The 115,343-nt window shown below is 39.6% G+C and carries 92 protein-coding genes and 1 pseudogene (1 of these 93 running past the window's edge); 59 read left to right on the top strand and 34 right to left on the bottom strand.

What is annotated here, in order from left to right; all coding sequences use genetic code 11:
- Positions 1 to 617: the 3' end of a sensor domain-containing diguanylate cyclase gene (locus tag HII17_RS00465; protein WP_169073369.1), read on the top strand. It extends 700 nt beyond the left edge of the window; the window shows 617 of its 1,317 coding nt (coding positions 701-1,317); its start codon lies beyond the left edge, outside the window; it ends in the stop codon at positions 615 to 617.
- A gap of 152 nt (positions 618 to 769) precedes the next feature.
- A complete protein-coding gene (gene yghU, locus HII17_RS00460) occupies positions 770 to 1,654 on the top strand; it encodes a glutathione-dependent disulfide-bond oxidoreductase (RefSeq protein ID WP_169073368.1) in 885 nt (294 codons plus the stop codon).
- 43 nt (positions 1,655 to 1,697) lie between these two features.
- Here the strand turns inward: yghU and HII17_RS00455 are convergent, their stop codons facing one another.
- A complete protein-coding gene (locus tag HII17_RS00455; protein ID WP_169073367.1) occupies positions 1,698 to 2,711 on the bottom strand; it encodes a DUF4382 domain-containing protein in 1,014 nt (337 codons plus the stop codon).
- A gap of 288 nt (positions 2,712 to 2,999) precedes the next feature.
- Here HII17_RS00455 and HII17_RS00450 point away from each other — a divergent pair, with 288 nt between their 5' ends.
- The 3 genes from HII17_RS00450 to HII17_RS00440 all read left to right on the top strand — a co-directional run bounded on the left by HII17_RS00450 (position 3,000) and on the right by HII17_RS00440 (position 9,238).
- Positions 3,000 to 4,865 carry a tetratricopeptide repeat-containing diguanylate cyclase gene (locus tag HII17_RS00450; protein WP_169073366.1) on the top strand — a complete coding sequence of 622 codons (1,866 nt, stop codon included), beginning with the start codon at positions 3,000 to 3,002 and terminating at the stop codon, positions 4,863 to 4,865.
- Positions 4,866 to 5,013: 148 nt separating this feature from the next.
- On the top strand, positions 5,014 to 7,245 hold the full coding sequence (locus HII17_RS00445) for a carbohydrate binding family 9 domain-containing protein (protein WP_169074111.1): 2,232 nt from the start codon (positions 5,014 to 5,016) through the stop codon (positions 7,243 to 7,245).
- 115 nt (positions 7,246 to 7,360) lie between these two features.
- Entirely contained in the window at positions 7,361 to 9,238 is a 1,878-nt protein-coding gene (locus tag HII17_RS00440) for a TonB-dependent receptor plug domain-containing protein (protein ID WP_169073365.1), read from the top strand.
- Between the two features lie 132 nt (positions 9,239 to 9,370).
- Here HII17_RS00440 and HII17_RS00435 read toward each other — a convergent pair whose 3' ends face one another.
- A complete protein-coding gene (locus tag HII17_RS00435) occupies positions 9,371 to 11,413 on the bottom strand; it encodes a glycoside hydrolase family 97 protein (RefSeq protein ID WP_211185201.1) in 2,043 nt (680 codons plus the stop codon).
- 176 nt (positions 11,414 to 11,589) lie between these two features.
- Between HII17_RS00435 and HII17_RS00430 the strand changes: the two genes are divergently transcribed.
- On the top strand, positions 11,590 to 13,437 hold the full coding sequence (locus HII17_RS00430; protein ID WP_169073363.1) for a GGDEF domain-containing protein: 1,848 nt from the start codon (positions 11,590 to 11,592) through the stop codon (positions 13,435 to 13,437).
- Positions 13,438 to 13,594: 157 nt separating this feature from the next.
- Positions 13,595 to 14,218 (top strand): thiol:disulfide interchange protein DsbA/DsbL, encoded by a 624-nt coding sequence (locus HII17_RS00425; RefSeq protein ID WP_169073362.1) that lies wholly within the window; start codon positions 13,595 to 13,597, stop codon positions 14,216 to 14,218.
- 88 nt (positions 14,219 to 14,306) lie between these two features.
- Here the strand turns inward: HII17_RS00425 and HII17_RS00420 are convergent, their stop codons facing one another.
- Together HII17_RS00420 and pulA are read right to left on the bottom strand one after the other, a co-directional pair.
- Entirely contained in the window at positions 14,307 to 16,181 is a 1,875-nt protein-coding gene (locus tag HII17_RS00420) for a glycoside hydrolase family 13 protein (protein WP_169073361.1), read from the bottom strand.
- Between the two features lie 11 nt (positions 16,182 to 16,192).
- On the bottom strand, positions 16,193 to 18,973 hold the full coding sequence (gene pulA / locus HII17_RS00415; RefSeq protein WP_169073360.1) for a pullulanase-type alpha-1,6-glucosidase: 2,781 nt from the start codon (positions 18,971 to 18,973) through the stop codon (positions 16,193 to 16,195).
- 199 nt (positions 18,974 to 19,172) lie between these two features.
- Here pulA and HII17_RS00410 point away from each other — a divergent pair, with 199 nt between their 5' ends.
- The 3 genes from HII17_RS00410 to HII17_RS00400 all read left to right on the top strand — a co-directional run bounded on the left by HII17_RS00410 (position 19,173) and on the right by HII17_RS00400 (position 26,539).
- Positions 19,173 to 21,629 carry a TIM-barrel domain-containing protein gene (locus HII17_RS00410; RefSeq protein ID WP_169073359.1) on the top strand — a complete coding sequence of 819 codons (2,457 nt, stop codon included), beginning with the start codon at positions 19,173 to 19,175 and terminating at the stop codon, positions 21,627 to 21,629.
- A 526-nt stretch (positions 21,630 to 22,155) separates the two neighbouring features.
- Complete coding sequence (locus HII17_RS00405) at positions 22,156 to 24,963, top strand: TonB-dependent receptor (protein ID WP_169073358.1); 2,808 nt, start codon at positions 22,156 to 22,158, stop codon at positions 24,961 to 24,963.
- Between the two features lie 88 nt (positions 24,964 to 25,051).
- A complete protein-coding gene (locus HII17_RS00400) occupies positions 25,052 to 26,539 on the top strand; it encodes a tryptophan halogenase family protein (RefSeq protein WP_169073357.1) in 1,488 nt (495 codons plus the stop codon).
- Between the two features lie 9 nt (positions 26,540 to 26,548).
- On the opposite strand, the gene HII17_RS00395 is transcribed toward HII17_RS00400, so the two are convergent.
- Positions 26,549 to 27,619, bottom strand: a complete 1,071-nt coding sequence (locus HII17_RS00395) for a GGDEF domain-containing protein (protein WP_169073356.1) — start codon at positions 27,617 to 27,619, stop codon at positions 26,549 to 26,551.
- Positions 27,620 to 27,883: 264 nt separating this feature from the next.
- On the opposite strand from HII17_RS00395, the gene HII17_RS00390 reads away from it, so the two are divergent.
- The 3 genes from HII17_RS00390 to HII17_RS00380 all read left to right on the top strand — a co-directional run bounded on the left by HII17_RS00390 (position 27,884) and on the right by HII17_RS00380 (position 30,454).
- Positions 27,884 to 29,254, top strand: a complete 1,371-nt coding sequence (locus HII17_RS00390; RefSeq protein ID WP_235938601.1) for an MFS transporter — start codon at positions 27,884 to 27,886, stop codon at positions 29,252 to 29,254.
- Positions 29,255 to 29,331: 77 nt separating this feature from the next.
- Positions 29,332 to 29,718, top strand: coding sequence for a hypothetical protein (locus HII17_RS00385; RefSeq protein ID WP_169073354.1), 387 nt, complete (start codon positions 29,332 to 29,334; stop codon positions 29,716 to 29,718).
- A gap of 217 nt (positions 29,719 to 29,935) precedes the next feature.
- Positions 29,936 to 30,454 (top strand): outer membrane protein, encoded by a 519-nt coding sequence (locus HII17_RS00380; RefSeq protein ID WP_169073353.1) that lies wholly within the window; start codon positions 29,936 to 29,938, stop codon positions 30,452 to 30,454.
- 74 nt (positions 30,455 to 30,528) lie between these two features.
- On the opposite strand, the gene HII17_RS00375 is transcribed toward HII17_RS00380, so the two are convergent.
- The 5 genes from HII17_RS00375 to HII17_RS00355 form a co-directional block, all read right to left on the bottom strand.
- Positions 30,529 to 32,367 (bottom strand): alpha-amylase family glycosyl hydrolase, encoded by a 1,839-nt coding sequence (locus HII17_RS00375; protein WP_169073352.1) that lies wholly within the window; start codon positions 32,365 to 32,367, stop codon positions 30,529 to 30,531.
- A gap of 71 nt (positions 32,368 to 32,438) precedes the next feature.
- On the bottom strand, positions 32,439 to 34,610 hold the full coding sequence (gene malQ / locus HII17_RS00370) for a 4-alpha-glucanotransferase (RefSeq protein WP_169073351.1): 2,172 nt from the start codon (positions 34,608 to 34,610) through the stop codon (positions 32,439 to 32,441).
- Entirely contained in the window at positions 34,610 to 36,745 is a 2,136-nt protein-coding gene (gene glgX, locus HII17_RS00365; RefSeq protein WP_169073350.1) for a glycogen debranching protein GlgX, read from the bottom strand. The genes malQ and glgX overlap by 1 nt, the downstream gene beginning before the upstream one ends.
- Positions 36,746 to 36,758: 13 nt before the next feature.
- The gene (gene glgB, locus HII17_RS00360; protein ID WP_169073349.1) at positions 36,759 to 38,957 is read right to left on the bottom strand and encodes a 1,4-alpha-glucan branching protein GlgB; all 2,199 of its coding nucleotides are present in this window, start codon (positions 38,955 to 38,957) and stop codon (positions 36,759 to 36,761) included.
- A gap of 60 nt (positions 38,958 to 39,017) precedes the next feature.
- The gene (locus HII17_RS00355; RefSeq protein ID WP_169073348.1) at positions 39,018 to 41,468 is read right to left on the bottom strand and encodes a glycogen/starch/alpha-glucan phosphorylase; all 2,451 of its coding nucleotides are present in this window, start codon (positions 41,466 to 41,468) and stop codon (positions 39,018 to 39,020) included.
- Between the two features lie 320 nt (positions 41,469 to 41,788).
- On the opposite strand from HII17_RS00355, the gene HII17_RS00350 reads away from it, so the two are divergent.
- Entirely contained in the window at positions 41,789 to 43,432 is a 1,644-nt protein-coding gene (locus HII17_RS00350) for an alpha-glucosidase family protein (protein WP_169073347.1), read from the top strand.
- On the opposite strand, the gene HII17_RS00345 is transcribed toward HII17_RS00350, so the two are convergent.
- Entirely contained in the window at positions 43,429 to 43,767 is a 339-nt protein-coding gene (locus HII17_RS00345) for a DUF3718 domain-containing protein (RefSeq protein ID WP_169073346.1), read from the bottom strand. The genes HII17_RS00350 and HII17_RS00345 overlap by 4 nt on opposite strands.
- A gap of 657 nt (positions 43,768 to 44,424) precedes the next feature.
- Here HII17_RS00345 and HII17_RS00340 point away from each other — a divergent pair.
- The gene (locus HII17_RS00340; protein WP_169073345.1) at positions 44,425 to 46,983 is read left to right on the top strand and encodes a TonB-dependent receptor plug domain-containing protein; all 2,559 of its coding nucleotides are present in this window, start codon (positions 44,425 to 44,427) and stop codon (positions 46,981 to 46,983) included.
- Positions 46,984 to 47,067: 84 nt separating this feature from the next.
- Here the strand turns inward: HII17_RS00340 and HII17_RS00335 are convergent, their stop codons facing one another.
- The 4 genes from HII17_RS00335 to fldB all read right to left on the bottom strand — a co-directional run bounded on the left by HII17_RS00335 (position 47,068) and on the right by fldB (position 50,734).
- Positions 47,068 to 47,463, bottom strand: a complete 396-nt coding sequence (locus HII17_RS00335) for a thioredoxin domain-containing protein (RefSeq protein WP_169073344.1) — start codon at positions 47,461 to 47,463, stop codon at positions 47,068 to 47,070.
- A gap of 71 nt (positions 47,464 to 47,534) precedes the next feature.
- Positions 47,535 to 48,767 (bottom strand): multifunctional CCA addition/repair protein, encoded by a 1,233-nt coding sequence (locus tag HII17_RS00330; protein WP_169074110.1) that lies wholly within the window; start codon positions 48,765 to 48,767, stop codon positions 47,535 to 47,537.
- 115 nt (positions 48,768 to 48,882) lie between these two features.
- Positions 48,883 to 50,133, bottom strand: a complete 1,251-nt coding sequence (gene srmB, locus HII17_RS00325; RefSeq protein ID WP_169073343.1) for an ATP-dependent RNA helicase SrmB — start codon at positions 50,131 to 50,133, stop codon at positions 48,883 to 48,885.
- A gap of 79 nt (positions 50,134 to 50,212) precedes the next feature.
- Entirely contained in the window at positions 50,213 to 50,734 is a 522-nt protein-coding gene (fldB, locus tag HII17_RS00320; RefSeq protein ID WP_169074109.1) for a flavodoxin FldB, read from the bottom strand.
- A 184-nt stretch (positions 50,735 to 50,918) separates the two neighbouring features.
- On the opposite strand from fldB, the gene HII17_RS00315 reads away from it, so the two are divergent.
- The 4 genes from HII17_RS00315 to lysS all read left to right on the top strand — a co-directional run bounded on the left by HII17_RS00315 (position 50,919) and on the right by lysS (position 56,321).
- Complete coding sequence (locus tag HII17_RS00315) at positions 50,919 to 51,698, top strand: thioredoxin fold domain-containing protein (RefSeq protein WP_169073342.1); 780 nt, start codon at positions 50,919 to 50,921, stop codon at positions 51,696 to 51,698.
- 69 nt (positions 51,699 to 51,767) lie between these two features.
- Positions 51,768 to 53,501 (top strand): single-stranded-DNA-specific exonuclease RecJ, encoded by a 1,734-nt coding sequence (gene recJ, locus HII17_RS00310; RefSeq protein ID WP_169073341.1) that lies wholly within the window; start codon positions 51,768 to 51,770, stop codon positions 53,499 to 53,501.
- 92 nt (positions 53,502 to 53,593) lie between these two features.
- Positions 53,594 to 54,692 (top strand): peptide chain release factor 2 gene (gene prfB, locus HII17_RS00305; protein ID WP_169073340.1). Its coding sequence is split into 2 segments (ribosomal slippage): positions 53,594 to 53,668 and positions 53,670 to 54,692, totalling 1,098 coding nucleotides; the frame shifts between segments, so codons are not numbered across the junction.
- A 69-nt stretch (positions 54,693 to 54,761) separates the two neighbouring features.
- Positions 54,762 to 56,321 (top strand): lysine--tRNA ligase, encoded by a 1,560-nt coding sequence (lysS, locus tag HII17_RS00300; protein WP_169073339.1) that lies wholly within the window; start codon positions 54,762 to 54,764, stop codon positions 56,319 to 56,321.
- Between the two features lie 78 nt (positions 56,322 to 56,399).
- Here lysS and HII17_RS00295 read toward each other — a convergent pair whose 3' ends face one another.
- The gene (locus HII17_RS00295) at positions 56,400 to 57,653 is read right to left on the bottom strand and encodes a DUF3667 domain-containing protein (protein ID WP_169073338.1); all 1,254 of its coding nucleotides are present in this window, start codon (positions 57,651 to 57,653) and stop codon (positions 56,400 to 56,402) included.
- A gap of 177 nt (positions 57,654 to 57,830) precedes the next feature.
- Here HII17_RS00295 and HII17_RS00290 point away from each other — a divergent pair, with 177 nt between their 5' ends.
- The 5 genes from HII17_RS00290 (at position 57,831) to HII17_RS00270 (ending at position 60,261) form a co-directional block, all read left to right on the top strand.
- On the top strand, positions 57,831 to 58,376 hold the full coding sequence (locus HII17_RS00290; protein WP_169073337.1) for a YkvA family protein: 546 nt from the start codon (positions 57,831 to 57,833) through the stop codon (positions 58,374 to 58,376).
- Between the two features lie 216 nt (positions 58,377 to 58,592).
- Entirely contained in the window at positions 58,593 to 59,177 is a 585-nt protein-coding gene (locus tag HII17_RS00285; RefSeq protein WP_169073336.1) for an RNA polymerase sigma factor, read from the top strand.
- On the top strand, positions 59,164 to 59,574 hold the full coding sequence (locus HII17_RS00280; protein WP_169073335.1) for a DUF3619 family protein: 411 nt from the start codon (positions 59,164 to 59,166) through the stop codon (positions 59,572 to 59,574). Before HII17_RS00285 ends, HII17_RS00280 begins: the two co-directional genes overlap by 14 nt.
- 1 nt (position 59,575) lies before the next feature.
- On the top strand, positions 59,576 to 59,815 hold the full coding sequence (locus HII17_RS00275) for a hypothetical protein (RefSeq protein ID WP_169073334.1): 240 nt from the start codon (positions 59,576 to 59,578) through the stop codon (positions 59,813 to 59,815).
- Positions 59,812 to 60,261: a DUF3106 domain-containing protein gene (locus HII17_RS00270; protein ID WP_169073333.1), complete on the top strand. Its 450-nt coding sequence runs from the start codon at positions 59,812 to 59,814 to the stop codon at positions 60,259 to 60,261. The genes HII17_RS00275 and HII17_RS00270 overlap by 4 nt, the downstream gene beginning before the upstream one ends.
- Before the next feature lie 103 nt (positions 60,262 to 60,364).
- On the opposite strand, the gene HII17_RS00265 is transcribed toward HII17_RS00270, so the two are convergent.
- The 3 genes from HII17_RS00265 to HII17_RS00255 all read right to left on the bottom strand — a co-directional run bounded on the left by HII17_RS00265 (position 60,365) and on the right by HII17_RS00255 (position 65,100).
- The gene (locus HII17_RS00265; protein WP_169073332.1) at positions 60,365 to 63,145 is read right to left on the bottom strand and encodes an ATP-binding protein; all 2,781 of its coding nucleotides are present in this window, start codon (positions 63,143 to 63,145) and stop codon (positions 60,365 to 60,367) included.
- Positions 63,146 to 63,373: 228 nt separating this feature from the next.
- Positions 63,374 to 64,303: a hypothetical protein gene (locus HII17_RS00260; RefSeq protein ID WP_169073331.1), complete on the bottom strand. Its 930-nt coding sequence runs from the start codon at positions 64,301 to 64,303 to the stop codon at positions 63,374 to 63,376.
- Positions 64,304 to 64,503: 200 nt separating this feature from the next.
- Positions 64,504 to 65,100 carry an EF-hand domain-containing protein gene (locus HII17_RS00255; RefSeq protein WP_169073330.1) on the bottom strand — a complete coding sequence of 199 codons (597 nt, stop codon included), beginning with the start codon at positions 65,098 to 65,100 and terminating at the stop codon, positions 64,504 to 64,506.
- 288 nt (positions 65,101 to 65,388) lie between these two features.
- On the opposite strand from HII17_RS00255, the gene HII17_RS00250 reads away from it, so the two are divergent.
- Entirely contained in the window at positions 65,389 to 65,670 is a 282-nt protein-coding gene (locus tag HII17_RS00250) for a hypothetical protein (RefSeq protein ID WP_169073329.1), read from the top strand.
- A 41-nt stretch (positions 65,671 to 65,711) separates the two neighbouring features.
- Here the strand turns inward: HII17_RS00250 and HII17_RS00245 are convergent, their stop codons facing one another.
- Both HII17_RS00245 and ygfZ read right to left on the bottom strand, forming a co-directional pair.
- Positions 65,712 to 66,200, bottom strand: coding sequence for an FKBP-type peptidyl-prolyl cis-trans isomerase (locus HII17_RS00245; protein WP_169073328.1), 489 nt, complete (start codon positions 66,198 to 66,200; stop codon positions 65,712 to 65,714).
- 15 nt (positions 66,201 to 66,215) lie between these two features.
- Positions 66,216 to 67,178, bottom strand: a complete 963-nt coding sequence (gene ygfZ / locus HII17_RS00240) for a tRNA-modifying protein YgfZ (protein ID WP_169073327.1) — start codon at positions 67,176 to 67,178, stop codon at positions 66,216 to 66,218.
- Positions 67,179 to 67,306: 128 nt separating this feature from the next.
- On the opposite strand from ygfZ, the gene HII17_RS00235 reads away from it, so the two are divergent.
- Positions 67,307 to 67,558, top strand: a complete 252-nt coding sequence (locus tag HII17_RS00235) for an FAD assembly factor SdhE (protein WP_169073326.1) — start codon at positions 67,307 to 67,309, stop codon at positions 67,556 to 67,558.
- A 395-nt stretch (positions 67,559 to 67,953) separates the two neighbouring features.
- On the opposite strand, the gene nadB is transcribed toward HII17_RS00235, so the two are convergent.
- Complete coding sequence (gene nadB / locus HII17_RS00230; protein ID WP_169073325.1) at positions 67,954 to 69,549, bottom strand: L-aspartate oxidase; 1,596 nt, start codon at positions 69,547 to 69,549, stop codon at positions 67,954 to 67,956.
- A 261-nt stretch (positions 69,550 to 69,810) separates the two neighbouring features.
- Here nadB and rpoE point away from each other — a divergent pair, with 261 nt between their 5' ends.
- From rpoE to HII17_RS00170, 12 genes are all read left to right on the top strand, one after another.
- Positions 69,811 to 70,389 (top strand): RNA polymerase sigma factor RpoE, encoded by a 579-nt coding sequence (rpoE, locus tag HII17_RS00225; protein WP_169073324.1) that lies wholly within the window; start codon positions 69,811 to 69,813, stop codon positions 70,387 to 70,389.
- Positions 70,390 to 70,438: 49 nt separating this feature from the next.
- Positions 70,439 to 71,047 carry a sigma-E factor negative regulatory protein gene (locus HII17_RS00220; protein ID WP_169073323.1) on the top strand — a complete coding sequence of 203 codons (609 nt, stop codon included), beginning with the start codon at positions 70,439 to 70,441 and terminating at the stop codon, positions 71,045 to 71,047.
- A complete protein-coding gene (locus HII17_RS00215; RefSeq protein ID WP_169073322.1) occupies positions 71,044 to 72,003 on the top strand; it encodes a MucB/RseB C-terminal domain-containing protein in 960 nt (319 codons plus the stop codon). The genes HII17_RS00220 and HII17_RS00215 overlap by 4 nt, the downstream gene beginning before the upstream one ends.
- Positions 72,003 to 72,470 carry a SoxR reducing system RseC family protein gene (locus tag HII17_RS00210; protein ID WP_169073321.1) on the top strand — a complete coding sequence of 156 codons (468 nt, stop codon included), beginning with the start codon at positions 72,003 to 72,005 and terminating at the stop codon, positions 72,468 to 72,470. Before HII17_RS00215 ends, HII17_RS00210 begins: the two co-directional genes overlap by 1 nt.
- Before the next feature lie 472 nt (positions 72,471 to 72,942).
- Positions 72,943 to 74,733 (top strand): translation elongation factor 4, encoded by a 1,791-nt coding sequence (lepA, locus tag HII17_RS00205; RefSeq protein WP_169073320.1) that lies wholly within the window; start codon positions 72,943 to 72,945, stop codon positions 74,731 to 74,733.
- A 7-nt stretch (positions 74,734 to 74,740) separates the two neighbouring features.
- Positions 74,741 to 75,673 (top strand): signal peptidase I, encoded by a 933-nt coding sequence (gene lepB, locus HII17_RS00200; RefSeq protein WP_169073319.1) that lies wholly within the window; start codon positions 74,741 to 74,743, stop codon positions 75,671 to 75,673.
- Positions 75,673 to 76,368, top strand: coding sequence for a ribonuclease III (gene rnc, locus HII17_RS00195; protein ID WP_328824432.1), 696 nt, complete (start codon positions 75,673 to 75,675; stop codon positions 76,366 to 76,368). Before lepB ends, rnc begins: the two co-directional genes overlap by 1 nt.
- Complete coding sequence (gene era / locus HII17_RS00190; RefSeq protein ID WP_169073318.1) at positions 76,355 to 77,266, top strand: GTPase Era; 912 nt, start codon at positions 76,355 to 76,357, stop codon at positions 77,264 to 77,266. The genes rnc and era overlap by 14 nt, the downstream gene beginning before the upstream one ends.
- Before the next feature lie 5 nt (positions 77,267 to 77,271).
- Complete coding sequence (gene recO / locus HII17_RS00185) at positions 77,272 to 77,961, top strand: DNA repair protein RecO (RefSeq protein WP_169073317.1); 690 nt, start codon at positions 77,272 to 77,274, stop codon at positions 77,959 to 77,961.
- Positions 77,961 to 78,692 (top strand): pyridoxine 5'-phosphate synthase, encoded by a 732-nt coding sequence (gene pdxJ, locus HII17_RS00180; RefSeq protein WP_169074107.1) that lies wholly within the window; start codon positions 77,961 to 77,963, stop codon positions 78,690 to 78,692. Before recO ends, pdxJ begins: the two co-directional genes overlap by 1 nt.
- Positions 78,692 to 79,072: a holo-ACP synthase gene (gene acpS, locus HII17_RS00175; protein ID WP_169073316.1), complete on the top strand. Its 381-nt coding sequence runs from the start codon at positions 78,692 to 78,694 to the stop codon at positions 79,070 to 79,072. Before pdxJ ends, acpS begins: the two co-directional genes overlap by 1 nt.
- Positions 79,073 to 79,143: 71 nt before the next feature.
- Entirely contained in the window at positions 79,144 to 79,389 is a 246-nt protein-coding gene (locus tag HII17_RS00170) for a hypothetical protein (protein WP_169073315.1), read from the top strand.
- 30 nt (positions 79,390 to 79,419) lie between these two features.
- Here HII17_RS00170 and barA read toward each other — a convergent pair whose 3' ends face one another.
- Positions 79,420 to 82,218 carry a two-component sensor histidine kinase BarA gene (barA, locus tag HII17_RS00165; protein WP_169073314.1) on the bottom strand — a complete coding sequence of 933 codons (2,799 nt, stop codon included), beginning with the start codon at positions 82,216 to 82,218 and terminating at the stop codon, positions 79,420 to 79,422.
- Between the two features lie 102 nt (positions 82,219 to 82,320).
- Here barA and rlmD point away from each other — a divergent pair, with 102 nt between their 5' ends.
- From rlmD to HII17_RS00145, 4 genes are read left to right on the top strand one after another with little or no spacing between them, the layout of a single operon-like run.
- Positions 82,321 to 83,649 carry a 23S rRNA (uracil(1939)-C(5))-methyltransferase RlmD gene (rlmD, locus tag HII17_RS00160; protein ID WP_169073313.1) on the top strand — a complete coding sequence of 443 codons (1,329 nt, stop codon included), beginning with the start codon at positions 82,321 to 82,323 and terminating at the stop codon, positions 83,647 to 83,649.
- Positions 83,650 to 83,689: 40 nt separating this feature from the next.
- Positions 83,690 to 85,888: a GTP diphosphokinase gene (gene relA / locus HII17_RS00155; RefSeq protein WP_169073312.1), complete on the top strand. Its 2,199-nt coding sequence runs from the start codon at positions 83,690 to 83,692 to the stop codon at positions 85,886 to 85,888.
- An 8-nt stretch (positions 85,889 to 85,896) separates the two neighbouring features.
- Complete coding sequence (mazG, locus tag HII17_RS00150) at positions 85,897 to 86,706, top strand: nucleoside triphosphate pyrophosphohydrolase (protein ID WP_169073311.1); 810 nt, start codon at positions 85,897 to 85,899, stop codon at positions 86,704 to 86,706.
- A 10-nt stretch (positions 86,707 to 86,716) separates the two neighbouring features.
- Complete coding sequence (locus HII17_RS00145; protein ID WP_169073310.1) at positions 86,717 to 87,085, top strand: YbaN family protein; 369 nt, start codon at positions 86,717 to 86,719, stop codon at positions 87,083 to 87,085.
- Between the two features lie 52 nt (positions 87,086 to 87,137).
- On the opposite strand, the gene HII17_RS00140 is transcribed toward HII17_RS00145, so the two are convergent.
- Together HII17_RS00140 and HII17_RS00135 are read right to left on the bottom strand one after the other, a co-directional pair.
- Positions 87,138 to 88,739, bottom strand: coding sequence for a GGDEF domain-containing protein (locus HII17_RS00140; protein ID WP_169073309.1), 1,602 nt, complete (start codon positions 88,737 to 88,739; stop codon positions 87,138 to 87,140).
- Positions 88,740 to 88,853: 114 nt separating this feature from the next.
- Complete coding sequence (locus HII17_RS00135; protein WP_169073308.1) at positions 88,854 to 89,438, bottom strand: DUF4202 domain-containing protein; 585 nt, start codon at positions 89,436 to 89,438, stop codon at positions 88,854 to 88,856.
- A 199-nt stretch (positions 89,439 to 89,637) separates the two neighbouring features.
- On the opposite strand from HII17_RS00135, the gene HII17_RS00130 reads away from it, so the two are divergent.
- Together HII17_RS00130 and eno are read left to right on the top strand one after the other, a co-directional pair.
- A complete protein-coding gene (locus tag HII17_RS00130) occupies positions 89,638 to 91,272 on the top strand; it encodes a CTP synthase (protein ID WP_169073307.1) in 1,635 nt (544 codons plus the stop codon).
- Positions 91,273 to 91,422: 150 nt separating this feature from the next.
- Positions 91,423 to 92,721: a phosphopyruvate hydratase gene (gene eno, locus HII17_RS00125; protein WP_169073306.1), complete on the top strand. Its 1,299-nt coding sequence runs from the start codon at positions 91,423 to 91,425 to the stop codon at positions 92,719 to 92,721.
- A gap of 89 nt (positions 92,722 to 92,810) precedes the next feature.
- On the opposite strand, the gene HII17_RS00120 is transcribed toward eno, so the two are convergent.
- The 3 genes from HII17_RS00120 to HII17_RS00110 are packed head-to-tail and all read right to left on the bottom strand — an operon-like array spanning position 92,811 to position 94,277.
- The gene (locus tag HII17_RS00120; protein WP_169073305.1) at positions 92,811 to 93,020 is read right to left on the bottom strand and encodes a hypothetical protein; all 210 of its coding nucleotides are present in this window, start codon (positions 93,018 to 93,020) and stop codon (positions 92,811 to 92,813) included.
- A gap of 8 nt (positions 93,021 to 93,028) precedes the next feature.
- Positions 93,029 to 93,889 (bottom strand): hypothetical protein, encoded by an 861-nt coding sequence (locus tag HII17_RS00115; protein WP_169073304.1) that lies wholly within the window; start codon positions 93,887 to 93,889, stop codon positions 93,029 to 93,031.
- Positions 93,890 to 93,899: 10 nt separating this feature from the next.
- Entirely contained in the window at positions 93,900 to 94,277 is a 378-nt protein-coding gene (locus HII17_RS00110; RefSeq protein WP_169073302.1) for a GntR family transcriptional regulator, read from the bottom strand.
- Positions 94,278 to 95,032: 755 nt separating this feature from the next.
- On the opposite strand from HII17_RS00110, the pseudogene HII17_RS18985 reads away from it, so the two are divergent.
- Positions 95,033 to 95,623: pseudogene (locus HII17_RS18985) on the top strand (alpha/beta hydrolase); the annotation flags it as partial.
- Positions 95,624 to 96,548: 925 nt separating this feature from the next.
- Complete coding sequence (locus HII17_RS00100; RefSeq protein WP_169073300.1) at positions 96,549 to 97,700, top strand: AraC family transcriptional regulator; 1,152 nt, start codon at positions 96,549 to 96,551, stop codon at positions 97,698 to 97,700.
- A 110-nt stretch (positions 97,701 to 97,810) separates the two neighbouring features.
- Here HII17_RS00100 and HII17_RS00095 read toward each other — a convergent pair whose 3' ends face one another.
- Positions 97,811 to 98,512 carry a DUF642 domain-containing protein gene (locus HII17_RS00095; protein WP_169074106.1) on the bottom strand — a complete coding sequence of 234 codons (702 nt, stop codon included), beginning with the start codon at positions 98,510 to 98,512 and terminating at the stop codon, positions 97,811 to 97,813.
- Positions 98,513 to 98,724: 212 nt separating this feature from the next.
- Here HII17_RS00095 and HII17_RS00090 point away from each other — a divergent pair, with 212 nt between their 5' ends.
- The 11 genes from HII17_RS00090 (at position 98,725) to rpoS (ending at position 106,562) form a co-directional block, all read left to right on the top strand.
- Positions 98,725 to 99,258 (top strand): putative periplasmic lipoprotein, encoded by a 534-nt coding sequence (locus HII17_RS00090; RefSeq protein ID WP_169073298.1) that lies wholly within the window; start codon positions 98,725 to 98,727, stop codon positions 99,256 to 99,258.
- A gap of 146 nt (positions 99,259 to 99,404) precedes the next feature.
- Positions 99,405 to 100,025 (top strand): hypothetical protein, encoded by a 621-nt coding sequence (locus HII17_RS00085; RefSeq protein ID WP_169073297.1) that lies wholly within the window; start codon positions 99,405 to 99,407, stop codon positions 100,023 to 100,025.
- A 100-nt stretch (positions 100,026 to 100,125) separates the two neighbouring features.
- Positions 100,126 to 100,422, top strand: coding sequence for a cell division protein FtsB (ftsB, locus tag HII17_RS00080; protein WP_169073295.1), 297 nt, complete (start codon positions 100,126 to 100,128; stop codon positions 100,420 to 100,422).
- Positions 100,423 to 100,437: 15 nt separating this feature from the next.
- On the top strand, positions 100,438 to 101,139 hold the full coding sequence (gene ispD / locus HII17_RS00075; protein ID WP_169073293.1) for a 2-C-methyl-D-erythritol 4-phosphate cytidylyltransferase: 702 nt from the start codon (positions 100,438 to 100,440) through the stop codon (positions 101,137 to 101,139).
- Positions 101,136 to 101,609: a 2-C-methyl-D-erythritol 2,4-cyclodiphosphate synthase gene (gene ispF, locus HII17_RS00070; RefSeq protein ID WP_169073292.1), complete on the top strand. Its 474-nt coding sequence runs from the start codon at positions 101,136 to 101,138 to the stop codon at positions 101,607 to 101,609. The genes ispD and ispF overlap by 4 nt, the downstream gene beginning before the upstream one ends.
- Positions 101,610 to 101,611: 2 nt before the next feature.
- Positions 101,612 to 102,694, top strand: a complete 1,083-nt coding sequence (gene truD / locus HII17_RS19275; RefSeq protein WP_169073290.1) for a tRNA pseudouridine(13) synthase TruD — start codon at positions 101,612 to 101,614, stop codon at positions 102,692 to 102,694.
- A complete protein-coding gene (surE, locus tag HII17_RS00060; RefSeq protein WP_169073289.1) occupies positions 102,694 to 103,446 on the top strand; it encodes a 5'/3'-nucleotidase SurE in 753 nt (250 codons plus the stop codon). Before truD ends, surE begins: the two co-directional genes overlap by 1 nt.
- On the top strand, positions 103,443 to 104,105 hold the full coding sequence (locus HII17_RS00055; protein WP_169073288.1) for a protein-L-isoaspartate(D-aspartate) O-methyltransferase: 663 nt from the start codon (positions 103,443 to 103,445) through the stop codon (positions 104,103 to 104,105). The genes surE and HII17_RS00055 overlap by 4 nt, the downstream gene beginning before the upstream one ends.
- Positions 104,102 to 104,683, top strand: coding sequence for a YqaA family protein (locus tag HII17_RS00050; protein ID WP_169073287.1), 582 nt, complete (start codon positions 104,102 to 104,104; stop codon positions 104,681 to 104,683). Before HII17_RS00055 ends, HII17_RS00050 begins: the two co-directional genes overlap by 4 nt.
- A 46-nt stretch (positions 104,684 to 104,729) precedes the next feature.
- The gene (locus tag HII17_RS00045) at positions 104,730 to 105,563 is read left to right on the top strand and encodes a peptidoglycan DD-metalloendopeptidase family protein (RefSeq protein WP_169073286.1); all 834 of its coding nucleotides are present in this window, start codon (positions 104,730 to 104,732) and stop codon (positions 105,561 to 105,563) included.
- Between the two features lie 84 nt (positions 105,564 to 105,647).
- Positions 105,648 to 106,562 carry an RNA polymerase sigma factor RpoS gene (gene rpoS, locus HII17_RS00040; protein ID WP_169073285.1) on the top strand — a complete coding sequence of 305 codons (915 nt, stop codon included), beginning with the start codon at positions 105,648 to 105,650 and terminating at the stop codon, positions 106,560 to 106,562.
- A gap of 67 nt (positions 106,563 to 106,629) precedes the next feature.
- Here the strand turns inward: rpoS and HII17_RS00035 are convergent, their stop codons facing one another.
- Positions 106,630 to 107,265, bottom strand: a complete 636-nt coding sequence (locus tag HII17_RS00035) for a cytochrome b/b6 domain-containing protein (RefSeq protein WP_169073284.1) — start codon at positions 107,263 to 107,265, stop codon at positions 106,630 to 106,632.
- A gap of 14 nt (positions 107,266 to 107,279) precedes the next feature.
- Positions 107,280 to 107,711 carry a cytochrome b562 gene (locus tag HII17_RS00030; protein ID WP_169073283.1) on the bottom strand — a complete coding sequence of 144 codons (432 nt, stop codon included), beginning with the start codon at positions 107,709 to 107,711 and terminating at the stop codon, positions 107,280 to 107,282.
- Between the two features lie 416 nt (positions 107,712 to 108,127).
- Here HII17_RS00030 and HII17_RS00025 point away from each other — a divergent pair, with 416 nt between their 5' ends.
- Both HII17_RS00025 and HII17_RS00020 read left to right on the top strand, forming a co-directional pair.
- A complete protein-coding gene (locus HII17_RS00025; protein WP_169073282.1) occupies positions 108,128 to 110,863 on the top strand; it encodes a hypothetical protein in 2,736 nt (911 codons plus the stop codon).
- 228 nt (positions 110,864 to 111,091) lie between these two features.
- Positions 111,092 to 113,749 carry a TonB-dependent receptor domain-containing protein gene (locus HII17_RS00020; protein WP_169073281.1) on the top strand — a complete coding sequence of 886 codons (2,658 nt, stop codon included), beginning with the start codon at positions 111,092 to 111,094 and terminating at the stop codon, positions 113,747 to 113,749.
- Between the two features lie 222 nt (positions 113,750 to 113,971).
- On the opposite strand, the gene HII17_RS00015 is transcribed toward HII17_RS00020, so the two are convergent.
- From HII17_RS00015 to HII17_RS00005, 3 genes are all read right to left on the bottom strand, one after another.
- Positions 113,972 to 114,190 carry a DUF7661 family protein gene (locus HII17_RS00015; protein WP_169073280.1) on the bottom strand — a complete coding sequence of 73 codons (219 nt, stop codon included), beginning with the start codon at positions 114,188 to 114,190 and terminating at the stop codon, positions 113,972 to 113,974.
- Positions 114,191 to 114,250: 60 nt separating this feature from the next.
- The gene (locus HII17_RS00010) at positions 114,251 to 114,544 is read right to left on the bottom strand and encodes a hypothetical protein (RefSeq protein ID WP_169073279.1); all 294 of its coding nucleotides are present in this window, start codon (positions 114,542 to 114,544) and stop codon (positions 114,251 to 114,253) included.
- 115 nt (positions 114,545 to 114,659) lie between these two features.
- Complete coding sequence (locus tag HII17_RS00005; RefSeq protein WP_169073278.1) at positions 114,660 to 115,178, bottom strand: GrpB family protein; 519 nt, start codon at positions 115,176 to 115,178, stop codon at positions 114,660 to 114,662.
- Positions 115,179 to 115,343: the final 165 nt, after the last annotated feature.

The following is a 115,343-nucleotide window of genomic DNA, read 5'->3' as shown; positions in this document are numbered from 1 at the left end:
AAATCCCTCTGTTTGACGAAAATGGAGAAATGACCAGCTATATCGGGTTCTCGACTGATGTAACTGAGCTTTCAGAATTAAAGTTAGAATTAGAAAAGCAAGTTCAAGAAGAGATTGCTAATCGGCTTCAGCAAGAAGAGCGTGCAGTAACAGATCACTTAACAGGGCTCTATAATCGCTTTAAATTATCAGAAGAAATTAATGTAGAGTTAAGACGTACTAATCGTTATCACAAAGAGTTTTGCGTGATTATTCTCGATGCTGACAACTTCAAAGAAGTGAACGACCAGTTGGGACATAATGCTGGTGATAAGGTATTAAAGCAAATAGCCGACGTTATTCTAAAGAGTATTAGGAAAACGGATATCGCAGCACGTTGGGGTGGAGAAGAGTTTCTAATACTTTGCCCTGAAACGGATCTTGAAGGCGGGGTTAAACTTGCTAATAAAATACAATCTGAAATAGCGGCAACAACCTTTCCGACTAACCGTATCCAAACAGTAAGCGCTGGCGTCTCACAGTATCAAGTTAATGACAATGTTTTCGATATTGTCGAACGTGCAGACAAAGCGTTATATAAAGCGAAAAACGCTGGTCGAAATCAGGTGTGTTATTAATCTCGGCCTTGCCACCTGTCCTATAAACATCCTTTTTAAATTCAGAACAATCATCTTTCGACTATTTTATTGCGAAGTAGCGAAAGTTTTTTAGTGATATTAAGTTCTTAATTCGAGTATGGTAAATACATAGCAAATAAAAGGAAAAATACATGTCAGCATCAAAATATGAACCGCCCAAAGTGTGGACTTGGGATAGTGAAAGCGGCGGGAAGTTTGCCAATATAAATCGCCCAATCTCAGGGGCAACTCATGATAAAGAACTGCCTGTTGGTAAGCACACACTTCAACTTTATTCGTTAGCGACTCCTAACGGCGTGAAGGTTACTATAATGCTTGAAGAGTTATTGGCGGCTGGTTTTACTGGTGCTGAATATGATGCTTTTATTGTTGATATTATGGCGGGCGATCAGTTTAGTTCCGGCTTTGTTTCGGTAAACCCTAACTCTAAAATTCCTGCGCTTTTTGATAGGAGTGAAGGAGACGGAACACCGCTGTTTGAATCTGGCGCAATATTAATTTATTTAGCTGAAAAATTTGGAGCATTTTTACCAACAGAAACGGGCCTACGTGCACAGTGTCTTTCATGGGTAATGTGGCAAATGGGCAGTGCACCATATTTAGGTGGCGGCTTTGGGCACTTTTATGCTTATGCGCCGGAGAAATTTGAATATCCGATTAATCGATTTGCCATGGAAATTAAGCGCCAACTAGACTTACTGGATAAGCACTTAGCAAGCAATGAATATATGTGTGGTGATCAATATACTATCGCTGATATGGCAATATGGCCTTGGTACGGGGTGTTAGTTCAAGGTAAATTATATGATGCAGCTGAATTTTTAGATGTGGCATCTTATAAGAATCTTGTCCGCTGGGCTGAACAAGTGGGTAATAGACCTGCAGTAGAAAGAGGGCGTATGGTGAATCGAGCATGGGGCGATCCTGCTGAACAGTTAAGAGAGCGCCATGATGCCAGTGATTTTGAGCACCGAACGTGGGACAAAATCGGTGATGACACAGACGACAAGTTATAATGTTATGCACTGTTTGTCTTGATGAGCCAAACAGTGCATTTTTTTATAAGATAGGGAAGTCGTGAATAGTTGTTTCAGTACTGGTTATTGATATCTCACTTATCTGTCCTGAAGGGTTGGGAATCATTATTTCATCATAGTCTTCTGGATCATCCCCTTCTTCACCTGTATTACAAGCGTAAGCGACCGTATAGTTACCGGTTGGAATAAAGCCAATTTCATAGCGATAGCTATTGGTGTCATTATCAAAAGCAGGTGCAACGGCATCAAAAGGTACAATCGCATTTTCAGGAGCGTCATTTTCTTCATTGTCAAAGCTATCTACTAATAAATTTTCTGAAAGCGAATGACCTTCATACAAGTAGACTATGTGACTGTCATTAAGACAATTTAAATCTTGATTAATGACATCTATATCTACCGTTCCACTTAAAACTCCAGTGTTACTCGTTTCTACTATTCTCACACCACTTGGCTTTAAATTATATTCATCGGGCCCTGGTTTGTATGTCATTGACTTACGTAAACTAAATTCAACTGTAAATGCTTGGTTTTCTTCACCTTCAGAAAATGTCACACCGCCAAGTTTTAGATTATCACTGGGCACTTTAATTGATTTGTTTTCTCCACCAATTTCAGTAACGTAGGATAACTCCAAATCTTCGTCTAACACTTCTATAATGGTCTGTTCATATGTGCCAGGGGGAATTTCTTTACCTTCTAAAATAGTGAACTGGTCATTACCTTGATATTGCAGTAGATCAATAGTAACGGTATCGGCGTCAATAATTCCTTCTGCTTCGTTATTAAACGTTTCAAAGACAACATCATCCGTATCTTCACGTTTAAAGGTGACACTTTCGATGGTAATGACAACCGCTTCTGCATCATCGACTGGAGCATCTGAGATGTTGAGATTAAAACTGGTGTTTTGAGGGGGAGGAGGCTCAATTACTACATCGTCGTTATTACTATTATTATTACTACTTCCGCCACCGCATGAAATAAGAAAAAGAGTGCTTAGCGGAATTGCCAAGTACTTAAGTGTTGTATTCATATTACTGCTCCATTTTGAATAACGTTGACACCATGTAATTGTAGAATATAAGGCTTAAATAACCACCGAATTAGTCGTTTAAACGATGTAAAGGTTTTAAGTTGCTTATAAATAAGGAAACGAAGTTAATAAACTCTCTCATTGGGCACTTCCATAACATTACAATTAAACACTTGAAACAATTATTGAACGAGTAGACGAAAAATTATTCAAAAGTTCAACATCATAAAGTTGTCATATGCTAAAATAATTTAAAGTAACGTGTTGATAGCAAGGAAGTATTGAGTCGTGTGGTGTAGAGTAGTTTTTAGCTTATTCTTATTTGCTCAAGTATTTAGTATACAAGCTAATAGTTTCACCGTTGAGCACTTCAAATCTATTGCCAATGATATTAATCGTAATCCTTATCCTGTATATCTACAACTATTAGAAATTGAAAAAAATAAAGATCAGTTAGAAGATGAAGCTTATTTGTGGCTGCTATATAGAAAGGCCCAAGCAGAAACCCTCCTTTATTTTCACGATAAATTTTCTGAAACGGTTACCTATGCTCAGTCGAGATTAACGCCTGATTCGCCGCCAGAAGTTGTTGCTGCTTTTAACTCATTTGCTGGTTTAGTGGCAGAAAGAAACGGCAAATATGAAGAAGCTGCAGCATATTTTCGTAAAGCAATGGCGTTAGCCGAACGTAATAGTTTAAATTACGTTTATACCCAAGCCAAACATTACTTAGCCTACACCTTAAGCTTAACTGAGTTATATGAAACTTCACTTGCAGATTTGCAAGAAGCGTATGTTGAAGCCTTTGCCTTAGATGATCATTTTTTAATTGCAGTGATTAACGAAACCTATGGCGCTGTCTATGGCTATATGAATGAATATGAAAAGTCTATTGAGCATTACAACCGAGCGTTAGATACCTATGAACGTTTAGGATACAAGCCTTATGTTGTTGAAGCCATTTATGGTTTGGCTTCTACTTACCGATATATGAAAAAATATGATCTAGCGATTGATAAATTTTCTCTATACATGGATAGAATTGAATATACGCCCAATAAAGAAATCAGCTATTTTGGTGCGTACGGCTTAGGTATGACCTATGCTGAAAAAGGTGACTGTGTACACGCACTTGAAGTAATCGATAAGGCATTAAACCTGAAAGGACAAGTTGACTATGATGCTGAACTTTATAAAAAGCGTGCCCAATGCTACATCACTTTGGGGCAGCTTGATGATGCTAAACAAAGTATTGAAATGGCTGAAAGTATTTTTGCCAAATTACCTGAACTTACCGATACTAAATGGGCGTTAGAAACTAAGAAGCTAAGAGGGCAGTTAGCATTTGCTCAAGGTGATTTTGAAAACGGGTATGTGTTTTTACAAGACTACTATCAGCGATATACGCAATTTCTTATCAAGAATTCTTCCACACAATTAATACGTGTTCGGGCTGCGATGGAATTGGAGCGTCAGAATATCGAAGTGTCGCTATTGCAACAACGCAATAAGGTTCAACAATTACAAATTGCCGAACAGGAAAGCGAAAACCGCCAACAAATATATTTTATTGTTGTAGCGGTTATCGTGCTAATACTTATTTTGGCAATTGTTATTAACCAGTACAGAAACAATAAAAAGATCTTTGCTTTATCTATCACAGATCCATTATCTGGCAGCTATAACCGACGCTATATTTTTGATTGCTTAGATCGCTTAGTCGTTAATAGTCAAAACAAGCAATCAGAGTTAGCCATTTTGTTGTTTGATATTGATGACTTTAAACAGGTTAATGATCAATACGGCCATCCGTTTGGCGATGAAGTGATTTTCAGAGTAGCTCAGCTAACTCAAGAAACCTTGAGAGTAGGTGATATAGTGGGTCGTATTGGTGGTGAAGAGTTTCTTTGCATTTTACCAAGAACTGACGTCAAACAAGCGGCAACAATTGCCGAACGATTAAAAGAGAATATTGAACAAGCACTGTTTACTACAGAAAGTCGAGATACAGTAAAGATAACCGTTAGCGTTGGTATTAGTGCGCTTGATGAATCACGCCAAGATCGCGCAACATTATATGTACAATCAGATAAAGCGCTTTATAAAGCTAAACATCAAGGTAAGAATCAGGTGGTAACATATAGCGATGTTTAGCCTTTTATCGGCCTAATATTATAGGCATTACACACCTTGTTACATTTGCTCATAAACCATTAAACACTTAGTAGCGACTTAAGTCTTACACTAAGAAGAAATGGAATCTATGACGAATGGAATTCGTTATAACTATAAAAATAAAATTATGACACTCAAATCTATACTGATTACTGCTGTATTTTTTAGTACGGCTGTTTTTGCTGCCGAACAAAAAAATCAATTTCAATTACCACATATTGACGTACCGATAAAAGCTGATGGAGCAATGGATGAGTCCGTTTGGTCCGAGGCTTTGATGATGGAATTAAAATATGAAAATCGACCAGGTGAAGGCCTACCAGCTCCGGTAAAAACAGAGATGTATTTGTACGAAAACGGTCAGGCGTTACATGTGGCGTTCAAGGCTTTTGATCCTAATCCAGAAAACATTCGTGCCTCGCTTAGAGACAGAGATGCATTATGGCGAGATGATAACATTGGCATAATTATCGACACCTTTAATGATGAACGCAGTGGCTATGAGTTTTTTGTTAACCCGTTAGGCGCCCAAGCTGATATGCGGATGGACGATAGTAATGGCTGGGATGAAGACGATTCATGGGATGCTATTTGGGAGAGTGGCGGACAAATTACTGATTTTGGCTATGTTGTCGAAATGGTTATTCCATTTAGCGCCTTAAGGTTTCCTGAACACGATGGTCCAGTAATATGGAACATTGCTGGTTGGCGTAATTATCCTAGAGATGTCCGCCATCAAATGGCGACTTATAAAAACGACCGTAATTTAAAATGCAGTCTTTGCCAATTTGATCAAATCATTGGTTTTGAAACTGTAAAGCCGAGTAATAACTTCCAGCTTACGCCCACATTAACCATGTCACGTTTTGATGATAAACCTGAAGTTCCAGGTGATTGGGATGAAGGCGATATAGAAGTTGAGCCGGGCTTAGATATTCGTTGGGGTATTACGCAGGATATTGTGTTAAATGCCACATTAAATCCAGATTTCTCTCAGGTTGAAGCTGATGCAAGTCAGTTAGATGTTAACAATACGTTTTCACTTTTTTATCCTGAGAAACGACCGTTTTTCTTAGATGGCGCTTCGTATTTTGATACCACGGGTTTTAATTTTGTTCATACGCGAAATATTGCTGAGCCAGATGTCGGGTTAAAGCTTACCGGTAAAAATAATGGACACAGTTACGGCGTGCTAGTAGCAAACGACAACAATACAAACTTTTTAATTCCAGGTGCTCAAGGTTCTGATATTGCTGAGCTTGAGCGTGAATCCGAACTAGCTATTGCTCGCTATAAGATGGATGTTGGTGAACGCAATAGTGTTGGCGTGTTAGTGACGCATCGAACGGCCACCAATTATCACAATACTTTGGCGTCTATTGATAGCAATTTGTGGTTAACTGATGCTGATAGCGTACGTGTAAATTTTGCGTTTGCTGATTCAAAAAATCCAGAGTTTGTGCAAGAAGACTTTGAAGTTGATGATAATCAGCAAGATCACGCGGTAAGTTTACGATATGACCACAATACACGTGATTATAACTTAAGGGCTTCTTATCGAAATGTCGGTGAAGACTTCCGCTCCGACTTGGGGTTTACATCTAAAGTAGATTACGAGCAAGCGGTCGTTGGTGGGCGTTACACTTGGTATGGTGAAAATGACGACTGGCTAAATCGTTGGGGAGTATTTGGCGATTGGGATAAAACTTATGACCAATCAGGTAAATTACTTGAGGAAGAATATGAGATTCACGGAAATTTACAAGGGAAAATGCAATTCTTCAGTAATTTTGGTGTGGTGACTCGCGAGCGTTTTTACGACGAACAGTACTTTGATGAAACACAATTTATGATGTTCGCAGAATTTACGCCTATTGCTGGCTTAGACATCATGAACTTTTTCCGTATTGGCGACCAAATTGATTTTGCCAACACCCAATTAGGTGATGTGTTAGTTCTAGAACCGCGCATTAGGTGGGATGCCAATCAACATATTAAACTTGATGTGTCTTACAATTTTATGGAGCTTGATGTTGACCAAGGTCGTCTGTTTACTGCCAACCAAGTCGATTTTCGTCTTAACTATCAGTTTAATATGCGTAGTTTGCTTAAACTCGTAATTCAATACACCGATATCGATCGAAACGCAGATTTATATCAATATGATGATATCGAAGATCGACCTGAAAGCACTGAACGCTACTTTTCTACCCAGTTAATTTATTCGTACAAAATTAATCCGCAAACGCTATTTTTTATCGGCTATTCCGATGGTGGATTTCAGGATGATAACTTAGATAGTCTAGAGCGTGATCAGCGCAGTATCTTTACGAAGTTTAGCTATGCGTGGCAGTTATAATTTTTAACTTAGCTCATTATACCCGTCATTCATCGGCTCGCCCCTAGGCGAGCCGATTTATTTTAAGTAGAATGCCGCATCATCTCCTCTTAATAAAACCTTCGTTTATTTACTTATGACCTCGAAAATTACAGCGTTAGTGGCTTGGTTAATTTGCTTACCGTTGCTTGCTAACGAGCAATTTGAAGTAATTGAGGTTCGCGCTAAGTCAAATCAATTATTAAGCAATAAGCTGTTAGTTAATAATATTGATAGTGAAGATATTGCCAATGCTACAACGATTAAGCCGACCATGGCTGATTATATGGCTCAACATCCTAGTATTAGCTTAGTAGGGCAAGGTGGTTTATTACAAAGCTATAGTATTAGAGGGTTTAGTCGGGCACGTATTCGCACGGAAGTAGAAGGTGTCCCTATTATTACAGATCGTCGAGCAGGAAATTCCGCGTCGTTTATTAATCCATTTTTTATCGATCGAGTTGACATACAAACAGGCCCAGCTTCGACTTTATATGGCTCTGAAGCAATGGGAGGCGTTATTAATTTAGTTGCAAGTGACTTTGATAATAAGCAGATAACTTATAGCCTTCAAACGAATGATCAAAGACAGAATATTGCCGGACTTTATGGCAACGAGTACTGGCAATATGGATTAGCGTATCAAAAAGCAAATAATGCGGAGTCTTCAAATGGAAAAACGTTAAACACAGCGTTTGAACAAATTTCAGGGTTATTTAAATATCGACAACAGTATCAAAGCTACTTGGTTGAGAGTAGCTGGTTGCCAACGTTAGGGAACAATATTGGCAAAAGTTCATCGCTATACCCAGATGAACAAGTTGTTAACTACCCAGAAGATAACCATAGTCTTTTTCAGCTATCTGTGACGCATCAGCAAGATTGGTTTTTAAAACTGTACCATCACTATCAAAATTGGGATACAGACACGTTACGAATTAAAAGTGGCAGAAATTTAACTGCTTATCAAGGACATACTTTGGGGGGCTTAGTTTTGTGGAAGTTTCCGCTGATTACAGAAGACAGTCGTATTGGACTTGATTGGACGTCGCGCCGTGGCGTTAGCATAAGTGAGGAAGAGCAAGCATTTAATGGCTCCATTAATTATGCAACACAGCTAGTTGATGGTCAGCAGGATAACCTTGCGTTATATAGCGACTGGTATTGGCAAATAAAATCACTACAGTTAAGTGCAGGCGTGCGCTATGACTATATTCATCAAACAGAGTTTATTAATAACCAGTCAAAAATAGATAATAACGTTAGCGCTAACTTTTCCATTGCTATGCCGATAGATAGCCACTCTTTGCAACTTGAGTTTGCTTCGGGGTTTCGTTTTCCAACATTGTCAGAGCTATTTTTTTCAGGGGAGACTCCCAGAGGCACTACCATTGGCAATGTTGACTTGTTACCTGAACGTAGTTTAGGGGCGCAATTGTCAGGGCGATTGAGTTTGTCATCAAATTTATCAGCTTCTTTTGCAACCTATTATTACCAACTTGATGATTATATTGAGCGCTATCACATTGCAGATAATGTGAGAAGCTATAGAAACTTAGCGCAAGCAGACTTATATGGCGCTGAATTGGAAGTGAATTGGCAAGTTAATGATAGTTTGCAGTTAGACTTTTCAGCGCAACGCCAGTTTGGTGAAAATAATGACGATGAAAACTTATCTGATATTATGCCAGCAAAAGTTAGTTGGTCGACTCATTGGTATTGGCAAGATCACACTTTAGAAAATGACTTCATTTGGGCCCTTAATCAAGAGCATATTGGAACAGGTGAAGTAAAACGCGATAGCTATTTTCTTTGGAACTTTAGTTTTTCGAGCAAGCTTTCTCCAGAAATCTCGTTGGCAGTCTACGGTGAAAATTTAACAGATGAAATTGCGTACGCTACAGCTGATGAAGATGCACCTCAAATCATAGGAAGGACCATTGGAATGAAGTTTGTTTGGCAGCCTAGTGATTGATAGATGGATACTTTTCTAACGCCGTTAATTTTATGTTTCTTGGCAGGAAACCTTTAGCCTTTTGCTCAATGTTGTTTTTAAGGTATTGACGAATAGCATATTTTAACTACGCTATTCGTCAAAATTACCGTTTTAGTCTAGTGCTTTGAAGCGAATAGCTGTACCGCCACTGGTCGCTAATTTAAGTGTTAGTTTGTCTTTAGATGTTACTTGTTTATTCTCGATAGCAATGTCATATGGATTGTTCTTCCATTCAGCATTATCACCATCACGATAAATTTGTGCTTGGTAAGTTTTTCCCTTAGCCAGAAACCCTAGATTTACCTCAACTTCTCGAGCATTTTCGTCTGTTAACGCACCTAAATACCAATCTTGGCCGTCTCTTTCTTGACGAGCAAAGACTACATAGTCACCAATTTCACCGGCAAGCGCGATACTGTCTTGCCAGTCAGTTGGCACGTCACGGATAAACTGGAATGCTGGCATATTCGCTTCGTAGTTGCGTGGTAAATCGGCTGCCATTTGAATAGGGCTATATAACACTACATATAACGCTAGTTGTTTAGCCAAAGTAGTTTGTGGACGGTTACTTTTATCGCCAAGTCCATTAAAGCTCATATCAAAGATGCCTGGTGTAAAGTCCATCGGACCACCTAATAAACGAGTATAAGGTAATATAGCGGTATGCTCTGGAGGGTTTGGTGGTGTGCCCCAGGCATTGAATTCCTGACCTCGAGCACCTTCTCTTGCTATCCAGTTAGGGTAGGTACGACGCAACCCTGTTGCCTTAACTGGCTCATGGGTGTTAATGCTAATTTTACGTTTAGCTGCTTCAGTAATTGAATGTAAGTACTCATTAACCATAAATTGACCATCATGCCACTCATAGCGAGTTATACCTTGGTCATCGATACGTTTGATGTCACTGCCATCGGCTACATAACCCGTTTTAATTTGAGCGACGCCGTGTTTAGCATATAAGTCATATGCATCTTGCATTTGGTTTCTATAGTTGGTCACACTACCTGAAGTTTCATGATGGCCGACAAGGCGAACACCTTTTTGTAAACCATATTCAGACACTTTTGCTAAATCAAAATCATCGTAACTTTTGGTAAAGCTAAATACGTCGCCGTTGTGGAACCAGCTGCCATCCCAACCGATATTCCAACCTTCAACTAATACACCACTAAACCCATACTTGGCGGCAAAATCCATGTAACGCATAGTTTCTTTTGTAGTTGCGCCATGCTTTTCGCCACTGCCCCAAGTATTTTCATTAATATGCATGCCCCACCAAATACCGACGTATTTACCCGGTTCAACCCATGAGACGTCGCCTAATTTGTTGGGTTCATTGAGGTTTAATATGAGATCAGAATTTAATAATCCAATTGCGTCTTTACTAACTTGAACGGTGCGCCAAGGTGTTTTGAAATTGGCAGATGTTTTAACTTTTATGCCGTCAGACCAAGGCGTTAAGTCGGCTTCCAATTCTCCAAAGCGCCCTTGATTTAAGGTCATGGAAGCATAATTTACAAGCGCTGCTTCATGAATACTGACATGAATTCCTTCTGAATTCTTAAAAGTAAAAGGAGTATGCACACGGTCTATTGAGTTAAATGAACTCGTGTTGTAAACATATTCATAGCGATTCCAGCCTCGAGCAGGTATCCACCATGCGGTTGCGCCATCAGCCTTAGCGATATTAAATTGCGTGTCTTCACTGGTGATTTCTATTTTATCACTTAAGCCTTTTTGTTTAGCTACTTCATAACGAAAGCCCAAACCATCATTGAATAAACGAAACCTTACTTGGTATTTGCTAGCTTTCTTTCTATTCGAACTAAACGTAACTAATAGTTCATTGTGATTGTCGATTACATTTTTTCGTTCACCCCAAGGCTGCTGCCATGTAGATTTTTGACTGTTTTTTTTGTGGCTCGCTATTTTGAAGCTTTCGTCAAACGCAGGGGCAGATTTAAATGACAAACCTAATGAAGATTGTTCAATAACAGAGTTGCCGTTATAGCTAAGTTGATAAGTTACTTTGTCTTTATCCGCGACGGTTAGTTTAAGGTGACCATCAGGTGAAGTTATTGATAAATTTTGTGCTGACAGGTTAGCAGCGACAAAAATGCCTAATATAAGCATTATATATTGTTTTTTTCTCATGATAGATATCTGTTGTATTTATTGTTTCTGATAGCTTACAACTTAACCGTCTTTAGGAAGTGAACTTGCATACGTATTCATATTTTGGCAAGAAACAGATTAAATGAATTGGTGGCTAGGGAATATGAAATTTGACGTTATAATTAAATGTATCCTTTACTTTTTTTGATCATCATATGCTTAAAGTATTCTTACTGGTGTTGGTTATTGGTATGCCTTTTGGCGCTTTTGCTACGCAAGAGTTTGATAGAATGAATGAGAAAGCTAGTGTTATTGAGGATGCAAATGAACTGCGTATTTTTTTACTTTCACATCAAAAAGTAAGTGCTGAATTTTCTTTGCTCGAACAAGTCAAATATTGGCATATGCTGGGCATGGCGCAAGATAAGAGTAATGAAATAGATAATGCTTACCAGTCGTTCACTAATGCAATTCGTATATTTGAAGAAAACCAGTTGCCGCTGACTACTGATTTACCACTCGCTTATATTGAGCGATCTTATATGCAATACCTTAAAACATATCAGGCAAAAGATTATTGTGGTGATAGGAAGCAAGCGCTAGAACTTATTCGTGCTTTGCCTGAAGAAAAAAGTTTAACCGTTAAGTTTTTGGTGCAAAACGCCTTTTGTTTTGCCGATAAGCCAGAACAACTCCAACAAGGAATTGCATTGCTGGATGAGGCAATAGCGACTGCCAAACAAAATAACCTTGAAAACAACTTGTATAGCATGATTTATAACGCGTTGGGCCATCTTTACAACAAAAATCAGCTTTATGATAAAGCTTACGAATACTTAACTAAGGCATACGATTATTGGAAGCTCGATAACGATTATGCAGATATGTTTAATATGCAACATACCTTAGTGAGCATATCGATTCAGCGTTTAGATATGAAGGCCGCTCAAGGGCATGTAAATCAGTTATTTATGCTTGCTGAAAACCATTCTGAATTCCCTGATTTTTATTTTTTCTCATTTTTCAACAAAGGTTTATTGGACCTTGCGAAAGAAGAGTATTTGAAGGCGTACGAGTCATTCGGGGAAGCGTTATCAAGGAAGGCACAGACCAATGAAAAGTATTTTGTCAAAATTAGCTATGAAAAACAGAGTGAAGCAGCATATGTCTTAGGACGGTTTGATGATGTAAAACGAATTTTGGCCAACTACGAAAATGAGTTTCCTAACGCAAAACCCTTATTAACTGTGACCTCAGCAATTAAAGAGTATCTAGCTGGAAACATTGAAAAGGCCGCCAATATATTTTACCTAGAGGCAAGAAATGAGTCGATTAAACGTCGCCAGTTTATTCAACAGTCCAGTGAAGCTGCTACCTTCATTAATAGCCAAAACTTGTTGACGCTAGATAATAAAGTGCTGCAACAAACGTTGGAAATTAATAGCTTAATGCTTTCCGAGCAACAAAATAAAAATAGCATTGTTTACTTGTCATTGAGCTTGGTACTGGCCGTACTTTTAGGTGCCATTTTGTTTATTCATCATTTGGTTAAAACGCGAAGAGCATTCAAGTATAGCGCTCAAACTGACTACCTAACCGGCATTGCCAATAGACGACACTGTTTTGAGCAAGGAGAGGTTCTCCTTAATCAACACCTTAATCTTGGCTATGAATTGTCGCTGATGGTGTTCGATATTGACCACTTTAAGAAAGTTAATGACACATTAGGACATGATGTCGGTGATAACGCGCTAAAAATGGTGGTCGAAAAAGTAAAAACGACACTAAGAAAGCAGGATGTTTTTGGTCGTATTGGTGGAGAGGAGTTTTTAGTTATATTGCCTGAAATTGATATCGGTAAGGCGTTAGAGGTAGCTGAGCGGTTAAACAAAGAAGTTGCGACACTAAGCATTTCTAAGGGCAATATTACTATGCCGCTCTCAGTAAGTATTGGTGTTGCGAAATGTACTGATTCAGAGTCACTTGATACAGCAATAGCACGTGCAGACAAGGCGTTATATCAGGCTAAATCGATGGGGAGGAATAGAGTTGTTAAAGGGTAATCGAACAATAATTTTGTTAACAGGTTAACCTGTCATTTACCTAAGTGTTGAAAAAATACACAGTTTTTTATTGATCTATTGCAAATATCACTTATCATTAGAATGATGGCTCTAAAAAAGCCGATTCCCCGTAGTTTGAGGATAAAAGGATTTAAACATGCCGTTTAAGCTGTTTTCATTTATTTTCGTAGTTTTTTTTCTAAGTTTTCCATTGTTTGCTGAAGAGTTTATTGAAGGCAGGCATTATCGTGTGCTCGATACACCAAAAGCTAAGCAAAAAGAAATTAGAGAGTATTTTTCATTTCACTGTGCTCCATGTTATAGCCAGCAAAGCTTTATGAAAGAACTAGAGCGTGGCATGCCGCGCCGTGCAAAATTTGTAAAGAACCATGTTGATGGTGTTGAAGGACAAGATCCTGCCGCAGAAAAGCTTTTGACTAAGGCAGTAATTACAGCTGAAAAAATGCGTATGAAAGACAAAGTGGTTAAAGCACTTTTTGAACGCATTCAAAAGCAAAAGCAAAGCTTTGATACGGTAGAAGACATTCGTGCATTGTTTATTTCACTCGGTGGTAGTGAGTTTATGTTTGATAGCACATTTAATAGTTTCAGTATGGACATGATGTTAGAAGAAACATTAAAAAATACTGAACTTGTAAGAGCCGCCGGTGAAAAAAGTGTTCCTACTTTAATCATTAATGGCAAATACAAACCATTAACCGGGCGAATTACCAGCATGGCGCAATACAAAGATTTAATATATTACTTATTAAGAAAATAACGTAATGAGCTAAGCCAATAGGCTTGCATGACGAAATATAGAAAGGCCAGCTTGATAGCTGGCCTTTTTGTATCAACAAGATTGCCTCTTAGTGCACTTGATAGATAGTCGCTGTTTTAGCAGGCATTATCATGGTTTGCTCAATAGTGATAGGTCTGTTGTTAAGAACAGGATTAAGCGACTTAGCCTTCCCTAACATTTGACTGAAACGTGACATATCGATTTCTGTCGCCTCAGTATTTTTATTAATAACTACCATATATTTGCTGTACTCGTCATACCTAAAATAAACGTATACACCATTTTCTGGCGCATAATGCATTAGTTTTCCTTGATGAATCGTTGGGGTGTTTTTGCGCCAGTTAAGTAATTTTTTCATAAACTGTTGTGCTGACTTTTGTCGGTTGGTTAAGCCTTTGCCAGTGAAGCCATTTATGCTGTCTGTTGGCCAACCTCCTGGAAAGTCGGTGCGAATTACTCCATGATCGTCAGTGCCAGGGTTACTCATTAATATCTCTGTTCCGTAGAATATTTGCGGTATGCCGCGAGTGGTCATCATAAAGGTCATGGCAATTTTAAAAAGTTCATAATCTTCATCTAACTGAGTAAAAATACGACTCATGTCATGGTTATCAGGAAATATGACTAAGTTATCTGGGGCAGGATATAAGAAGTCATTTGCTAATACTCGATACAATTCATTTAATCCGGTATTCCAATTCTCTTTATTCTTAAGCGATTTCACTAAACCATCTTGGATTGGAAAGTCCATAACACTTGGCAAGTATGATTGATAACCGTCAGGTGTTTGTTTACCTTTTTGCCAATATGAAACTATCGCAGGGTTTGTCGTCCATTCTTCGCCAACAATATTAATGTTTGGATACTCTTGAGTAACACGCTTAGTCCATTCACTTAAAAACGCTTTATCTGGATATGAATATGTATCTACTCGAATGCCTGATAAATTGGCAAATTCAATCCACCATAAGGTGTTTTGAATTAAGTATTTTGCCATGAAAGGGTTTTTCTGGTTGAGATCTGGCATTGTCGGCACGAACCAGCCATCTGAAAAAGTTTGTGCATCAATGTCTGCAGCATAAGGGTCGTGCAGTGCTTCACGCTTATGGTTTGTGCCTAAATAGGCCTTTCCTTGATTGTTGTACCAATCCGCCATCGGTAAGTCGTTATGCCACCAATGACCTGAGCCGCCATGGTTGAGCACGATATCAATGATTAACCCTATGCCGCGCTTCTGCGCTTCATCTGAGAGCTTTTTATAAAGTGCATTGTCACCATAGCGCGCGTCAACATTATAAAAGTCGGTTGCAGAATAACCGTGGTAGGAATAATTGGGCTGATTATTTTCAATAACCGGGTTAAGCCATAGCTGGGTGTACCCCATATCTTCTATATAAGCTAAGCGGTCAATGATACCCTGAATATCTCCACCATGTCGGCCTCCAGGATGTTGCCTGTCTAAACCTTCTGTTAGGCTAGGTACTTTGTCATTGCTTTTATCACCATTAGCAAAACGATCAGGTGTGATGAGGTAAATAACATCTTTACTGCTGTAGCTTACATCCGCAGCATGATTTTTGTTTTTTGCTTTTAATTGATATTGGTAATTAGTAGCAATTTTATCTCCTTCCAAGAACTCGATATTAATGGTGTGAGGAGAGGTGCCTTCGCGGACAATAATATCTAAAAATAAATAGTTGGGGTTATCAACTTTATTTACTTTTTTTAAGATGATTTGGTCGCTATTTATTCGTGGTGATAGCTCACTAATGTTTTCACCGTGAACAAGTAGTTGCAGCTCTTTTTGCTGCATATCAACCCACCAAAAAGCAGGTTCTAAATGTTCAATTTCATACTTTTTTGCTGATGTCGTACAACTTAAGCTTAGGCAAATAGCCGACAATAAATAGGTAGTTTTGCTGATTATTGATTTTGGATTCATGACTACTCCCCTTATGTGCGTTCTTTAATAAATACAGCAGTAGTAAATGCTGGAATGCTAAATTGACCAGCATTGTTAGTGCTGAGTTTAGTTTGCGTATCAATGCCGTTTGCCTGCACAGGATGAAGGGTAAAGCGCGCTGCATTTTTTACGGAAAATGTTTGCTTGTTCGGCGAGCTATTAAAGAACACTAATACTTCACTAAACTTTTTGTCTAATTGGCGTTCAGTTTGGTTGTCTTTAATATGCATGGCGATTAGACCTTGCTGTTGATTACTGCCGGTGTTTAAAAACTTAATCCGCTTAGTAATTTGCTCTGCGCTAGTCATTTTGAATAGTGGCGAAGTGCTGCGAATAGCCAAAAATTCATTGAATATACGTGAAGCAAATTGAATATCTTCACTCGATGGAATGTCTCGGCCCTTATTTTGCTCTATTAGGTAAGAAATTAGTGGCCAGTTTGCATGATCTTTTTCTGCTGGTGGTAAACCAACATGGTAATAGTTTTGTTGTTTGTTGAAATCGACGCGATTAAACCAGTCGCTATAATCGTAGCTGTCTCTTAAATAAGATTTTGAACGTAATAGCTCTGAACCCATGTGTATAAATGGTATCCCTTGAGCGAGTATTGCGTAAGATAGACTTTGATTGTGTAGCCTAACGCGTTGTTCTGTCGTGAGCTCAATGGCATTTCGATATTGGTTATTATCCCAGAGTGATTGATTATCGTGCTTTGAAACGTAATTGATGGTGTCAGCTGGATCGAGTGCATAGCCAGTCGGTTGACTGCCATAAGGGACGTCTTTACCGGTAACCTGATTATCTAATCGATCGGTTATAGGGAAATTTGCGAGGTTGCCTATTAGACCAATACGTAACTGATCCATCAATAATAAATAGTCAGGTGCATTAGCAGTGTTACCTTTATTTAATTCATTAGGTGCCGTTGCTAACCCATTACCAATACCTTGATTGCGGCGAATATCATCACCTTGCACACTGATACCAGGGCCACGTACAGCGTCGCGAAGTCGGTCTGTAAAAGTGCCTATTTCGGTGCCGCCTAACTCTAATTGACTTGCTTGTACAAATTGGCGGTTGTTAGCTACTTCGCCGAAATTCCATCCTTCACCATAAAAATAAGTGTCAGGATCAAACGCTCTAACTGCTTCTCTGGCCCTTAACATTGCATCTTTAGGCTGGTGACCCATTAAATCGAAACGGAAACCGTCAATTTTATAATCACGGGCCCAAACAACCAATGAATCAATCATGAGTTTTTCCATCATGACACGCTCTGTCGCGGTATTATCACAACAGGTAGATTGTTCAATCAAGCCGCTTATCGGGTGTAAGCGTTGATAATAGTTTGGCACTATTTTATCCAGAACAGCTGTTGGCTCTAGGCGTGCTTGATGGGTATGGTTATAGACTACGTCCATAATGACGCGAAACCCTAAATTGTGAAGGTGTTGTACCATCTCTCTAAACTCGACAATACGAGCACTACCATCAGGGTTAACGGCGTAGCTGCCTTCTGGCACAGTATAATGAAAAGGATCGTAGCCCCAATTGTATTTGTCTACTGTTTTTAGCTCAGTCACTAATGCTTGTGCGTCGTCAGTTTTAGGATCAAAACTCTCAAGTACTTGGGCCAACGACATAGTGCCATCAAGTTCTTTAATACAGATGCTGATACTTGGCTGGCTCTGGCAGATATCGGTCAACGTTGAGTTTAAGTCAAACGCTTTATCTATCTCCTCATTGACTGTGCCGATATCGAACGCTGGTAATAAATGAATATGATTTAACCCGGCACTTTTTAGCGTTTGCAAGTGCTGCATTCCCGATGAATTTGTTTCAGTAAAGGCTTTGAACTTACCTCTATGCGCTTCATTACTTAGCTGCTGATCTGTCGCACTAAAGTCACGCACGTGAACTTCATATAAAATCGCATCTTCTGGAGCTGATAATTCAGGCAATGCTTGTTCACTCCAACCTTGTGGTTGGGTACTTGCATCATCCAAACTGATTATTTGTGAGTGCTTACTATTGGTTGAAAGACTTAAAGAGTATGGATCAGTTGTTGTGATTGTTTCTACTTGTAGAGTTGCAGGGTGGAATACATCAATTTGATATTGATAAAATTTTCCTACGGTAGCTTTAGGTAAATCAAGATGCCAAACACCTGAATTTGTATCTTCAGTCATAGCCAACGTTTTATCCAACGATTTGTCTTGGTTAAATAGTTTTACACTGACATTGTTGGCAGTTGGTGCCCAAAGTTTAATTGAAATCTGGTTCTTACCTACCGTCGCGCCAAAGTCTGCAATTTCATTGGCATCATTTTCGTTACTTGTATAAAGGTCATCAATAACTTCGCCAATTTGAACACGAGATACAGAAACTTGCTCTGCATTTGTATTGCTATCATAAATAAACAGTGGTTGTTTAAGCCATTGCTTAATCATGTCTAATGACGCAGTAACCTCAAATGCCTTAAACTCAGCTAAATGTGGATGCTTGTCTTTTATCCATTGTGGCATTGCTTTAGGCACTAATTTGATATTTTGTTGGCCTTTACCCGTTATTGTCGCCAGAGCATATTTGCCGTTAACGTCTGAATTTGCTAAAAGCATGGTTTGGGCGTCTATCCAGTGTGCACCGTAATCTGAACTTTGTTGATCGATGTTAATTGGAGCAATAGTTGAAAATGTCGAGTTATTGTCGGCGCTAGGTTGGCAGGCAGAGGCCAATAATGCCAGTGGCAATATAAGGTGTCGTTTATTCATAGTTGGTTCCGGCGTGAATACCTGATGTCACATTTTATTTTTTTAGACTGGTTGATAACTGTAAAAAGGTCTAGGGTCTAATCATAGTAGTTGCATACGTATTCACCTATAACCTTGTGTAACAGAATCGTTTTGTGGTCGCCAAATAGCGACTTAGTCCATAGAATGATTGGCTCTATTTACTATTTAAGGTGTATTTATGTGGTTTAGTGCTAACAAGGCTTTAGCATCAATTATCGGTTTACTCTTGTTTGTTGCATTCAATGCAGTCGCTGGTTATCAAAGTCATCAACTACACCAAGGCAAGTTAATCGTAAAAGGCACGGATTTATCGGGCGCGCTTCAAGTTATAGAGCTTCAACCTTATAACCAAACCTCTATTGCTACCACATATCGAAGTAAGCACCATTATCAGCTACCTTCTTATGCCATTGCTTCGGACGCCAGAGCACAAGGTGGCAAAGTATATGAAACGCCTGAGATGCTTGTTTTGGATGCTGGAGAGTTGATCGCGAAAATAGATAAAGTGTCGTTGGCTATTCAATTTTACCGCGGCTCAGATTTACTATTAACTCAACATAAATTTATTGATTTAGCTAATAAGCTGCAGTTCGATTTTTCAATCGATGATGAAGAAAAACTGCTTGGCGGTGGTCAACGTGTTCTCGGCATGGATAGGCGTGGCCACAAGTTACCTCTTTATAATAAAGCGCATTACGGATACACAACCGAGTCGAGACAAATGTATTACGGCCTGCCGGCAATCATGTCTTCTAAGAAATATACCTTAATTTTTGATAATTCAGCGTCAGGTCAAATGGACTTAGATAGCGAGAATATCAATAAACTGTCATTTGAAGCAGTTTCAGGGCGAGCAAGTTATATTGTGACTGTCGGCAGCAGCTATCCAAATTTGATAAACAACTATGTCAATCTAACTGGTAAACAACCAATGCCTCCACGCTGGGCGCTCGGTAATTTTGCATCGCGATTTGGCTACCACAGCCAACAGGAAGTGATGGAGACAGTCGCTAAGTTTGAACAAGACGATATACCACTTGATGCCATAGTGCTTGACTTATATTGGTTTGGTAAAGATGTAAAAGGTCATATGGGCAACTTAGATTGGGATAAAGAAGCTTTCCCAAACCCTGAACAGATGACTGCTAAGCTAGCAAGCAAAGGGGTTAATACCGTTGTTATAACCGAGCCTTTTATTTTAACAACATCGAACAAGTGGCAGTCAGCAGTCGATGGTGATGCATTAGCGTTAAATGCAGAAAATGAACCTTATCGATTTGATTTTTATTTTGGTAACACAGGGTTAGTCGATGTATTTAATGAGCAAGGGAATAACTGGTTTGGAGAGGCCTATCATCAATTAGCATCTCAAGGAGTTACTGGCTGGTGGGGTGACTTAGGTGAACCGGAAGTGCAACCCGATGATATCTTGCATACTTTACCAAATGGTAAGCGAGTAAGGGGTGATGCTATCCATAATGTTTATGGGCATAAGTGGGCTGAAATGGTTTATCAACAAAGCCAAAAGTTCTCTCCTAATCAACGCCCAATGATTATGATGCGCTCAGGATTTGTCGGCAGCCAACGTTTTGGCATGATCCCATGGACAGGTGACGTTAGTCGCTCGTGGGGCGGTTTAAAACCACAAGTTGAACTTAGCTTGCAAATGGGGCTGTTAGGTTTGGCTTATACTCACTCTGATCTAGGTGGGTTTGCCGGTGGCGAGACATTTGACGCAGAAATGTATACGCGTTGGTTACAATACGGGGCATTTCAACCGGTATATCGTCCGCATGCTCAAGAAGCTATTGCACCTGAGCCTGTTTTTCATGACGAAGCAACAAAGGCCATCGTTCGAAAATTTATCAAGCTAAGATATAAATTATTGCCATATAACTACACATTGGCTTATGAAAATTCAGTAACAGGTATGCCATTGATGCGTCCCTTGATGTTTGAAGATGAAACTAATCACGCTCTCATTGACGAAAAGCATAGCTTCTTATGGGGAGATGCCTTTTTAGTGACGCCGGTACTCGCGCCAGAAGCTCAGTCTGTGTCGGTCAATGTACCTAAGGGGTTATGGTTTGATTATTGGACGGATCAGCTGATAACTGGCGGTCAGCATATCGATTATGCGGTGAATAAAGAAATAATCCCTGTACTTGTGCGAGCCGGTAGCTTTATTCCTATGGCCGCGGAACAGGCAAACACTAAGCAATATAATGGTGAAGAGTTAACTTTGGATTATTATCACCACGAAAGTATCGTTCATGGTGAAGGTAAGCTTTATGAAGACGACGGTATAAGTCTTAATAGTATAAAAGAGCAGGCGTTTGATTTACTTAAGTTCAACGCTGTTTATCAGCAGAATCAATTAACGATTTCATTTCATTCAGAAGGAAATGGATATCGTCGTTCAGTTGCCAACCGAGAGATGACCCTAAACATTAGGGGCTGGAAGCAAACACCTAAAATAGTCTCGGGTGACCAACGTGATATTCCCATATTACATAATGAAAGGGCTTTTTCTCTAGCTTCTGAGGGAGCACTTTGGTTAAAAGGGCAAAATATATTGACCATCAAGTTTTCGTTAGCCAATAACACGCAACAGCTCATTATCGAAAAACATTAGTACTCACTGTCTTCACCGTTAATAAAAAGCTTAGCTACTCACAAATGGGTACTAAGCTTTTTAATTTTCCTATCTTATTAAAATGACCTGAGTTTTAGGGGCACTGTTGCATACGTATTCAAACTTGCCAATTTCCCCACTTTGTTTTAACCAAGCATAGCTAAATATAGTGCATAAATAGTGATGACAGCTTCAAAATATAACGAGTTTATTTTCAGTTAAACCTTATGTAATTAAGGGTTTTGGACTATATCTAGTACAAGGGCAGACAGAAAAACAGCAATAAATTATTCGGCCTGTGGCTAGGATTTTATTTTCGATGATTAATATTGGTCCCGATTTACACACACCAGTGCATAAACATGAATACGTATGCAATATATGTTTTTAAAAAATTGACCAACTTATATTAGGTTATCCATCATATTTGGTGGACCTATAAAATATTGAAATACAAAAGTCATCATGTCAGCTGGATGCTGAGAAAAAATTAAAACAACAGGGATGGAACGGGGGAGAAACCTACATGTTAAAATTTAAGCCAAGCAAAGTTACACTTGCCATGCTTTCTACCGGCCTTTTGGCTGTTAGTGCACCTATGTATGCTCAGGCGGCGGAAGAAGCTCAAGCAGCACAAGGTGAAGATGAAGTAGAAGTTATTGAAGTACGAGGCTTTCGCCGCAGTGTTGTAGAGTCTATTAACACTAAACGTTATTCATCAGAAGTTGTTGAGTCAATTTCAGCAGAAGATATTGGTAAATTACCAGACTCTTCAATTGCTGAGTCGATTGCTCGCCTTCCGGGTTTAACAGCACAACGTCTTGACGGTCGTGCAAGTCGCGTAAGTATTCGTGGTTTCGGCGAAAATGAAAGTGGTACTACTTTCAATGGTCGCGAACAAGTTTCTATCAGTGATAACCGTGGTGTAGAGTTCGATCTTTACCCATCGGAAATCATGAGTGGTGTTACAGTATATAAAACGCCAAGTGCGAGTTTGGAAGCTGAAGGCATCGCAGGTGTAATTGACATGCAAACGATTAACCCGCTAGGTCAAAGTGAGCGCGTTATTCAGTTCAATGGTCAATATGAACAAACAAGTTTTGACAAATTAAACCCAGATGGTGACGACGACGGTTTCCGTGGTACGTTTTCATATATTGATAAGTTCAACGATGACACATTAGGTGTTGCATTTGCTTATTCAACAATGAGTTCTCCAAACCAAGAAAAACGTTGGAACTCTTGGGGCTTCCCTACATTTACCTATCCTGATGGTTCAGAAGGTTCAATTTTAGGTGGTGCTAAGCCATTCGTTCGTTCTTCTACGTTAGAACGTGACTCTGCAATGTTGGTAATCGAAGCTGCGCCAACTGAAAACCTTAAAATGATGTTTGATGCACTATACGTAGATTTCAAAGATGAAAAAATCTTACGTGGTATCGAAATTCCATTTGCATGGGGTCAAGGTAGTATTTCTCCTGAATCTGCAACGATTGATGCGGAAACTGGTTTTGTTACCGGTGCCACAACACAAGGTCAGCGTGTTGTAGTACGTAATGACTACGAAGAGCGTGAAGCTGAATTAACTTCTTTAGGTTTCAACCTAGAGTATGACATTGCTGAGACATGGGCGTTAGAATTTGATGCAAGTTACTCAGAAGTTACACGTGATATCTGGTCACTAGAAAGTTACTCAGGTACTGGTCGTGGTAATGACCGTGGTGTAGCAGACGATTTAAGCTATGTATTTGATGGCGGTAATACAGGTGCGACTTTTGGTCATAACCTTGATTACTCAGACTACGATTTAATTCAAATCGGTGGTCCATTATCTTGGGGTTGGAGTTCAGCACTAAATGAAAAGTACGGTGTTGTAGGTACTGAGTATGAAAACCAATTGCAAGATGGTTTCATCAATGCTCCTTCTATTGATGACGAGCTAATGACATTGAAATTAGCAGCAACTAAGGAGTTAGATAACGATTATTTAAGTGAAGTAACATTTGGTGTTTCTTACCGTGAACGTGAGAAAACTAAAGACTCTGAAGGTTACTTTATGACAGTGTCTAGCTTCAACTATCCAAATAACCCTGGCATGTTATCAGTGCCAGAAGAGTACCGTTTAGGTACGGCTGACTTAGGCTTTATCGGCATGGGCGACATGATTGCTTATGACTCTAATGCTATGGTGAGAGATGGTTACTTCGATTTGTTAGCAGAAAGCTTAACTAACACAAGCCATTCAACTAAGTCTTGGAAAGTAAAAGAAGAAGTGACTTCTGCATTCGTTCAAGCAAATATCGATACAGAAGTTGCTGGTCTACCATTAACAGGTAATGTAGGTGTGCGTTATGTACAAACTGACCAGTCGTCTGTAGGTAATGCGTTTAATACAGTCGATGGTGTGGTTGTAACTAACCCGCGTAGTGATAGTCATGATTATTCACATGTGTTACCTAGCTTAAACCTTTCATTGAAATTGGATGATGACCAAACAGTTCGTTTTGGTGTTGCTAAAACACTTTCTCGCGCTCGTTTAGACGAAATGAATGCGTCAGTAAGTGCTACTTATAACCAACAACCTGACAGCAACGGTAATTACTGGTCTGTTAGCGGTGGTAACGTAGAACTTGAGCCTAAAGAAGCGTTAGGTATCGATTTAACCTACGAAAACTACTTCAGTGCTGAAGGTTACTTCTCTGTAGCTTTATTCCATAAAGAATTAGATGAGTGGATTTTCGACGGTAACTACGAAGTTGATATGAGTGGTGTTGCAGACCCTGCAACAGGCATTGTTCCTCCTAACTCTACAGGTACTGGTTCTGGTAAAATTAATGGTGGTGACGGTAGCTTATCTGGTTACGAGCTTTCTTTAACATTACCTTTTAACGTGTTCACAGATGCGCTTGATGGTGTTGGTTTAATTGCTAGCCACACGGGTGTTGAATCAGATCTAGAAGATCCAAACGGTAATGAATATGAATTACCTGGTCTATCTGAAAGTATCACTAGCTTTACGCTTTACTATGAGAAAAATGGTTTCCAAGCGCGTGCTAGCATGCGTAAGCGTGACGACTTTAAAGGTGATGTGTACGGTTTAGGTTTCGACACGGTACAAGTTGATATCCTAGGCGAAACAATTTGGGACGCTCAAATTGGTTACGACTTCGGTGAAGGCGGCTTCAAGAGCTTAGAAGGTTTATCAATCTTCTTACAAGCACAAAACTTGAACGACGAACCGTTCACTTCATTGTCAGGTGATAACTCACTTCAAGTACGTGATTACCAAGATTACGGTAGCACCTACTTATTAGGTTTCAGCTACAAGCTGTAATCTATAATCCCTGATGGAAAAGCCCTTGCATACGCATTAAAGTGTATATGCAGGGGCTTTTTTATAGTTGTTTAAAAGGTAATAAGCAGTGACTGATAAAATAGAAAATGTAGTAATTGTTGGTGGTGGTACTGGTGGCTGGATCACAGCAGCACTCATGGCTAAGGTATTAGGAAAGGTCGTTAATATCACGCTAGTCGAATCTGACGACATAGGTATTATTGGTGTCGGAGAAGCGACGATTCCTCCGATTATTCCTTTTAACAATGCATTAGGTATAGATGAAAAAGATTTCTTAAAGGCGACAAAAGGGACCTTTAAGTTAGGGATTGAATTTGTAAACTGGAAGAGCAAAGGTGACAGTTATATGCACGCCTTTGGCAGCATAGGAAAGAATTTCCCATTCAGTGACTTTTACCATTTTTGGGTAAAGGCTCAACAGCAAGGTGACACCTCAGAATTTGGTGATTTTTCATTGAACTATCAAGCGGCTAAAAAGAATAAGTTTGCCAAGCTGCGAAATATTGAAGGTACTAATTTGCCTGGTATTGAATATGCCTATCATTTTGATGCAGGGCTATACGCCAAATTCCTACGAGAACACTGTGAAAAGCAAGGTGTTAACCGCATAGAAGGTATCATTAACAAAGTAAATGTGAATGACGACAATGGCTACGTATCAAGCATTCAACTGGAAAATGGTACGCTAATAGAGGGGGACTTATTTGTTGATTGTACGGGTCTTAAGGCACTACTAATTGAACAAACTTTAAGTACTGGTTATGACGACTGGTCACATTGGCTGCCCTGTAATAAAGCGGTAGCAGTACCTTGTGAATCAACAGATGAAATTGCGCCTTATACGCGTTCAACTGCTCATGATGCAGGGTGGCAGTGGCGAATCCCTCTCCAGCATCGCATTGGCAATGGTTTGGTTTACTCAAGTAAGTACATGACTGATGAGCAGGCAACCGAGTTATTAATGTCAAACCTAGATGGTAAATCGTTAGGTGAGCCACGTGTCATTCCATTTAAGACGGGTCGTAGACGTAAGCAATGGAATAAGAACGTGGTGGCAATTGGCTTGTCGAGTGGTTTTTTTGAGCCATTAGAGTCGACCAATATTCATTTGATTCAAACAGCCGCTACGCGCTTAGTTAAATTTTTCCCTCATAATGGAATTAAAGATGAAGAAGTTGATGAGTTTAATCGTCAGTCGTTAATAGAGTCTGAGCGTATGCGAGATTTTATTATTCTTCATTACAAGCAAAATATGCGTGACGACACACCGTTTTGGCGGGAATGCCAACGCATGGATGTTCCTGAAAGTTTAGCTAAAAAAATGAAGCTGTTTGAAGAAACTGGCCGAGTGTTTCGTGAGCAAGACGAGTTGTTTACGGAAATAGCATGGCAACAAGTGATGATTGGTCAAGGGCTAGTGCCGAAAGACTATCATCCTTTAGTCGATTCACTTTCAAAAGAACAATTAGCGGAATTAATGGAAAATTTAAAAACATTAATTGAGAGAACCGTTGAGCGATTACCAACTCAAAATGAGTTTTTAAAGAACTTATAAGGTGGTTTATTAATGGGTAAGTGGACTGGCAAAAAGAATACAATTTTTGCCGCCACTTTTGGCCGCATAAAGCCTCTGATCGGCTAAATCGATAAGTGTCTCAATATTCTCGGTTTCTTCTGAAAATGCTACGCCAATACTTACCGTAACATTAATGGAATGTTTATTATTAGCTACAGGAGTTTTTTCTATATTCTTTCGAATGTTCTCAGCAATTTTTTTTACTTGATCGGCTTGAATATTTGATAGCAATATTAAAAACTCTTCACCGCCCCAGCGAACGACACAGTCTGTACTTCGTACTGTTGCGAGCTGAAGTCTTGCAATATTTTTCAATACTAAGTCACCAAATCTGTGACCATAATTGTCATTGACCAGTTTAAAGTCATCTATATCGATCAAGATAATGGCATGTTGATCTATTTGCCTTTTATTATGGCTTTGCATTGCCGCAATTTTTTCTTTAAACCCACGGCGGTTATATAGTGAGGTAAGTTCGTCATGGTTAGAAAGGTAATGCATCCGACTTTTTTCAAGACTTTCTCTGTACAGGCCGCTAGCCAGTTTAAAGCGCATATACTCTGATAGCCAAACCATCATGATCAGCAAGTTTGAACTGACTATATAAGTCTGACGAGCATGTTGGGAGTAATTCACATTCATCCAATCTGGATAATCGATAAACAACCAATAATAGCTAATTACTTGAATAGCAATGAGATACGGAACAGACCTTATATGTCCTAAGGTTAAAACAATACAAGGGAGAAATATCAAGCACCAAAAGAGGTTTGAAGAGTCGGGGTTTGATGGCACGCCAGCAAAAGAGCCTATAAACAATACAGTGCATATCACCGCAGGAATAAAATGAATTCGTCCGACATTTTTTGAAAAATGTAAAAAGACTAAACCTGAGATAGAAAATGTGACTGCGATTAAATTTGCTGTGGCATCTAAATAGTCACCGCGCATATAGGTTCGATATAAATAGATTGAGCACAATACCGCACCGATAATAAAAGATAATCGGTAAATCTCTCGTTTAAATTTGCGTTCAAATTTATGGTATGTCTTATCCATACTCTATCTAAGCGTTATTTCCTAGATACATCATACCGCAACTGGTTAAAAAGTGAACAGTTTAATTTTTGGTAGGTAACTTTGTGAAAATACGCTTAGCGTCAATATTTTCATTTTTTGAATACGTATGCATCGCGTTGAGTAGCTAGCGCTAAGCACGTAACGTCGAACTATAAGGGCTAAAAGCCTAATTATAATAATGATTATTAGAATAAGTGAGATGTTATGTTAGCTATGCAGCAACGCTTGGCTAGGCGCTTTTATATGATTTTAAGCTTGCCTGCTACCGCAATGGGGTTCGCACTTTCTGTGCAAATATCGGCGTTAAGTTGGATTTTAACAACCCAATATGGTTTAGATATTCATGAGGTTGGCCTAGTTTGGGCGGCAGGGCCAATAGCAGGAATTTTAGGACAAGTTATTGTTGGTATTATTAGTGACAATGTTTGGTTCTGGAATGGCCGTCGTCGGCCATTTATATTAATTGGCGGTGTGCTCGCTGGCATGATGTTGTTAGCACTACCTAATATTGATATTGTCTCAAGTAGCCTTGGTTTGTCTGGCTTATTGGGGGTTGCGATTGCAGTAGCACTAACCTTAGATCTTTCAATTAATGTGAGTTTTAATCCGACACGCTCGATTATTGCTGACGTAACCCCTGAAGGTGAAGAACGCACTAAAGGTTATACCTGGATGCAAACCGTATCTGGCTCTTTTGGTGTGCTTGCGTATGCTATTGGGGCCGTTTGGGGCAACTATGTGCTTATTTATTTTGGTGCGGCGTTAGTGCTAGTACTTTCTATTATTCCTCCGTTTTTTATAACCGAGCCAAAAAGCTTAACCCTTGATCATAATCCAAAATTTGAATCTTTTGGCTTAGCAGCCATTTTAATGAATATTAAGCCGCTTTGGGGCTTTTTGATTTATGATATTTACGCCATGGGGTTACAAATTTCAGGTATTAAAACTGAGCATTATTGGGCAGAAATTATCGCTGCGATAGTCACCTTAGGCTTAATTATCCAAACCGTACTGGCCAAAGAACAAGAAGGGCAGCCAACCAACCAAACGGGCTTTGCAAAAGTACTCGCTGCTCATTCGTTTAGTTGGGTTGGCGTACAAACTATGTTTGTGTTTATTTTCGCCTTTTTACAAGACAAAATGCCGGGCATAGATGATGACCAACTGGGTAAAATTATTGCGATGAGCTTTCTTGTGCTAAGCGCTATAGCAGCATTTTTTCCAGCACTTGTACTAGAGCCTATTGCCAAACGCATTGGCCGAGTAAAAGTGCATACTTATTGTATCGCTTCAATGGCAGTAAGTTACTTTTTAGTGGTGTTATTCGGTGAAAGTAAAGTAGCACTTTATGTGATTATGGCGTTATTGGGAATTGGGTGGTCGTCAATCATTAGCTTACCATTTGCCATTATGTCTGAAAAAGTTGAACAATCACGTATGGGATTATATATGGGTCTCTTCAACTTATCGGTCGTGTTACCTCAATTATTAGTGAGCCTTGGTGTTGGGCTCTTTGTTAGTAAAATTGCTGATAAAAGTTTGGTCTTTCAAATAAGTGCAATTTCACTAGCTTTGTCGGCTATAGTGTGGACGCAAGTAAAAGAAGGTAAGTAATTGCGATTGAATAGTGGCAGCAAGATAGCTTGCTGCCACAGTTATAGTTAAGTAATGTGCTGTTAGAGGTGTAAATAATGGCGCACAAAAAGTACAGAGAAAGTAAATTTATGAACGAAACTGGTACCCAAAAAGGGCGCTGGTATATGAATCGTTTAGACTACTTCCAATTTCATCGCTATCCCAGCTATGCAAAGCATAAGGTAATTGCATTACTGACGTTTATTCTACTGGTATTAGTACTACCTCAAATAATTCAGTTTAACTTTTTTATCGCCTTACCTTTTATCTATTTTACCTATTTAGCTATAAGAACTTTTGACGTGCTACGCACTAGAGTTTGCTGTCATAAAGGTTATTTCCTTTATCCTAAATCTTGGGTAACCTTTTTTAAGCAACGAGAGGTTGATACTAGCGTTAATGATTTTGACTCGATTGCCACAATGACCAATCACAAAAGCTAATCGCAAAAATTAAGCACATTAAATAGAAACAAGAAGTTAGTCACCTTGGCCTGTCACTTTTTATTTTAAGTTCATATTAAAGAGCGATTGTTCCATAGTTACATATGTTAATTTTTTGTAATAATTAATTGTTGGTATTTAGTGAGAACATCTGGCAGAATCTGCGCGCTTTTGACAAATCGTCAAATTCAAATATTTGATTAAAAAGGAAATTTTAATGTTTAAAAAAAGCGCAATTGCTCTTCTAACCTTATCTCTTTCATTAAGTGCTTCTGCCAACTGGCAAGTTGGCGGTGGCTACATGAATTTATCAGATGACTCTGATGATTTAGACGTGTCTTTAAATGGTGTTTACGGTTCAATTGCTTATAACTACAAAATGGAAAATGAAAAGTTTTCTATCGTTCCTGAATTTCGTTTAGGTACAGGTGTATCTGAAGATACTGTAGATGGTTATTACTACGATGTTGATATTGAATTAGAGCGTTTTATCGCGTTATCAGCGCGTGCACAATATCAAATGAATGATAATTTCTACATGTATGCTTTACCTAGCTACGCAAATGCCAAGCTTAAAGCGTCAATTGGTAGTACAAGTGAGAGTGATGATGATTGGGAATTTGGCTACGGTGTAGGGGCAGGTTTCAATTTCAGAGAAAATGGCATCTTAAATTTTTCGTATGAACAATATGATGATGCGGATTTATTTACAGCGAGTTTATCAATTCAATTCTAAGTTTTAGCTGAAGCCAAAACTTAGTAATAAATAAAAAGGGAGCATGTGCTCCCTTTTTAATGGTAAGCGCGGAGCTACTTTACCTGATAAATAGCAACACTGAGTGGCGACATAGCTACCATTAATTGATCGTTCTCGTTACTAGTTAAAGTATTTCCGCTGTCATAGATAGCCGAGTCTATTTCTGAGCTGAAACTTAAATTCGCCTGCTGCATATCATTTGAAACATTGAATACAACGAGTTGTTGTTCGCCTGAAGCTAACGTGCGAGTTATTGCAAAAATACCTGCCTCATCAGACGAATAAATAACTTTCTGCTCACCATAACGAAGTGCTTTATTCGCTTGGTAAATTTCTGCAAATTCCGCTAGCGATTGGTATAACGGGTGATTTTTGTCAAAGTTATCGTCAGCAGTGGTTTTATCTGTGCCTACTAATACGTCATCGTTGTAGCTAGGAACGAGTGACGGCATCATATCTTGACGTGAATCGTGATTACCACCGTCGCCAACAAAACCTTGCTCACTACCGTAATAGACAACAGGTACACCACGTAAGAAGAACATCATGCTATGGGCCAGTGCTAAGCGTGCTAACTTTTCATCTTCGCTGTAGTTATGCTCACTTTTGCTTAGCATCCAAGCTAAGCGACCTAGATCATGGTTGCCGACGAAGTTAAGTAGCTGATTAGCATTGCTGTCGTGATCATTGTATTTGTGGTCTTGAGCGAATAAATTAGCTAATTGGTTGGTACCTTTTTGGTCGACTAATACATCTTTAATTGCAAAAGCAAACCCAAAGTCTAATACCGACTGCATTTTGCCTGTAGTCGTGAATTTACTTAGAACATCAGGATTACCATCAAAAACTTCACCGAACATGAAAAAATTAGGTAAGCCTTGTTCATTAGCATGTTTAACTAGTGCTGGCGCGAACTGTTGCCAAAATTCAATATTCACGTGTTTAACGGTGTCGATACGGAAGCCATCAGGTTTAAATTGGCTGATAATATCGCTGAAAATATCAACCATGCCATCAACAACGGCTTGATCATCAGTATTTATGTCATCTAATCCAAAAAAATCACCGTAAACGGAGTTTTCACCGCTAAAGGTAGAATCCCCCTGATTGTGATAATACTTAGGATCATTTAGCCAAGCCGGTACCTTTATATTGTCGCTATCAGCAGGTACAAACGGGGTGTATTTATCGCCAGAAGCTACTTGTGCTAATGATTTGTAATCACACATTTGTTTGCCGTCTGAAAATACTATCTCACCATCTCCGTGACATTCTTTATAGCGGATAACATCGGCAGTATGGTTGGTAATAATATCGAAAAATACTTTAATGTTGTTGGCGTGAGCGGTGTCGATAAAATGCTTTAAGTCGGCATTTGAGCCTAGGTGCGGGTCTATTTCGGTAAAATCTAATACCCAATAGCCATGATAGCCGGTTATGTCACCTTGCATTGAACGGTTACGCAGAATTGGTGTTAACCAAATAGACGTAATGCCCATTTCTTTTAGGTAAGGAATTTTATCCGTTAATCCTTGGACATCGCCACCGTGGTAGTGGCCTTTCTTGGTTTTATCAAAACCACCTTGTGAAATAGCAATGGTTTTAGAGCCATTGTCGTTTTCGGTATTGCCATTGTTAAAGCGGTCTGGCAATACAAAGTAAAACACTTCATCTTGGATATCACGCGTCAAGTAATGAGCAAGTTCACTACCTTCTATCCCTGTGGCCTGCTCAACGGATGTTACCTCAGTCGCGGGATTGGTTACGTTGTCGGTTGATTTATTTGTAGCACTTTTTGCTGAATTAGTTGTTGAGTTATCGCCACATGCTGTGAGTGCTAACGCAATTGCACTAGTGATAACTGCTTTTTTTACTGTTGTAAGTTTTATCATAATGAATGTTAAGGCGACGCTACATCGCCTTCTTATCTACTTTTGTTGTTTGTTTTTATTGTCCATCAAAACTATTTTTTCGGACGAACGTGCTGCAAAGCTTGCGAAAGCTCGACAACTGACTCAGTTTTTGCAAACGCTTCAATTGTTACTGGTAATTTTTGTCGCCAGTTAGGGTGCTCGTCAATAGTACCTGGAATATTCACCTGTTCGCGAATCTCTAATGCATCTTCCATAGGAATGAGCTGAATACGACTTGGAGCATGAGCGAGGAATTTCTGCACTGCTAAAGTTAATTCACGGTTCATTTCGGCAGGGGCTTGTTGAGGTGCGTTGCTCATGTCCATCACTTGCATATCTTCAAGCGCGGCAAGTAAATTAGCACGATCACTAATACGTCCTTCTCTATCAGAGCTACCCATGGCCTCATTTGGATATAAATTTAGGTTTTGGCGCCACTCTAAATCACGACCAGTCCACCAACCAGTAAGGGTAGGTAGGTCATGAGTAGAAACGGTGACCATGGAAAGTTCAGGGTATGTTTCTGGACGCATAAATAAGCCTGATTCCCACGTTTCAAAATAAAGCACCTTGTAGCTTAATAAACCAGCGGCTTGCATCACTTCACTAAAACCGTCTGGCACAGTGCCTAAGTCTTCGCCAATAACTACACATTCTGAGCGGCGAGATTCTAGCGCGATAATGCGTAAAATATCATCCAGCGGATAGGTAATAAAAATACCTTGATCTGCTTTCATGCCAGGGGCTACCCAGTATTGGCGCATTAATCCTAAAATATGGTCGATACGTAGTGCGCCTGCATATTGCATGTTACTGCGTAAGGCACGGACCAAAGGTTGGTACCCTTGTACCTGTAGTGCAACTGGGTTCATTGGCGTTAAGCCCCAGTCTTGCCCTAACGTGTTTAATAAATCTGGTGGTGCGCCGACAGAGGCTCCTGCAACGTACACGCCTTTATCTGACCAAACATCAACGCCAGAACCATCACAACCAACCGCTAAATCTAAGTACAAGCCAACCGGCATTCCATTTTCTTTGGCAGTATTCTTAGCAGCCATTAACTGGCTATGTGCTAACCATTGCAAATAGGCAAAGTAGTCTATACGCTCGCGATGAGATTGCTGAAATGCTTTTACTTCAGCACTATTAGGCTCTTGATATTGCGCAGGCCATTTGCTCCAACCAAATGCGTGGAAGTCTTGCTCGCGGAAATATTCGTATAGGGCTTCAAATGTTGCATGGCGAAGTAGGGCGTCACCTTGCGCAGCTTTATACGCTTCGAAGTCTTCATTACCGTTTTTGATAAAATCTTTGAATAATGTATCTAATACATGGTACTTCAGACCTGCTACGGCAACGTAATCAATCAACTCACTCGCTTTTGCTGCCGCTAATTTGTCTTTAAATTCTTTTGACTTAACAATCTTTTGTGCAGCGGTGCAGCTTAGGTAGTTATCGACTTTAGTGACGTCGATATACATGGTATTTAAAAAACAACGGCTAGTTGGTGAGTATGGACTGCAATGCGCCGGATTATTTTGATAAAGCGGGTGTAATGGATTTAGGCCAATTGCAGATGCTCCTTGTGCCGCACTAATCTTCATCAGTTCACTTAAATCACCAAAATTCCCTAACCCCCAGTTGTTTTCACTGGTTAAAGAATATAGCTGAGCTGCATAGCCCCACATTTTAAAGTCAGCTGCTTCTTGGGGACTGTAACAAGTCTTAGGTGCGAAAATTAAATGACACGAGTCGGTGATATCACCATGAGTAATTGTGATTTTATGATAACCGTCAGTCAACTTAGGCAAAGCGAAACTAAACTTGTTGTATTGTTCTATACCTGCATCATGGTCAAATTTGGCGTATTCCACGTGTGCCATTTCATTCACAGTTTGCTGACCTTTAATTGTTTCGCCAGCTTCTGTTTCTATCACCCAATTAAAGCTATCAGCTATGTCAGACTTTATACTGATGATAACTAAGTGTTCTGCTTGCTCTGAATGAGCAATATGCACGTTAGGCAACACTTTACGCCAAGATTGTTCGCGTAACTCTGTAATGCTGTGATTAAGTGCACCTTCGTCATCAATGTTGTAGCCCATCGCTTTTAGCAAAGCACGTCTTGCCTCGTCATTGGCATACACTTGGTTGCCAAATGCGTCGGTATAGCTTTGATGAAAGCCAACCAGCTCAGCAAGTTGTTCAATTAGGTTGGTCATTAGATTTTCTCTTTATTTGTCGAAGTCGTTGAATGTGTATAACTCAACATCATTAGGCTGTGTGCAGACAACTCTACGGATGAGCTTTTTATTGTTATGGGGTTAGCATCTTGTTGATAATCAGCGGTGTTAATTAGCACCTGCCAATGGCCATCAAGTGCTGGCAATTGATAGTTTATTGTTCGGCTATGGGCATTAAATATTACTAACATGGCATCATCGTCATGCTCATGTGCCCATTCGCTCAGTTTGTCTTGATTAGTGTCAGCAAGCAGCATTGCAAAGCACTTTATGTCTCGGTCATGCCAGTCGCTTTCTTGCATGGTATGGCCATGACAATTAAGCCAGCTGATATCGGCGAGGCCAGTCTTTGAAGAGTGTTCTTGGCCATGTTGATAATTGGTTCGGTTTAAAAGCGGATGTGCCTTTCTCAATGCCGATAAATTTTTTACAAACGCCAATAGCTCTTTGTCGCTATGCTGCCAGTCAAGCCAAGTAATTTCATTGTCTTGGCAATACGCATTATTGTTACCGCGTTGACTATTGCCGATTTCGTCTCCAGCGAGCAACATCGGCGTGCCTTGTGAAATAAATAACGTGGCTAATAAGTTGCGCTTTTGTTGAGTACGTTTTTGATTAACGCTTAAATTGTCCGTTTCACCTTCATGGCCAAAATTACAGCTATAGTTTGTGCCGTGCCCGTCTTGGTTATTTTCGCCATTAGCATAGTTGTGGCGCTGTTCGAAAGTGACCAAATCGTGCAAAGTGTAGCCATCATGGGACGTTAAGAAGTTCACGCTGGAGCTTGGACGTCTACTGCGACTTTCAAAGATATCGGCGGAACCATGCAAGCGACGAGCAAATTCCGGAGACATACCTTTATCTCCGCGCCAGAATCGACGCACTGTATCACGAAATCTATCGTTCCACTCCAACCAACTATTGGGGAAACGACCAAGTTGATAACCTCCGGGCCCTATATCCCAAGGCTCGGCAATGAGTTTGACTTGCGATAACACAGGATCTTGTCTTATCGCCGTGAAAAAATGATTAGTATTGCAAAAATGTGAACTGTTACGCCCTAAAATCGGGGCTAGGTCGAAACGAAAACCATCAACGCCCATGCATTCAACCCAGTAACGAAGGCTGTCAGTAACTAATTGCAGTACACGAGGGTGGTCGATATTTAAGGTATTGCCACACCCTGAGTGATTTAAATAATAACGCTTGTCTTGTTCTAATAAGCGGTAATAGCTGGCGTTATCTATACCACGATAACTTATGGTTGGCCCGAGCTCATTTCCTTCGGCGGTGTGGTTGTAGACCACATCTAATATAACTTCGATGCCAGCATGGTGAAATGTTTCCACCATATCGCGAAACTCTAATACGTCGCTAGATGCTAAGTAACGCTGTTGGGGCACAAAGAAATTAAAACTGTTGTAGCCCCAAAAATTACTTAAGCCTTTTTCATCAACAAATGGTTCGTCAATAAAGCTGTGAACTGGCAATAATTCGATGGCGGTTATGCCTAGTTCAGTTAAATACTTGATAACGCTTTTATCCGAAAGTGCTCTAAAGGTGCCACGAATTTTTTCATCGATTGCAGTATTTAACTTTGTAAATCCTTTGACATGCATTTCGTAAATTAGTGAATTACGGCGGCGTACTTGTGGATGCGTTAAGCATGTTGGATATGGCTCAGTAATGACTGCTTTCGGTAAATAAGGCGCATTGTCCTCAACGTCAAAAGTTAAGTCTTTTTGACGAGAATTATTGTCGTAACTGTAATGACTCTCATGATGGATAAATTTTCCGGCTAACTTTTTCGCGTAGGGGTCTAGCAATAATTTATGCGGATTAAAACGATGACCATTATGCGGATCAAAGGGGCCATAAACGCGATAGCCATATAAGGTGCCTACAGGTAAATTGGGCACGAAACCATGCCAAACATCATCGGTAAATTCTGGTAATTCAAGTCGTTGAATTTCATGTTGCCCTGACGCATCAAACAAACACAACTCTACTTTTTCAGCATTGGCAGAAAACAAGGTAAAGTTTACGCCACCATCACGTGCGGTAGTGCCCATAGGAAAGGAGCGTCCAGTAGTAATGATATAGTTTGTGTTCATTGGCGTTACCATATTATTGCTCCAACACTAGTACAATCGTGCTAAGTGGTGGAACGGTGATCGCAATGCTCTGAGCTTGGCCCTGCCAAGGCATATCTGAGGTTGTTGCAACATGGCTATTGCCCTGGTTTGAGCCACCGTAGATCGCCGCATCAGAGTTCAACACTTCTCTATAGTGACCTGCTTTTGGCGCACCGATGACAAAGTCGTGGTGAACTTGTGGTGTAAAATTGCAAACAACAATCGCTGGCGGTGTGTTGTCATATCCATACCTAACATATGAAAAAATTGAGTGCTCTGCGTTGTCGTGATCTAACCAACAAAAACCTGAGGATTCACAGTCTTTTTGATACAGCGCAGGCGTTTGTGTATAGACTTTATTTAAGTCTTGCACCAATTGTTTAACTCCTGCGTGCCAATGAATATCGAGTTGGTGCCAGTCAAGTTCGGCGTCATGGTTCCACTCTTTACCTTGGGCAAATTCGCAGCCCATAAACAGTAATTTTTTGCCAGGGTGGGTCCACATGAAGCCATAATAAGCACGTAAATTTGCAAACTGTTGCCACGTATCACCTGGCATTCTTGCTAAGATTGAGCCTTTTCCGTGCACCACCTCGTCATGACTTAAAGGCAGAACAAAATTTTCATCAAACGCATAAACTAAGCTAAAGCTCATATCGTTATGGTGATATTGACGATGTACTGGTTCTTTTTTCATATACTCTAGAGAGTCGTTCATCCAGCCCATATTCCACTTATAGCCAAAGCCTAAACCGCCCATATCGGTTGGTTTAGATACGCCAGGCCAAGAGGTTGACTCTTCTGCAACTGAAAACGAACCCGGATATTCACGGTAGAGTTCCTCGTTAAAGCGCTGTAAAAAAGCAACAGCTTCAAGGTTTTCTCGACCTCCATGTTTATTGGGTATCCATTCTCCCGCTTCCCGGCTGTAATCTAGATAAAGCATGGATGCGACGGCATCAACACGAATACCATCGACGTGAAAACGATCAAGCCAATGCGTAGCACTGGCGCGTAAAAAGTTTGCTACTTCGGTTCGACCGTAGTTATAAATTAGTGTATTCCAGTCGGGATGATAGCCTTGGCGAGGATCTGCGTGTTCAAATAAGTGCGTGCCATCAAATTGGCTTAAACCATGGTCATCTACTGGGAAATGTCCTGGAACCCAATCGATGAGCACACCAATATCGGCTTGATGGCATTGGTCGATAAAAAAGCGAAAATCATCGGCATTACCAAATCGAGCGGTTGGCGCAAATAAGCCTACTGGTTGGTAACCCCACGAGCCATCAAAAGGAAACTCACTAACGGGCATAAGTTGAATATGACTAAAGCCCATTTCAAGCACATAAGGAATGAGTTGTTTTGCAATGTCTCGGTAGTTAAGGAATTTACCATTTTCATCGCGCTTCCATGAGCCTAAGTGAATTTCATATATAGAAATTGCCGCATTTCGACTATTGCGCTGCTCACGTTTAGCTAGCCATGCTTTATCTTGCCATTTATATGCTTTATTAGACGCAACAATTGAAGCCGTTTCAGGGCGATACTGTGCTTGCATTCCGTAAGGGTCGGCTTTAAGTGGTAACAAATTACCTTGACGGTCTTTAAGCTCGAATTTGTAATGACATCCCGCTGTTAGTTTTGGAATAAATACGTTCCAATAACCACTGTAATTAATGTTTTGCATCGGATGGCAGCGGCCATCCCAATTATTGAAGTCACCAATAACGGAAACAGCACTTGCATTAGGCGCCCAGACCGAAAAAGAAACGCCGTTTACACCTTGGTGTTTAGTAAGTTGTGCGCCCATTACTCGATATGGATGTAAATGATTTCCTTCGCCAAGTAAGTGAATGTCTAAATCACCTAAAGTTGGTGATAATTGGTAAGCGTCATCTATCGTTTCTGTTTTGCCATTTCGAGTGATTATTAATCGATATTCGAAAGGCTTTTTCCTACGTAGTTTTTTATAAAAGACGCCGTCAGGGTGCTGTAGGCTGAGCCTTGCTACAGACTTACCTGTTTTTTTATCGATGATTTCAACACTATCAGCACCGCTAACAAAGGTAGTGATGGTTAAATAACCGGTATCAGAGCAGGTGTTTAAACCAAGCGTATTGTACGGATTGGCTAATTGAGCGTTAGCTATGGCATCAAAGTCTGCTTGATTTATGGTGGTTGAATTCATTAAACATCCTCTATAAAAAGCTACTCCCCTTCTTTTTAGGCGAAGGGGAGGCTGGTCAATTTATTCTGCACAAGGTGTCAGTTGCCAGATATTGTTCACATAATCCTGTATTGAACGATCAGAGTTAAACTTACCCATTAAAGCGGTATTCAAAATCGCCATTTTTGCCCAACGCGCAGGTTCGCGATAAGCAACATCAAGTGCATGATGAGCATCAGAGTATGACTGGAAGTCAGCCAAGACTAGGTAAGGGTCGCCACCGTCAAGCAAGCTGTGCTTAATAGCAGATAGCTCGTAAGGCTGTCCTGGTGTAAAGAAGTCACTATCTAGCCAATCTAAGATCTTGGTGAGCTCTTTATTAGTTTCATAGAAGTCATAAGGGTTATAACCGCTAGCTTTAATTGCTTTTACTTGGTCTACCGTGTTACCAAATATAAAGATGTTATCGTCGCCAACTTCTTCTGCAATTTCGATATTCGCACCATCAAGTGTACCTATAGTTACTGCACCATTTAGTGCTAACTTCATATTACCTGTACCTGAGGCTTCTTTACCGGCGGTTGATATTTGCTCTGACACATCAGCAGCTGGAATGATTTTTTCAGCCAAGCTAACGCGGTAGTTAGGTAAAAAGACAACTTTTAATTTGTCTTTAATACGGACGTCGTTATTAACTTTGTCTGCAACTTTATTGATAGCAAAAATGATTTCTTTTGCTAAGTGGTAACCAGGCGCCGCTTTCGCACCAAAAATAAAGACACGTGGGTGCATTTCCATATCTGGATTTTCAAGTAGTCGGTGATATAGCGCCAATATATGTAAGAAGTTAAGGTGCTGACGTTTATATTCGTGAAGACGCTTAATTTGTATGTCGAAAATTGCATCTGGGCTTACTTTTACGCCGGTCAAGCTTTCAATTTCTTCTGCTAGCTTTACTTTGTTATTGCGTTTAATTGCCATAAATTCCTTTTGGAATTTGGCATCGTCAGCTAACTTTTCCAATGATTTAAGACTATCTAAATCTTTTGCCCAATCTTTTTTAACGTGCTTAGAAATTAACTTAGACAACTCTGGGTTACAGGCTTTTAACCAGCGACGTGGAGTTATACCGTTGGTAACGTTGGTTAATTTCTCTGGCCACAAGGCATCAAATTCTGGGAATAAATCAGACTTTACTAATTTAGAGTGAATTTCTGCGACGCCATTAACTTTATGAGCCGTAACAACACAAAGGTGTGCCATGCGCACCATTCGCTCAGCACCTTCTTCGATGATTGACAACTTAGCACGCATTTGGAAGTCGTGTGGCCACTTAGCGTTTACTTCATTATTTAAAAATTCCTCATTGATATGGTAAAGAATTTCCAGATGACGAGGTAAAACACGTTCGAATAGTTTTACTGACCATTTTTCTAACGCTTCAGGTAGTAAAGTATGGTTAGTGTAGGCAAATACCTTACGACATAATGCCCACGCATCATTCCAGTTCATCCCATAGTCATCAATTAAGGTACGTTGTAACTCAACAATGGCGATAGTCGGATGAGTGTCGTTTAGTTGGATTGCGGTGTCATTGGCAAACGCAGCCCAATCAACACCATTTAGCCCTTGATGACGGGCAATGATGTCTTTTATTGAACATGCACAGAAGAAGTATTGCTGGATAAAGCGAAGTTCTTTACCTGCATCGTGTTCGTCATTCGGATAAAGAACCTTTGATACCGTTTCGGCTTGCACGTTAGTTTTATGCGCTTGTAAGTAGTCACCGTTGTTAAATAGATCCCAGTTAAAGGCATCTACCGCGCGACTTTCCCATAGACGAAGTACATTTACTGTATCTGAGTTATAGCCAACAATTGGCACATCCCATGGAACACCTTTAAAGGTTACACTTGGGTGCCAAATAGATTTTACACTACCGTCAGCTTGTGTTTGATGTTCTACATGACCGTAAAGCGGAATGAGTTGCGCAGCTTCCGGACGACACACTTCCCATGGGCTGCCAAATTCACGCCATAAATCTGGCTCTTCAATTTGACGACCTTGGTCAAAGCTCTGTTTAAACAAACCGTGTTGATAATGCACGCCATAACCAGTTGCTGCATAATCTAAGGTAGCAAGTGAGTCTAGGAAACACGCCGCTAGTCGACCTAAACCGCCATTGCCTAGCGCAAGGTCTGCACCTTGTTCACATAAATCACTTAATTCCATGTCGAAGTTTTTTAATGCTTTTTCTGCAGCTTCAAAAACGCCTAAATTGTGAAGGTTGTTCGACAGCATTCTGCCCATCAAATATTCAAGTGATAGGTAGTTTACACTTTTAACCTGTTTTTCTTGTTGGCGAGCGCGGGTGGTTTGTAATTTAGAGATCACCGCTTCATTGATTGCTAAACAGGTAGCACGCCAATAGGCTTGTTTATTTTCTTTATCTGCAACCTCACCAAGAGTGAATTGTAAATGATGCTCAATGCGCTTGGTCAGCTCTGCTGGAGTTAATTTAGGTTTAGCCATAATGGATTCTTTATTTTTTTAGATATCAGCTGCTCGGCTTTAGAGTTCCTTTCACTTAGGTCCGAGCAAATGGACACCTTTTTTCAGTGTTATTTCGGGTTTATACAAAATTATGCTGAAGTGGGTTAGTAGAGCAATCATCTACATACGTATGCATCGAATATTCATTAACCCAAGTCACATGCATACGTATGCAGCTATGTTGCACATTCACTTAGTGCTACTTATCCTGACCAGTAACTATAAATAAACGATTGCTGTGCTTTGTTCAGAGAAGGCTTTCTTGATATTTGCAACGGCAAAAGCAACATGGATTATTCATGCAACAACAACCTTGGTGGCGCGGTGCCGTCATTTATCAAATTTACCCACGAAGTTTTATGGATGCCAATAACGATGGGATTGGCGATCTTCAGGGGATAATTCAAAAGCTGCCTTATATAAAAAGCTTAGGCGTTGATGCTATTTGGATTTCACCTTTTTTTAAATCACCGATGAAAGATTTTGGCTACGATATTAGTGATTATCGTGACATCGACCCGATGTTTGGCACCATGGATGATTTTGATGAATTAATGTCACATGCTAAATCGATGGATATTAAAGTTATTATCGATCAGGTATTAAGTCATACTTCAGATCAGCATCCTTGGTTTTTAGAAAGCCGTGAAAGTCGTAATAATGATAAAGCTGATTGGTATGTTTGGGCTGATGCTAATGAAGATGGTACGCCGCCTAATAATTGGTTATCAATTTTTGGTGGCGGGGCGTGGCAATGGGAACCTAGGCGTCAACAATACTACTTACATAATTTTTTAACTGAACAACCAGATTTAAATTTTCATAATGACGAGGTTCGTCAGCAGGTACTGGATAATGTCGAATATTGGTTGAAAAAAGGTGTAGATGGTTTCCGGTTGGATGCGATTAATTTTTGTTATCACGATAAAGAGCTTAGAGATAATCCAGCAAAACCTGCACATGAGCGCAAAGGTCGAGGGTTTAGTGAAGATAACCCGTATGCCTTCCAGTACCATTATTTTAATAATACTCAACCTGAAAACGTTGGGTTTATGGAAGAAATTCGTGCACTAATGGACAAGTACCCAGGAGTGGTGACCTTAGGTGAAATTTCATCTGAAGACTCGCTGTTAACTATGTCTCAATACACTAAAGGTGATAAGCGCTTGCATATGGCTTATAGCTTTGAATTGTTGACAGAAGATTATTCGCCTAAATATATTCGTCAAACGATTGAAGAGTTAGAAGCGAACTTATCTGATGGCTGGCCTTGCTGGGCGATCGGAAACCATGACGTACAGCGAGTAGCTTCACGCTGGAATCAAGCTGACAAAGCTAAAGCTAATTCTGCGCAAGTCAAAATGTTTAATGCTATGTTGGCTTCTCTTCGTGGCAGTATTTGTAGCTATCAAGGTGAAGAGCTTGGGTTGGTCGAAGCAGATATTGCCTTTGAGCAATTGCAAGACCCATACGGCATAGCATTTTGGCCAAACTTCAAAGGGCGCGATGGTTGCCGCACTCCTATGCCTTGGCAAGACCATGTAACCAATGGTGGCTTTTCTGACGCTGAAAGTACTTGGCTGCCAGTTGTCGAAGTCCATAAAGTTAATGCAATTGCTAAGCAGCAACAAAGTAAATCTTCGCCGTTGAACCATTACCAATCATTTATGGCATGGCGTAAAACTGTTTCGGAATTACGATATGGCGATATCCAGTTTTTAGATGCCTCAGAGCATATACTAGCGTTTGTCCGCGAATATCAAGGCCAAACGATATTAGCGTGTTTTAATTTTGACTGTAGTGAACAGGCGTTTCCGCTTGCTGATAATGTTGTTGCAGAAGCGCTTGATGGTCACGGATTTGAGCCCGTTTCCATTTACAATAACGAAATAAACCTACCAGGATTTGGTGCTGCTTACTTTCGCTGTAAATTAGTGAACTAGTTTACCCTATCATTTGCCGCCGTTATTAATGCTTCATGTTGCAGTGACGGCAGCGCTTTTCTTATTATTTTTTTGGGTAACTTCTTAACAATCATTTTTCCCACTTCAAATGCTTTTTTCTCATCTGCAAAAAGCAAAATATCTTTATTATCGCAAAAGACCATTTTATTAAGCGTTTTTACTTTTAACCGATTGTCTTTAAGCAGCGCTCGTAGACGCTTTTTATTGTCTGCTGCAATATATTCACAGGTAGATTGTGCCAAGTTATTAGCTTCAATTGTCAGTGGTAACACGAAAAATACCACTGCTGATAGTAATACTATATTTTTGAACATGGTAAACCTCGATAAAAGAGCTGCTCGAAAATAAGTCCATAATTGTTTTAACTGGCTACCTTGCTAATGAAAACTTTAGTGCGTTTAATTCAACTGTATTTAGCTAGATTATAGTCTACTAGTGCATAGCTATACATGCTCGTCGTTTAATTATTCACCTTATTGTTCGTCGTTTGAGCGCTAACGCAGAGAAATTGTCAATGTAAGTAAATGTTCACATTGTTAACATTTTGTTAACTTTTAAGAGAATAAAGCGCTGTTTGATGAAAAGTTCAGAATTGTTTACAAATTAAACAGTATTTTTTTAGTCAATTTTTATTATTTTCAGGTTTATTTTCTATTCATTTAATTACGAAATCCTTCGCATGTTTAAATTGGAAGCAATTCCCCACAGGATACGTAGACTGTCGGCTATAGATTAATCGTTGTTTATTAAAAACTATTCAACCACTTCGTATTTGGGCTAAAAAAAATCTGTATTGTCAACATAAAAGCAAAATTTTCACTTGTCACATACTTGTAAAGCCCTAGTAGCTGTTTTATAAATAATTGTCCTTAGTCGTTTTGTGTTGCTTTAACACGAATAAAGTTCAACTAAGAAAAAACAAAAAATAAATATTTATAAAAATATAATTAAAATATTGGGAAGGAAATAACATGTCTACTACATTCCGTGCTACTGCGCTGGCCCTTGCTGTGGGTTCTGCGTTAAGTACTGCACCTGCCTTTGCATTCGAAGAAGCTTCTGCTGAAGAAGTAGAACGTATTGCAATTGTAGGTACTCGTTCTGCACCTCGTTCTGTTGCTGATTCACCGGTTCCTATTGATATCGTTGGTGGTGATGAGCTTGGTAAAAATGCTTCATCAGATATGCTTGATATGCTTCAAGCAGCTGTACCGTCGTTTAACGTACGTCAACAGCCAATTTCAGATGCTGCCTCATTTATCCGTCCAGTAAACTTACGAGGTCTTTCATCTGACTCTACATTAATACTATTAAACGGTAAGCGTCGCCACCGTGCGTCTGTAATCGCTTTCCAAGGTGGTGGCGTGAATGATGGTGCACAAGGTCCAGACATTTCAGTAATCCCTTCAGTTGCGTTAAAACAAGTTGAAGTATTGCGTGATGGTGCTGCAGCACAATACGGTTCAGATGCTATTGCTGGTGTAATGAACTTTGTATTAAAAGATGATGCAGATGGTGGTTCGATATCCGTTCGTCATGGTGAATACTACGAAGGTGATGGTGAGCAATTTATCGTAGATGGTAACATTGGTATGCCATTTACTGATGACGGCAGCGTTAACTTAAGCTTCCAATACAAAACGGCTGATGCAACAAGTCGTTCAGTACAGCGCCCAGATGCCGCGGGTTTAATTGCAGCTGGCGTACCAGCCAATAACCCTGCACAAATTTGGGGTAACCCTGAAATCGATGATGACATTACGTTATTTGGTAATGTGAATTTAGATTTAGGTAATGACAAAGAATTTTACATGTTTGGTAACTATTCTGACCGTGTAGCGACAGGCGGTTATTACTACCGTAATCCTCACAACCGTGGCGGTGTATTCACTGACGGTAATGGTGATTTATTAATTGGTTCAATGACCGGTGATGCTGATGCGTGTCCGAATATTCCAATCACAGCTGGTGATGTGCGCGACCAAGCTGACTATCAAGCGCTAGTTGGTAGTGGTACATGTTGGGCATTTAACGAATTATTCCCTGGTGGTTATACACCACAATTTACTGGTGAAATTAATGATACGTCGTTAACCATGGGTACTAAGGGTGAAATTAAAGGTGGCTTCTTAAATGAAGCGATGTATGACATTAGTGGTTCAGTGGGTCGTAACAAGTCAACTTATACGCTAGCAAATACAGTTAACCCTTCAATGGGCGCTAATCAGCCGTTAGATAACTCATTTGAAGCAGGTTCTTATATTCAACTTGAGAAAGCATTCAATGTTGATATCTCAAAAGCATATGAAGCAGGCTTAGACGAGCCAGTTCATGTGGCTGCTGGTTTTGAATGGCGTCAAGAAAGCTTCGAGATTGTTTCTGGTGAAGAAGCTTCATGGAAGCAAGGCCCTTTAGCTACTCAAGGCTTTAGTGTTGGCTCTCATGGTTTTGCAGGCTTCTCTCCTGAATCTCAAGGTATTAATAAGCGTCAAAGTATTGGTTTATATCTTGATGTTGAAGCGTACTTAACTGAAAACTTCTTAGTAGGTGGTGCGTTACGTTATGAAGATTTCTCTTCATTTGGTGATACCACTAACTATAAGTTAACGGCACAATATGAAATCAATGATGAGTTATCGCTTCGTGCGTCACACTCAACAGGTTTCCGTGCACCAACAGTTGGTCAAGCTAACGTTGTAAATACGCAAACTTCACTAGTTAATGGTGAGTTAATTCAATCAGCGACGTACCCACCATCACATCCTGTTTCTCAAGTGTTAGGTGCAACTGAACTTGAACCAGAAGAATCAGAAAGTTTCGCATTTGGTCTAGTTTACCAAAGTGGTGAATTCTTTATGACGGTTGATGCATACAATATCGAAGTAACAGACCGTTTAGCGCAAACGGACAAAGTATTTATCAACCAAACTCACGTTGATGCCCTTCAAGGTCAATACCCAAGCCCAGAGTTATTGTTAGGCGGCTCGGTAACGTTTTTTGCGAATGACTTTGACACTACAACTCAAGGTATAGATGTTGTAGCGAACTACGGTATGGAGTTAATGGGTGGTGATACTAAGTTTAGCTTAGCGTATAACTACAACTCTACTGAAGTAGATGATCCAGGAGAGTTTACTTCTGACTTTAAAGTTCGTCGTTTAGAAGAAGGTATCCCTGAGCATCGTGCAACATTAACTATGGCGCAGTCATGGGAAAATGTAAGCATGTTTGTTCGAGCTAACTACTTCGGTGAGTGGTTTGCTACACATGCTGACGAGCCAGATGTTGATAGCTCGTATGGTTGGTCAGAAACAGTTGGCTCTTCATACACATTAGATGCTGAAGTGAGCTACTACCTTAACGACAGCTGGACAATTTCTGCTGGTGCAAACAATATTCTTGATGAAGAAGCGCAAGAGCTTCAAAAGAATGGCGGTGCATACGCAGTTGTTGGTGCTAAGTACTACGAAAGTGGCCCATTTGATTACAATGGTGGCTTCTACTACGTAAAAGCACAATATAAGTTCTAATCTGTCAGAACTCCCTGTTAAAGCCCAGCACTTGCTGGGCTTTTTTTATGTCATTTATATTTTAAAATATAGGGTGTATAAATGTTAAGGAGTGCTTTGTTTTGACGCTAAAACCTGGTTTAATTTAGCTGTTAAAATGTGTGAGTCATTGTCAAAGTAAACAGGTATGGTTAACTCATCGGTTAGCAGTTTTTCTATGATGTATTGCCAGGTAGAACATATCTCGAGCGCTACAGCTTTACAGCCCATTTTTTCAAATAGTGTATACGAACTATATAATTCAGTAGCACCATCAGGGGTAAGCCCTGCCTCAGATAACGGGTGTTCAAATAATACCCACGATTGATTTTTCGGTGCTAACGCAATAATTTCGCTGCGTAATGCTATAATGCCCGTTCTGTTAAAACCACCTTTTGGGAAGCAATGCACTATATTGCCTTCTAGCTTAAGCTCGTAGTCTCCGTGTGCAAGTTCTCTCATTTGCGCCTAATATTGAATAGAATTCAGGAAAGTAGCTGATACTGTCATTATAACTCAACTATGCTACTTTTTTAGTGAGCTGAATAAGTGTTTTTAACTTCTGCAATTAAGCTCATTCTTAATGCATCCATTTTTTCTTTAATCGCTTTTCCTTGTATTCCTTGTTCGATAAACTGTTTTGCCGTTACCTCTCTAACGGTGTCAGCCAACTTTAGCAGATAGTTTTGCTGTGGATAGTCAGCATCTTCATTGCCTTGTCGACCCCTTGCATCTGCTAAACATACTTGTAGGATTGTATTGATTAGCGTGGGTCTACGATAAATTTCACATTGTTCAAGCAAGCGTAATAAAGTACTAGGTTTTAACTCAAAAGCTTGATGGACTTTTAAATGTAATTCACAGGCCTTAAGTGCTAACAACTTATATTCGTTTGGCACCTTTAACCTTTTAGCGCTTTGTTCAATAACTACTTTACCGCTGTATTCATGACCATGGTGTTTTGGCCAATTTTCTTTCGGGGTTTCGCCTTTACCCAGGTCATGACAAAGTGCTGCAAACCTTACTTTCGGATCATCAGACAGAGATACGGCTTGTTTTAGTACTAGTATTGTGTGCTCTCCGGAGCATATTTCTGGGTGATGATTAGCAGGGTTAGGCACTCCCCAAAGTTTGTTAAGCTCTGGCCATAACCTACTAAGTGCGCCGCAAGCTCTTAATATTTGAATAAATACTTCCGGGTTTGGCTCGCCTAGCGCACGCTCAAACTCTTTCCAAACACGTTCAGCAGATAACGCATTTAATTCATCGGTGTTAGCTATTTTAGCCATTAAATCCATGGTTTCATCAGCAACGGTAAAGCCGTATTGGTAATAGCGAGCCGCAAAACGAGCGACCCTTAAAACACGAAGTGGATCTTCCGAAAAAGCCGGTGAAACATGACGGAGTATGCGGGCGTTTAAATCTGTCTGGCCATTGTAAGGGTCGATAATATTGCCATCTTGAGCCAAAGCCATAGCATTAACTGTAAGATCTCGGCGTAGTAGGTCTTGCTCTATGGTGACATCAGGCTCAGCGTAACAAGTAAAGCCAGTATAGCCTTTGCCTTGTTTTCTTTCTGTTCGCGCTAACGCATATTCTTCTTTGGTTTCTGGGTGTAAAAAAACAGGGAAGTCTTTACCGACTTGGTTAAAGCCTAACTCAAGCATTTGATTAGCTGTGGCACCTACAACCAAATAATCACGTTCAATCACTTTACGATTCAAGAGCTGATCGCGCACCGCACCACCAACTAAAAAGATCGACAGTTTACTTAAATCTAAGGACATAAAAAAACCAAACTATGGGCACAAAAAAGCCAGAAGCATAAACTACTGGCTTTGTATTATAACCGTCAATTTATTTCAGGGCGGTATAATGTTTTTATTTCTTTGCTTTTTTCTTCGCTGACTTTTTGGCAATTTTTTTAGCTTTTGCCTTTTTCTGTGCAACGGTTCGTTTAACTTTTGCTTTCTTCATCGGTACACGAGCTTCTTTATTTTTAGGGCGAAGCTCATCGATTACGCGGCGTTGTAGCTTTTCATCGACATAACGTTCTACTTTACTAACTGACGCCATATCATGGGCTTCAACTAATGAAATAGCCGTACCTTTATTGCCCGCACGACCAGTACGTCCAATACGGTGAAGATAAATATCAGCTTTACGTGGCATATCAAAATTAATGACATGCGTGATGTCATCGATATCAAGGCCTCGAGCAGCAACATCTGTCGCTACAAGTACGTTAACTTCTTCTTTGCGTAATCGATCAACGGCGGAGTTGCGTTTATCTTGAGGCATTTTGCCTTCAAGCCAAGCACAAGGAAGTTCTTCGGCAAATAACTTACCTGATAAATACTGTACTGTTTCACGCTTATTGGCAAATACTACCGCGCGTTTTACTTCTTCTTGTTTTAGGATATTGGCAAGCAGTGCAAATTTATGATCTTTATTATCTGCTAAATGAATCCACTGGTGGATCTTAGCTTTTTCTTTACGTGAAGGGTTTGATTCTAAAAACACTGGTTCATTGAGAAGTTCTTTAGAGAATTTAATAACACCAGCACCTTCAAGCGTTGCAGAAAATAACATGGTCTGTTTACGCCAGCGAGCCTCACCTATAATGCGATTAATCGTTTCAGCAAACCCCATATCAAGCATACGATCTGCTTCATCTAAAATTAGGATTTCAATTTCACGAGCATCGAATTGTTCGTTATCAATATACTCCAAGAGGCGTCCAGGAGTTGCGATTAACATATCGGTAGTGGCAGTTAATATTTCTTTATGGCTACCATAATTAACACCACCGGTGATAACACCGGTCTTTATATTAGTGTGAGCAGTTAACAACTCACTCTGTTCGCTGATTTGCAGCGCTAGTTCGCGAGTTGGTGATAACACTAGTACACGAGGAAAGCCAGGTTTTGTACGCGGGTAATCAAGTAGATGTTGGGCAGCAGGCAACAAAAATGCTGCTGTTTTACCAGTGCCGGTAGGGGCAGAAGCCAGAATATCTTTACCATCCATTGCTTCCGGGATAACCAGTTGCTGAATGGAAGTCGGTTTTTTAAAGCCGGCTTTTTGAATGCCGCCAATTAAATCTTGGTCTAAATCAAACTGCTCAAACATGAATATCTTATCTTTGTTGGCACAAAATATGTGCAAATTATAGTGGTAAAGTGGTTAAAAGCCTAAAGATGTCTATCAATTAGCTAATTATTTCGGCAATCTCTTCAAGTACTTGTTGGCACCATTGGTTAATTCGTTGCTCAGATTGTTCATACTGATTGTCTTCATCAAGTGCTAAACCGACAAATTGAGATTCATCTTCAGTTAGCGCTTTTGAAGCGTCAAATTCGTAACCCTGATTTGGCCAATATCCAATCGTATGAGCGCCTTGTTCAACGGTAACATTATGTAGCATACCTAATGCGTCTTGAAACCATTCGGTATAACCAATTTGGTCACCCATGCCATACAAGGCGATTATTTTATTAGTTAGGTCAATTTCAGCTAGCTCTTGCCAGTGAGATTCCCAGTCTTCTTGCAATTCACCGTAATCCCAGGTTGAAATACCGAATATGAGAAAATCATAGTCGGCCGTTTGAGCAAGTGATACGTCTTTTATATTGTTTAATTCGACAATTTCATCGCCAAACACTTGCTGGATTTTCTCCGCAGCAATTTCGGTATAACAAGTAGTCGAGCCGTAAAACAAACCAATTTTCATAGGGTAACTATAAACCGCAGTAAGTAGGTGAAGGATAAAACGGCGCGAGTTTACCAGAAATGGCGTATTCTTCGCCACTAATCGCTGCGCTTATTTGCAATTTCTTTGTGAAAACTGTAATTTTAGCGCTCTATTCAGGGTCTTTATATTTTCTCCTGTCATAATTCATTATTGGAAGATTTAAATGAAGAAATTGTTTTCTGCTGCTTTGTGTTTAAGTGCGTTAATTGTCTCAGCTGTATCATTTGCAGAAACCTCTAAAGCGGTACCAAATGCAAAAGCATCTGCAGCTCAACCTGCATTTGAACCGGAAAAACTTAAGAACATTATTACCACCACTTTAGGTTTAAATGTTAGTGCTGCCCGCAAAACACCAATGCCTGGTTTAGCTGAAATTGTTACAGACCAAGGGTTGTTTTATACCAGCTATGATGGTGAGTACTTTATTCAAGGTAAACTATTTAATTTAGGGCCTAATGTAACCAATTTAACTGAAACCAGCTTGGCGCAAGTACGCGTTGATGGCATGGTTAAATTTGAAAAAGACATGATTGTTTTTCCAGCGAAAGATGAAAAGCACGTGATTACGGTATTCACCGATATTACCTGCGGTTACTGCCGAAAAATGCATAATCAAATGGAAAAATATAACGATTTAGGTATTACGGTTCGTTATCTTGCTTACCCTCGTGAAGGCGTTTACCAATCACCAGGCACATTTACTGGAGGGTATGAAGATTTACGCTCTATCTGGTGTCATGAAAACCCAAACGAAGCTATGACGAAAGCAAAAGGTGGCTCAACTGTAGCTCGTCGTATTTGTAGCAAGCCAATTGAAGGGAACTTTAATTTTGGTCGCCAAGTCGGTGTTAGTGGAACGCCAGCAATTATTTTAGCCAATGGTTTTATGCTACCAGGCTATCGCGGCCCTGAAGATTTAATGAATATATTAGAAAGCCTATAACTTATAATTCGAGCTTAATAAGCCGCATCTCGTATGCGGCTTTTTTATTTACTGGCAAAGAACAAGACTATGGATAAACAAGTCATCAGAAGAGCTAGAGTAGACGATAGTCATCTGCCTGCTCATCTACACCCTGTGGTAAAACAAATTTATGCTGCTAGAAAGGTCTCGTCTGAAAAGGAGTTGTCGCTAACACTATCCCAAATGGCAGATGTAACTTCCCTTAGTGGATTGGACGCAGGTTGTCAGGTGTTATATCGGGTATTGTCTGCAAATGAACAGATAACAATCGTTGGTGATTTTGATGCTGATGGAGCGACAAGTACCGCCTTAATGATGGAAGCATTAGCTTTATTTGGTTACAAAAATCACCGCTTTATCGTGCCGAATCGGTTTGAGTATGGTTATGGTTTAACGCCTGAGATTGTCGACATAGCTCATCAGCAAGGTGCTCAGCTTATTATCACAGTTGATAATGGTATTAGCTGTTTTGCTGGTATCGAAAGGGCTAAGTCATTAGGCGTTAATGTTATTGTTACAGATCACCACTTGCCAGGTGAAAAATTACCACCTGCAGACGCTATTATTAACCCTAATCAGCATGATTGTGGTTTTCCTTCAAAAGCATTAGCCGGTGTCGGTGTCGCGTTTTATTTCATGTTAGCCATGCGTAAATATTTGCGTGAAAATCAGTGGTTTTCGAACAAGAATATCCCGGAGCCAAATCTAGCGCAGTTACTCGATTTAGTTGCTTTAGGCACAGTGGCAGATGTCGTGCCGTTAGATGCCAACAATCGAATATTAGTACAGCAAGGATTAAAGCGAATTCGAGCAGGACATACTAGGCCAGGTATACAAGCGTTAATCGAAGTAGCAAAAAGAGAACAAAATAAGTTGGTAGCCAGCGATTTTGGCTTTGCATTAGGCCCAAGGATCAACGCCGCAGGCCGCTTAGATGACATGGCTTATGGCATTAATTGTTTATTAGCTCCAGACTTGATGGCGGCAAGAGCGATGGCTGCTGAATTAGATGACTTGAATAAGGCCAGAAGGGAAATCGAACACGGTATGCAGCAAGAAGCTGAGCGAGTGCTTACTTCTTTAAAGTTTGATGAAAGTAACTTACCGTTTGCTATCGCACTATTCCAAAAAGATTGGCATCAGGGGGTTATTGGCATCGTAGCCGGTAGGTTGAAAGAAAAATATCATCGACCAAGTATCGTATTTGCTGCTGCCAATATCGATCACCCCAGTGGTGAAATAAAAGGCTCCGCTCGTTCGATACCGGGTTTACATATTCGTGACTTATTAGAACATATTGATAGCCAACACCCTGAAATCATCAACAAATTTGGTGGTCATGCGATGGCAGCAGGTTTGTCTATTGATGCTGAAAATTTTGTAATGTTTAATCAGCTATTTCAGCAATATGCACAAGAATGGCTAAGCGAAGAGCAGCTAACGGGCACTATTGCGTCTGACGGGGAGTTGCCAACTAATTTGATGTCGATAGACTTTGCTCAAGTGCTTCGAGAGTCAGGACCTTGGGGCCAAGAGTTCCCTGAGCCTGTTTTTGACGATACATTTGACATTTTGCAACAGCGAATTGTTGGCGAAAAACACTTAAAATTGGTCGTACAAAAAAATAATATTGCTTACGATGCAATTGCCTTTAACGTCAATATTAAACAGTGGCCAAACAGTCAAGCAAAGCAAGCGCATATTGCCTATAAGTTAGACATCAATGAATTTCGCGGTAAACAAAATGTTCAGTTGATGGTTGAACATGTAAAAGCGTTATAAATTGTTACTTGGCGGCGTTTATTTAGGCAACTAATTAAGATACAATGCCGCACTTTTCTACACGCCATTTTTAATAAGAGTTTTCGCAGCGAATGTTTGAAGTAAATCCCGTTTTAAACACGATAAAAGACATTAAAGAGCGCACTTCCATGCTTCGGGGGTATCTTTGACTATGATGTCAAAGCCGAGCGTTTAGTAGAAGTTACGCGAGAACTAGAGTTGCCCGAAATTTGGAACGAACCAGAAAGGGCGCAAGCACTAGGTAAAGAACGCTCAGCGTTAGAAGCCGTGGTTAATACCATAGTGGAATTAGAGTCTGGTTGTGAAGATATTGATGGCTTAGTTGAGCTTGCCGTTGAAGAAGGCGATGAAGAAACCTTTGCTGAAGCTGAAAGTGAAGCTAGAGCACTGGTAACTTTATTAGAAAAACTAGAGTTTCGTCGTATGTTCTCAGGTGAGCAAGACGAAAACGATTGCTACTTAGATATTCAATCAGGCTCCGGTGGTACAGAAGCACAAGATTGGGCTGAGATGCTAATGCGTATGTATTTACGTTGGGGTGAAGCTCATGGCTTTAAAACTGAGTTAATTGAAGTTGCTGATGGTGATGTTGCGGGTATTAAAGGCTGTACTATTAAGTATTCAGGTGAATATGCTTTTGGGTGGTTACGTACAGAAACTGGGGTACACCGCTTAGTGCGAAAATCACCGTTTGACTCATCAGGTCGCCGTCATACCTCATTTGCATCTGCGTTTATCTATCCTGAGATTGACGACAATATTGAAATTGATATCAATCCAGCTGACTTACGTATTGATACGTTCCGCGCGTCAGGTGCAGGTGGCCAGCACGTAAATAAAACTGATTCTGCCATTCGTATTACCCATGAGCCTACAGGCGCAGTAGTAGCTTGTCAGGCAGATCGCTCACAGCATAAAAACCGAGCGACGGCAATGAAGCTTTTAAAAGCTAAGCTTTATGAAATGGAAATTCAAAAGCAGAATGAAGGCAAGCAAGAATTAGAAGACGGGAAGTCGGATATTGGCTGGGGTAGCCAAATTCGCTCGTACGTTTTAGATGACAGCCGTATCAAAGATTTACGTACAGGGGTTGAAAACCGAAACACCCAAGCCGTATTAGATGGCGATTTAGACAGATTTATTGAAGCCAGTTTGAAATCTGGGCTTTAAACCAATTATTTTTAAATTTAACTAAGCTAACTTAAATTAGCTTTTCATTAACCAAGTTTGAGACTGAAAATGACAGACCAAGCAAATCAAGACGAAAACAAATTAATCGCCGAACGTCGCGGCAAATTAGCGCAAATTCGAGAAAACTGTTCGGCAAATGGCCATCCAAATAAGTTTGATCGAAAACACTATGCAGCTGATTTGCAAGCTGCACATGGTGAGAAAGATAAAGAAACGCTTGAAACTGAAATTGAAACTTACAGCATTGCTGGTCGTGTTATGGCTAAACGTGGTCCTTTCCTTGTACTTCAAGATATGTCTGGTCGTATCCAAGCGTATGCCGATAAAAATGTACAAAAAGACATTAAAGCGCGTTGGGGCGGTGTTTTAGATATTGGTGATATTGTTGGTGTGACAGGCACACTTCATAAATCAGGTAAAGGCGATCTTTACGTAAACATGAACGAGTATGAACTGTTAACTAAGTCGCTTCGTCCATTACCAGAAAAATTCCACGGTTTACAAGATACCGAAACTAAGTACCGTCAGCGTTATGTTGATTTAATTATCAATGAAGATACTCGTAATACGTTTAAAGTGCGTTCAAAAATTGTTGATGGTATTCGTAAGTTCCTAACAGAACGTGATTTCATGGAAGTTGAAACGCCAATGCTACAAACGATACCTGGCGGAGCAACAGCTAAGCCATTCGTTACTCATCATAATGCATTAGACGTACAAATGTTTATGCGTATAGCGCCAGAGCTTTACCTTAAGCGTTTAGTCGTTGGTGGTTTTGAACGCGTTTTCGAAATCAACCGTAACTTCCGTAACGAAGGTTTATCAACACGTCATAACCCAGAATTCACTATGATTGAATTCTACCAAGCGTACGCTGATTACAATGATTTAATGAACCTTACCGAAGATATGCTTCGCACTTTAGCTGAAGACGTTATGGGTACATCTGTTATCCGTAACACAGTGAAAAATGAAGATGGCGAAGTAGTAGAAGAGAAGTTTTACGACTTCGGTAAGCCATTTGTTCGTTTATCTATGGTTGATGCGATTATCCAATATGCTGAAGAAGGTGTTGTTACCGCAGATGATGAAGCAGCACTTCGTGATCCAGAAAACAACTTCGATGCAATTAAAGCATTAGCGAAAAAAGTTCATGTGAAAGAAGGTGATGCGGCTAAAGTTTGGGGCCCTGGTAAATACATTTGTGAAATCTTCGAAGAAGTTGCAGAGCACTTACTAGATCAACCAACCTTTATTACTGAATACCCGTGGGAAGTGTCACCACTTGCACGCCGTAACGATGAAAACCCGTTCATTACTGACCGTTTTGAATTCTTCGTCGGTGGTCGTGAATTAGCGAATGGTTTCTCTGAGCTTAACGACGCTGAAGATCAAGCTGAGCGCTTCCGCAAGCAAGTGGAAGAAAAAGACGCTGGTGATGATGAAGTAATGCACTTTGATGAAGATTACATTCGTGCACTAGAGCATGGCCTTCCACCAACTGCTGGTGAGGGTATTGGTATTGACCGTTTAGTGATGTTATTTACTGATTCGCCAACAATTAAAGACGTGATTTTATTTCCACATATGCGTCCAGAAGCTGAATAAAAGCTTGACGATTCAATAGACATTAAAAAGCCAATGACAAGTCATTGGCTTTTTTTTGGGTTGATTTCCAAGTGAATTTTATAAATCAACAACACCCCAGATAAAAGCAATAGCCGCTGAAAAACCGATCATAATTATATAAATGCTGCCGATAAACATATATTTAACCGTGGTCAACAAAGTACCTTGTTGATAAACGCGTTTTTGCATTAGAAACAGGTACACAGGGATCCAAATAAATATACACATCTGTATCACATTGAATAAATCGCCAGCCGTTTCATAGCTATTGTCGAATAAAAATTTTCTGGCTAGCCCAGACAGTTCAGCTAATAAAATACTAAAAAAGATAAAGCTGTGACTGTGCAGGGCAACAGTTAAATGCTCTAGATATAAACGTTTAGAAAAGATAAACATAACTTTCAATAGCACTGCGAACAAAGGCATTAGCACAAACATGATTTGTGGCATTTTACCTATTACCGCTTCTACTAACTTTTTAGGGTCCTCAAAAAATGCTTTGTTCGCTTTGGTTTCTAGCCCATCGACTATTTTGCCCAACTTAATGTTTTCGCTATCAGATAAAAAAGGTAATGTGAAACTGCCATCTTTGTTGTTACCAATAGTAAAGCCCTTTGGTTTTGCCTTTTTCTCAGCGTTTCTTGCTAGCTCGAGTTGTTTTTTTAATTTGTCATATTTTTCTTTTTGCATTGGCTGGTCGTGAAGGCTTTCATCAAGGGAAAGCTGAGCTAATTGGCTGGCAAGCGATGATAAATTGTCGTCTTCGTTTTGTGCTATATCAGCTTTAATATGTTCCAACTGTTGTTTTTGTTTCCTAAGTGACGATGCTTGTTCATTAGGCGATGTTTCAATCAAATGATCTATTGTCGTCAATTTGGTTTCAATTTGCTGAATAACATCAGCATTATTTGCGTTGGATTTGAAATTACTCGCCTCTTCCGTATCGATGAAATACTGTAATGAGATAAAAAAAACAATACTGATAAATAAGTAAAGTCGTAATGGCGGAACATAGTGAACTCGTCTGCCAGCAATGTATTCCTTGGTTAAAAAGCCAGGACGAAACACTAGGGGAATTAGTGTTCGATTAGCGCGTGAATCAAAGCTAAAGATGTCATCTAGCAAATGAAGAATTACTGTCCAAAAGTACTTGAGTGTTGATTCAACGGATTGTCCACACTGAGAACAATACATACCATTGACTTGTGCATGACAATTCTCACAAATAACCACATTTTCAGATTCACTGAAGGCTAATTGTTTGTTTTTGGTCAACGGATCTTTTTCGCTAGGAGTAAGCTCTGATGTCATTTTTTAATAAGCAAATGAAAATATTAAAGATGTTAGCACGAACTATTGACGAAAAAACCGTCTGTTCGATTGAAATATTACGTTAATAAAAAATTTGATAACTGATAGTGTTGTTTTAGAGATCTTCTGTTAGATTTAAAGTAAGCAACTAAGCTATGCCGATAAAGGAGAATAACAATGGCATTTGAAGTAACATTTGAATTACAAGATGCTGATTTAGAACACTTTCGAGAAGTAATGAGGAAAGCCATCGACAGTGCATCTAATTTAAGTGAAGAAGACATTCTTGAACACGCAAAAGATTTGAGTATTAGTGTAAAAGACAATGTGCCACAGTTTGTCGTTGAGCGTATTCGTAAACTTGAAGTTTTAGTTAGTATGATTGAAGACAGTGAATGGAAGCTTGAAGGTGAAGAGCGTACCAATGTATTAAGTGCTTTGGCTTACTTTAGTGATCCAGAAGATTTAGTGCCAGATCATATTCCTGCACTGGGTTATTTAGATGACGCAATTATGATTGAATTGGTTGCTGAAGATCTTCAAGACGATATCGAAGCGTTTGAAGAGTTCTGCGCGTATCGCGAACGTGAACAAGAACGCACAGGTGAAACAAACATCACGACCGAAGATTGGTTAGACGCTAAGCGTAGAGAATTGCATAGTCGCATGCGAAATAGACGATCTAAACGTCGAAGTGGTTCAAGTTTCCGTTCTATTTTCTAATTTAAACGTTAGCTAAATAAACGATAAACCTTTTGCATTGAGGCTTAATTAGAGTCAGATAAAACCTTAGCAACATCGGCTAAGGTTTTTTTATGTCTTTTTGTCAACCAAATTGACTTTTGCTCGTTATAAATGACATAAAGGTTTAGAGCTAACAATAAGTAGCTTAATTGATTATTATTTTTAAAGTGTGGCTAGACAAATGTTAAAGGCAGTATGGCAGATTTAGCTTCGACAGAATCGGTAGGGGCAGAGGTAACGACACTCGATCAGTTTTTACAATCGATAGAAAAACGTGCGTATAAAATGGCGGTGATATCGGTGCGCGACCATCATGAGGCGCTAGATATAATTCAAGACAGTATGATTAAGCTGGTAACGCATTACAGCAAGCGGCCGTTAAATGAATTAAAGCCACTTTTTTATCGTATTTTGCAAAATAAAATTACCGATTGGCACCGTCATCAGAAACTAAAAAATATTCTGTTATTCTGGCAGTCAGATGATAAATATGAAGAAAATATGGATAGTACGTTAGATATAGCCTCGGCAAGTGTTAATTCAATTGTTAGCCCACTTGAGGATATTGAACATAGTCAGCTTAAGAAACAAGTATCTGAAGCGCTCGGTAGTTTATCGCTGCAGCAGCAACAATGTTTTTTACTAAGAAGCTGGGAAGGTTTTTCTGTTGCGCAAACAGCAGAAATTTTAGGTTGCTCACAGGGGAGTATTAAAACGCATTACTCTAGAGCAATGGCAAAATTGAAAGAGGTATTGGAGGTCGATTATGACAACTCCTAACGAACAACGCTTGAATGAAAGGATTAATCAGCAACTAGACCAAGAAGTGGAACAGCTAGATATTGGCAAAGTGAATGCTATCGCTGAGGCAAGGCGAACAGCACTGGCAAAGGTTGGTAATTCTAGGCTGCACTTTAGCCAAGTGCCAATGCAGTTTGTGCACTGGCTGTTTAACGCTAAAATTATGACACCTATAGCGCTTGCAGTGTGTTTGGCTATATTAGTAAACTACATTCCTCAACCGACAGATCAAGCAACCCCTGTTGCCGCTATTCAGCCACTACCATTAGCCTTGATTGCTGATGATATACCTAGCGAAGATCTGGCATTTTTGCAGGAATTAGAATTTGCTACATGGTTATCTGAACAAGCTGCCACTAAAGAGGTTGCTCTTTAGTATGTCATTTATATTTGGTGCTAGCCCATCGATTGCTGCAACAGAGCCGACTGTTGAGCCTGAAGTGGTTAGCAAAGCATTTTTAGAGTATTTAGCAGAATTAGTCGAAGTGGATGGAAAACTTGTACACCCAACACAATTATCTGATGTTGAACAAGCAAAATTGAAACAAGATAAATTGCCAATAAAAGAGCAAACACAGCCTAGCAAAGAGCCATTAACTGAGGAGGATAACCAATGAAAAAATTACTATTGATTAGCCTACTGTTAATGAGTGGTTGGGGCCAAGCACAGCAATGGCAGTCGTTATCGCAGCAGCAGAAGTCGGTACTCGGCGAATACAAAGTTGATTGGGATAGTATGTCGAGTCAGCAACAGCAAAAATTAGCATTAGGTGCAAATCGCTGGGTTGCAATGGATGCAAGTAGTCGAGAGCAAGCGTTGTCACACTTTAATCGTTGGCAAAAGCTTTCGCCTGAACAGCAGCAAAAGCTTCAAAAGCGTGCTCATCAATTTAAACAAATGCCTAAACAACAGCAGCAGAAAGTGCGTGATGCGATGCGAAAATTTAGACAAATGTCACCGGATAAACAACGTCAATTGCGTGAACAGTTCAAAAGAATACAACAGCAAAAAATGCTTAAGCAAAATCAACAAAAAATGATAAAGCGAAAAATACATAAGTAAACGAAATTGTATAATGCTCAAAGTGAATTATCGATTACAATTGAGTAAATTCAAGTAACCTTAATAGCCTTATTTGTACCAAATGCGGACGGTAACTATTTGTTTAGAATATGCTGGCAATCTTTTCGTACAGTTCATTTAATTCTACAGGTTTGCCAATATGATCATCGAAGCCGCAATCTAGGTATTTTTTTATATCAACCTCCATAACGTTTGCAGTAATTGCAATTAATGGAATGGCTGGATTTATTTCTTTGATCAAGCGACAAGCTTCTACACCATCCATTATAGGCATTTGAATATCTAAAAATATAAGCTCAAAAGAGTGCTTGGAGACTAGCTCTACAGCCTGTTGACCGTTTGCCGCTACAATAATCTCAGCATTAGTATCTTTCATCATAGACAAAAAGATAACTTGATTAATTCGATTGTCTTCAGCAAGCAATACTTTCTTTCCTTGCAAGTTTGGCACGGTACATTCTCTTTTGACTTGTCTTTCTAAAGAACTTTCTTTTGCTCTTTTAAGGGGTAATTGAACTATAACTTTGGTACCAATGTCTTGCTTACTTTCTACGAGAATATCACCATGCATCATTTCCACTAAATTTTTGGTTATCGACATACCTAAACCAGTTCCACCATACTCCCGAGTTGTTGAGCTGTCGGCCTGCTCAAATCGACTAAATAGTCTATCAAGTGCATCGGAAGACATACCAATACCGCTATCTTCAACCTCTATAACAAGCTCTTCTGCACTTAGCTCAGTAACAGAGATGCTCACATTGCCATCAGGTGTAAATTTCACTGCATTCGACACTAAATTAAGTATTATCTGTCTCAGCCTGTTAGGGTCTCCAACTCTACTAAGATATAAATCGTCATCGAACTCTGTAGATAAAGTGACGCCATTTTCAGCCGTTGCTGTGCTTACCGAATCACATACCGACTCTAATAACGGCTTTAAATCGAATTCAATACTTTCTAATGCGAGTTTACCGGCTTCTATTTTAGTAAAATCAAGAATGTCATTAAGTAAGGCCAATAAAGCATTTGAAGAGTACATAGCTTTATCTAGTAAATCAGCAGATTCAGGACTTTTTGCTGTTTTTTGGAGTAATTGTATAGTTCCAAGAATACCATTCATTGGCGTTCTAATTTCGTGGCTCATATTAGCCAAAAATTCACTTTTGGCTTTGTTAGCTATTTGGGCCTCTTCTAATGCACGAGATAGAGCTTCTGTCTTTTGGGCCACTTTATTTGAAAGTTGTTCATTGAGCACCTCTAGCTGTTCATTAACTTGAGCTGAATGAATTAGAGACTTATTTAACGATTCAAGTGTTTTAGCCAGTTCGCCAGAGAAGCGATTTAGTATAGGAACAAGCTCATTATATTCTTCCAATACACTCTCAGGTAATTCTAGTTTTAGCTGCTCAAACCTTCCTGTTTGATTAGCATTTGATAACGCTGCATTAAGATCGGCAATAGGCTTGCTTACACTCATAGCAACCTTGTCTGCAATAAATAGAAAAAAGACTATGGAAAGAACTAGTATTAATAATGACTGTTGAACAAGATTAGCTAACTCCTGTTCATAAACACTTCTTGGTAACATGGACAAAACTGTCCAATTTAAAGAAGGGAGACTATGGCCGTCTGCAATAATATGTTTTCCATGTTGATCGACAAAAAAGTAATTGTTGGGAGCATTCAGGTAATTAAGTTCTTCTGACTTTTCAAGTGGCTGCAAAAATGAATAATTTGAGTTGTCTGAGTAATAAACAACTCGATTTTTTTTGTCTAAAATTAGCAGAACCTGCTCAGGGTGAACTAGTTTTCTATCTAGCTCTGAGAACTTAGATAAATTCAATGAAGCTTCTATGATGCCTTGAAATTCATTGTTACCGAATAAAGGCGATGACAATGCTATGATAGGATCACTGCCAAACCCCTTTCCTTGGAAGACATCTGATATTACTCTTTTTCCTGTATTTTTTGCTTCTGAAAAGTATTCCCTGTTTTCTACAGAGAATTTATCCTTACCGTTTGAGACTAATGCCAACAATGAAGCTGGGTATGTAGCGACAATATCGCCATTTTTATCTGCGACCAACATAGTTAACACATTACGATGATGGCTAGCGATAGCATCTAACTGCCGCTGAAAATCACTCCACACTATCATGTCTTCAGACAATTTTGCATGGAGCGCTAGTGCGTCAGAAGTTTTATAAATGTACTCTTCAACTCCCTTAGCAACATGTCTAGCGTCGATCCGCAATGACTCTTTTATTTGAGTTAATTTATCCTGTTTTGCCTCTTGAAGCCAAAAGTAAGAGTTCAATAAAACCGACGATATTACTGCCACAAATACAACAAGTGTTATGAGTCTCGATAGCCTTAGTCTAAAAAGGTGAGTTTTATTAAAAAAGCGACTAAAAGCTAGCGCCAAAACATAACCCGCAGAGACATTAATAACACCATTTAATAAATATTTGATAATGATGGCATTTCTAGTTTCTTCAATATAGTCGGTGAAAAGAATGTATTCAAACGCAACAACCATTGCACCTAGGCTGAGCCAATATACTACTCCAATAATGAGCGGAGAACGATTCAGCTTGCGAGCAAAACCAACGCAAAGAATTTCTGCTACAAATGGGATCAATAGTAATAGATGCCCCCAGCTAAAATAGCTGACTGTAGAAGCAATCAGGCTAACTAAAACTCCTACACGAATACCAAATAACAGCGTAATTGCAACAGCAATTACATTGCCAAACATCAGTTCTGAACCACTAATGAGGCTAACTGGAAAAAAATTCAACAATATCGCAAGTAGGGCAGCTAAAAGTATTTCAAGAGTATTGTTGTGTTTATTTATCACTGCTTATTACTCTACTAAGAAAATCGCTTACAAAGGATTGGCTACTATCCATCATATGCTACGATTAATGGTAATTACAATCCTATATACTCATGAAAAACCTTAATTTTTCAAAATAAAACAAGTGAATAGAGTGAATACCTAAATAGATGTTATGAACATCAGCTTGACATTTATATCCGCTTGTAGGACAGAATATAGACCTATTAAACTAAATGGTTTAAACCATTACAGCTCGTAACTTACTGAAAGGTTGATGCTGTCAGCATTTTCGTCAGCGGCAAAACTTGTTGAGTAGCTTAATTCTACGGAGTACTTTTCATTAAAGTGGTAGCCAGCAAAAATTGTTACTAACCCGTATTGTTCACCATCAATTTGCTGAGAAAAGTTACTGGCATTAAAGCGCTGGTTAGTACTGGCAATTTGTGAAACTGACCGACCATTACGTGAGACCGCACTGCTTTCCCCATCGATTAGGTGAAACCAACTAAGACTGCCACCATATAACAAACCACTATTTGCGCCGGTCGCTGAAAACTGAGAAAGTGAAAGGCCTGCGCTGGCGAACCAGCTTTCGCCTTTATCTAAACTGGTGGCAATGCTTAAGTTAGGCAAATTAATTTCATAACGGGTAATGTTTCGCTGCCAATCTGCATATTGAATATTGCTATTTAGCGACCAATACCAAGGTTGAGCATCATCGCCAATGAAGCTGCTATACCCCAGACCGCCAGACCAACTAGGTGAGTCGTAGTCCTCTTTATATAGCTTAAGGTTGCGATTAGTTGCTTTGATGGTTATATCTTCATCAGACTGGCCATAATCTAAATGAAATAACCAGTTTTCTTGACTGTAACTTATACCAATTCCCCACGCTTTTGCGCTTAAATCTAGTGTTGATATATCATTGAACTTTTTATCATCTCCAAACTCGGCGTAGCTTGCGGTCAATGTAATGTTAGTTGTTACATCGAGTAAACCAAATAGCGTTGCTCCAATTGGTTTTAGCTCAAGTGAGTTTTCCCCAACATGTACAGTATCTTCATATTCGGTGGCAGATAGAGAAATGCTGCTGGCGCTACTTATCGGCACAATCAAGCTATTGAAAGTGCAAGCAATTGCTAGAAGATTAAAATGAACAGGTGGTCGCTTTATCATTACTCAGTGACTTTCGTGGATAAGTACAATGTGAATATTACTGGTGATATTAAATGAGAACACTCGAAGGCACAAACCTGGCGACAAATACTAAAAACAACTTAGCCGAATATTCGACTAAGTTGTGGTGTTTATTGTTTAACTTTTTGTAATGTTCAACGAGTCGTATTGCTACGACTAAGCGTTAACTAATTGAGTGGTTAAAAATCACTGTCTTCACTGGTAACCAAATCGATACATTCTTTAATTGCTTTGTGAGTGCCTCGAAAATTTTCTCGATGTGCTTGACGCTCTTCTTTGGTTACAAGTCCATCTAGGTCAGTGTCCATGGTATTAAATTTTTCAGTTGCCTTAGTGGTTGCATGATCAATAGCTTCGCTTAATTCGATTACGCCATCTGCATTAGCGTCGACATTGCTGAATCGTTGTTCCGGTGTCTGAAAGCTCTCCACTTCAGGCACAACAATCGTTTCGCTACCCGATTCGTCTTTTATATCTGCAACACAGTCAACAATGTCTTGCGCATAATCTGTTAAATCTCTTCCTGAACGGTCATTGGCTAAGTACTCATCGAGTGAAACCGCACCATCTAAGTCGGCATCAAGCGTTTCGAAACGTTTTTCAGTTTTAGTGGTTGCGGCTGCAATTGCTTCACTTATATCGATTGCCATATCACCGTTAGTATCGGCATTTCCTCGGCCACGCTCTTTAGCAATAACGTTTGCACTGGTTACGGCTAATGAAGTCACGATTGCGCCAAATAAAAGACCTGTTGCAAATTTTTGTTTAATTTTCATCACACACTCCAAATTTAGTGATTATTTTTTAATTGTCACTTTTACTAACGAAGAGTTAACGAAAAGGTTGACGTTAAAAATAAAAATATTCTTAAATACCTAATTTATAGTGATTTTATTTTTTGTGTGACATTGGTGAATCACTATCTAGAGGTAAGAGAAGTGTTACGTTGTGGCTTATTTCTTCCTTAAAAAGTGAGTGTAGCAAATTAAATTAAAAATTTTTGTAATAAAAAGATAGTAAGTAAGACTGTATAGATAATTCACTATTAATTTGAGGGATTATTGATGGAAATGATTGAAGCTTTTATGACGGTTATCATGATTGTGTCTGCGATAGCAGTTTTAGCGTTTTTAGATAAACGTTTTAATTTAGGGTTAAATGCGGGTCTAGGAGGGTATGGTGCATCATATGACTTTTGGGGGCGACCAATTGATAACACTGCAGACAAGGTACGAGCAGAAAAAGATACTGAAATTAAGGCATTAAAATCGCGTATTGAAGCGTTAGAGAAAATTGTGACTGATCCCGCAGAACAATTAAAGCGAGAAATAGATCAGTTAAAATAAAAAAAGCGCCATAGGCGCTTTTTTTATGAATGACTAATGGGTTAGTGGTCGTGACCACATCCACCTTCGCCATGAACGTGTCCGTGAGCAAGCTCTTCTTCAGTTGCTTCTCTAACTTCAAGAATCTCAACGTCAAAGCTTAAATCAATACCCGCTAAAGGGTGGTTACCATCAACGGTAATTTCATCTTCAGTTACGTCAATAACAATAACGGTTTGTTCACCCTCATCGGTAGACGCTCTTAACTGTGTGCCTACTTCCAAATCTTCAATGCCCTGCATTACCGCTTTTGGTACGGTTTGTACATAACCATCAAAGCGCTCGCCATAGGCATCTTCTGCCTTAACGTCTACTTCAAATTTTTCGCCTGCTTCTTTGCCTTCAAGTGCTTTTTCAAGACCTGGAATTAAAAAGCCGGTACCGTGAATAACTGCTAATGGCTGGTTATCATATGAACTGTCTATTAATGTGCCTTCACTGTCTGATACGGCGTAATGCAATTTAATTACTGAATTATTTGAAATTTTCATAGGGGTCCTAAATAGTTAAGAAGTAGAAGTATAAGGTAATGTTACTAAGCTTAGCTCAATCTCGGGCATACCTTTTACTCGTAAAGCTTGTTGTTCAGCAATATCATTTCCGACAACTGCTTGTATATATGAACTGCCATCAGTGGCTTGATAATAGTTAAGTACTTCGCCAGCTGAGCGCCAATTTTCTCCTAGCTGCTTTTCAACGGCGATGTCCTCACTCAGTAAACCGTTATATTTGCCTACAAGTTGCACCATCATTTTTTTGTTTTTTCCTAAATATTGCATTCGTGCAACTGTCTCTTGCCCTAAATAACAACCTTTAGTAAAGCTGATGCCATTGATTTGGTCTAAGTTCAGCATTTGAGGTACATAGTGTTGTACGGAGTCGGTACCGAGGCACGGAAATCCTTCAGAGATTTCGAGTAATTGCCATACATCACTGTCGACAACGGGGGAATTCGTGTTATCGACTAATGTTGCCAATGTCTCAACCGCAGTAATCACTAAATAGCGATGGATATTACCTGCCAAATACACAACACTGACATCATCTAGATGGACAACTGGAGTCGATTCATCAGGTAGCTGTCCCAGTTTAGTTTGCAAAGCTTGGGCATTATCGTCACCTACAAAAGCGGCAAAAGCGATATCTGTTGCTTGCTCAATTTCCACTTTAGCAAATACGCCGAATTTCTTAAGCTCTGCTAATGACAAGGTTAAGCTCTCTTCTGGCTGAATAAGCAATAATGCTTGTTGGTGCTCAACTAAGCGAAAAACTGAAAGTACTTTACCTTTAGCATCACAGTGAGCGCCATGCTGCAAACTCTGGCTGTTACGCTCATTAACGTCACAGGTTACCTGACTTTGCAAATATTTTTGCTGTTCTTCGCCTCTCAAGCGAATCGCAGAAAGTTGTGGCAAGGGAATAATGAAGTTATTGGGTAATGTATCTAAATTGGGTCGTGCGTCTGTCATCTATCATGTAAAGATTTGAAGAGTCGTTGAAATACAAGTATAGGCATTTTGAAAAAAAACAAGCTAAAGCTGCGATTTTATTTGTGAAATTGTTAGAATATATCTAGATTGAATGAAAAGGGAAAATTATGTCATTAGCTAAGAATAAAGCACGCCTAAAATGGGCATGTCGCCGTGGTATGTTGGAATTAGATGTACTATTTATGCCATTTGTAGATCAAGCTTATGACCAGCTTACTGAGCAGCAACAAAAAGAATTTGAACGTTTATTAGAATGTGATGATCCTGAATTATTTGCTTGGTTTATGGGACACGAAAAATGTGAAGACGCTGCACTTAACGAAATCGTACAAATCATTCTTAAGCGAATCAAAGTGTAATATTCGTTTTAAAGCGCTTAATTTTGAGCGTATTTCACTATTTTCCATAACGACTATTTGGGCACTATGCAGTGCCTTTTATTTTATAGAAAATGCGTTATTACTTTGGCAATGTGTATTTGCTATTTTAATGTGCTCCGCGTTATTGGTAAAACAGCTGTCTTCATTATTTTATACAAGTGATGAAGTCCTGATTACAATTGCTTTACCGAGTGCTGCATTGTTATTGAATGGTCAAACATTTCTACTAACAAATAATAGCCGAAAGAATGGCTTAGGCTTTTGGTTAAGCATGAAAGCAACGAGTTCGCCGTCTAATATAAATCAATGCAAACAGGTTTTTGTTCCGCGATTTGAGTTGAACCGAGAACAAACTTCCCATCTTAGCTATTTAGTTAAGTCGCTTTAGGCGACAATATTGTGCTACTCGAGTTTTCAATTAAATCTGGATAATCTAGCGTGTAATGAAGTCCTCGGCTTTCTTTACGCTGCATGGCACTTTTTATAATAAGTTCAGCAACTTGAACTAGGTTTCTAAGTTCGAGTAAGTTATTGCTTACTCTAAAATGACGATAGTAATCGTCAATTTCCATTTGCAATAGCTCAACACGATGAAGTGCGCGCTCTAGGCGCTTACTGGTCCGAACTATACCGACATAGTCCCACATAAATAGTCTTAGCTCGTGCCAGTTATGTTGAATGACGACTTCTTCGTCAGAATCGGTTACTCGACTTTCATCCCAGTGAGGGAGTTTAATGTATTTTTCATAGGTTTTTAGGCTATTGGTAATGTCTTTTGCTGCGGCTCGAGCAAATACTAGGCATTCTAATAAAGAGTTGCTTGCCATACGGTTTGCACCGTGCAGGCCTGTGTAGGCTACTTCACCAATAGCATATAAATTGTCTATGTCGGTTTTGCCTGATTTATCAATCATGACACCGCCACAAGTGTAGTGTGCTGCAGGTACGACAGGAATTGGTTGTTTTGTCATGTCTATACCAAGCGACTTAGTTTTTTGATAAATCGTCGGGAAGTGTTGCTTAATAAAGTCAGCAGATTTATGGCTAATATCTAAATACATGCAATCTGCACCAAGTCGCTTCATTTCGTAATCAATAGCGCGGGCTACAATATCACGCGGTGCTAATTCTGCTCGCTCGTCAAATTCTGGCATAAAACGACTGCCGTTCGGACGTCTTAATATTGCCCCTTCACCTCGCAAAGCTTCCGTTAATAAAAAGGTGCCGGCACTCGGATGAAATAGGCATGTAGGATGGAATTGATTAAATTCCATATTCGCGACACGACAACCTGCGCGCCATGCCATGGCTATACCATCACCACTGGCTACGTCGGGGTTTGACGTATATTGATAAACTTTACTTGCGCCACCTGTCGCCAAAATCGTTTTTCGCGCATGAATGCTTTCAACCTTTTCACTATTTCGGTTCCAAATATAGGCACCTATACAAGCTTTTTGGTCGTTGCGGTCTTGATTAATTAAATCAATAGCGTTGTACCGTTCAAATACACGAATACGGCTGTGCTGTTTAATACGAGTTACTAGTGTTTCTTGTACTGCTTGACCTGTAGCATCTGCTGCATGCAATATTCTACGATGACTATGACCGCCTTCACGCGTTAAATGGTACTTAGCTTCGCCGTTTTCTCCAGGTTCTTGATCAAAGTTGACTCCTTGTTCTATTAACCACTCTAAACAGGCTTTCGCATTTTCCGCAGTAAAACGAACTACGTCTTCTTCGCAAAGTCCGGCACCAGCAACTAGCGTGTCTTCGACGTGGGAGTCTATACTGTCGTTTTCATCAAAAACCGCGGCAATACCGCCTTGAGCGTAAAACGTAGACCCTTCATTAATTGGCCCTTTACTGAGTACAATTACGTCAGCATTTTGTGCAAGGTGTAATGCTAAGGTTAAACCAGCCGCACCGCTGCCAATAATTAAAACATCGCAATTGTGTTGTTTACTCATAATTTTTCCGGTCGTGATCTACTTACTTATTGCCGTAAGTCGCTTTTGCACGTGTAAAAAAAGCAATATTCAGTTAATCTAAATAGAATCGAATTTTAGCGTGTAAATGGCGCACGGAATAGTGATTTACACACGATATTCAAATAAAACGTAATTTTTTTTGTATTTTTTCGAACTTTATTAAATACGTATAGTCATAACAATTGCGTTTGTCTTGAGCCAGATGTAGATGAAAGTAGTTTTTTAGGAGTATTGGCTCACATGAGCGAACAGAGAATCGATCAGGAATTGGTCGAGAAAGTACAACGAGGAGATAAAGGGGCTTTTAATCTTTTGGTAAAGAAATACCAAATAAAAGTTTCCAGCTTGGTTAGCCGATATGTGAAAAACCAAGCTGATGTTCCAGATATTGTACAAGAGGCATTTATTAAGGCTTATCGAGCATTGCCAAATTTTAGAGGTGAAAGTGCCTTTTATACTTGGCTATATCGAATAGCAGTAAACTGCGCTAAAAACCACATGGTCGCAGGTAGCAGAAAGCCACCTAGTACTGATGTTGAGGTGGAAGATGCAGAGTTTTATGAGGGTGGCGATGCTCTGAGAGAAAATGCTTCTCCAGAACGTGTGCTGCTTACAGAAGAAATTAAACGCGTCGTTTTTGAAACGATGGAGCAATTACCTGAAGATTTGCGATTGGCAATTAACTTTAGGGAAATTGAAGGGTTAAGTTACGAAGAAATTGCGACAATTATGGAGTGCCCTGTAGGCACTGTGCGCTCAAGAATATTTAGAGCACGTGATGCAATTGATAAGAAAATTAGTCCTTTGTTGCAACGCTAAAATTGCAGTAATAATAATTACAGCGCTAATATTTAGATAAGGTGTTTTTATGAGTGAAAGTAAGTTTGAAACCGTCTCTGGCTTGATGGATAACTACAAGCAAGACGTGGAAAAACTTGACAGTGTGCTAAATGAGCAAGAGTCCGCTCAACGCTGGGAAAATTATCATTTGATAGGTGACGTATTGCGTGACGATACGCCAGAATCTATTCGTTTAGACTTATCGACGCAAATCGCTCAGGCAATTGCTGAAGAACCTACCGTATTGGCACCTCGTCGTAATAAATTCATTCAAGCGACTAAAGCCAAAGTGGTGCAATTGGCTAAGCCTTTTGGTCAAGTCGCTATTGCTGCTTCTGCTGCTGGTTTAATGATATTAGGTGTACAAACAACTAATGTTGCTGAAAATGAACAAAGCGTTCCTCATCAACAAGTCATTCAAACTTACCCAATTGCTGGCGTTGCTGACCCAGTCAGTTTAAACTACCAATCACCAAATCGCGCAGCTCAAAAGCAAGCTTACATCGAACAGCAAAGACGTTTTCAAGCTTTACTCGCTGATCATAATCAGCAAGTTAAACTTAGTGCCGTAACAAAAGAGGCGTCTAATAATGGTGAAACTCAAGCTCAAGAGCAGGTAGAAGATACGCCTAAATGAAATTAATCAGTAGTTTGCTATTGCTGTTAAGCACAAGCTTTTCAGCAATAGCGATGGAAAATGAACAAGCCGAATCTTGGCTTAAACGCCTGTCACAATCACTCAATACGCTAAACTTTAATACCTCATTCGTTGTTGTCAAAAATAACCAAGCGGAACCTTACCATTGGTTTCACGGGGTAGATGAAACTAACACTGAATTAGAAATTCTTTCATTACTCAATGGTCCTCGTAGAGACGTGTTGCGTAAAGGGCAAGTGGTAAGTTATATAGAGCCTGAACTACCGCCATATTCAGTGAATGCAAACCATATTAGTGGCCCCATTCCTGCTATTTATCGTCAAGATATTACTGCACTTATTGAGAACTATGAGTTTATATCGGTAGGGCGTAGTCGTGTGTTGGGAAAGTCAGCTCAGTTAATTCGAATAGTCTCAAGAGATGGCCATCGATTCGGTCATTGGCTATGGCTAGATATGGAAAGCGGCCTGCCATTGAAGATGGCTCTTATTACGCGTAAAGGGCAATTGCTAGAGCAAATCCAATTTACCCACTTGGAAATTACCGAAAAACCTGCGGAGAGTTTAAATCAACTAGCTAATGCAGAGTTACCGCAAGTATTAACTTTACCTGATACAGAGAAACAACCATTTGCTTGGCAAGTCAATTGGCTACCAGAGGGGTTTGAACGTATTCAATCGAACCGCCATCGTGTCACCCAAACCAAGCAGCCAGTTGAATTTATGTTGTTTAATGATGGTCTTGTCGATATTTCTGTTTACGTAAATCCGAGTGCCGATAAACAGCGCCCGATGGAGTATGTCATGAATGGTGCGACCGTCGTTCTTAACCAAGTGAATAACGGTATTGAAGTCAGTGTTGTTGGTAAAATTCCTTCAGTAACAGCAAAAGCTATTGCTGACTCTATTGCGCCGAATGCTGCAGGCGGACAGTAATGGAAGAGTTGGCGACAGTTGTCGATTTAAAGCCTGATTGTGTAGTTGTGCAGAGTCAGGTTAAATCAAGCTGTAGTCAATGCCAACAGGTCGATAATTGCGGTAGTGGTCAAGTAGCTAAAGCCTTCCCTCAGCCAAAATTGATGTTAGAAATACCAACACAAGAAGCTTTCGATATTGGCGATAAAGTACTTATTTCTATCCCAGAACAAGCCTTGCTTTCAGTAGCTTGGCAAGTTTATTTATGGCCAATTCTTGGGCTGATTGGCTTTGCTGCAATTGCACAGTTTGGTTTTTTTAACAATGGTACTATCAGTGAAGGATTTGTCATTTTATTTGCACTTTTAGGTGGATATTTAGGCTTTAAATTTGCTAAACATCGCGTAAGCCAACATGAAGTAGACAAAGCATTGCAACCCCAAATAAAACAAAAAGTAAGCGCTTCTTTAGCTGTTGATATTAGTTAACTTGTAAGAATAGCCACGCTAATTAATCAATAGTGGTTATTAAATTGTCTGTTATAGCGACAGCGAAAGTAGGGTAATTTCCGCTCTTGAGAAAAAGGCGACAATTCATACCAAGTTTTTGACTCCATCCCGAAGTTATATTCCCGACCAAGCATAAATAAATCATCGAATTATACTTGTTCATATTGAGTTAGAAGTAATTGTAACCGCTTTGAAAAGGTTATTCACTATGTTGACGTTCTATTTGAATTATATACACATGCGCTTCTTGTGATTTAAACATGTCTTTAAGTGCTTAGGTTGGAAACAAATACAAGCATTAAGCTTTTACTTGGCTTATAATACCGCCAATTTAAGTAATCAGTAGGAAACCGAAATCAAGCATCATAATGCTTACCAAAAAATTTTCGGTCCCCTTTAAGGATCCCTGTTTAGCAAATCCTGTTAACACATAAGAGTAAACTCCTTTAAAATGAAGCACATACGTAACTTCTCAATAATTGCCCACATTGACCATGGCAAATCAACTTTATCTGATCGACTAATTCAACACTGTGGTGGCCTTTCCGATCGTGAAATGGAAGCTCAAGTATTAGATAACATGGATCTTGAAAAAGAACGTGGTATTACTATCAAAGCACAAAGTGTGACCTTAGACTATAAGGCGAAAGATGGTGAGGTTTACCAGTTAAACTTTATCGATACCCCTGGTCACGTTGATTTCTCGTATGAAGTTTCTCGTTCACTTGCCTCTTGTGAAGGTGCTTTATTAGTTGTCGACGCAGGACAAGGGGTAGAAGCACAAACGGTAGCGAATTGTTATACCGCTATCGAAATGGATCTTGAAGTTTTACCTATCTTAAATAAAATCGATTTACCTCAGGCCGACCCTGATCGAGTGTGTGAGGAAATCGAAGATATTATTGGTATTGATGCAACTGGTGCTGTGGCATGTTCCGCTAAAACGGGCATTGGTATTGAAGATGTTTTAGAGTGTATCGTAGAAAATATTCCAGCACCGGAAGGTGAGCCAAATGACCACCTACAAGCGCTGATTATCGATTCTTGGTTTGATAATTACCAAGGCGTTGTTTCACTAGTTCGTGTCATGAATGGTGAAGTGAAAAAAGGCGATAAGATGGTGGTTATGTCGACTGGGCAAACACATATCATCGATAAAGTTGGTATTTTCACGCCCAAGCAAACAGAAACAGGTATTTTAAGAACCGGTGAAGTAGGCTTTATCATTGCTGGTATTAAGGAAATTCACGGTGCCCCAGTTGGTGATACCATTACCATTCATAAAAAAGAAGCTGCACAACCTTTAGCTGGATTTAAAAAAGCGCAGCCGCAAGTGTATGCAGGTATTTTCCCGATTAGCTCAGATGATTATGAAAGCTTCCGTGATGCTTTGAACAAATTGAGTTTGAATGATGCATCGCTATTTTTTGAACCAGAGAACTCATCAGCGTTAGGTTTTGGTTTCCGTATTGGCTTTTTAGGTATGCTTCATATGGAAATTATTCAGGAGCGTTTGGCCCGTGAATATGACCTTGACTTAATCACTACTGCACCAACGGTAAACTACGAAGTAGAAACAACCAAAGGTGAAGTTATCTCTGTTGATAATCCAGCAGATTTACCGCCAGTAAATGAAATTTCTGAAATTCGAGAACCTATCGTACAGGCTAATATTTTAGTGCCTCAGGAGCATTTAGGTAATGTAATTACCTTGTGTATTGAAAAGCGTGGCGTACAAAAAGATATTATTTATCACGGTAATCAAGTGGCTGTTACTTATGAACTACCTATGGCTGAAGTGGTAATGGATTTCTTTGATAAATTGAAATCAACTTCTCGCGGCTATGCATCTCTTGATTATCACTTTATACGTTTTGAAGCGTCAGATATGGTTCGAGCTGATGTGATGATTAATGGTGATCGCGTTGATGCACTGGCGATGATCACTCACCGCAGTAACTCAGTAGCCCGTGGTCGTATGTTAGTTGAGAAGCTTAAAGAATTAATCCATCGCCAAATGTTTGATATTGCAATTCAAGCTGCCATAGGCAATAACGTTATCGCGCGTACGACGGTTAAACAGCTGCGTAAAAATGTAACTGCAAAATGTTATGGTGGTGATGTTAGTCGTAAGAAGAAACTTTTACAGAAGCAAAAAGAAGGTAAAAAACGCATGAAGCAAGTTGGTAACGTTGAAGTGCCACAAGAAGCGTTTTTAGCCGTATTGAAATTAGAGAACTAGGATTTACATGGCTGTTTATTTTTCACTATTTTTGGTTATCGTTACACTAGTTACTGGCATAGTATGGATAGCTGACAAATTTTATTTGGCGCCACAGCGTAAGCTTAAATTAGCAGCAGTACTTGAACAAAGTGTTGCGGCGTTAAGTGATGAAGAAAAAGCAAAGATTGAAGAGCCTTCGGCAGCAGTAGATACCGCAGTGCAAATCTTCCCTGTAATAGCCTTTGTACTTATTCTTCGGTCATTTTTATATGAACCTTTTCAAATACCGTCTGGCTCTATGATGCCAACACTTTTTGATGGTGACTTTATTTTAGTCAATAAATTTAACTATGGTTTAAAAGATCCGGTAGTACGTAATAAGTTTATTGAAATCGGTTTACCAGAACGTGGTGACGTAGTGGTGTTTAAATACCCAGTTCAGCCACAAATTGATTATATTAAACGTGTTATTGGTTTACCTGGTGATCGTGTTATTTATCGTAATAAATCACTTTATATCAAACCTGCTTGTCAACCTTCAGATTCGACATGTCCTGAGTTTGAGCAAGTTATTCAAGACTTTGAAGCAAAAGGTGAATATAAAGATAATGGCTTCGAATTAACTCGCTACACTTCACGTATGCCAAATCGAACACATCAAATTTTAGTTAATGACAATACGTTACCGCGCACGCCACATTACTTTAATCAACAAGGAAGCCAAAGAGATGAGTTTGTCGTACCGGAAGGTCACTATTTTGTAATGGGTGACAACCGCGATAATAGTTTAGATGGCCGTTTTTGGGGATTTGTACCAGAAGAAAATCTGGTAGGTGAAGCTGTGGCTATTTGGATGAGCTTTGCATTTGAACGTGGTGAGAATAGCTGGGTACCAGATTGGATGCCAAGCTGGATACCTTCTTCGGTTCGCTTCTCGCGTATTGGTGGAATTGAGTAGTGATCAGAAATACCCCTGAAGCTTTAGCTCGGCTCAGTAAACGCATTGGTTACCAATTTAACGAGCAAAGGTTATTGTTACAGGCGTTAACCCATCGTAGTGCTAAAGGTGAGCACAATGAAAGGTTAGAGTTTTTAGGAGACTCTATTTTAGGATTTGTAATAGCCGAGCAACTATTTACCCAATTTCCAAAACAAAGTGAAGGCGACTTAACTCGTATGCGTTCGAGTTTAGTTCGTGGTGTAACGTTGGCAGAGATGGCACGAGACTTTAAACTAGGTGAACACTTAATTCTTGGACCAGGTGAAAAGAAAAGTGGTGGCCACCGCCGAGACTCCATTTTAGAAGACGCTGTAGAAGCGATAATTGGCGCAATCTATCTTGATTCAGACATCAATACTTGTAAGCAGCAGGTGTTAACATGGTTTAAACCTCGCTTGGCAGAAATCAAACCAGGTATCACGCAAAAAGATCCTAAAACTCGTCTACAGGAATACCTTCAAGCCCGCAAAATTTCGTTGCCCAGTTATGAAGTAATTGATATTAAAGGTCAGTCGCATAATCAAGAGTTTACGGTGAAATGTACAACAGAAATTTCGCAGAAAGAAATTATTACCAAGGGCACTAGCCGCAGAAAAGCTGAGCAGGCCGCAGCTGAAAAAGTTTTGGAGATGATAAACAATGACAACAAATAACCCGCACTGTGGTTTAATCGCTATTGTTGGTCGCCCTAACGTTGGTAAGTCAACATTGCTAAATACCTTACTAGGGCAAAAAGTGAGTATTACATCACGCAAGCCACAAACAACACGTCATCGTATATTAGGTATTTTAACCGAAGGTGATTACCAAGCAGTTCTCGTTGATACTCCTGGCTTACATTCGGAAGAGAAACGAGCAATCAATCGGCTCATGAATCGAGCTGCAAGCAGCTCGATTTCGGAAGTAGAGCAAATTGTATTTTTGGTCGAGGGCACACATTGGACTACCGATGATGAAATGGTGCTTAAGAAAATCAAAAATAGTGGCGTACCTTGTGTATTAGCTATCAATAAAATTGACAATGTTCAGGAAAAAGAAGCATTACTTCCTCACCTTGAAAAGCTTGGTAAAATGCATGACTTTAAAGACATTGTTCCGATAGCTGCCACTAAAGGTGACAATGTCGATAAAATTAAACAATTGTGTTTTGATGCGTTACCTGAAAGCGATTTTTGGTTTCCAGAAGACTATATAACTGATCGTTCGAGTCGCTTTATGGCATCCGAGATATTGCGCGAAAAATTAATGCGTTTTACTGGTGATGAATTACCTTATTCTACGACAGTAGAAATTGAGCAGTTCAAACAAGATGCCAAAGGTATCTTACATATAAACGCGTTAGTTTTAGTGGAGCGCAATAGCCAAAAGCGCATGATAATTGGTAATAAAGGCGAAAAACTTAAGACAATAGGTCAAGAAGCTCGCCGTGACATGCAAGCATTATTTGGCCAGCAAGTGTTTTTAGAGACTTGGGTAAAAGTGAAAACCGGTTGGGCTGATGACGAACGAGCATTACGCAGTTTAGGTTATGGTGACGATTACTCCGGTTAAATACTTTGATTGATATTGCTTCCCCTCAATCTGCATTTTTACTGCACTCTCGTCCCTACCAAGAACATAAACTCTTGGTTGAGTTATTGACAGAGCAAGAGGGGAAAGTTGCCGCAGTGGTCTATGCTGGTAAGACGGCGAAATCAAATAAAAAACCTTTGTTACAACCTTTTTTCCCGTTAAAAGTACAATTGAAAGGGAAAAGCCAATTAAAGTCATTACAATCGGTGGAAGCTGATGGACGCTCAATCCCCCTAGTAGGGAGCGATTTATACTGCGGCTTTTACTTAAATGAACTACTAGTAAAGTTACTACCAGAGCTAATACCTTGCCCTGAGCTATTTAAGCTCTATCATCAAGCCATACAACAATTTAATCTAGCCGGTAGCAATGAGCCCGCACTACGTCACTTTGAGTTATCCTTGCTAAGTGAGTTAGGTATTGGTTTGAACTTCGAGCAAGCATTAGCTTGTCAATCTGACTATGTGAGTTTTAGTTTTGATGAAGGGTTTAGCGAATCGCTTAAAGGGAAAAATGCTTACCTTAAGTCAGATGTTTTATTGCTAGCCAATCATCAATTTAACGATCAAAATGCACTTAGAACAGCAAAATTACTGATGCGAGAGTTGATTAATCAATTACTCGGCAATAAAACGCTAAACAGTCGTAAGTTATTTAAAAAAGAGAAGAAATGATGAAGGATATTCTACTAGGCGTAAATGTTGATCATATTGCAACATTGAGACAAGCGCGCGGTACAACTTACCCCGATCCAGCGCATGCAGCAAGTGTCGCAGAACACGCAGGTGCTGATGGCATTACCATTCATTTGCGAGAAGATAGACGCCATATTCAAGACCGCGATGTTCATGTTATGAAAGAAACATTGCAAACTCGGATGAATTTAGAAATGGCCGTGACTGACGAGATGATCGATATCGCGTGTCAGGTAAAGCCTACTTTTGTTTGTTTAGTACCAGAAAAGCGCGAAGAGCTAACCACTGAGGGGGGGTTAGATGTCGCTGGTCAGCTAGATAAAGTAACTGACGCCGTTACTAAACTAGCTAATGAAGGTATTTTAGTAAGTCTATTTATCGATGCAGACAATGCACAAATTGATGCTGCAAAAGCAACTAAAGCACCTTTTATAGAAATTCATACTGGTCATTATGCTGATGCCACTAATGAGCAAGCGCAATTAACAGAATTAGCTCGTTTAAAAGCAGGAATTGAATATGCCGACAATATCGGCTTAAAAGTTAATGCTGGGCATGGCCTTCATTATCATAACGTTAAGCCCGTCGCTGCAATCGAGCAAATTATTGAACTTAATATTGGTCATGCGATTATCGCACGAGCAGCTATTGACGGGTTAGATAAAGCTGTACGTGATATGAAGCAATTAATGATTGAAGCGAGATTGTAATGTCAGTAGTCGGCATTGGTACAGATATCGTTGAAGTCTCGCGAATATCTTCAATGAAGGAAGCCGCGAAAGAACGTTTAGCTAAGCGTGTATTAACGTCGATAGAATACCAGCATTATCTGCAGTTAACTCAGTCAGACAGTTATCTGGCAAAACGATGGGCAGCTAAGGAAGCGGCGGCTAAGTCATTGGGTACAGGCATAGCCGATGGTGTTTCGTTTCAACACTTTACTATAGAAAGTTTGGCTAGCGGTGCACCAGTACTTCACCTTTCTGACCGCGCGTTAGAGTTGGCGAAAGGCTTAGGTGCAGATAATTGGCACATTTCTATTTCTGATGAAAAGCATTATGCGCTTGCATTTGTGGTCTTGTCGAAATAAAGTGGCGAATATTAAATCATCAGTTATACTTTAAACTGGTGTATAGAGTTTGTAGTAGAAGGGTGTATACCATGCAACCGGAGAAAAAACCGTTAGAAGATAGAAGAGCAGAGCCGCCAGAGCAATCAATCTGGTGGTCACGTCTATCGTTAGCGCAAAAATTTTCGGCGAGTAGTCTTGGTAAGTTTGGCTATGAATTACAATTCATTCGCAATGACAACGGCAAAAGTTTAGCTGTTTTAATTTGTAACGGTGGCGTTGCAGTTATTGCGGAAGATGGTGAAATTAATACGTCACCAAATATTCGAATTCGTTAAATTAGCAATTTAACGAATTCCGGTCTAATTTTAATTACTCGCTGATTCGCTTATCGTCATTTCATCTATGTTGTCTAGTACCGTAGGTGCTTCTTTTAGCACGTGTTCAATATGCTCAAAAAACTCGAAAAACTCCGGCTCTAGGTCATCTAACGATTGATTTTGTTTTAACATAGTTTCAATTTGTTGTGTAATTTTTCCTAATGCAGGAACACCTGTGTAACAACAAGCGCCGTTGAGTTTATGTATTAATACTTTAACTTGTTCAACGTCTTGGCAGGTTATAGCGTCATCGATTAATAGTTTCGTTTCAGGCAAACTACTTACTAAGCCAGAGAGCATATCTTTAGCTAAATGCACTTTATTTCCGGTGCGAGAAAGCGCTAAATTCCAGTCGATGGCTTCTGTTTTGACACTTAATGTTTGCCCTACAGCATTTAACTGCTCCGCTAACGTTGGGGCACTCAAAAGTTCAAGATCACAATATTCATAAATCGTGTGCTTAAGCATTGATTCATCGATTGGCTTAGTCATATATGAGCTAAAACCTTCGACAAGTAGTTTTTCTTTTTCGCCACTTAAGGCGTGGGCCGTAACTGCAATTATTGGTGTTTGATCATTAAACGTGTTTGCTTTAATTGTTTTCAATGCAGTAACACCATCCATTACTGGCATCTGAATATCCATAAAGATAAGAGCAAATTTTTCACTTTTACATAGTTCTACCGCTTCTTCACCATTACTAGCAGTGATGACTTCTTGTACTTGTTCTGTTAGCAAGGCCTTAATTAACTTAAGGTTGGCATCATTATCATCAACAGCGAGTACTTTAATAGGGGCTTTTTGCCCTAATGCGACGATAGTTTGATGACCTGTAGACTGTTCTTGTGGTGAAAGTACTCTAGCCAGTCTAGCTGGTGTTAATGGTTTGCTTAAACAGCTTGTTGCGCCGCAGCCAATCAGTACTTCTTGTAGGCTAGGGGAATTGCTGTTTATTGCTAAATGAACTGAGGGAATTTTTTCTTTTAAAGAAGTAATAAGCGCCTTAAGTTCAGGTAAAGCAGTTGGTGTAACATCGTGACTGATCAATGCATAATCATAAGATTGTTCTTGCTCTAAGGCATTACTGAGCTCATCTAAACTTTCTATCGGCATCACAGTCATTTTCCAATTAGCCATAATGTCACTAGTGGCAATTCGTCCATGAATGTGGGGCTCAAAATATAAAATACTCTTATTTTCTAATGCTTGCGCTAATAATGGCTGGCCAAGTGATACTGGATTTATTTCACACTCAAAGGTATACCAGAACGTAGAGCCTCGGCGTACTTCACTTACAAAACCGATATCGCCGCGCATTTCTCTAGCCAAGCGCTGAGAGATAACTAAGCCTAAACCTGTACCACCGTATAAGCGTGTGACACTTTTATCCGCCTGACCAAATGCTTCAAATATGGTTTTCTGTTGGTCGTTGTTCATACCGATACCAGTATCAGTAACCGTTACTTTTATAATGGCTTTGCCATCTGATAAGTTTTCAGTGTCTACGTCGATACAGACCGAACCTTTTTCGGTAAATTTTATAGCGTTATTGGCGAGGTTTATCAAAATCTGTTTAATACGCATTGCATCACCAATGAGCGAGTCGGGGATTTGATCGGCAATACGCAGTGATAATTCTATATTCTTTTTGTGTGCACTAGGTGCGAGTAATGTCAGTGTTTCTTCTATTGATTCCCTTAGTGCAAACGGGATATTTTCAATCACCATTTTACCGGCATCAAGTTTAGAGAAATCTAGAATGTCATTAATAATCGCTAATAAATTATTGGCAGAGCGCTCTATTGTTTGTAAATAATCTCGTTGTGTTTCACTCAATGGAGTTTTCAATACTTGCCTTGTAAAGCCAATAACACCATTTAGTGGTGTTCTTAACTCATGGCTCATATTGGCTAAGAATTCAGACTTTACTTTATTAGCATCTTGGGCTTTTCGTTTCGCAATATCTAACTCAACGTTTTGAATTTCAAATTGCTCTAAACTTTCACGTAAATCTACCGTTGCTTGGTCGATGCTGCGCTGCATTTCATCATGGTAGTCGCCTAAGCTTTGTGCCATGGCGTTAATACCATTTTTCAAGAAATTCAATTCACCAATTAGCTGTCCACTGACGCGACTTTCTAATTTACCTTCTCGGATCCTGTCTACTGCTTGCACCATCGAAGTAACAGGTCGAGTTACGTTTTTAATTAGGCGGAATGTAAAGATGGCACTAATCAATGAACCAAAAATAACAATGAATAGCGCAATAACTATCTGGCTTTGCTGTTTAAACTGAACTTTATTGCGATCAATTTGCACGGCGATATAACCTAAGGCATTTTCGTACACTGAATTTGGAGTTAGTTGTCGAGCTTCATCATAAATAGGTGTTCTAAAGATTAAGTAATTTGGGATCGTTTCGATGACGGTCTTTTGGGGGATTTCCTGGCCAGGTTTTAGGCGCATTAATCCCGTTTCACCATGATAGGCGCTAGTAACAAATATTTGGTTATCTGCGGTAAATATTGTGATGTTTTTGACAATGTCCGAATGGTTTCGGTGTGCGGTGCCAATTAAGCGTCTTAATCTTTCCCTGTCTTTAGTGATTATCGGCTCGACGCCAACAATAGCGATTGGTTCTAGAATACTCTGAGCGCGAAGGGTGAGATATTCATCAAGCTCTACATAACGACTATACGAGAAATAGCCGCCAATACCAAAGCCAATCAATGTTGTTGGTACTATGGTAAGTAATACAACCCAGTCTTTTAGGCTTATTTTATGCATCTTTCGTTAGAACTTAGTGTAAAATCAATCCTCTGAAGACATTATCATGTCATATCAACGCGTAAATTTATAGCATACATTCAAGCATAGGCTGAGCTTTCAATGGCAAAAATATATAAAGCGGCTAAAAACGCCAAACCAGCTGTTAAATCATTGGTTGGTAAAACCATCAATATCACAATAGAGCGCCTTGATCTTAATGGCGTTGGTGTTGGCCGTTATCAAAAAAAATCAGTCTTTGTTGCAAACACTTTAATTGGAGAGCAAGTAGCAACTAAAGTAGTTGAACAAAAAAGTAAATTTATAAAAGGGCAGCCGATTAAAATTAATCAGTTGTCTGAATTAAGGGAAAAGCCTCGCTGCGAACATTACTATCAATGTGGAGGCTGCGAGTTACAGCACTTGTCTCACCAAGGTCAACTGTCGTTTAAGCAACGAAAAGTAGATGAGCTCTTCGGCCGTGAAGGCATTGATAAGTTACCTTGGTTATCGGTAGTTAGCGAAGATATTTGGCACTATCGCCGAAAGGCCCGTATCGGTGTTCAGTATAATAAATTAGGTGAGGCGATAGTTGGCTTTCGTCGTAAAGATACCAATACGCTAACACCAATAAAGACTTGTCCGGTGTTAGACAACTCATTGGTCGAAATATTTAGCGATCTAAATAATGTTATCTCGCAGCTAGAATTACCAAACGCTATCGGCCATATAGAGGTTATTGCAGGGGAGCGGCCATCGCTGGTCGTTAGGCAATTATTAAAATTAACAGAACATGTAAAGCAAGTTTGGCAAAACGCTGCAGACAAAAATAATTGGCAAGTCTCCTTTGATACAGGTAAGTCGATAGTTGCCTTAAATGAGCAATTACCTGAGATGTCATATGCATTAGGCGATATTGACGTTAAGTTTACTGCTAGCGACTTTATTCAAGTTAACGCCAGTGTAAACCAAGCAATGATAAAACAAGCTATTGAATGGTTAACGTTAACTGAAGATGATACTGTCTTGGATTTATTTTGTGGGTTAGGTAATTTCTCATTACCTATGGCTCAGCATGCAAAGCATGTAGTTGGGGTTGAAGGTGTAGAAGCCATGGTGCAAAGCGCAGGAGAAAATGCTGCGCATAATGGCATAACTAATGCCCAGTTTTATCAATTGGATCTAAACAGTAATTGGCAAAATCAAGCATGGAGCAACGTGCCTTTTAATAAAGTATTATTAGATCCTGCGCGAGCAGGAGCATTTGAGGCTTGCCAACAATTATTACAATTTTCTCCTGAAAAAATTCTTTATGTGAGCTGTGAACCGGCAAGTTTGGCTCGTGACGCAAAAGCCTTAGTGTCTGCTGGTTATCAGATAAAAAAAATTGGTTTAATTGATATGTTTAGTCAAACAAAGCATGTGGAAACTATGGTATTGTTTGCAAAGTAAAGTTAGCGCTTATTAATTCTTATGCTCTAAGGTTAGTTCAATGGTTTCTGTACGAAAATCCCATCAATTATCGACAAATAGTTTCGAGCAGTGGTTAACTGCACTCGATATAACTGAAGCTAAATCAGAAGCACTTCAAACGCTTTGGTCACAAGTTCATAGCAAGTTTGATAATGATGAAAGAGCCCTGACTAAATCGTTAGAAATGGTAGAGATACTTGCCGAATTAAACTTAGATAAAGATTCTTTATGCGCCGCATTTTTAATTCCGTTAGTTGATAACAGCACTTACTGTTTAGAAGAGATTAAAGAGACATTTGGTAAGCAAATCTTTATGTTATGTAAAGGTACGCATCAGATGCAGGCCATTAAAACACTTCAACAAAAGCAAACCAATAAAGTCGCGGCGAATCAGGTTGATAATATTCGCCGAATGCTATTGGCAATGGTCGAAGATGTACGTGCTGTAGTAATCAAGCTAGCAGAGCGTTTATGTTATCTACGTTTAGTGAAAAATAGCGAAGAAGATATACGTGTTATTGCAGCAAAAGAAACGGCAAATATATATGCGCCTCTGGCAAATCGTCTTGGAATAGGCCAGCTAAAGTGGGAATTGGAAGACATTGCTTTTCGTTATCTACACCCTGAAACCTACAAAAAAATTGCCAAGTGGTTGGATGGTAAACGTTTAGATCGTGAACAATACATGGTCGACTTTGTTGATAACTTACAAAGTCAATTGGAAGCGATGAATGTTAAAGGAACGGTTTATGGACGACCAAAACATATTTATAGCATTTGGAAGAAAATGCAGAAAAAGTCGTTGGACTTTGAACAATTGTTTGATGTGCGTGCGGTAAGAATAATTACAGACCAATTACAGGATTGCTATGCAGCCCTAGGTGTAGTTCATACAAATTGGAAGCATTTACCTAATGAGTTTGATGACTATGTGGCAACGCCTAAATCTAATGGCTACCAATCAATTCATACGGTAGTTTTAGGGCCTGAAGGTAAGTCTGTTGAAATCCAAATACGTACAGAGCAAATGCATCAAGATGCGGAATTAGGCGTAGCGGCACATTGGCGGTACAAGGAAGGTAGTGCTCACGGTAAAACATCAGGCTTTGATGAAAAAGTAGAGTGGCTGCGTAAAATTTTGCAGTGGCAGGAAGATGTTTCAGAAAGTGGTGAAGTGCTTGACGAGCTGCGCAGCCAAGTATTTGAAGATCGCATTTACGCCTTTACACCTAACGGTGATGTGATCGATTTACCTGTAGGCGCAACCCCGTTAGACTTTGCTTATTATATTCACTCTAATGTAGGGCATTGCTGTATCGGCGCTAAAGTATTTGGTCGCATTGTGCCATTTACTCATCAATTACAAACTGGTGATCAAGTTGAAATATTAACCAGTAAAAAACCAAATCCGAGTCGTGATTGGTTAAACCCTAGTTTGGGCTATATTCATTCAGCACGCGCTAGAGCGAAAGTTCAGCACTTCTTTAAGCTGTTAGATCGCGATAAACATGTCGAACAAGGCAAAGTATTGATTGATGCTGAGATCAGTAAAGCGCATATTGAATCTGTTGATTTACTTGCAGCAGCCAAACGCTTCAACATGAGTACCATTGAAGACTTATATGCAGCAATAGGTTCAGGCAATGCTAGGTTGCAGCAAGTCGTTAATTATCTGCAGCAAAAGTATGCGAAATCTCAGCCGGAACCTGAGATAGATCCTCAATCATTGGTAAACCAACAAGCTGCCCAGAAAAAGCCGGTTGCTAGCGACGGCGTGATTGTCTCTGGTGTTGGTAACTTAATGACTCATATGGCGAAATGTTGTCAGCCGGTACCCGGTGATGATATTACCGGCTTTATTACGCAGGGGCGTGGAATTTCGGTGCATAGATCGGATTGTGAACAATTGGCAAACTCACTAGAGCAGCAACCAGAGCGTGAAATTGAAGTGCAATGGGGTCATCAACAACAAAAAAGTTATCAAGCGACACTGCAAATTACCGCTAGTGATCGGCATGGGCTTTTACGTGATATTTCGACAATTATTGCTAATGAAAGAGTACTAATTGCTGGTATGGCGAGTCACTCAGATAGTTTAAAACAAACAACTAGAATGAGCTTTACTATTGAAATTGCCAATAGTGAAATGCTAAATCGAATATTGGCTAAGTTACGTCAGCTAGATGATGTAATTGATGTTAAGCGTTTATCTCATTAGGAAAATTTATGTTAAGTGATAAGGCTTCTATGGATAAGCTACGTTGGATCATGGCGCAATTAAGAGATCCTGAAACTGGCTGCCCGTGGGATCTAAAACAGGATTTTGCTTCAATTGTCCCCCATACTATAGAAGAAGCTTATGAAGTGGCTGAAGCTATTAATCAACAAGACTATACTGAATTGGAAAAAGAGCTTGGCGATTTATTGTTCCAAGTAGTTTTCTATAGCCAGCTCGGCTTAGAACAAAAACGCTTTGATTTTGATAGTGTTGTCGCGGCAATATGTGAAAAGTTAATTCGACGACATCCGCATGTGTTTGCTGACGAATCGTTACACACCGAAGCACAAATTAAAGCAAATTGGGAAAACGAAAAAGCGAAGGAGCGAGCGAGTAAATCACCAAACGAAGATTTGAGTATATTGGCTGATATTCCTCAAGCGTTGCCGGCACTTTCTCGCGCAAATAAAATTCAAAAGCGTTGTGCTCATGTCGGTTTTGACTGGGATAATATTGAACAGTGCTTTGAAAAAGTTGAAGAAGAAGTGGCTGAAGTTAAAGCTGAGCTTAATCAAAGTGACGAGCGATTAGCGGAAGAGTTAGGGGATTTGATGTTTGCTGTTGTTAATGTTTGTCGACATGCTAAACAAGATCCTGAAGCATTATTAAGGGCTGCTAATAATAAGTTTATTCAACGCTTTGAAACGGTTGAACAATTGGCGTTAGAAACAGGAAAGTCGATTGAACAACATAATTTGGAGACGTTAGAAAGTTTTTGGCAAGTCGCAAAGAAGCGAAGTCAAAAGCAAAGTAATTAGGTGTTTATTGATGTTACTTAAGTATATTGGGTTGTTATTTGTTGGGTTAGCAATGGCAGGGGCGGCACTTCCTGTGTTACCAACTACACCGTTCTTACTTGTTGCGGCAGCTTGCTTTGCTAAATCGTCTCCTCGTTTATACAACAAGCTTATATCTAATAAAGTATTTGGCCCAATGATTTTAGACTGGCAAGAACATAGAGCTATTCCAAAGCGAGCAAAAATTATATCGTTGATTTCTATGGTGCTTGCAGTTGCTTGGTCTTGTTATGTGTTACCTGAACCTCATTGGCAGCTACTTGTGATTGCACTGGTCACCGGGCCATTTATTTTTATTTGGCGGCTACCTTTATCGGAAGATAAAAAAAGCGAGTTCTAAACTCGCTTTTTTTCAATATATGAATATCTGGTTTAATGAAATTGAGTGGTAATTAAACAATTTCTTTTTCTAACTCAATATCAACCATTTGTTCATCTTTAGCCACTACAATAGCGTCGCGGCCACTTTCTTTTGCTTGATAGAGCGCTTTGTCTGCGGCGTTGAAAACTTCGGTACTATTACTGTTTTTATCGGTAAATGTTGAAATGCCAAATGAACAAGTAATCTTTAATACTTTATTTTTCTTGCGTAATTCAAATTTTAAGCTGTTGACAACATCTCGAATTTTTCGAGCTATTTGTACTGTTTTGCCTAAATCTGTTGCAGGTAAAATAATAACAAACTCTTCACCACCATAGCGAGCAACATAGTCAGTTGAACGAATGTGCTTTTTCAAGGTTTGACCTAAGCATTTTAATACTTGGTCGCCAATACTATGGCCATAGCTATCATTAATACTTTTGAAGCGATCGACATCAATAACCATTAGTGCTAACGGTTGTTTAGAAGCTTGCCAATCTTTTCGTTCTTTATTAATTCGAAGTACATACCCTTTACGGTTGCCAACGGTCGTTAACTCGTCAATTAGGCTTACTTCTTCAGCAACATTAAGTTTCTTTTCAAGTTTATCGACAAAACTCGAAGTGCTTTCTATTTTGTGAGTAAGCTCATTTATGGTTGCTTCGTGAGTGAGGTGAATTTCATTTTGGGTTTTAGCGTAATCGTTCATGATATCTGACAACAAAGTAACGCTGTCTTTAATATGACGCTGCATTCCTTCTATGGTGTCAATCGCACGCGCTTTCACTTCCATATTTTTAAGTTCAGTCACCATATTATTGGTGACGCGATTACCTTCATCTTTACTCGATTCAACAATGCTCTGAATAACCGTGGTGCGATTAAATGCATCAACCAAATTTGCATGAATATCATTGAGCATTTCTTCGGCTGCACAACGCTCTTGTTGTATCAGCAGTGTAAGGTAGGTTGTCGTTCTTTCAAGTAAGTTAATTGAAGCAAAAAAGTTGCCTTTACCTTCTTTGACATTCGACGCTTCATGTAAAACATTACTAATAAATTTATCATTAGGGTAAGTTTTAGCTAATTGTTTCGACACAATAACCACGTCTTTAAGCAGCTTTTTACTTGCTAAGTGAATATCAGCTGCAACAACGCCTGTTTCTTCGGTGGTAATATCACCTTCAGAAACAACAATGCTGGACGAATCTCTCACGTTTGCAAGATCGCTGGCTAAATATTCGAGCGCTTTACCTGCGCCTATTAATAGAACGTGCGCAGGTTGTTGTAAGGAGATTTCAGATAAAATATCTTCAACTTTTTCTTGTTGATTAGTCGATAAATTTTTATCAGAAACTTTTTTTATCAATGACTTAAATGAATTTACATCTTTTTTCTGCGCTTGATAATCGACATTATCAAAATTTTTCTTCATTTTTGCGTACTGTTCTACTAACGACGCAAACGTAAACATTGCCTCATTAGATTTCAACGCTTCTTTGATATTATTTATTTGTACAGACAGAGGCCCAGTATTTGGCGCTACTTCAATGAAATGTTTTAAAGCGCGCTTCAACTCGGTGTTGGTGCGCTTTAAGGTATTGATGTCTTGACTACTTATTTCCGAATTCATCAACTTTTTCCACAAATGTTCTGGAATTACTGAGGGTTATTATTAAGCCCATTGCGTGAGCTTGCCTTATAAAGGCAATAATAACAGAATAGTTCATCTAGCTCAGTATAAATATTAGTCGTTAAGTGCTTTCTGTACCAGTTTTGCTAAGTGATTTGGCAAAGTCAGCGTTAACGCAATACCTTGCGCTTTTTCAGACATTTTGCTCCATGTTTTTTTTACTATACTAATAATTTTCTCATCACTATGTTTGGCTGCAAAAGGTTCAAAGTAGTGGCAAAGAAAGACTATGCAAGCAACGTCTTCAAGTGCTTGGCTCTCTGGATTTGATTTTAGCTTTTCTTTACGAATAATTGATGCGGTTTGTTCAGCTTCAGATTCGCTGTACCCTTTTTCTAGCATAATGTCAGCCGCTGTTTGTGCATGCATTTGCCCCAGTGCTTTACGCCATTTCAAATAGCCTACCTTTCCTTGAGGGTATTCGCTTCTTGCTATGGCCCAACGTTTTATGTGTTGAGCTCTAACGGCTATTTGTAAGTACTCACTAGCATCCGGCCAGAATTCATTTACACAACTTGTCATTCGCTGACCGTAAATTAATTCTTTTGCAATTGATTTACCTTCAACAATTTCGTTATTTGGATCTTGGCTGTTAATTGCATCGATTTGTGCAATGACTTGTTCAAATGTTGTACTCATTATTTGTTCTTATGATTGTTTCTGTTTTACTAATGATACGATGTAATTTAGTAAAGCCCAATTGCTATTTTTATTGTCACTTTGCTTGTTGTTGTCATAGCCTTTCGGTATAATGCCGCCCCGTCCTGCTATACTTGAATCTTTCAATAAATATTCAAGTTTGGCCAATTTCCAAACTTCCTTATTTTCTGGGTTTAACATGACAACAAGATATATTTTTGTGACGGGCGGTGTAGTTTCGTCTTTAGGTAAAGGTATTGCAGCGGCATCATTAGCTGCTATTTTGGAAGCGCGTGGTTTGAAAGTAACCATGTTAAAGCTTGATCCTTATATCAATGTTGACCCAGGCACGATGAGCCCAATTCAGCATGGTGAAGTTTTTGTAACTGAAGACGGTGCAGAAACTGACTTAGATTTAGGTCACTATGAGCGCTTTATTCGTACCAAAATGACCAAGCGTAACAACTTTACTACCGGTCGTATTTATCAAGATATTCTTGCGCGTGAGCGTAAGGGTGAATTCTTAGGCGCAACAATTCAGGTTATTCCTCATATTACCAATGACATTAAACGCCGTGTCGTTGAAGGTGCAGAAGGCTACGACGTTGCCATGGTGGAAATTGGTGGTACGGTTGGCGATATTGAGTCTCAACCTTTCTTGGAAGCGATTCGTCAATTAGGGGTTGAATTAGGTCGTGAACGCGCAATGTTTATGCATTTAACGTTAGTACCTTATTTAGCAGCGTCTGGTGAAATTAAAACCAAGCCGACTCAGCATTCAGTAAAAGAATTACGTTCTATCGGTATTTTCCCAGATATTCTTGTTTGTCGTAGTGAAGGCCAAATTCCTGCGAACGAAAAGGCCAAAATAGCGCTATTCTGTAACGTTGAAGAAAAAGCCGTAGTGTCGATGCGTGATGTTGACTCTATCTATAAAATTCCAGCGTTATTAAAGTCACAAGGTACCGATGAAATAGTCTGTAAACGTTTTGGTTTAGACGTACCAGAAGCCGACTTAAGCGAATGGGAACAAGTACTTTATCAAGAAGCAAACCCTATTGATGTATTAACCATTGGTATGGTGGGTAAATATATTGAATTACCTGATGCTTATAAGTCTGTAAATGAAGCATTAAAACATGCAGGCCTTAAAAACCAAGTTACTGTAAAAATAAAATACATAGACTCGCAAGCACTTGAAGTCAAAGGTGTTGAAATGCTTGAAGAGCTAGATGGAATTCTTGTTCCTGGTGGTTTTGGTGAGCGTGGTGTAGAAGGTAAAATTTTAGCGGCTAAATACGCACGTGAAAATAAAGTACCTTACTTAGGAATTTGTTTAGGCATGCAAGTAGCGCTTATCGAGTTTGCTCGAAATGTTGCTGGTTTGGAAGGCGCACATTCAACAGAGTTTAATTCTGAGACACCTCACCCTGTGGTTGGTTTAATCAATGAGTGGATTGACGAAGGCGGTCAAGTTGAGACGCGAACTGAACAGTCAGACTTAGGTGGAACTATGCGTGTAGGCTCACAATTGTGTCACCTTGTGAAAGGTACCAAGGTGTGCGACGTATATGGTAGTGAAACAATTTATGAAAGACACCGTCACCGTTATGAGGTAAATAATAACTACCGAGACCAATTAAGCAAAGCTGGCTTAGTGTTCTCAGGTTTGTCTTCGGATAAAAAGTTAGTCGAGGTGATTGAAAATAATGATCACCCATGGTTTGTAGCTGGTCAGTTCCATCCTGAGTTTAATTCAACACCTCGTGATGGACACCCGTTATTTGAAGGTTTTGTTGCTGCGGCATTTAACTTTCACAAACAAGAATCGTAATACTTTTAAAACCGTAGCCAAGCTACGGTTTTTTTATGTTCAGGATGAACTATATGCTGCGGAGTCAGGATGACTAGGAGCGGCGATCTGCAAAATTTTAATTTAATACGTGTGAACCTGGTCGTAGAGTCGGCCAAAAGAGGAATAAGAATGTCAAACATTGCTAAAATTATTGCACGCGAAGTAATGGACTCGCGTGGTAATCCAACTGTAGAAGCGGATGTATACTTAGAATCTGGTGCTTGGGGACGTGCTTGCGCACCTTCTGGTGCATCAACTGGCTCTCGCGAAGCCCTAGAGTTACGTGATGGTGATAAATCACGTTACTTAGGTAAAGGTGTATTAAATGCAGTAGCTGCAGTAAATGATAAAATTGCACCAGCACTAATGGGTAAGTCAGCTTTAGCGCAAGCTGAGATTGACCAAGCCATGATCGATTTAGATGGCACTGAAAATAAAGAAAACTTCGGTGCAAATGCTATTTTGGCGGTATCTTTAGCAACAGCTAAAGCAGCTGCGATGGCAAAAGGCGTACAGTTGTTCGAACATATTGCTGACTTAAACGGTACGTCAGGTCAGTACTCATTACCACTTCCAATGATGAACATCATTAACGGTGGTGAGCATGCTGATAATAATGTTGATATTCAAGAGTTCATGATTCAACCTGTTGGTGCGCCAAACTTCCGTGAAGCGTTGCGTATGGGCGCTGAAATCTTTCATGCATTGAAAAAAGTATTATCAGCTAAAGGTATGAACACAGCGGTAGGTGATGAAGGTGGTTTCGCACCAAACTTAGAATCAAATGCTGATGCATTAGCGGTAATTAAAGAAGCAACAGAAGCTGCGGGTTACGAATTAGGTAAAGATGTAACACTTGCACTAGATTGTGCTGCGTCTGAGTTCTACAACAAAGACAAAGGTATTTATGATCTTTCTGGTGAAGGGAAGCAGTACACAGCAAATGAGTTTTCTGACTTCTTAGCTTCTCTTTGCGCACAATATCCGATTATTTCTATCGAAGACGGTTTAGATGAGTCAGATTGGGATGGCTTTAAATACCAAACTGATTTAATTGGTGACAAAGTACAAATCGTTGGTGATGATTTATTTGTAACTAACACTAAAATTTTAACACGTGGTATTGAGCAAGGAATTGGTAATTCAATTCTAATTAAGTTCAACCAAATTGGGTCGTTAACTGAAACGTTAGCTGCTATTAAAATGGCGAAGGATGCAGGCTTTACTGCTGTTATCTCTCATCGTAGTGGTGAAACTGAAGATGCGACCATTGCTGATTTAGCTGTAGGTACAGCGGCAGGCCAAATCAAGACTGGTTCATTATGCCGATCAGACCGTGTATCTAAGTACAACCAGCTTTTACGTATTGAAGAGTACTTAGGTGACAAAGCTGTGTTTAATGGTCGTTCGGAAGTTAAAGGCCAATAAAGAAGAGGTTATTGCTAATTAGCTCGATATTGGTATCAGGTGTGCTCACCTAGATTGTTCTCAAGCTAATTAGCATCAATAACGTTAAATTAATTCAAGCCAGCCTTATCGCTGGCTTTTTTGACTATGCGTTCACTGGCAAAATATCCTAGTATTAACAACATAGTAATAGAGCCACTATTTTCAGTGCTAGTAGTCATTAGTGCAATTGCAATCATTAAGCTTGCAAAAACAATCGCTAATGAAATATTTGCGTTACATGCACAGCTTTTAAGAAAGTTAGTTATCTTCATATACATTTTATCTCCTACGCTTTATAAGCATTAAAATCTATTTTGGTTAAATTAATACACCGAACTCTGTGTCCTACAGATACATAGGCAATTACAATCGAGTAAATTGCCGTAGCCACAGCTTCAAATCCTTCAGCACCTGTACCAATCAATACGCTTTTTAACAGGAAGAAAAAACTGATACACAAACATAAGTAAAACAATGTAACTACGGTTTGCTGCGTTTGATATTGGCGATCATCGTCATGTTGAAAAGGATCAGGCTTTTTACCGAAAATGTTCTTAAGTGCAATGCCAAGCATGAGTAAGTTACACACAACTAAGGTGATACTTCTATAAAGTGCACTCTCATTCATACCTAACAGAAACGGCTCTTCAGCTTGGTGGACTAATAAATCCGAGGTGATGGCAACGACCATTAATATGACGCCTAACCATAGTTGGATTGGCGTTAGATAGTTGGTTAGTGAACGTCTACTTAAAGAGCTTGTTCGTGTTGGCTTATGGAGCTGCTTTCGCATTTCGTTAAAGTAGTTGTATTCCGTCAACTCTAATAGTCCAAAAGGTGCCAGTTGCAGCATAAAAATTATCGCAGCAGCGACATTAGGTGGCTTGTATCCTTCAGTTATATCTCCATAAATCAGTACCGATAATGCCAAAATACCTAACGATAGTACGGTTCGATTAGCGACCTTGAAGAGTTTTTGAATTCTTAAATAATGCGACTTAGATTTTGGATAAAGTTTTGGGTACTCTTGCTCAGAATAATTGTCGGAAACATGTTGCATGTTTTTCGTTACTCGGTTCGCATAAAAGTGCGAAATTAGCCATAACTGAACCGCTACCACGACATAAAATATAATACTTGCAATCATTGTGTTCTCCTTAAAATTTGCTATTCATTAAGCTGCCAAAAGCAACACGAATTTCTGAGTCGGTTACTCCTTTCGCTCTTAATGTAGCGATACAGTCAGTTAACATTTCTGTCGTCCATTGACTTAAATCGATATGACAATGTGACTTTGCGTCTGGATGTACAAAGCTGCCTCTATAACCTCTGCTTTGAATAATGTTATCTCTCTCTAGCAATTTATACGCTTTTGCAACCGTCTTGCTATTCACTTCCAAATCATTTGCCAGTTGTCTGATTGAAGGTAAAGGTGTGCCTTCAGGTAAGTGATTATTAGCGACAGCAGTTTTAATTTGTTCCATCAACTGTGTAAACACGGGTGTTGGATCATCGATATTTATGACAATTTCCATTAGGTGTTCCATATGTACCATCTGTAGTAATGGTACATATGGATATTTAAAAGATCAAGTAGATTGATGAAAATGTATTCCTGTGAACATTTCAATCTAAAGCTGGGACATGGTCATTTAGGCAAAACTATTAGTTTTATTAGTGTTGGGCGTGAAAGTAATGGGTAGAACAATGTGTGAATTGTATTTTATTTTTGCTGATGCTTTTTGATTAAGAAAATAAGCCGTGAATCAACTGTAATTAATTTAATGTTTATTATTAAGAAATTGCCGGTAATGTAAAATTACTTTAGTAAAGCTAACTAATTGGGATTAGTAAGAGATAAGAAAAGCAATGAAAGGTTGTTTAGAGTGATAAGCGTACATTATTTACTCAGCGTCTAAAGGCCATTTAAGACAAGGATCGGACGTTCAAGAAGATTACTTCAAAGGTCATCAAACTGTCCAATTTTAGCTTCGATCAGAAAGTCAATTCACGTTGCTAAAAGCGGCTTTTTCTTTTTAGTTCTACTTCTCGACCATTGTTAGTCTTTTAAAGGCCTATAATCGATATCGGTGGCTATGCAATACCATTATTAGCTAGAGGCATACGCTAGCTGTTTACCTCGACAAATAAAAATCATTGGTTTTGCGCATACATGTTCTCCTAACTAAACAATTGGCGATTTTTTGACAAGCTAAGGCATCTGTGACAGCTTAATATAACCCAACTATAAAAAGAAACTCGTGTCTGACAGTGGGAAAAGGAATTTCAAATGTATCAAAAACTTGCCTGTGTTTTTATCGGCGTAATATTAAGCTTTAGCTTTCACGTAAATGCTAAAGTACGCGGAGAGGCTAAGGTTACAACAGTAACATCGGAAATATTGAATGAGTCGCGAGAATTACTGATTCACTTACCCAATAATTATTCACGCTCTAAAGACACAACCTACCCTGTTTTATATTTGCTAGATGGTCAGCGCAACTTCGGGCATACAGTAGGAACACTAGATCTGCTCAATCAGTCGGATATGGCGCAAGAAATGATTGTTGTAGGCATCACGAACACCGAACGTTCGCGAGATTTCACTCCTACCTATGATGAAAGCTACAACGAGTGGGGAATATCAGGTGGTGCAGACAACTTTTTAGATTTTCTAGAGAAAGAGTTAAAACCTTATGTAACTTCAAACTATCGCACCAATAACTACGCAATACTTGCTGGGCACTCGTTAAGCGCTTTGTTCACCGTGTATGCCCTGCAGGAAAGGCCCCATATATTCCAAGCATATTTCGCTTTCAGCCCAAGCTTGTGGTGGCATGAAGAAGTGATATTTCCAGAAGCAGAAAAGTTCTTTAAGTCAGATAGCGACCTGAATAAATACCTTTATGTAAATATGGGCAGCGAAGGCGGGAAAATGCTAAGCGCATTCGAACATTACACTGAACTGCTGAACAGCAATAAACGAAAAGGATTTACCTTTGATACCGAATTAGATACATCTGAAAGCCACAATACTACTGCACTTTCAGGTATGAGCTTGGCCTTTCAAAAGCAGCTTAATTCGTTGCGCCCTTCAGGTACGCTAATTCAAGAAGGTCTCCTTGCGGTAGAGCAATACTATAAAGGTCTTTCTGAAAAGTACAAGTTTCACGCAAAACCAGAATACAAAGCGGTAAACCACGCTGGCTATACTGCGCTGAATAAACAAGACTTTGAGTCTGCCATTGCTATATTTAAGGAGAATGTTGCTAGCTTCCCAAACAAATCTGATGCATACGACAGTTTGGCAGATGGTTATGAAGCTAAAGGTGATTTAGCCATGGCGCTTGCGATGAGGAAGAAAGCGTTAGCGATGAGCTATGAAGAAAATGTTGAGAATGGTACTTATAAAGCGCGGTTGAATAATTTAGAGACAAAGATCGGTAAAGGCCTAAAAAGTAAGTCAGGTAGCAAGACAGTTAAACGAAAGACCAAGAAAAACGCTAAACTATGAGTCACCAGCTGAAAGGTTTAATCAATGTGTTGCGTCCATCGGTTGATCTCACAGCACTATACAGCCTTATCAATCGTGACCTTCATTCCTGATAGAGTTAACCTGCATGCAGTGTTCTTAACAAAAATGCTTTAAATGTTATCACTGGAATTGCCTTTGTACTGTTAACTATGTTGCCAATGATAGTAGGGGTGAGACCAGAAAGTTATGGATTCTTTTTGAAAGCGAAGCGGGAATCCGGCAAAATCTAGTTATCTAATTTAAGGTTACACAATAGTTTTACTACTGCTTTATGACTCAAATACCTAAACAACATGTGCTTACAGAAGCAGTTAATGATCTGCTAGGCGATAATGAATTACCTGCTGCTGTGACTTTAGAAGAATGTGCTGCTGCCTTGGCGATGAGTACAACTTCATTTCGACGAAAGTTAGGCCAAGAGGGCACCAGTTTTAAACTCATTCATCAGAAGTTCTTAAATGAACTTTGTGTCACAGTTTTATCAACTCAACAAGTAAAAATTGATGATTTGGCCACTCGCTTGGGATATTCAGAGCGGGCGACATTTGAGCGGGCATTTAAACAAAAGTTTGGCCTTTCTCCATCGCAATTTAGAAATTTAGCCGCCATTGGAAAAGATAAAGATGGTGCTCAAGAGTTGAAGGTTATTGCACAATCCATTCCTCCTATGTCTGATAGCTGCCGAGCTTTAATGCAAGCAAAGTCACAGGATAAGTTGGATATCGATCAAGTGTTAAGCATTGTCCAAAAAGATCCTATTTTTTGTGGACGGATCATGGGGCAGGCAAGTAAGGCTATTTATGGCAAAACGCCGATAGATTTGAAAGAGGCCATTTTAAGAAATTTGGGTATTAGTACTGTCGTTAATTTTGCTGTTATTTTTGGTATGCAAGATGCGCTAAGCGAACAGGTGTCACCTAAGCTTATTAAAAAATATAGTGATGCTTTTTTAATGGCACCAACTTTATTTAAACTTATTAGGCGTTCTATTGAGAGCAAAGTCGACTTTGACACAGCGTTAGTTGAACAGGTTTTAGTGTTTGGTTTACTTGGTTTATTTCTATTAACTCACAAGCACTCTAGTCAACAAGAAAACGTTTTGCATTCGCTGCGTGGAATCGATGACCTTTATTTACTAAATAACCATATAAAGCAATCGACACAGAGTAGTATTTATCTCGTGTCTGCATTAATGCTGTCGCAATGGCATATTGATGCAAATGTGATTAAGTGGTTGTCAGATATAGATAAACTAAATGATTCAACGTATGAACATAATGGCGAGCAGTCAATAGTGTTATTCATGCTTTCTTGTTTATATAGGTTGGCTGCAGGGCATGAAATAGACGAGAGTGTTGTTGAAAAAGCGCATAGCTTAGGTATTTACGACATTGAACAAATATTTGTGATACTGACTGGGTAAGGTTTGTTTGTTGTTAAGTAAGTTTGATATACGGCGATAAAAGAGAATGAGAGCAGCAATTTGGGGGCTGGCCGCTCTCTGTAACCTGTTAGATATTTCTAACTGACGGGTTAACTTTTACGTCGAGATACTAATAATCCTAACGACAACATTAGTAACACCAATATACTTGGCTCTGGCACTTGTGTAATTTGATTAAGTGACACATTATCTACTAAGCCACCTAGTGTATTTTGTTTTCCAACAGAGGCAAAACTTAGTTCCATGGAAGATGCTGTTGCTGTAAAAACAACCGATTGTTTTTGCCAATTAGGTGTCTCTCTTCGTGTTGCATCTGCAATGTACATCGCCTCCATTGAAGCATCAAAAGCAGTTGGAGTGTCATACCAATAAACGTTAATACCGTTGTCATTCTTATTATTCGTACGAGCCTTATAGAAAAACTCTAGTAGATATTCGTTACCTATGATTAGTGAGTCAATTGTTTGAGTCATCATTGAGTTTGAGCCACCACGTTGGTGTGAATCTAGTTCGATATGATGCGAACCATGCTGTGAATTGGTGACTACGCCCTTTTGTAACTCAATTCCGTTGCCTGCTGTTGTGCGCCACCCAGGAAGCGCTTCAAATACATCCCAACCACGTTTTTTACGTTCAAATGCCGAAAGCTCGGTACTAAAAATTTCGCCTATGGAAAGCTGATCATCAGCAAAATTTGTTTGCTCGAAACTACCATTAGTAATTAACGTTGCTTGTGCTGAAAGGCTCGTCAAAAAGATAAAAGCGATACTAATACAGTGAATAATTTTCATAGGAGCAGTTAAAGGTTCGATGTAGCGTAATTTAGTCGTTATTTTACCTAAGGAAGATAAAAGTAAGATATGGCAAAAATGTCCATTTTGGGGCGTTTAGATTTAAAGTCTATTACTTAGCTTTAATTATTTTGTTTATTTGGTGGGTAAAACTAATCGCAATAAAGACACAGTTCGTACTTTTAAAGTACTTGATTAATGAAGAGAACTTTATGAGACGTTTATTTTTGATTGCGATAGTTTGTTTATCAGTTATTGGTTGCTCAACGCCGATCAATAATCGTACTCCGTTAAACGAGAGCTTTCCTAACGTGGTTGGTGAAAATTTGAATGAACAATCAATATTATTACCAGCAGCGCTTGAAGGAGACTTAAATTTACTTCTTATCGGTTTTGTGCAAGATGCGCAATTCGATATAGATCGCTGGTTAATAGGACTCGACTTTACAAAAACACCGATTAAAGCTTATGAGATTCCTACGATTCAAGGAATGTTGCCTAGAATGTTTGAAAGTGTCATTAACGAAGGCATGCGAAAAGGAATTCCTAAAAGTTTATGGGGCGGCGTTATTACGGTTTATGATGACGCACAGCAATTAGCTAGTCTAACAGGTACCCAATTCCCTAATAATGCTCGTGTGCTGCTGTTAGATGAACAAGGAACAATTCGCTACTTTTACGATGAAGGGTTTGCTGTAGAAGCGTTGAATAACCTACGCAGTGAAATAGAAAAGCTACGCCAATAACCGCAGAGGAACGTTATATGGGAAGGTTATAGTATTAAAAGGCGAGAGTGATTCTGTTCTTTAGTGTTTAGGGATAAAAATTTATCTTTGACATGATATCTAGTATGCTTATTTATCATGCAGTTATTGGTAGTTTATTCACCTAGATGACACAAACGACGCTTTGGCAAGAACAGCAGCAAACTAATCAGTTTGCTGAGCTTTGTAATGCGCTTTATGAGCGAGAATTGTCATTGCTTGCCAATCTTGATACCGATAATGTGAAAGCGATTCAAGGTCGTCTCCAGAGCTTGCCTTATTATGTGCAAAAGGCTGCTCATGCCATGGTCAACACCGACTCTCCATTAATTCTTGATAGCCAAAATGCTGCGTGGACCGCTAAGCAAAGTCGAACCATGCCGCTTTCTGGCCAATCAGTAGCAGATGTTTGGCAGTGGTATCAATCAAGTCAACTAGTTGTCGGCTTAGTTGTGCCAGTAAAAGAAGGTAGCCATATTGTGTTGGACTGTATAGACAGAGTAGATAACGCAAATAATCGTTTTCGAACGAATATCCATGGTTGGTTTGGCGTAAAAAATGTTGAAACAGAGCGCTGTCAACTACTAAAACCAACTAAGAAGATTATGATGGCAAGCTGTGCTGGTCATACGTGGCAAAACGATGCACCTTGCCGACCAATCATTCCGAGTCTAAGGGAGTTATTGCTGTCTTGCTCAATCAATTGGAAAAACCTGAAAAAGCCATTAATGCTAAAAACTACGCATTAATTTTACAAGTCTGAGGCTTTATTGTTTACTCTAGCTAAACGCCTCTTATAATAGCTGATAGTATTCTCTTCTAACGATTTAGTCAGGCATATAGCACTTCATGCGTATAATTACCGCAATATTGCTGATATTTTTAGTGTTTTTGCAGCACCGTTTATGGTTCGGCAAAAACAGCGTGCCTGATTATATTGCACTTAAAGATGATGTAGCCCGCCAACAAGCTGACAACGACAAATTAAAACAACGCAACAAACTACTGTACGCCGATACCGATGATTTAAAGTCTGGTATTGAGGCAATTGAAGAGCGTGCAAGGAATGAGCTTGGTATGATCAAGCAAGGTGAAACCTTTTTTCGTGTAGTGCCAGTAGATAACAAAAGAAATAATAGAAATTAATTGATTATGAGTAGAATGAGTAAAGAACTAATTTCTGTTACCGCCATTGTGCCAGCTGCTGGGGTTGGAAAGCGTATGAAAAGTGATTGCCCCAAGCAATACTTAACTATTGCAGGTAAAACCATATTAGAACATACCGTTCATAAGCTTTTAGCTTGCCAGCATATTACTGAAGTCGTTATTGCTATTGGGCAACGCGATGAATACTTTGCTGATACCAAACTAGGTAAACATCCCAAAGTATCAGTGGTTGATGGTGGTAAAGAGCGTGTAGATTCTGTTTTTTCTGGATTAACAGCGTGTGATGAAGAGCAATGGGTAATGGTGCACGATGCCGCAAGACCTTGTGTGCAAGTGGCTGATATAGAATCACTAATAGTGCAATGTCAGCAAAGTAACGTTGGCGGTTTATTAGCGGCAAAAGTAAAAGATACCATGAAAAGAAGCCATGCTAATGGTTTAGTCGAATCGACAGTTGAACGAGAAAACCTATGGCATGCCTTAACCCCCCAAATGTACAAGGCGGGCGAGTTAAAAGCAGCAATAGAAGATGGTTTACGCAAAGGCGTAATCATTACCGATGAGTCATCGGCTATAGAAGCATTTGGACTTCCAAGCCAACTTGTTGAAGCAAGTAGTGAAAATTTGAAAATAACTCAGCCTGAAGATCTTGCATTAGCTGAATTTATTTTATTGAAACAACAGGAAAAACTATGAGAATAGGACATGGCTTTGATGTCCACAAATTTGGTGGTCAGGGTCCAGTTATACTTGCTGGCGTAAAAATACCTTATGACCAAGGTTTTATTGCCCATTCTGATGGTGACGTAGCAATTCATGCGTTGTGCGATGCAATTTTAGGAGCACTGTGTTTGGCGGACATAGGTAACCATTTTCCTGATACGTCAGATGAGTTTGAAAATATCGATAGTCGCATATTATTACGACATGTAGTCAGTTTAATGGTGGAAAAAGGTTACAAGCTAGGAAATGCCGATATTACTATTGTCGCTCAAGCTCCTAAGATTGCACCACATTTACTAAAAATGCGTCAAATATTAGGTAGTGATCTTCAGGCTGATATTGACCAAGTAAACGTTAAAGCCACCACAACTGAAAAATTAGGTTATGTTGGAAGAAAAGAAGGTGTATCGGTTCACGCGGTTGTGTTGTTGGAAAAGGCATAAAAGTGGCTAACAAGTTTAAACCTTATTCATCATTACCTTATTTACATGGAAAGCCAATTGCTACAGGCGAGATACGCTCGTCAAATAGTGATTTCAAAGTCTTTGAAATCTTGCCATTTTCAGCAACTGGCGAAGGTGAGCATTTACTTCTACATATTGAAAAGTCGGGTGAGAATACGACGTGGGTAGCGCGGCAGTTAGCTAAGCATTTTGGTGTTAAGGAAATGGCGGTTAGCTATGCTGGATTAAAAGACCGAAATGCAATTACCCAGCAATGGTTTGGTATTCATTTACCGGGAAAACCCAATGATGATCTATCCGCATTTAACATTCCTAATGTAAAAATATTAAGCTACGCCCGTCATAATAAAAAATTAAGAACTGGAGCGTTAATTGGTAATCGTTTTGAATTAACGTTACGTAATGTTACCGCCATAGATGACGCAATTGAGCGATTTGAGCAAATAGTTCATAGTGGCGTACCCAATTACTTTGGTGAGCAAAGGTTTGGTTTTGATGGTTCAAACCTAAATAAAGCTTTATCGCTATTCAATGGTCAAAAAATAAAAGATAGAAAGAAACGTGGCATGTATTTATCTGCTGCACGCTCTTATATATTTAACCAAATTATTGCGAAAAGAATTGCCCAAAACGCATTTCTATCGCCAGTAATTGGTGACGTTTTCATGTTAACTGGCAGTCAGTCGATATTTAAATCTACCGAAGTTGATGATGACATAATACAAAGAGTGGCAAAGCATGAAATAGATATAACTGCGTCTATGTGGGGAGCAGGTGACTTGTTAACCGCTATTGACGCATTAGCGATTGAATCTAGTGTCAAAGACAATAATCAGCAACTGTGCGACGGCTTAGAAAATTTTGGGTTAAAGCAAGAGCGACGTAGGATGCGGTTATCCATGTTGCAACCGAATGTAGTTAAGGTGGACGACAAGACATTGACATTGAGCTTTATCTTACCTGCAGGAAGCTATGCGACGGCAATTTTGCGAGAAGTTATTAATTACAAAGATGTTAGCGATGAAAGAACGCAAGCAAAGCGAAATGATAATAAGGCAACATAATGAGAATTTTGTTAAGTAACGATGATGGTGTGCATGCACCTGGTATCAAAGTTTTATTTGACGAACTGAGTAAATTTGCAGACGTAACTTTAGTAGCGCCAGACAGAAATTGTAGCGGCGCGAGCAATTCACTAACGTTATTAAATCCATTACGCGCGCAAACGCTGGAAAATGGATTTATCTCGGTTAATGGTACACCTACAGACTCAGTTCACCTAGCTATTAGCCAACTAATGGATCCTTTACCAGATTTGGTTGTTGCTGGAATCAATAATGGTGCAAATCTAGGGGATGATACATTATATTCAGGTACCGTAGCAGCCGCTACTGAGGGCCGCCATATGGGACTTCCAGCCGTGGCTGTATCATTAGTCGGTAAAGATGAAAAACATTATCAAACTGCAGCTATCATTGCGGCAAATATAATTAAACGCTTGAAAGCGCATCCTCTACCAGCAGATCAAATTTTGAATGTTAATGTACCTGATGTACCACTGTCTGATATTAGTGGTATTAAAGTTACCCGCCTGGGTCATCGCCATAAAGCGGAAACAATGAAAAGCATAGAAGATCCTTGGGGGCGTACTATTTACTGGTATGGTTCGCTAGGAAAAGAGTTAGATGCCGGAGAAGGTACAGACTTTCACGCTGTGACTAACAATTTTGCCTCTGTGACTCCGTTAACAGTTGATATGACCGCGTATAAAAGTATGGAACAAATGACCGATTGGATGAGTGAAGTTACATTATGAATGTCAAAGTAGGAAGTAGTATTGGCGGAAAATCTAGTCGAAGTGGTGAAATACTCGCGCAAAAATTATTTAATGAAGGTATCGCAGATCAACGTGTATTAAGAGCAATCGCGCAATCACCAAGACATATATTTGTGCCTGAAATATTAGCGCATAAAGCATACGATAATACTGCGCTACCAATAGGGCAAGGTCAAACTATCTCGCAGCCTTATATTGTTGCGAAAATGTCGGAGCTTATTCTTGCTGACGGCGTACCTGAGTCTATTTTGGAAATTGGCACCGGTTCAGGTTATCAAACATCAATTTTGGCGCAATTAGTAAGCAAAGTGTTTTCGGTTGAGCGTATAAAGGCACTGCAGTGGCAAGCCAAAAGGCGTCTTAGAGCCATGGAATTGCACAATGTGTCAATGAAGCATGGTGATGGTTGGCAAGGTTGGAAGAGCAAAGGGCCATTTCAGGCAATCATAGTGACGGCTGCGCCTGACTCTGTACCACAAGCACTATTAGAGCAGTTAGCTGATGGTGGAAGGCTAGTTATTCCTGTTGGTGGTCAAGCGCAAGTGCTTAAGTTAATTACCCGTAACGGTGATCAATTTAACGAACAGCAAATTGAAGCAGTGCGCTTTGTGCCATTAGTGCCAGGAGAGTTACTGTGAGAATATTTTCAGCCCTTTATGATTGGACTCTTAAATGGTCGAAGCATCAATTTGCGCCGCGAGTATTAGCATTACTTACTTTTGCTGAATCTGTATTTTTTCCTATTCCACCTGACGTGCTGTTGGCGCCGATGGTGTTAGCGAAACCTAAAAAAGCGTGGTACTACGCAACGTTAACAACCATAGCTTCGGTAATTGGTGGCGTGGTTGGTTATTTATTGGGTTATTTTATGTTTGATGCATGGATCCAACCCATCATTACGGAAGTTGGTTACCAAGGCAAATTGGATAATGCGATAGCCTGGTTTGAGCAATGGGGAATTTGGGTAGTATTTTTAGCAGGCTTTACGCCGATCCCATACAAAATATTCACTCTGAGTGCTGGCTTTTTACAAATGATGTTTCTACCTTTCCTTATCGCGTCTTTTGTTGGACGTGGTATGCGATTCTTTCTCGTTGCGGGGTTGGTGCAATGGGGAGGCGAGAGAATGGAACAACAGTTGCGTAAATGGGTCGATATCATCGGTTGGGGCTTAGTTGCACTTATCGCCATAGGCTATGTAATATACAAAGCATAAATATTCATGAAAATTCTTTAGTGAGTTAGAAAATAACAGGGTGTTAATGCGTCAGTTTGGTTCAATATTTTGTTTACTTTTGTTGTTGTCTGCTTGTAGCTCGAGGCAGGCACCTGCTCCTGTGGTTGAGTCAAAAACAACCGTTGCGGTAGGAAGTAAAACTAAATCAAGCATAAAATCTAGCACTTATACGGTGAAAAAAGGTGAGACACTTTATTCAATTGCCTGGCGGGCCAATAGCGACGTTAGAACTATTGCCTTATTGAATAGACTTTCACCTCCCTATCGAATATTCCCAGGTCAAAAAATAATCATTGATAAAAATCAAAGCAAAGCTAGTAGTAGCAAGACCTCCACGAAAAACTCGACTAAAAGCTCTGGTACTACCAGTAATAAACGTAACACAAAAGCTATTGCATCGAATAAAAAGCAGGAGTATGGTAAAACTGCAAGTGGGCAAAAAACAAGCAAAAAACCCACTTCGCAGGCAACTAATTTCTCGCAAAAAATTAAGCGATGGAAGTGGCCAGCTAAAGGAAAAGTTATTGCAACTTTTTCTACGGCACCTCAAGGAAATAAGGGAATTGATATTGCTGGTATCCGTGGAGATCGGATTAAAGCAGCTGCAGATGGCAAAGTGGTATATGCCGGAAGTGCATTAAGAGGTTACGGTAAACTTGTTATTGTAAAACATAACGATGATTACCTAAGCGCTTATGCACATAATGACGAAATATTGGTCAAAGAGCAGCAGCAAGTAAAAGCTGGTGATGTAATAGCTAAGATGGGAGATACTGACGCGCAAAGAGTCATGCTTCATTTTGAAGTTCGCTTTCGTGGTAAATCAGTAAATCCTTTGAAGTACTTACCTAAACGTTAGATTAATAATAAGAATAAAAATGGAGTTAAAGTGAATAAATAATTAACAACAAACTTAGCGCTGCTAGTTGATGGGAGAAGTGTTATGGGCTTAAAGAAAGAGATCAACGATTCAAACGTTGTAGAAAAGGAAGCATCAGCGAAAACTCAGGAAGAGGTAACCGCAAGCCTAGATGCAACACAGTTGTATTTAAGTGAAATTGGTTTTTCTCCATTACTTTCCGCAGAGGAAGAAGTATATTTTTCACGTTTAGCGTTAAAAGGCGATGAAGCTGCACGCAAACGTATGATTGAAAGCAATCTTCGCTTAGTTGTGAAAATTGCAAGACGGTATAATAACCGTGGCTTACCACTTTTAGATCTAATTGAAGAAGGCAACCTTGGCCTTATCCGCGCGGTCGAAAAATTTGACCCTGAACGCGGCTTTAGATTTTCTACTTATGCAACTTGGTGGATTAGACAAACCATCGAACGCGCAATAATGAATCAAACGCGTACCATTCGATTACCAATCCATGTTGTAAAAGAATTAAATATATACCTGCGTACATCTCGTGAACTCGTACAAAAACTTGATCACGAACCAACTGCTGAAGAAATAGCGAAAGAGCTTGATAAACCAGTAGCAGACGTCAGTAAAATGTTACGTTTAAATGAACGTATTACTTCTGTCGATACACCTTTTGGCGGCGATTCTGATAAAGCGTTACTTGATGTCATCCCTGATGAAAAAGGCTCGGGTCCTGAATCTGACTTACAAACATCGGATCTTAATAACAATATTATTGAGTGGCTTGGTGAGCTTAATGGCAAGCAGCGTGAAGTGTTAGCCCGTCGATTTGGGTTAATGGGATACGAGGCTGCAACCTTGGAAGATGTCGGTACAGAAATTGGTTTAACCCGCGAACGTGTAAGACAAATTCAAGTCGAAGCACTAAAAAGATTGCGCGATATCCTAAGCCAGCAAGACCTTTCGATTGAATCAATCTTCCAGATATAACAGTTTTATTCTAGCGACATAAAATAAAGCAGTAGAGCCAGCGAAAGCTGGCTTTTTTATGCATGCGCTAAAGGGTGTCACCTAACCAAAGATATGCAAAGAGTCCAAACATACAAAACCAAATAGCCAATGGAATTAAGCTCGATTTGAACTGAATAGCTGTCGGTGGTAGTTCTTTTGATTTACCAGTTAGGATAGTTCTAACAACATTGTCTGCTTTAAAACTATGTAAAAATGCCGCGATGGCGTGTAAAGCTATTAAAGCTAATAACCAATCGAAGTTACGGCGATGCAAGCTATCTAGCGATTCTGCTAGGTCATCAGACACGTAATAAAGCAATGGACCTTCAGCTAACACATCATCGGTTGCGAATAGTCCGGAAAATAATTGAATACTCAGCAAGATTATTAATGCAACTACCATATAACCGGCAACGGGGTTATGGCCTGCAACTGGTGTATGAACTTTTTTAAGCCAATGCCATACCGCTATAGGGGATTTTAAAAAATGACTGAACTTGGAAGTTTCACTACCAAATATGCCCCAACTAATTCTTGCGATTAGTAAGCTCAATAACAGATAGCCATATATAAAGTGGTTATCAAAGTCGCCTTGTTCACCGCTGTACCATAAAAGAGCCAGCAATATTAGCTGGCTCATATGGTAAATTCGGGTAAAGTTGTCCCAAATTTTAGTGTGCATTGTTAATCGCCTAATTACTTGTCACAGTCCATTTTAAATGCTTTGTGACCTTTTTTACTGGCTTTACCAATTTTACCTAGTGCCATTTTAATTGCGCCAATGTCTTTTGCGCTTGCTAAGTCAGTAACGGCGCCTTTTAAAAATTTAATGCCATTTTGATAATCTTTAAAATCGGCTTGTTGCGTAGCATTTAATTCTTTTTTGTCACTGATGACTAGCGGTACATATTGATCTGCCTTATCTACAGAGGCTAGTAACTCGTTGGCGATAGCCGTAACTTTTGCAATGTCACCAGATTTAGCTGCTTTCTTTACTGCTTTCATTTGATCTTTCATATCGCCCATAACGTCGGCAAGCTCAGTTTTGCCACACATAGGGTGAGCAGCCATGCTAGGCGCTGCAAAAGCTAATGATGATAGTAAAACAGGTACAATTAATTTTTTCATTTCCAAGTTTCCAAGCGTGTATTTTGTAATTTGACGAAAAATAATAAGGAGCTTTCAACAATTGTTCAATGTTATTTAACGTAAGAATGAGGCGACATAACCGATTTGTTACAAATTAAGAGGGCGGGTTGTCATAAAAGTGTATTAATTTTTTGTCCTTAAATAATTTTGAGCATTGTTTATTAATTATCCACTCTTAGTTCAAGGCTCATTAAGCTTATCTGCAGCCTGCATTTTTACTACAAACATGGCAAGACTGTCATCCTGCTGTAACTTTACCTAAATAAAAAATACATATTTCTAAAACAATTCTGTCATTTTTGATCCTTAGCATTACCGCAAATTTTAATAGGCTAAAAATTTATTAGCCGCTACATGCAAATGTAAACACTAAACACTGCGGAGCAGGTAACAAAATGCAAATGACAAACCTATTTAAAATAAGTGCAGTTTCAGCTGCCTTGGTATTAGCCGGTTGTGGTGGCGACATCAAATTAAGTTCAGAAGTAGATAACTCGGTTGGTGATACTATTATTAACAACCCTGCGCCAGTAAACCCAGATACAGGAGTTGAATTACCAGGTGTTCCTTCTACAACTTTATCAGCTGAAGTAAGCGCAGCGGTAGGTTTTGATGTTCAAGTGCAAGTCATTGACGGTCAAGTTGATGAAGATACAACACTTGCTAGCTCAGATGGCAGTAAGCCAGTATTTTATGCAATTAGCGGTGCATTGGAAGTAATGGCTGATGCAACGTTAACTATCGAAAAAGACGCTGTGTTATTCGGTCAATCTGGTAACGACTACTTAGTTGTTCACCGTGACGGAAAAATCATGGCTGAAGGTACAAAGCAAGAACCAATCATTTTTACATCGCTACAAGATGTTAAAGGTGAAGAAGCAACCGCTGGCCAATGGGGTGGTATTGTAATTTTAGGTAATGCGCCTTCAAACAAATGTCCATCAGACGGCAGTGAATGTGCACTTCAAGTTGAAGGTGTAGCAGAAGGTGCTGTATTCGGTGGTGAAGACTGGGAAGATAATTCAGGTGTACTTAAGTACGTGGTCGTTAAATTCGCCGGTTATGAAATTGCACCAGATAATGAATTGAACGGTGTGACATTTGGTGGTGTTGGTTCTGGTACAACGGTTGATTACTTACAAGTTCATGCTAACGCAGATGACGGTGTAGAGTTCTTCGGTGGTGCTGTAGATGTTAAGCACTTAGTGCTAACAGGTAACAAAGACGACAGCATTGATTGGGATAATGGCTTTAAAGGTCGTATTCAACACGTATTCGTGCAACATGCAGCTAATGCTGGTGAAGCGAACCGAGCTATCGAAGCTGATAACGATGGTTCTACACCAGATAAAGAGCCTATGTCTAATCCAACAATTGCTAATATGACAATTATTGGTAACAACTTCGACACAGCAGATAAAGATTCTGAAGGTATTTATTTACGTGAAGGTACATCTGCAAGCATCTACAACACAGTGGTTACTGGCCCTTCAGAAATGGGTGAGTGTTTAGAATTTGAAGCAGGTCAAACGGTTACAAATGCTGAATCAGGTAACATCGTTTTCCAAAACAGTACGATGGCTTGTAACAACGGCGAAAATTTCAAAGGCTCTGACGGGTTTGACTTAGCAGCGTGGTTTACGGCTGAAGATTCCAACATGGTCAGCACGTCAATTCTTGTCGATGAAGATGGTGTACCAAGTGCACAATCACCATTACTAGGTGCTGGTCAAGATGTATCTGCTGTAGATACTTGGTTTGACGTAACTGATTATCAAGGTGCATTCGATGGTTCTTCAGATTGGCGTGAAGGTTGGGCATTCGGCTTTGGTGGCGGTGAAATTACAGCTAAAGCGGTAGAAGAAGGTTGTCCGACAGGAACTGCAGCAATTGCTCCGGTAAATGGTCAAACTACATGTGAAATCTCAGGAACTATCACAGCCGATTTAACATTAACTTCTGGTAACTTATACGCGCTAGACGGCCCAGTGTTTGTTGGTAATAACCGTGCTGATTCTGCAACATTATCAATTGAAGCGGGAACCACTATTTTTGGTCGCTCAGGTGGTGATTACTTAGTCGTTAGCCGCGATTCAAAAATTGAAGCCTTAGGCTCTGCTCAAGCGCCAATTACCTTTACTTCTAGCCAAGATATCTTAGGTGAAGAAACAGGTTCTGGCCAATGGGGTGGTATGGTTATCTTAGGTAACGCACCATCTAACAAGTGTCCTACATTAAGTGATGATTCAATCGACCCTTCTTGTTCTTTACAAGTTGAAGGTGTTGAAGAAGGGGCTACATTCGGTGGCGACAACTGGGAAGATAACTCAGGAACGCTTCGCTACGTTGTTGTTAAACACGCAGGTTATGAAATTGCACCAGATAACGAATTAAACGGTATTACATTCGGTGGTGTTGGTTCAGCTACAACAGTTGAATTTATTCAGGTTCACGAAAATGCTGACGATGGTGTTGAGTTCTTCGGTGGTGCAGTTAATGCGAAGTATGTTGTATTAACAGCGAACAAAGATGACTCTGTAGACTGGGATAACGGCTTCCGCGGCAATATGCAATACGTACTTGTTAAGCATGACGCAAACGACGGTGAAGCTAACCGAGCGATTGAAGCAGATAACGACGGTTCAAACCCAAGCAAAGATCCACAATCTAACCCTACAATTGCAAACATGACCATTATTGGCAACGCGTTCGATACGGCTGATAAAGATTCAGAAGGTATCTACTTACGTGAAGGTACTCGCGCTCAACTACACAACTTCGTCGTGACTAACGCCGCTGGTGAGTGTTTAGAGCTTGAAGCAGGCGTAACCGTTGACCAAGCAATTGCTGGTGAAACAGTGATTACTAACTCAGTGTTCGCTTGTGGTGAGAACTTCAAGAGCCAAGACAGCTCAACTGGTACGTTCGACCTAATGGATTGGGTAATTAATATCAACGCTGATAACAGTACAGAAGCGGGCATTAGCGATGTAATCAACGGTATTTACACCATTGATACTACAACGCCTTACAGCTTCGGCTCACATCCTTTCTTCGATAATGCTGACCACATCGGTGCGGTAAGCGAAAACAATGATTGGACTGCAGGGTGGACAGTCGGCTTAGAGTAGGCCTTCCAACTTTTTGCCAGTTAGCCTGTGGGCGGCATCAGAAGTACTCATTTATGTTTATAAACCTATTGTTTAGTAAATGTGTACTTCTCTCATTCCTACAAGCCAACTGGCTTCAATTTGAAATGCCTAAGCCTGATAGAAATAAGTGTTCGAGTCAGGCAATTCTAGTTCTACAACTAGCCAAAATGAAAAACAACATGGCTAGCCATTCTAATGAGGTTTGAAATGAACACTAATATTAAGCGCTTTGGATTATCAAGTTTAGCCGTGGCGGTATTGTCAGGCTTAACAGCTATTCAAGCGTCTGCACAAGAAGCTGACGACGAAGCAATAGAAGAAGTTGTTGTAAAAGTTAGCCGCTTAAAAGGCACTGCAAGTGCAGTTATCGAAGAACGTAAAAACCAAGCGTTTGTTGCTGATATCTTAGGTGCTGAACAAATTGCTCGTACCGGTGATAGTGATGCTGCTGCAGCACTTCGTCGTGTTACGGGTTTAACATTAGTTGATGGTAAATTTATTTACGTGCGCGGCCTAGGTGAGCGATACTCAAGCACCCAATTAAATGGTGCTTCGGTACCTTCACCCGACCCAACCCGTACGGTAATTCCTTTAGATTTATTTCCATCATCTATTATCGAATCATTATCGGTTCAAAAATCTTATTCGCCGTCTATGCCAGCGCACTTTGGTGGTGGTAACGTCGATATTCGCTTGAAGTCTATTCCATCTCAGTTCGTATTTAATATTTCAGGCAACCTTGGTGGTAATACTGACAATAGCGATAACGGTCTGAGCTACGAAGGTGGTGATGACGATTGGTATGGACTTGACGATGGTACACGTGAAGCACCTGCTGCTTTGCGTCAATTATGGTCAAATTACGATCCATTAGGTGACCTGTCTCAAGCAGACAACCGCGCAATCGCAGCTGAACTATATAAAGATTACGATCCAAAGTCAGAAGATCCAAATCCAGATTTTGGTTTAGACATGACCATTGGTAATCGATTTGATTCAGCATCTGGTGATTTTCGTTTTGGTTTCTTAACAGCGCTTTCTTACGACAACGAATGGCAAGTGTCTGAAGAATACGAAGGCCAAGACTTTGTGCTGCAACCAGACGGTTCATTTGATTTAGTGCGTGGTTTTGATGATGTAGTTTCAACTGAACATTCAGTTAAATGGTCAGGTATGTTTAACTTCGGTGTTGAATATAAACGTGATCATAAAGTTGATTTCAGCTCGACCATATTGCATGACACGCGTGATCAAATTAAAGAAAAATACGGTAATACTAATAACGTCTTATTATCAGACGGTTTACGCGTACGCGACATTGATGTTGCTTACGAAGAGCGTGAACTAATCGTTAACCAAGTGCGTGGTAGCCATACATTTCCTAAATGGTGGTTTATTGGGGTAGATTGGAAATACTCTGATTCACGTTCAAATCGTTATGCGCCAGGTAACATCTCTACACGTTACATCTTAGCCGATGAGAACGAAGACGGTGTGTTTGACCTAATGACTGAAAGCTCACTACGTAAAGCAACTACCGCTTCACGATACACTTTCCAAGAGTTAGATGACAACGTAGAAAATGCCGGATTTAACATCTCTTTGCCGCTGACATTTGATTCAACAGAAGTAGAATTAAAAGCAGGTGCTGATTACATCGAAAAAACTCGTGATGCATTTGCGCGTCGTATTGATGTGAATACATTAGCCTTTGATAACTTAGATTTATCTGGCTACGAGATGAATGAAATCTTAAATGACGATGTGGTGCTAAACCATCCGCTCTCTGGTAGCGAACTGCTTATTCGTGATACATCAGTAGCTGGTGATGATTACTTATCAGCACAGAAAGTAGATGCTTATTATGTTGAAGCAGATGCGTTCTTCGACAATACATGGCGTATTAGCGGCGGTGTTCGTTGGGAAGATTTCCGTCAAGTGGTTGCTCCGCTAGATCCTGCGACTGGTCAGTTTGACATTCCCGCTAACCCAACAGAAGAAGACTTAGCTGAACTTGCGTTTAAAGAAGATGATTATTACGGTGCACTAGCACTTACTTATATCATTGATGAAACGATGCAAATTCGTGCGTCGTACGGTGAAACGGCAATTCGCCCAGACATTCGTGAAGTCGCACCAGCAACCTATATTGATCCATTAACTGAATTCCCAATCGGTGGTACACCTGCAGTACGCAGTACACAAGTGAAAAACTACGACTTACGCTGGGAATGGTACATGGGCACAGGTGAAAACTTGTCGGTAGGTTTATTCTACAAAGACATGACTGACCCTATTGAATCAGTACAATCACCAGCGCAAGATGGTCCTCCACTTATCCGTATCGCCAATGCAGAAGACGGTGAAGTGTACGGTATTGAAGTTGAATTCATGAAAGACTTCGCGTTCCTTGGCGGCATAGGAAACGACTTGTTCTTGTCTGGTAACGTTACGCTTTCTGATTCTGAAATTAATATCGATACGCAAAAAGTGGTTGAGCAAACCGGTGTTTCGACCTCGATCACTAATCCAACGCGTCGTATGACAGGTCACTCAGAATATGTAGTTAACTTAAACTTAGGTTACGACCACCCGAATGGTAATCACACTGCAACACTAGCCTATAACGTGTTTGGTGAACGTATTATCATTCCTGGTATTGATGATAAAGATGATGCTAACGAGCAACCATTCCACTCATTAGACTTGGTTTATACCTACTACCCAACTTTTGCAACAACGTTGAAGTTTAAAGTTCAAAACATTCTTGATGAGAAGAAAGAAATTGAGTTTGAAGACACCTTACTACGTAGCGAAACACGTGGTATTGGCTTTGATATTCAGTTTAAGTGGGAGTTTGATTAAGCTTACCGCTTAAACTTCTATTGAAAAGGCGACTTAGGTCGCCTTTTTTATGTGCCAAGAATAATGGGACTTAATTTACGACTGATAGTCGCTTAAGTGCCAATAGCGGACGATGATAATGCCCGCATAAGGGCGAATAATTCTTGGCTACAAGTTGTGAGAAATGAACACAAGCCAAGCTGTTTTGTGTCTGATTGAATGCCTTGTTATGTGGCTGTAACTCTAAGCGACTCTGATTACTTTTGGGTGCTTATCTGAAGAATACTCATGAAATATATCATCAAGATAGGTTTCTAATTGAGTAGAATCTAAATCAGAAGGAATAACCACATCATAAACTCGTGAGCGAATACCTGTATCTGATTCATTAAACAATTGCCATTCTTGTTCTTTTTTAAGAACAGACATTTGCTTGCCAAATACGTTAAATTTTATAATCACTATTGAAGTCTCCTAGATACATAACGCCTCGTTAAGAGGCAATAAAATAGCTGGCTAAAATTAGCGACGAAGGAGCGCAAACCAAGCGTTTTGCGTCCTTGCCATTATCGACTTGTTATGTTTACGCTTTTCTACAATATATTCCTTGATTGCAAGGGTTATTGATAAGGAGATACCAAGCATGCACAAACAAAAAACAGCAAACATTGGAAAAAATAAAATTCCAAAACCCGTTTTATAACTTGCTAGTGATAATGTACCACTAACAATCGCAACAGCTATTTCTAAAATAACATTTTCAATACTAGACTTAGCTAACGTTTTTAATGGTTGAGCATAATGCTTGATTTTCAAGTTAACCAAATCCTCTGGTAAACATAACGCCTTACTAATGGGCGCATAAATGCTTGGCTAAAATTAGCGACGAAGGAGCACAAGCCAAGCGTTTTGTGTCCTTTTGAGTAACTTGTTAGTTGCCGAACCAATCTATAGCTAACTTTTCATGCTTTTCAATAAAGTCGTTTTTTAGCGCCATATAGACATTTATATTATTTTCGCATTTTGAAACGGCTTCTTTTTTAATAGCAGAATACTCTGACGCTATTGCAGGGTGAGCAATTAGATATTCTTTAAATGCTAAATGCCGAAGTAGGTTGATGTCATTTGTTTGAAATGCATGAACTTGATGACTGCGTTGGTTGCCACCTTTTTGAAAATACCGACGACCTGAAATGCCATTTTCACCTTTGACCTTATAACCAAGTGCTTCAAGTTTTTCATTGGCAGTATCTAATTCCATTAAGCTTGAGACTTCAATTAAAATATCAATAATGGGTTTTGCGGCTAGGCCTACAATGGATGTACTTCCAATGTGTTCAATCTTTATTGCATTAACTCCTATCGCATTCGTTAGTAGTAACTTTTCACTTTCAAATTTTTTCTGCCAATTTGAATCGTAGTCAACTACCTCAATAACTCTAATGCTCAATCCACTCTCCATTGGCAACTAACAGCTTATTAGTGAGACCTTGCAAGGTATGCTACCTTGTAAGGTAGGAGATTACCTATGTATAGAAAAACTAATAAAGCTTCAAAAAATTATCGTAAATCATACACTAATCGAAATTCTGATATAGAACAAGAAAGCTTTGTA

The organism is Thalassotalea algicola, assembly GCF_012932965.1.
GTDB lineage: Bacteria > Pseudomonadota > Gammaproteobacteria > Enterobacterales > Alteromonadaceae > Thalassotalea_F > Thalassotalea_F algicola.
This window is presented reverse-complemented; position numbering and strand designations above follow the sequence as displayed.

What these genes read in the sequence shown, in the direction of transcription:
- HII17_RS00455 (WP_169073367.1), bottom strand. Translation starts at nt 2,711, where the DNA reads ATGAATACAACACTTAAGTACTTGGCAATTCCGCTAAGCACTCTTTTT.
- lepA (WP_169073320.1), top strand. Translation starts at nt 72,943, where the DNA reads ATGAAGCACATACGTAACTTCTCAATAATTGCCCACATTGACCATGGC.
- HII17_RS00285 (WP_169073336.1), top strand. Translation starts at nt 58,593, where the DNA reads ATGGCAGATTTAGCTTCGACAGAATCGGTAGGGGCAGAGGTAACGACA.
- HII17_RS00390 (WP_235938601.1), top strand. Translation starts at nt 27,884, where the DNA reads ATGATTTTAAGCTTGCCTGCTACCGCAATGGGGTTCGCACTTTCTGTG.
- HII17_RS00135 (WP_169073308.1), bottom strand. Translation starts at nt 89,438, where the DNA reads ATGAGTACAACATTTGAACAAGTCATTGCACAAATCGATGCAATTAAC.
- HII17_RS00395 (WP_169073356.1), bottom strand. Translation starts at nt 27,619, where the DNA reads ATGGATAAGACATACCATAAATTTGAACGCAAATTTAAACGAGAGATT.
- fldB (WP_169074109.1), bottom strand. Translation starts at nt 50,734, where the DNA reads ATGAAAATTGGTTTGTTTTACGGCTCGACTACTTGTTATACCGAAATT.
- HII17_RS00405 (WP_169073358.1), top strand. Translation starts at nt 22,156, where the DNA reads ATGTTAAAATTTAAGCCAAGCAAAGTTACACTTGCCATGCTTTCTACC.
- HII17_RS00055 (WP_169073288.1), top strand. Translation starts at nt 103,443, where the DNA reads ATGAATGTCAAAGTAGGAAGTAGTATTGGCGGAAAATCTAGTCGAAGT.
- HII17_RS00375 (WP_169073352.1), bottom strand. Translation starts at nt 32,367, where the DNA reads ATGATAAAACTTACAACAGTAAAAAAAGCAGTTATCACTAGTGCAATT.
- HII17_RS00140 (WP_169073309.1), bottom strand. Translation starts at nt 88,739, where the DNA reads ATGAATTCGGAAATAAGTAGTCAAGACATCAATACCTTAAAGCGCACC.
- HII17_RS00335 (WP_169073344.1), bottom strand. Translation starts at nt 47,463, where the DNA reads ATGAGAGAACTTGCACACGGAGACTACGAGCTTAAGCTAGAAGGCAAT.
- HII17_RS00250 (WP_169073329.1), top strand. Translation starts at nt 65,389, where the DNA reads ATGGAAATGATTGAAGCTTTTATGACGGTTATCATGATTGTGTCTGCG.
- malQ (WP_169073351.1), bottom strand. Translation starts at nt 34,610, where the DNA reads ATGACCAACCTAATTGAACAACTTGCTGAGCTGGTTGGCTTTCATCAA.
- HII17_RS00270 (WP_169073333.1), top strand. Translation starts at nt 59,812, where the DNA reads ATGAAAAAATTACTATTGATTAGCCTACTGTTAATGAGTGGTTGGGGC.
- ispF (WP_169073292.1), top strand. Translation starts at nt 101,136, where the DNA reads ATGAGAATAGGACATGGCTTTGATGTCCACAAATTTGGTGGTCAGGGT.
- HII17_RS00215 (WP_169073322.1), top strand. Translation starts at nt 71,044, where the DNA reads ATGAAATTAATCAGTAGTTTGCTATTGCTGTTAAGCACAAGCTTTTCA.
- HII17_RS00410 (WP_169073359.1), top strand. Translation starts at nt 19,173, where the DNA reads ATGTGGTTTAGTGCTAACAAGGCTTTAGCATCAATTATCGGTTTACTC.
- yghU (WP_169073368.1), top strand. Translation starts at nt 770, where the DNA reads ATGTCAGCATCAAAATATGAACCGCCCAAAGTGTGGACTTGGGATAGT.
- HII17_RS00340 (WP_169073345.1), top strand. Translation starts at nt 44,425, where the DNA reads ATGTCTACTACATTCCGTGCTACTGCGCTGGCCCTTGCTGTGGGTTCT.
- HII17_RS00035 (WP_169073284.1), bottom strand. Translation starts at nt 107,265, where the DNA reads ATGCACACTAAAATTTGGGACAACTTTACCCGAATTTACCATATGAGC.
- HII17_RS00145 (WP_169073310.1), top strand. Translation starts at nt 86,717, where the DNA reads ATGTTACTTAAGTATATTGGGTTGTTATTTGTTGGGTTAGCAATGGCA.
- ispD (WP_169073293.1), top strand. Translation starts at nt 100,438, where the DNA reads ATGAGTAAAGAACTAATTTCTGTTACCGCCATTGTGCCAGCTGCTGGG.
- HII17_RS00045 (WP_169073286.1), top strand. Translation starts at nt 104,730, where the DNA reads ATGCGTCAGTTTGGTTCAATATTTTGTTTACTTTTGTTGTTGTCTGCT.
- HII17_RS00255 (WP_169073330.1), bottom strand. Translation starts at nt 65,100, where the DNA reads ATGAAAATTAAACAAAAATTTGCAACAGGTCTTTTATTTGGCGCAATC.
- HII17_RS00020 (WP_169073281.1), top strand. Translation starts at nt 111,092, where the DNA reads ATGAACACTAATATTAAGCGCTTTGGATTATCAAGTTTAGCCGTGGCG.
- HII17_RS00120 (WP_169073305.1), bottom strand. Translation starts at nt 93,020, where the DNA reads ATGTATATGAAGATAACTAACTTTCTTAAAAGCTGTGCATGTAACGCA.
- rpoS (WP_169073285.1), top strand. Translation starts at nt 105,648, where the DNA reads ATGGGCTTAAAGAAAGAGATCAACGATTCAAACGTTGTAGAAAAGGAA.
- glgX (WP_169073350.1), bottom strand. Translation starts at nt 36,745, where the DNA reads ATGAACACAAACTATATCATTACTACTGGACGCTCCTTTCCTATGGGC.
- rpoE (WP_169073324.1), top strand. Translation starts at nt 69,811, where the DNA reads ATGAGCGAACAGAGAATCGATCAGGAATTGGTCGAGAAAGTACAACGA.
- ftsB (WP_169073295.1), top strand. Translation starts at nt 100,126, where the DNA reads ATGCGTATAATTACCGCAATATTGCTGATATTTTTAGTGTTTTTGCAG.
- acpS (WP_169073316.1), top strand. Translation starts at nt 78,692, where the DNA reads ATGTCAGTAGTCGGCATTGGTACAGATATCGTTGAAGTCTCGCGAATA.
- pdxJ (WP_169074107.1), top strand. Translation starts at nt 77,961, where the DNA reads ATGAAGGATATTCTACTAGGCGTAAATGTTGATCATATTGCAACATTG.
- HII17_RS00210 (WP_169073321.1), top strand. Translation starts at nt 72,003, where the DNA reads ATGGAAGAGTTGGCGACAGTTGTCGATTTAAAGCCTGATTGTGTAGTT.
- lysS (WP_169073339.1), top strand. Translation starts at nt 54,762, where the DNA reads ATGACAGACCAAGCAAATCAAGACGAAAACAAATTAATCGCCGAACGT.
- recJ (WP_169073341.1), top strand. Translation starts at nt 51,768, where the DNA reads ATGGATAAACAAGTCATCAGAAGAGCTAGAGTAGACGATAGTCATCTG.
- HII17_RS00115 (WP_169073304.1), bottom strand. Translation starts at nt 93,889, where the DNA reads ATGATTGCAAGTATTATATTTTATGTCGTGGTAGCGGTTCAGTTATGG.
- HII17_RS00220 (WP_169073323.1), top strand. Translation starts at nt 70,439, where the DNA reads ATGAGTGAAAGTAAGTTTGAAACCGTCTCTGGCTTGATGGATAACTAC.
- HII17_RS00170 (WP_169073315.1), top strand. Translation starts at nt 79,144, where the DNA reads ATGCAACCGGAGAAAAAACCGTTAGAAGATAGAAGAGCAGAGCCGCCA.
- HII17_RS00130 (WP_169073307.1), top strand. Translation starts at nt 89,638, where the DNA reads ATGACAACAAGATATATTTTTGTGACGGGCGGTGTAGTTTCGTCTTTA.
- HII17_RS00100 (WP_169073300.1), top strand. Translation starts at nt 96,549, where the DNA reads ATGACTCAAATACCTAAACAACATGTGCTTACAGAAGCAGTTAATGAT.
- HII17_RS00110 (WP_169073302.1), bottom strand. Translation starts at nt 94,277, where the DNA reads ATGGAAATTGTCATAAATATCGATGATCCAACACCCGTGTTTACACAG.
- HII17_RS00030 (WP_169073283.1), bottom strand. Translation starts at nt 107,711, where the DNA reads ATGAAAAAATTAATTGTACCTGTTTTACTATCATCATTAGCTTTTGCA.
- HII17_RS00290 (WP_169073337.1), top strand. Translation starts at nt 57,831, where the DNA reads ATGGCATTTGAAGTAACATTTGAATTACAAGATGCTGATTTAGAACAC.
- era (WP_169073318.1), top strand. Translation starts at nt 76,355, where the DNA reads ATGACAACAAATAACCCGCACTGTGGTTTAATCGCTATTGTTGGTCGC.
- HII17_RS00245 (WP_169073328.1), bottom strand. Translation starts at nt 66,200, where the DNA reads ATGAAAATTTCAAATAATTCAGTAATTAAATTGCATTACGCCGTATCA.
- HII17_RS00090 (WP_169073298.1), top strand. Translation starts at nt 98,725, where the DNA reads ATGAGACGTTTATTTTTGATTGCGATAGTTTGTTTATCAGTTATTGGT.
- HII17_RS00350 (WP_169073347.1), top strand. Translation starts at nt 41,789, where the DNA reads ATGCAACAACAACCTTGGTGGCGCGGTGCCGTCATTTATCAAATTTAC.
- lepB (WP_169073319.1), top strand. Translation starts at nt 74,741, where the DNA reads ATGGCTGTTTATTTTTCACTATTTTTGGTTATCGTTACACTAGTTACT.
- HII17_RS00275 (WP_169073334.1), top strand. Translation starts at nt 59,576, where the DNA reads ATGTCATTTATATTTGGTGCTAGCCCATCGATTGCTGCAACAGAGCCG.
- HII17_RS00425 (WP_169073362.1), top strand. Translation starts at nt 13,595, where the DNA reads ATGCCGTTTAAGCTGTTTTCATTTATTTTCGTAGTTTTTTTTCTAAGT.
- glgB (WP_169073349.1), bottom strand. Translation starts at nt 38,957, where the DNA reads ATGAATTCAACCACCATAAATCAAGCAGACTTTGATGCCATAGCTAAC.
- HII17_RS00440 (WP_169073365.1), top strand. Translation starts at nt 7,361, where the DNA reads ATGACCTCGAAAATTACAGCGTTAGTGGCTTGGTTAATTTGCTTACCG.
- pulA (WP_169073360.1), bottom strand. Translation starts at nt 18,973, where the DNA reads ATGAATAAACGACACCTTATATTGCCACTGGCATTATTGGCCTCTGCC.
- HII17_RS00025 (WP_169073282.1), top strand. Translation starts at nt 108,128, where the DNA reads ATGCAAATGACAAACCTATTTAAAATAAGTGCAGTTTCAGCTGCCTTG.
- rlmD (WP_169073313.1), top strand. Translation starts at nt 82,321, where the DNA reads ATGGCAAAAATATATAAAGCGGCTAAAAACGCCAAACCAGCTGTTAAA.
- surE (WP_169073289.1), top strand. Translation starts at nt 102,694, where the DNA reads ATGAGAATTTTGTTAAGTAACGATGATGGTGTGCATGCACCTGGTATC.
- relA (WP_169073312.1), top strand. Translation starts at nt 83,690, where the DNA reads ATGGTTTCTGTACGAAAATCCCATCAATTATCGACAAATAGTTTCGAG.
- HII17_RS00430 (WP_169073363.1), top strand. Translation starts at nt 11,590, where the DNA reads ATGCTTAAAGTATTCTTACTGGTGTTGGTTATTGGTATGCCTTTTGGC.
- HII17_RS00355 (WP_169073348.1), bottom strand. Translation starts at nt 41,468, where the DNA reads ATGGCTAAACCTAAATTAACTCCAGCAGAGCTGACCAAGCGCATTGAG.
- HII17_RS00280 (WP_169073335.1), top strand. Translation starts at nt 59,164, where the DNA reads ATGACAACTCCTAACGAACAACGCTTGAATGAAAGGATTAATCAGCAA.
- HII17_RS00095 (WP_169074106.1), bottom strand. Translation starts at nt 98,512, where the DNA reads ATGAAAATTATTCACTGTATTAGTATCGCTTTTATCTTTTTGACGAGC.
- ygfZ (WP_169073327.1), bottom strand. Translation starts at nt 67,178, where the DNA reads ATGACAGACGCACGACCCAATTTAGATACATTACCCAATAACTTCATT.
- HII17_RS00260 (WP_169073331.1), bottom strand. Translation starts at nt 64,303, where the DNA reads ATGATAAAGCGACCACCTGTTCATTTTAATCTTCTAGCAATTGCTTGC.
- HII17_RS00380 (WP_169073353.1), top strand. Translation starts at nt 29,936, where the DNA reads ATGTTTAAAAAAAGCGCAATTGCTCTTCTAACCTTATCTCTTTCATTA.
- HII17_RS00085 (WP_169073297.1), top strand. Translation starts at nt 99,405, where the DNA reads ATGACACAAACGACGCTTTGGCAAGAACAGCAGCAAACTAATCAGTTT.
- nadB (WP_169073325.1), bottom strand. Translation starts at nt 69,549, where the DNA reads ATGAGTAAACAACACAATTGCGATGTTTTAATTATTGGCAGCGGTGCG.
- HII17_RS00295 (WP_169073338.1), bottom strand. Translation starts at nt 57,653, where the DNA reads ATGACATCAGAGCTTACTCCTAGCGAAAAAGATCCGTTGACCAAAAAC.
- HII17_RS00315 (WP_169073342.1), top strand. Translation starts at nt 50,919, where the DNA reads ATGAAGAAATTGTTTTCTGCTGCTTTGTGTTTAAGTGCGTTAATTGTC.
- HII17_RS00235 (WP_169073326.1), top strand. Translation starts at nt 67,307, where the DNA reads ATGTCATTAGCTAAGAATAAAGCACGCCTAAAATGGGCATGTCGCCGT.
- eno (WP_169073306.1), top strand. Translation starts at nt 91,423, where the DNA reads ATGTCAAACATTGCTAAAATTATTGCACGCGAAGTAATGGACTCGCGT.
- HII17_RS00445 (WP_169074111.1), top strand. Translation starts at nt 5,014, where the DNA reads ATGACACTCAAATCTATACTGATTACTGCTGTATTTTTTAGTACGGCT.
- srmB (WP_169073343.1), bottom strand. Translation starts at nt 50,133, where the DNA reads ATGTTTGAGCAGTTTGATTTAGACCAAGATTTAATTGGCGGCATTCAA.
- mazG (WP_169073311.1), top strand. Translation starts at nt 85,897, where the DNA reads ATGTTAAGTGATAAGGCTTCTATGGATAAGCTACGTTGGATCATGGCG.
- HII17_RS00435 (WP_211185201.1), bottom strand. Translation starts at nt 11,413, where the DNA reads ATGAGAAAAAAACAATATATAATGCTTATATTAGGCATTTTTGTCGCT.
- HII17_RS00420 (WP_169073361.1), bottom strand. Translation starts at nt 16,181, where the DNA reads ATGAATCCAAAATCAATAATCAGCAAAACTACCTATTTATTGTCGGCT.
- HII17_RS00385 (WP_169073354.1), top strand. Translation starts at nt 29,332, where the DNA reads ATGGCGCACAAAAAGTACAGAGAAAGTAAATTTATGAACGAAACTGGT.
- HII17_RS00345 (WP_169073346.1), bottom strand. Translation starts at nt 43,767, where the DNA reads ATGTTCAAAAATATAGTATTACTATCAGCAGTGGTATTTTTCGTGTTA.
- barA (WP_169073314.1), bottom strand. Translation starts at nt 82,218, where the DNA reads ATGCATAAAATAAGCCTAAAAGACTGGGTTGTATTACTTACCATAGTA.